This is a genomic window from Neobacillus sp. GCM10027624, from assembly GCF_042675345.1.
Taxonomy (GTDB): Bacteria; Bacillota; Bacilli; order Bacillales; family Cytobacillaceae; genus Neobacillus; species Neobacillus cucumis_D.
The window spans coordinates 57,672-173,014 of the sequence record NZ_JBHTHD010000033.1 but is presented as its reverse complement, the minus strand read 5'-3'; the positions used below and the strand labels follow the sequence as shown (position 1 = coordinate 173,014).

Below are 115,343 nucleotides of genomic sequence, written 5' to 3'. Positions count from 1 at the left end.
GGATATTGACCGTGCAGTAAAGGCAGCCCGAAAGGCATTTGATGAAGGCCCATGGTCGAAAATGAGTGCAGCTGCACGCAGCCGCTTAATGTACAAGTTAGCGGATTTAATGGAGCAAAATCAAGAAGAGCTTGCCCAATTAGAAACACTTGATAATGGAAAGCCGATTCGGGAAACGTCTAATGCGGACATTCCGCTTGCAGTTGAACATATGCGCTATTATGCAGGCTGGTCAACCAAAATTGTTGGGCAAACCATCCCGGTAAACGGACCATTCCTTAACTATACCCGCCATGAAGCGGTTGGAGTCGTCGGACAGATTATTCCATGGAACTTCCCGCTGTTAATGGCGATGTGGAAGCTGGGTGCAGCCCTTGCGACCGGATGTACGGTTGTATTAAAGCCTGCTGAACAGACTCCGCTGTCTGTTTTATACTTGGCTGAATTAGTTCAAGAAGCAGGATTCCCAGAAGGGGTAATCAATATTGTCCCTGGTTTTGGTGAAACAGCGGGCCAGCCGCTTGTTGATCATCCGTTAGTTGATAAAATTGCTTTCACAGGCTCAACTGAAGTTGGTAAATCCATTATGGAAAAAGCTTCAAAAACGCTTAAACGCGTAACACTTGAGCTTGGCGGCAAGTCACCAAATATTATTTTACCTGACGCAGACTTAACAAAAGCTATCCCTGGTGCCTTAAATGGAGTTATGTTCAACCAAGGCCAGGTTTGCTGTGCAGGGTCCCGCGTATTCATTCAAAAGAAACAATTTGATAATGTTGTTGCCGATATGGTCAGCCATGCCAAAAAAATTAAGCAGGGAGCAGGTTTACATGCTGACACGGAAATCGGACCGCTTGTATCTGATGAACAGCAGAAGCGCGTGCTTGGATATATTGAAAAAGGTTTGAAGGAAGGTGCCGAATTGTTAGTTGGCGGTGATAAGCCATATGAACAAGGCTACTTTGTTTCTCCGACGATTTTCGCCGATGTCCGTGATGAAATGACGATTGCTAAAGAAGAAATCTTTGGTCCAGTTATTTCTGCTATGCCATATGAGGACCTGGATGAATTGATTAATCGCGCAAATAATAGCGAGTATGGCTTAGCTGCAGGGGTTTGGACGAAGGATGTAGCAAAGGCACATTATATTGCAGGCCGACTCCGTGCTGGTACTGTATGGGTAAACTGCTACAATGCTTTTGACGCAGCATCACCATTCGGAGGCTATAAGCAATCTGGAATTGGACGTGAAATGGGTTCATATGCATTGAACAACTATACGGAAGTCAAGAGTGTCTGGGTTTCGTTAAAATAATTGACTGACTTATAAGCTAGCTAAAACGTTTAGGCGTTTTTGCTAGCTTTTTTTTATTGGACACCGTTTTTTAGACATTTGAATAAAGTATTGGAAGCAGACTTCTTTTGAGGGAGTGTCTTCATGAGTAATAAGAATGGAAATTTTTCAGAGTTGGAACAAAAGAGGCTAAATATTGAAAAACAAATTGCACTTGGTGTTTGGATTCAGGTGATTGGGGCAACAATCGAATTCTTAGGGATTGCAAAGTTAAGGGAGATTAGCGATAATCCAGATTCGATTCCTGTAAAAGAAGTACTAACTGGTGCCGGCATTCAAGCACTCGGAACATTTTTTGAAGCGATTGGTGTATCCGGACAAATTACAGGAAACGACAATAAACTTATATTAGACGCTCAAAAATTAGCAATAACAGGTGATTGGCTTCAGTCGATCGGTGCAGCTTTAGAAGCAGCCGGTGGAACAGGTGAATTTTTGGAGGAACAAGAAAAAGCAAATTTATTTGTGCCATAATAGAGGATTTAATGGTAAAAATGGGCATGATAACTGTATGTGTTGATTAAATTTTAGGAGGTTATTATGCAATCATTTATCGTTAGTTTCCATCAGGAAGACAATGTAGATAGCATGCAAATACAAAAACTAAGCCAAGCGGATTTTGAAAAAGCCACCGAGGGCGGAACAAGGCATTTATTTGATTTAGATACAAACATTGGCTTTTTTGTCTTTTTTGATGCAGAAGATGTTGACGGTGTTGTCTCATATTTAATGCTTCAATATGAGGAAGACAATGAAGAACCTGTTGGCTGCTACTCATTCCGGCTGGAGGATTTCTATGAATTCATGGCGCTTTACCTGAACGACCTCGAATTTAATGAAGAAACTGAGGAAGAGGAAGAAGAGTACGGCCCAATCCACCATTTAGCACATTTATTGTTCCATATTGTTGAAGAAGGTAAGGATATTGAGGTGTAATTCGGATCCATTTTTTGATTGGGCGCTGGTGAGAGCGCCCGATTTTGATTTTATCCGCGAATTTGAAAGGGTTATCCGCGGATTGAAGGGATTTATCCGCGAATCTGAACCGTTTATCCGCGAATCCAAATTTACCAAAGAATAGTTTTTGGATGATAAGCCCTATCTCTGTTCATACCGGAATATATAAGATTAGCTGAAAGTAATAATCTTCTAGCAGTATCAGGTGATGCTATATGCACAAACTCCCGAAACTTCCGATTTGTTATTTTTATATCAAACAGCAAAAAATAAACTTTAAGTGCTTCAATATGAGCATCTATTGAATAATGCTGACATCTAGGACAGTACCATTTCTGTTTCTTACGAATAAGCGGGAGATATTTACAGTTGGGGCAGTGAACGCGAGTTAATAAATCTGACCTCTTAATTCCGAATTTCTGAAGAAGATATCCTGTTGGAGGAGTGTTCATTTTCAATAGAAGGCGAGAAAGCTTACGGAGGTCTTTTGCTGTTAGAATAGGGGTAGTATAAATACCTTCAAGATCCAGAATTCTCTTTAACATCACATCCCCTTTACATACCTTTGGTTTTATTTTGTAAGCATTTTTCCCCGTAATGACATAAGAAGCATAACTATTACTTATAACAACTAAATAAACAACTGGAACAGGGGGAAAATGATTTGCAGCCAATAGTTTCTTTATGTATTCTTGATGCCTTTCTGCCTGCGCGGTCGGATAGGAATACCCTTTTTCTTCATCACCTTTAATTTGGATAAATTGCTCATTTTCCGTATCAAATATTAATTTCCCAGCCATATTTTTCACATCAATAATTAGGATGAATTCGCCTGTTAAGAGGAGAGTATCAATTTGGCAGTTGTAGTCACCATCTGGAAGGTTTAAATCGTGGAAAATAAGATATTTCTGCTTGGGGAGTTCACGATAGTAAAAATCTAATGATTGTTCGCCTTCGTATCCAGCTTGTCTTCTGCCCAATTCATCTAAGATTTGCTGGTATTTTGCATGATTTGGAGGTAGGCGCCGCAAAATGGCGGCTAAAATGAGAATTTTTAACGGGATTGTTCTTTCTTTTACTATCAAAATGATCACTCCTTTTATTTTTTCTTCTAAAAAATAGCATATAAGTTCTTCAAAAAACTAAATGATTTGTAAAATCTTTTTTAACAATTCATTTATCCGCGGATTGAAGGGATTTATCCGCGAATCCAAATTCCCAAATGAATCCTCAGCATTAAATTTGAAAAACTACCCCTACCACGTTATGATTATCTTGAATTCAAAGTAACTAACCACTCACGAACGGAGGTAAGGAAATGATACAAAGAGAAATACAACGAACCTGGACCGTGCAGCATCATCAGCACAGCCCAATCCATGCGGCAGGAATGGTGCTCGATCCGACAAACATGCATGAATTTGATCCTTTTCTTTTCCTAGCGGAGGATTTTTTCAAAAAAGGTACCTTCGATTTTCATCCCCATCGCGGGATTGAGACCGTAACATATGTCATCGAAGGAAAACTTGAACATAATGACAATAAAGCGGGCAAAGGAGAGCTAGGACCTGGTGATGTTCAATGGATGACGGCAGGAAGAGGCGTTATTCACATTGAAGACCCAGCAGAAGGAGACACCGTTCATTCCTTGCAGCTATGGGTAAACCTTCCTCGTGAACACAAAATGACCGAGCCGCGGTATCAAAACCTTCGAGGTCAAGACATGCCAGTTCGCGAAGAAGAAGGTGTGCTGGTTCGTGTTTTTTCCGGTTCATCAGGTGGAATAAAGTCCTCGACGAAAAACTATGTTCCAGTGACATTTGTTGAAATCAATTTAGAACCAGGTGCAAGTATTTCACAAGAATTACCCGGGGATTACAATGGTTTCATGTATGTACTGGAAGGAAGCGGCCATTTCGGAAAAAATAAGGTAGAAGCCAAAAAAGGTCAGGCACTGCAATTAGGCAAGGGTGTAGAAGGGGACGAGAGTGAAGTGACCATTCAGGCGAAGGAAAAACTGCAAGTATTGCTTTATGCAGGAAAACCTTTAAACGAACCAATCGTTGCCCGAGGGCCATTCGTTATGAATACAGAGGAAGAAATCCGCCAAGCCTACCGCGATTATATGGACGGAAAGTTTGGAGAGTAACTAATATTAATAATGAGAAAAAAGGTTTGGGAGAGTACCAAACCTTTTACAAAATTATTAAAACCGGTCCATCATTTTTTTAGAATTAGTATTTTCCATCATCCCGCCCTTTACATGACACGCTTTGTACATGTCTTTCATCTTTTCTTTTGATAAATTAGGATGCATTTTTTCCATAAAAGGCAACATTTTTTCGAAGCTAAGACCATTACCAGAGTTGCTGTTTCCTGTTGCAAAAACTGCTGTACCGGCGCCAAGAATTAGTGCAGCGCTAAAGATGCTCATTGCAATTTTTTTCATTATTAACAACTCCTTTCTTTTCTTACCTTTATCATAAATCAAGAATTTGCAGAAAAGATGGAGATGGAATGACGAATTCGTGAAGTTTTAAAAAAAGCACTGGTTCTCAAAGAGACCAGTGCTAAGCCATTTATCCTTTTTTCGCCACGACAACCCTTGCTTTTCCCATGAAAAAGATGGTTACAGCTGCAATTGCAATTGGAATTAATGTAAGTAAAAATGTATGTGTAATTGAATCAGACATAGCGTGAACAATTTTATCTAGAATAAAACTAGGAATTTTCGCGCGTTCACTAGCTTCGAAGATTTGACGCGGGTCCATGTTAGACATAGAAGGAGCTCCACTTTGGCCACTTGCTCCCTGCATCCCTTTAAAAGCTTCTTTCAAGTTATCAGTAAATTCATTCGTTTGAATCGAGCCGAAAATCGTTACCCCAAGCGTCATTCCAAATGAGCGGAGGAAGGAGTTGGTGGAATTGGCCGTTCCCCGGTATTGCGGTTCCAAGTTGTGAATCGATGCAGTTGGTAATAGGGAAAAGGAGAACCCAACACCAAACCCGACAAGAATCATATAAAGAGTAAGCATCCAGCGTGCGGTATCCGTTGTCAAATTTCCAAGCAAAATCATCCCAGCTAAATAGGAAATGATGGAGATAAACATCAAATTACGATATGAAGTTTTGGTTAAGAAAATACCACCTACAGAACTTCCTGCAACAGACCCTAACATCATCGGAGTCAAAATTAACCCTGCATTTTTAGCTGACCCGCCATAAACAGCCTGAACAAAAATCGGAATAAACACCGTTAGTATGATAAATGTGCCGCCATATAAAAACGCAAGAATTTGCGAGGTGGCAAATAATCGTCTTTTAAAGAGCCAAAGCGGTAAAATCGGCTCAGCTGCTTTAAATTCAGCAATAAAAAAGGCCACGAAGAAGACAAAGAAGCTAGCAAACAAGCCAATAATTTGAGCAGAATCCCAGTCATATTCTTTGCCGCCAAGCTCAAGGGCAAACATTAAACTAACGACTGAAATAACAAGGGTGATTGCACCGGCCCAGTCAATTTTTTGCTTAGAGTGCTGAAGGGATTCATGATAGAAACGAACAATTAAGAAAAGCGAAACGATTCCAATTGGAACATTGACATAAAAAACCCAATGCCAGCTAATATAGTCGGTAATATAGGCCCCTAATAATGGACCCAATACACTTGAAGCACCAAAAACGGCACCAAGTAATCCAGTCATTTTTCCACGGTTTTCAGGTGGGAAAATATCAAAAACGATGGTAAAAGCAATGGGCATTAGTGCTCCGCCGCCAATTCCCTGGATGGCACGGTAAATACTTAACTGAATAATACTTTGGGCAATTCCGCAAAGGGCAGAACCGGCTAAAAAGATGACTAAACCAAAAATAAAGAAGCGTTTGCGCCCGTACATATCAGATAGTTTGCCGAAAATCGGCATTCCGGCCATAACCGCTACCATATAGGCTGAAGTCACCCAAATAAATTTGTCGAAGCCTCCAAGATCTGAAACAATGGTAGCCATCGCCGTTGCGACAATGGTATTATCCATGGCAGCCATTAAAATAGCTAATAAAATTCCAGCTACAACAAATTTAAGATTATTATCTTTTTTAATCATGAAATGTCTCCTTCTTTTGTATGGTCCTCCTAGATCTTCTTTCATAGGGTAAAAAAGTTTGATAAGATGAAATAAACTGAGGAAACCTATTATCTTGATAATCAAGATAAAGTAATTTTAAAAGGAAGGATGAAACATGTCAATGGATTTATTTGATCATCCTGATACGATAAAGACTCTTATAAAAAATTTGCGGAAACTGAGCACAAGAATGGTTCTATTCCAACAAACTGCAGCCCATTCAATTGGCTTGGTTCATACTGATTTTAAAACAGCGGATATTCTGAATGAAGCAGGCCCGCTTACGGCAGGGGAATTAAGTAAGGTAACCGGTCTGAGTACGGGGTCCGTTACAGCTCTTATTGATCGGCTCGAGCATGCAGGATATGCCAGGAGGGAGAAGGATCCGAACGACCGCCGACGGGTCATTATTGTACCAGTAAAAGAAAATCAGTGCTCCATTAAAGAGCATTTCTTACCTTTAAACAAATCGATGATGGAGCTCTGTTCTCATTATAATGAAGAGCAGCTGGCATTAATCAGTGACTTTTTAGAAAAAACAATTGCCATCCATGAAAAAGAGATCCAACGGACTAGCCGCTCGGAAGCCTAAAAAAAGAGGAGCTCTATGAATGAGCTCCTCATAAAATTCTTATCTTTGAAAAAATTCAACCCATTCACCTTCGGGTCCGTGAAAAAAGAAATAACGGTATCCGTTTGGAAGAATGGTAATTTCCTCATCGATTAACTTCACATCTAATCCTTTAATACGCTCAAATTCCGCTTCGATATCATCCACTAGCACAGCAAAATGATGCACTTTGCCTTCTTGAGGGAGATTGTCATTATAACCTTGAATTAACTCTAGTTCCGTTTCATCGGAACCATTGAAACCGAGAAAGGCCAAGGTCATCGTCTCATCAGAATGAATGAATTTATCCTTAAGCTCCATTCCCACGATTTCTTGATAGAATTTGATGGATGCATCAATGTCTTTTACCATAATCCCCACATGGTCAATTTTCTTTCCCGGCATTTTCGTTTTCTCCCTAAGATTATGACTTTAAGACATCATGGTCAACGTAGCGTTCGCCGTTTAATTCGCTAATTACATTGATGGCAACTTTTGCTCCGTCACCAGCAGTTATGATCGTATGTACACTCACACCAGCAACTGTTCCGGCTGCCCAAATCCCATCTAGATTTGTTTTTCCTTCAGCAGTTACATCTAGAACCGTTTTAATTCTTGGCTCTGTACCTGGCTTTGTTTTTAAGCCAACTGTTTCAGCAAGATTAACTAACGCGCCAGTAGCAATGATGACATGCTTGGTTTCATAACTTTCACCGTCAGTTTCCACTTTATAGCCATTATCTGTTTTAACGATATTGCTTACTGTTGCTTGAACCAGTTCAGCACCAAATTTACTTGCTTGTTTTTTACCAATTTCAATTAAATCTGGACCTGTGATTTCTGCTACACCATAATGATTTTCAATCCAAGCACGTTTTGTCATGCTTTTGTCATTGTCAACAACCAATGTTTTCTTTCCAGCTTTTGCGGTAAATAGAGCAGCACTTGCTCCAGCTGCACCTGCGCCAACGATCACTACATCAAACATACACATACCTCCAATTTTAATTATAATAATTCTTATTTAGATTAACTTAAATACAAAATATTGTAAAACAAACTGCTCTATAATCGAAGTCTTTCCTATAGAAGTATGTCCATTTCCGAGTAAAATAAAAAGAACCATCTCTTCCTTCAGTGGAATAATGGTTCTTGTACTTGTTTTTGTATAAGCAATCTTTTTTCGTTTTGGTTGTTCTTGTTCTCATATCTGCGAACACAAAGGGGCTCCGTTTTAAATCAGGATTCAGCTTGCCTTCACGTTCCATTTTTTCGCGCAGCTTTTTGGCCTTTGATTTTGCCATCGAAATCACTCCTTAGGTTGGTTTCATCTATTATATTACAATAGACCAAGAATGGAGTAGATTTATTTTAAAAATGCACGCTTGTTCACAAGTTGAAATCCATAAATGATAAAAGAAAAGCCAATGAAGGATAAGAAAATATAGGTGGGTTTAAATTTTACTAACTTATATAAGTTTAACCTTTGGAATAAATAATTTACCGGAAAAGAAAACAATGCGTCGATGATTAAATTCACGATAAAAAAACGCTTTAAATTGCCAAAGGTAAAATGGAAGATCCATAAGGTTCCAACGATAAATGGTCCAAAGATAAAAGTTAAATCATTAAAAATTTTAAACCTGATTCCTCCTTTTACCTCCCACCATCGAAAGGGAGCCGCTAAAGCACACATCCCAATTACTAAGCAGGAAGCAAAAAGAGAAACAGGCAAATATTGATTAAATGATTTTTTCGGAAGAAAAACGATTGAAAACCATGGTGCAATCAGCTGAGCAATTCGAATTACATTAGGAATCATCTGGAGCAAACCTCACTTTTTAAAGCTTAGTTTTCCAAAAAATGCAATCTTAATGTATTCGAAAGTTCATTAATTCTCCTGGCTTTTTAAATTAGGTGATGAATCCCGTTTCTTTGCATGATGAAAGAAATAATAGAGTACCGCACCAATTAAAACATAGAAAGCACATAAGAAATATAATGAGCTATAAGACATTTTTGCGGCAACTAATCCGATGAAAAATGACCCAAGGGCAATACCAGTATCGTAGATTGATAGAAAAGTAGCCGTAGCCAATCCACGTTTTTTCGGAGCTGCATCTTGAATCGCAATCGTTTGGAAGGTTGGAAATAATGTTCCCCATCCTAGCCCGATTAAAGCAGCTGAAAGGAGGAAGGTAAACGCTCCATCAGCTTTACTTAGTACCAAAAGCCCAATCGCAAAAAGGATGATGCATGGATAGAAAAGAACGTTTGATCCATATTGATCTAACCATTTTCCAGTAAAAGGTCTTGAAAGCAATAAGAAAGCAGCGTAGACCACAAAGAATAGACTTGCTACATTTGCCAGGTGTATTTCGCTCGCATAAACGGATACAAAGGAAAGAAGCGCCGAATAGACGATGGCTAAGAAGCCGCCAACAATCGAGATCGGTACAGCAGATGCTTCGAATAAATTCCGTACAGAAAAGGAAGATTGTACTGTCGGTTCAACTTGCTGCTCTTTTTTCGGTAGTTTAATACTAAGACCGGTAAGAAGGGCACCAATTGCAACGACTAGTGTTAAAGTAAACAACCAACTAGAGCCCCATTGCTGAATGGCTAGCAATCCTAGAAACGGCCCTAATACCATAGCCATGTTGATTGACATCACAAAGTAACCCATTCCTTCACCCCTACGTGAGGAAGGTATCAGATCAGCCACAATCGTCCCAGCCGCAGTTGTTGCCATACCGAAGCCAATTCCATGCAATAGCCGAATCACCAGAAAGCCGGTGATTGATTTCGGAAAAAAGTAAAAGAGGGAGGCACCTGCAAAAATGATTAAAGCAGTTAACAATACCTTTCTACTCCCTGCACGTTCTAGCCATTGTCCTGCAAGCGGACGCGAAATGATGGCGGAGAGCAAAAATACGGTTGTCATTAATCCTGCCTGTGAGGCACTGCTGTGAAATTCCTTTAACGCAAAAATAGGAAGAGTCACTAGCAAAATATAAAAAGTTAAAAACAGAAAAAAGTTGCTTAGGGATATACTAATAAAATCCTTTGTCCACAATTTCGGTTTCGACATGTGGAAATCACTCCTTTAAAAGTTTATGTAACCAGTCAATTTGAATCGTGCATAGTTCTTTCTGAGATGTTTCAGGAAGATGCTTTAATAACAATTTGTTTTGTTCCGTTACGGCCCGTTCCCAGTTTGGATATTCATTTAAAGCTGTATCCGTTAATTGAATATGTTTTTCACGTTTGTCTTTACCCGGAACCTGTCTTACATACCCTTGCTTGACTAGTCTTTGGATTGTGCGTGTCATTGGAGGGGCTTCAACGAATAAATAATCACATAGTTCTTTCTGGGTTAAGGAGCCTTTTGTTTTTAAAACAAAGATAACGGCCCACTGTGAACCATATAAACCCATTGGCTTCAAGACTTCATTCAATTTATTGGTTAGATGTCTGGATAGCTGGTGAAGAGTATGGAAAAGTTCGTGGTTATACATTTAGAAAGTCACTCCAGATCAAAATCATAAATTAGTTACCTAGGTAACTATATGCCTGTTTAGAGGAAATGTCAAGGATTGCTAACCAATGGGAATATGTACCCATAAATAATAATGAATTGACAGATTATAAGGTTAGGGAAGATAAACGATTGTTTAGTGAATCCACAAGTTTTTATACGTTATTAATATATTTTTTTATTATTATTGACATTTTCATATTGAAGAATTAAACTTTAGTTAAATTCTTTATTGAGAACAAAGTCCTAATTTTGAAAGAACGGATTTTGCGGAAAGGAAAAGATATAGTGAAACGAACCGTATTAATTCCTCAATATATGCGAGAGTTTTCATGTATTGGATCGGCATGTGAAGATACATGTTGCTCTGGTTGGCAGATAACTGTTGATGAAAATACATATAAGAAGTATGAAGGTACAGAAGATCTGAAAGAATCCTTTTTGCCGTATTTAAAAAAGTTTGATACCGGGGCAACAAGGGAACATTATGCAGAGATTATTTTAAGAGATTCTGATGCATCCTGCCCTCATCTTACTGAAAGCAAATTATGCGGTATTCATAAAAGTATGGGGGAAAAGTTCCTTTCCAATCTATGTGTAACATATCCACGTGTTTCAAATATTATAAATGGCATTTACGAGAAATCTGGAACGGTATCTTGTCCAGAGGTTGCCCGATTAGCATTGCTTAATCCGAATGGAATTACCTTTGAAGAAGTGGAAGAATCTGTTGAAGAACGTCACATAATAGTCAATCAAATAGATACAAAGAATCTGAAGTCTTCACACAAAGATATGCCATATTTTTTAGATTTGCGTAAATTTACAATTAAGCTGTTACAAAATCGTAACTATTCTTTGTCCGACCGATTAATCATTCTTGGGATGTTATTTGCTAATTTAAAGGATCATATAAAAACAAATAGGGTAGAAGAAATACCAAATCAACTGATCCACTATAATCATTTAATAAAGAGTGGTTTAATTTATGAAAGGTTAATAGGATTTCCGATTAATATCAGGAAACAGTTAGAAATAGGCAGAAGCTTGATCAATATTCGACTATTTTCTGGGGTTAAAGATAAACGTTACCTGCAATGTCTAATGGAATCCCTTGAAGGAATTAAATATACGAACATAGATTTAAAGGATGACAGTATTGACCTTTATAATACAGCTTACCAAAATTATTACCAACCTTTTATGAACAAATATGAATACATTTTAGAAAATTTTTTAGTGAATTATGTATTTAAAAACGTTTTTCCAATTAAAAGGAATGTTTATGATGATTATATATTGTTAATTACACATTATACTATTGTAAAAATGCATTTAATAGGAATGATGGGATACCATAAGGAAGCTTTTAATACGGATCATGTTTTAAAACTGATTCAATCCTTTTCAAGGGTGGTCGAACATGCTCCAAGTGAATTAACTCGATTTAGAAAGTATTTAAAAGAAAATAACTATTCCTCATTACCTTTTATGGCAATACTAATCAAAAATTAGAACCTAATCGTATAATACTGCTTGTGTGTTCATTATTAAGAACAAATAGCGTTTTTTCATTATCGGAGTGTGAAGAAAAACATGAGCGCGATAACAGGAATTTATCACTTTGATAGAAGTGTAAGTAACACTGAGCTCGGTATGACTTTAATGAAGAATTTTCAGAAGTTCCCTGCGGATCATATTCAAACCTGGCATAAGGAGAATATATTTTTTGGATGCCATGCTCAGTGGATTACGCCTGAATCAATAAATGAAAAATTACCTTTCTATGATGACGAAAGACAAATGGCCATAACATCGGACCCCATAGTAGACAATCGAAGTGAGTTGTTTGAACGGTTACATGTTGACTCATTATCTAGAAAAACAATGACGGATAGTCAATTAATTTTACTAGCATATGAAAAATGGGGAGAGGATGTTCCGAAATATTTAATTGGTGATTTTGCCTTTATGATTTGGGATGAAAGGAAAAGAAAACTTTTCGGTGCAAGAGATTTTTCCGGAGCCCGGACTCTTTATTACCTCAAGAATAATCATTATATTGCGTTCAGTACAACAATCGAACCTTTATTTTCTTTGCCAAATGTAAAAAAAGTCCTCAATGAACAATGGCTGGCAGAATTTCTTGCAATTCCTACAATGGTGGATGCTGTTGATATTTACTCTACCGTCTATAAAGGCATTGAACAATTGCCACCCTCTCATTCCATAACCATTTCAGATGGAAGAGTCGAATTAAAAAGATATAGTACATTACCGGAAGAAGGTAAGAAATTAAAGTTATCATCCAATCAAGAATATGAAGATGCATTCCGTGAAGTATTTCAACAAGCAGTTTCGGCTAGAATACGTACCCACCATAATGTTGGAGCACATCTGAGTGGTGGTTTGGATTCAAGTTCCGTGGTTAGCTTTGCTGCTCCTATGCTGCATAAGGAGAATAAGTGCTTACATACATTTAGCTATGTTCCAGTAGATAGTTTTATAGATTGGACATCAAAAAATCGTATGGCTAATGAGAGACCATATATTCAAGAAACAATAAAATTCATAGGTAATATCAAAGACAATTATTTGAGTTTTGAAGGAAATAGTCCTCTTACTGTAATAGATGATTGTCTTGAAACAATGGAAATGCCCTATAAATTTTATGCTAATTCATACTGGCTAAAAGGGATTTTTGAGAAAGCGCATGAACAACAAGTCGGCGTTCTCTTAAATGGGCAACGAGGAAACACAACCATTTCTTGGGGGAATGCCCTTGAATACCAAATTTCTCTCTTAAAAAAGTTAAAATGGGTCCAGTTTTATCGAGAGGTGCAGTTGTTTAGTAAAAATAGAGGGGTATCAAAATCTCGTATCTTATCTGCTATTAAAAGGAAGCTATTTCCCACTGAATTAACGACACCTGGACAGGATCCGCAATTAATCAATGATGAATTTGCTGAAAGAACAAAAGTCTTTGAAAGAATCCGTGAACAGGGATTAGATTTAAATAATTCATTAAGCTGGCATCAATTTAGAAATAAAAATTTTGAACAGCTGTTCCATTGGAACATTAATGGGACTTATGCCACAAAACTTTCCTTACGTCACAAAGTATGGGATCGGGATCCTACGAATGATCTCCGACTGATTAGATTTTGTTTATCGTTACCAGATGAACAATTTGTTCAAAATGGATGGGACAGGGCTCTGATTAGAAGAACTTCAAGTGGTTATATTCCAGATAAAGTGAGACTTAACTTTAGGATACGAGGCATCCAGGGGGCAGATGGTATACATCGTATGACGGACCAATGGGAAGATTTTATCGATGAACTCCAACAAATGAATAATGACACTATTGTGTCAGAGTTTTTTAACAAAGAATTCATAGCGAATGCTATTTCGAGAATTAGAGATAAACCACGGCCTGAAGATGTATTTGATAACGATTTTATTTTCTTAATGAGAAGTTTAATCGTCTCTCGGTTTTTACAAAAGTTTGCTTGAAAGGGGGTGAGTAAATGAAAAATGAATGGAAAACACCAATACTAGAAGAATTGAACATTAATCGTACAATGCAAGGTAAGAGTGCAAAGGCTCAGGATGGCGTTCAAGGTGGAGATGATAGTGATAATCTTGGATCCTAGCATCAAATTTATAGTTTGATTGAAGTTTTGTTGCCCTTATACAAAATGAGTATAAGGGCAATCTTAAAACTCAAATATTTTTCACGGTGGGGAATTTATGATAAATAATAGAATCGTTGAAAAAAAAGCCTATAAAGCATTCGGATTAACTTTGTTAAGTGAAATTCCTTTGCGGGAATTGCCCCAATTATCCATTCAAGATGATTTGGCGGATATCACGATTGAATTCAAAGATTTATCGGATATGTGGGAATGTTATTCGGTTCAAAATGAACGTTTTGTCATTACGGAAGAGTTTATCATGTTTAAAATTTCTGAAGCGATATTTTATATACAGAACGGAGAAAGAATCTTTGTATCACCAATTATTGAATCTGAATTAGATAGGATTAGATTATTCATCCTTGGTACATGTATGGGAATCATTCTTATTCAAAGGAAAACATATGCATTACATGGCAGTGCAATTGTAATTGATGGTAAAGCATATGCGATTGTAGGAGATTCTGGTGCCGGTAAATCAACGCTTGCAGCTGAGTTTTTAACAAGAGGATATAAATTGTTAAGTGACGATGTCATTCCGATTTCATTCTCTCAACATCCCCAGGTGCCAATGGTGTTGCCTGCTTATCCCCAACAAAAGCTTTGGCTTGAAAGCTTAAGAAAACTGGGAATGGAATCAAGGAAGTATAAGCCTATATGTGGCAGGGAGGAGAAATTTTCTATCCCGTTAACCACTTCGTTTGTTCAAGAGCCTTTACCACTTGCAGGTGTATTTGAATTGACAAAATCAGACGTTGGAACCATAGAAATTCAACCAATTCATAAGCTGGAACGAATACAGACTTTATATTACCATACCTATCGGAATTTTATTATCCAAAGATTAGGTTTAATGGATTGGCATTTTGCAGAATCGGTAAAAATTTTAAAGGAAATATATATTTTTCAATTACGCCGGCCAAAAGTAAGTTTTACGGCTCCTAAGTTAGCTTCTTTAATACTAGATACTATATATAGGGAGGAACATAATCATGATAAAAAATCACACTATTTCATTAAATAATATAGTAGTTCAGGGAAGTGGAAATATTGTAAGTGATATGGATGGGGAAAAAGTGATGTTAAGTATTTTAAATGGAAAGTACTACAATTTAGGTGAAGTGGGAGGAAGGATTTGGGAACAAATCGAGCAGCCAATTGCTGTTAATCAATTGATTGATAACCTTATGTCATACTACCAAGTTGAAAAAACTGATTGTGAAAATCAGGTTATTTCTTTTTTAGAAGTTTTATTGAATCGTAATTTAATTCAGGTAGAAGAAATGGACTCATTGTAAAAATAGAGGGAAGATGATGGCGATTGTTACGAAGGTGAAAAAATTTCTTTTATTAGATATTAAATCAAAGTTATTATTTTTAGAGGCTTTTTTTTATCTGGGGATTGCCCGAATTCTTATAATAATTCCCTTTTCAAAGGTTTCTCCTTTCCTTGGTATCCAGATGGCTGAAACACCGTTTAATCAAATTGAGTCTAACGATTCGATACTAAAGAATATTTATCATGTGATTGAGGTGACGGGTCATCATACTTTTTGGGAAAGTAAATGTCTCGTTAGAGCAATTGCCGCAATGAAAATGCTGGAAAGACGTCAAATAGCCAGTACACTTTATTTAGGAATTGCAAAAGATGAGGATGGGAAAATGATTGCTCATGCATGGCTCCGCAGCGGTTCATTTTATGTTACGGGGGCTGATGTAATGGATGGATTTACGGTGGTAGGGAAATTTTCAAGGATATTTGAAAGAAAAGCTTAAGGAGAACATCATGCCTGAAAAATTGAAGCGAAAAATATCTCGGCTGTCTAAAGAAATGAAGTTATTGCTGGAAATATTAAAAACAGACACGAATCAAAACCCACTACCTAACGTAACCTTAGATTCTGAAATTGACTGGAATGAATTCCTAGCCTTGTCTAAACATCACCGTATTTATCCTATAATTTATTCCAAGTTAAAAAAAACAGGCTCCGAATCGATTCCCAAATCAGTTATAGATAGCCTACATAAGAGTTATCTGAAAAATACATTTAGAATGCTTGATTTAAGTGGAGAAATGGAGAACATTTGCAGGTTATTTTATGATCATAATATAAGGACGCTGCTTTTAAAAGGTCCCGTCCTTGCAGCCGCCCTATATGGAGATTTATCACTTCGTACTTCCAGTGACATAGATTTGCTTATTCCGATCACCGATTTGGATAAGGTTGATCATCTCTTAAAAGAAAATGGTTACGAGAAAAACGATTATATTGAAACGGTTTTAAATGATTGGAAATGGAGGCATCACCATGTCACCTATCTTCACTCTGAGAAAAATCTGAAAGTTGAAATCCATTGGAGACTGAATCCCGGACCTTCAAAGGAACCCGGCTTTGACGAATTGTGGAAAAGAAGGCAAAAAAGTACGCTAACTCGTTTCCCAATATTCTTATTAGGTAATGAGGATTTATTTTTGTTTCTTATTACACATGGAGCAAGACACGGCTGGTCACGACTTCGATGGTTGTTAGACATTAATCAATTAAGTAAACAGCCGTTAGATTGGCATAAGCTTATTACATTATTAAAGGAATATCATTATCTACATATTGCTGGCCAAACACTTCTTTTGGCTTCTGAGTTACTTAATACACCATTAATTCGACCTTTTGAACCGCTATTATACAAAAACAGGTCATTAAATTTAGCTAGAGATACTTTATTTTATCTTGAAGAAAAAATTAATTTACACACGGAACCTATTCCTAGCCACGTAGCTAAATTTCATCAAAAATATCTATTTTCAATCATGTCATTTCAACAAAAAGGTTTATATATAATGAGTCTTCTTTTTCCTTACCCAATTGATACCAAAACTTTTCCATTACCCGAGCCTCTTCATTTTATGTATTTTCCGTTACGTCCAGTATTATGTTTGTGGAGGAAAACAAGAGGTACCCGTCAGCTTAAGGGGAGCTTAAAATGAAACAAGTCATTTATTTTATGAAACGTTTAACCTCCTTTGGTGGTTTTATTCTTTATGCAAATCTTATAGGGATCGTTTTTTTAAGCTTAATTGAAGGTATCGGCATTATATTATTAGTTTCTCTGATTTCTCTTAGTGGAATATTACAAAGTAAAACAGGAGGGATTTCTTCTCTTACTCCATTTATTAAATTACTTCAAGATTTACCTGAAGCATTGAGTTTACCAGCTATACTAATTGTTTATGTTTTGTTAAGTGTCTGCCAAAACGTATTTCAAAGGAAACTAACCATAAGAAATGTAAGAATTCAAACCGAATTTATACGGCAATTAAGAGTAGAGACATATGAAGCCTTATTAAATGCAAATTGGAGTTTTTTTGTGAAAAGAAGAAAGTCAGATCTTATTAACTTTTTAACGATGGAAATTGCACGTGTTCATTCAGGGACGAATATTTGTTTAGAGTTTTTATCCTCTGCTATTTTTACTTCCGTTCAGATTTGTTTTGCATTTTGGTTATCTCCAAGTATTACCGTGCTTGTTGTATTTTGTGGTTCTATACTTTCGCTTTTTTCACGGAAATATATAAAAAAATCCAGAAAATTAGGAAGCCAAACCTCTGAGTTAGCACAAAACTATTTAGCCGGAATTACTGATCAAATGAATGGGATTAAGGATATTAAGAGCAACACATTAGAAAAGGCTCACTTGTTTTGGTTTAAAACTTTAACGAAACATATGGTAGATGAACAGGTTGAACATATAGTCATAAGCACTTCTTCCCAACTCTTTTATAAAATCGCATCGGCCATTTTAATCGCTTGTTTTATATTCCTTTCCGTAAAAATGTTTAACGCCAAGCCACAGCAATTTCTATTTATTATTATTATTTTCTCAAGGTTATGGCCGCGGATTACCGGAATACAATCTAGTATAGAAAAAATTGCCTCCCTTACGCCATCGTTTAAAAAGCTAATGAAATTGCAAATTGAGTGTAAAGAAGCATTGGAAACTATAAATGAGGAAACAATTAAAGATGATTTAAAATCTATCCCAATTCAAAATGGAATTGAATGCAAACAGGCATATTTTCGTTATAATCAAAGCGTAGCTGAGTATGCACTTGCCGATTTGAATTTATTTATCCCTTCAAAAAAAATGACTGCAATTGTAGGAAAATCTGGTGCAGGAAAAAGTACCTTAATAGATTTATTGATGGGGCTTTTACAACCGGAAAAAGGGCAAGTATTTTTAGATGGTATCCCGTTAACGGGTGGTAATGTCAAAGCATGGAGGCGTGCGCTTAGTTATGTTCCTCAAGAACCTTTTCTATTTAATGCTAGCATAAGAGAAAACCTGTTGTTGGTAGAGCCTGAAGCTAACGAAAAACAGCTTTGGGAGGCTCTTGAATTTGCTGCTGCTGCAGAATTTGTTAGGAAGCTTCCTCAAGGTTTAGATACACATATTGGTGATCGGGGAGTTAGGCTTTCAGGAGGAGAACGTCAAAGACTTGTTCTTGCAAGAGCCATATTACGAAAACCGGAAATCTTAATTTTGGATGAAGCAACAAGTGCACTGGATACTGAGAATGAAGCAAAGATTCAAGAAGCATTAGAGAAGCTAAAGGGTATAACAACCATCATTGTGATTGCCCATCGTCTATCAACCATTCGAAATGCAGATCAAGTAATTGTATTAGATCAGGGGCGAATTGTTCAAACCGGTGGATTCAGTCAACTGGAACGTGAAAGAAAAGGGATATTTAGCCATCTTTTAAGAAACCAAATGAAGGCCAGCCTATAACTCAGATTCTAACTTTCATAATTAATGACCATTCAGGGAATTTCAGACAAAAATGAAATTTCCCTTTTTTATTGGAAAATTTCCTCTTTTAAATTAATATAAAATTAAGGAAGGTGAAAAAACAAAAAGGTGAGGAAACTAGATGGGAAGGTACAAAGAAAAAGCACGAGAGCACTATCTTCAGATTATGTTTGGACTTATTGCTGTCATTTTAATGTATTTTTTCGCAAAAGTTCCAGATGAAATTGAATGGAATATAGTTGTTTTCCTATGTATAATGGTCATTTTTGACCGTATCAATATAAAGGTTTTTTCAGGATTTGGATACTCCTTTAGTACTGTTATCATAGGTTTAATCATTTTTGATCGGTATTCTATGGTTTATGGTTTAATCTACCTTTTGGCAGATTTTCTTTTCATATTAATTAGTAGAACAAGAGTTAGGATGAGCCACTATACTGTCACACTATCTATTAATATAATTGTAATCGTATTAATGAATGAATACTATAATGAATATACAGAAAAAGACTATCTCGCGCGTCTTATTACTCTTTTAATGCTGCTATTATTAACATTATTACTCCGATATGTTTATCTTTATTTGGAAACAGGTAAGATCTCGACAAAATTCTTACTAGATACTTTTGGTCCTATGGTATTTGAAATCTTATTTATTTTCCCGATCCTTTCATTTTTCGGTAAATTTGTTGTAAATCTAATATTAATATTATATTTATCTTACTATACATTTATTGGTTTCCTTCATCGGAAATTTATGGGGATTAATCAAAAGCAATTTGAAGCAGTCGTAAAAAAATTAGAAGGAAAATATAAGTTTCAAGTCTGCATTACTGATTTAGGTGAAATAAAAGGTGCCTGCTATCCGAAAAAAATGTTCATTTTTATAGATGAGAAACTGGACTTTCCTGAACAACTGCAAACGCTTATTCATGAAACAATTCATTATAGATTAAGAACATTATTCCACATATCAAAGCAATTGGAAGAAGTAATTGTAACACTGCTTGAAGCGATAATTAGTTGGTACTACATTATTACGTTAAAACAAGAACAGGATCTAGAATAATCGAAAGGGGGAGATCCCATTGACCACACCGTTAGGGCAAGAGTTAAGGAGGTTAAGGCTGGAAAGAAAACTGAAATTAGAAGACGTAGCTAAAGGAACAGGAATAACTGTTCAATATCTAAGTATGATAGAAAATGGGGTAAGAAAATCAATCTCATTTGAAATAATGACGAATATATCGAGATACTTCCGAGTGCCGTTAGATTATTTCACCACCTTTCTAGATGAAGTAGAACCTCAAGAAAGGGAGATGTCAGATAATGAGATCATGCTATGGCAAGCAATTAATGAGAAAATTCGGGATGACTTTTTTTACAAAAACGGCAACACGATAAAGCAACTATTTCCAAAATTGTTTAAGTAGTACTCCTGAAGTTTTGGCAATAAATTAGTAACTTATTTTCCCGTTAATAAAATTTAGTCTATCAAAAAGGATAGGCTTTTTATTTTTATGAATTAAAATTGAAACCAAAGGGATTGAAGTCAAGTAGGGAAACTAAAAAAATCCCGAGGATCATCATTGACCCATCGGGACTTCTAATAAACTCTATTTCAACACATTAAAATATCTTGCTTCCGGATGAGCAAATACCATCGCCGAGACAGAAGCCTCTGGTTCCATCATGCAGCCATCAGTAAGCTGAATGCCGATATCCTCCGGCTGAATTAATCTAAATAATTTCTTTTGATCCTCCAAATCCGGACAGGCAGGGTAGCCAAAGGAAAAACGCTGTCCCGGATATTTTGCAGCAAACCGGTCCTGCATCGTAAAATCAAGTGGATCAGGGAATCCCCAGCGATCGCGCATTTGCCTGTGGATTAACTCCGCAAATCCCTCAGCAGACTCTAAAGCAAGCGCCTGAAGGGCATGGCTTTCTAAAAAGCGGCCTTCTGCTTTAAATTGATCTGCTCTTTCACGAATGCCCCTGCCGGCAGTAACCGTAAAGAAGCCTACATAATCCTTTTCGCCACTCTCCACTGATTTCACAAAATCAGCTAAACATAGATGCGGCTCAGAATCCTGACGAGGAAAATCAAACGTTTCAATTACTTGCTCCGGATTTTCTGGATCATAAATATAAATTTTATTCCCCTCTGATTGAGCAGGGAAGAATTGATAAACAGCTGCAGGAGTAATCCAGCCTTCTGAACTTGCGTCCTGGAGTAATTGATCCACAATCCCTTTGATCTTCAGAGCTTTTTCATCTTTTTCGGCAACTAATTTAGCAATTTTGCCTTTTACCCCAAGATGATGTCCAAGCAGCATTTGCATATTGATATACGGTTCAATATGTGAAAGCGAATAGGAACGTAAAAGATGGCGTTTCGTATCCTTAGGAACAAAAACGGGAACATTGGTTGAAATGGCTGGTTTTACTTTTACAGCAACAGCACTTGTTGTACGAAGATGGCTGAAATCGTGAACAACCTCCGCAGCGGCCAATTTTTCCTGTCTTTCTTCCAATAACTTTTCGCGTTCCTCAGGAGTTTGTACTTGATTAGCAAGTGCTAAGCCAGTCATTGCATCTTTTGCGTAAAGAACAAGACCATCGTATTCTTTGGAAATTTTTGTATCAGTAAATTTCCTAGAAAGGGCGGCACCACCAACCAAAATTGGTAAAGAAATGCCCGCTTCCTTTAAATCCTGTGCGGTTAAGACCATTTGCTGGGCGGACTTAACTAATAAGCCGGATAATCCAACGATGTCTGGTTGCTCTTTTCGAATCGCCTGAATCAGATCTGCTGGGGTAACTTTGATTCCTAAATCGACGACTTGATAGCCATTATTGCCGAGAATAATATCGACAAGGTTTTTCCCAATATCGTGAACATCGCCTTTGACTGTTGCTAAAATCACTTTTCCCTTAGAGGCAGAGGTATCGCCTTTTTCCATATGCGGCTCTAAATGGGTAACGGCAGCCTTCATGACTTCAGCACTTTGCAGCACCTCGGCAACAATCAATTGGTTGTCATTGAAAAGACGGCCAACCTCGCTCATGCCTTCCATTAAAGGACCATTAATAATATCAAGGGGAGCAGGGTATTTAGCAAGCGCTAGATCTAAATCCGGCAGCAAGCCTTCTTTTGTTCCTTCGACAACATAATAAGCGAGTCGTTCTTCCAAGGTCATATCAGGAAGGGTAGATTTAGCTTCTTTCTTTTTACCACGGTACATTTCAGTAAAGGTGGCTAATGATTCATCTGTCGTGTCAAATAACAGCTTTTCAGCTGCTTCGACTTCTTCCTTAGGAATGGAAGCAAACCGCTCAAGCTTTTCCGTATTGACAATGGCATAATCTAATCCGGCTTGTGTGCAATGATAAAGGAATACGGAGTTTAAAACTTCTCTTCCAACTGGAGGAAGTCCAAATGAAACATTACTAATTCCAAGAATGGTTTGAACTCCAGGAAGGTTTTCTTTAATCAACCGAATTCCTTCTACTGTCGCTTTTGCGGACCCAATATATTGTTCATCACCCGTTCCAACCGGGAATACAAGCGGATCAAAAATAATGTCCTCTGATTTTAAACCATATTTATGAACAAGTATGTCATGGGAGCGTTTTGCAATTTCAAGCTTTCGTTCTGCTGTTACCCCCATGCCTTTTTCATCAATGGTTCCTACTACAGCAGCAGCACCGTACTTGTGAATCAATGGCACGACAGCTTCAAAGCGCTCTTCTCCATCTTCAAGATTAATCGAATTGATGATGGCTTTTCCTTGGGAATATTTAAGCGCTCTTTCAATGACTTTTTCATCGGTTGAATCGATTACAAGTGGAACTTTTACTTTTTTAACTACTTCTTTAATAAACTTTTCCATGTCGACGATTTCATCACGGTCAGGGTCGGCAAGACAAATATCGATAACATGTGCGCCGCCTTTTACCTGGGCACGGGCAATTTCCGATGCTTCCTCAAATTTGCCTTCGGTAATTAACCGTTTGAATTTGCGGGAACCGATAACATTTGTCCTTTCCCCAACCATGATCGGGCGTAAGGTAGGATCATCGTAAATAAACGGATCAATTCCCGAGACCATATGGACGGAGGAGGACTTCAGTTCACGCGGTTGATAATTTTTCATTGCATCAGCAATTGCCTGAATATGCTCAGGAGTCGTTCCACAGCAGCCGCCGACAATGTTCAGCCAGCCATGTGCTGCAAAGTCAGAAAGTTTTTTTGCCAAGGTTTCTGGTGTTTCATGATAATGACCTTCCTCATCTGGCAGCCCCGCATTTGGATAACAGCTAATAGCAGTGGTTGCGAGACCCGAAAGAGATCGGATATGGTCCTGCATAAATTCTGGGCCGGTTGCACAGTTTAAGCCAACGGCAACGGGTTTCATATGTTCAACCGAGATATAGAACGATTCAATCGTTTGACCTGCAAGTGTGGTACCCATCGGTTCAATGGTTCCTGAGAGCATTAATGGCAACGTTTTGCCTGTTTTTTCGAAAGCCCTGGAGATTCCGATGAAGCCAGCTTTCACATTCAGCATATCCTGGCTTGTTTCAAGGAGCAAAAGGTCGACTCCACCGTCAATTAGGCCGACTGCCTGCTCTTCGTATGAGGCAGCAAGCTCATCGAAGGTGGTTCCCCCGGTCACACTTAATGTTTTCGTTGTTGGTCCCATTGAACCAGCAACATAGCGCGGCCAATCAGAAGTAGATACCTCATCTACTGCCTTTTTGGCAATTTGCGCGGCAACCTTATTCAATTCAAAGGCTTTATAGCCCAATTCATATTCATCTAAAACGATGCTAGTTGCTCCGAATGTGTTTGTTTCGATAATGTCTGCCCCAGCCTTAAGATATTCGAGATGGATATTTTCAATCACCGCTGGTGCAGTTAAATTCAGGTTTTCATTACAGCCCTCATATTCTTCCCCGCCAAAATCTTCGGCACTTAGGTCAGCGCGTTGAAGCATGGTTCCCATTGCGCCGTCCATGACAAGAATTCGTTTTTGTAATTGTTCACTGAATGGTGCTTTCGACATAGAAGTTCCCCCTAATTTCGTTCGCGCGCTGGTTCGTATAGGCTGCCAGCTCAGCTGTTATCTCATATCGTAAAAATGGCGTGATCAAATAAATCCCATTGAATAAATCTAATGCTGTATCAATTAATGATTTCGTTATCTCAATTCCTTCGCGAACTGCCTGCTGCGGTTGATCATTCAACCTTGCCATTCTGTCACGTATCGAATCGGCAATTTTGATTCCAGGGACTTCATTATGAAGGAACTCAGCATTTTTACTACTTGTAAGCGGCATTAAGCCGATATAGATTGGTGCACTTAGATGTTTCGTATTTTCATAGACCTCGATTAATTTTTCCTCTGAAAAAACAGGCTGAGTGATAAAGTAATCTGCCCCATATTCGATTTTTTTCTCCAAACGTTTTACCGCTTTTTCAAGGGTTCTGACATTTGGGTTAAAGGCTGCAGCAATACTGAAATCAGTTTTCTGCCCAAGATCTTTGCCAGAAAAGGACAGGCCCTCGTTCAACTGTTTAATCATTTGAATCAGTTCAAATGAAGACACATCGTATACGGAAGAAGCTCCCGGAAAATCTCCGACTCGAGCTGGATCGCCTGTTATGGCTAAGACATCATTCATCCCGAGGGTGTGAAGCCCCATTAAATGAGATTGTAAGCCGATAATATTGCGGTCCCTGCATGAAAGATGAATCAGCGGCCGCATTCCTAATTCCGTTTTCACACGGTAACCTAATGCTTCGTTTGCAATTCTTACTGTGGCAAGGGAATTGTCTGCAAGTGTAATCGCGTCAATTCCGGCTTTCTTTAATGCCATTGCGCCTTCAAAGAACTTAGTAATAGAATCTAATTTCCTAGGAGGATCTAATTCTACGATAACTGATGGCCGTTCCTTTACAACCTTTTCAAGAGGAGGATATTCTCTCTCAGGGGTTCGATCATCAATCGTTATTTTCTTTGGTTTTAATTTTACAACTTTTTCGACAATTGGAACAGCATTCTTTAATTCCGAAGCAAAAGCTTTGATATGTTCCGGCGTTGTGCCACAGCATCCGCCAAGGAGGCGTACTCCTTCGTTACGGAAGGCTTGAGCTGACTTCCGAAAATAATCGGCATCTCCTTCATAATGAAACTTTCCGTCCGTATAAGCAGGAAGGCTTGCATTCGGATAAGCAGATAAAAAGGCATGTTCCGGGAGTTCAATCTGCTCCAAAGCGAGAAGCATATGGTGCGGGCCAAGCCGGCAGTTCAGTCCAATTACATCCGCCCCAAGTCCTTCCAATCTTCTTAACGCATCATTGACAGGGGTCCGGTCCTGAAGAATCCCAGGCTCTTGCAGTGAAACTTGAGCAATGATGGGAAGTTTTGTTTCCTTCCTTGCAATGGTTAAAACCGTTTCTAATTCTTCCAAATCATAAAAGGTTTCGAGCAGTAAACCATCTACCCCTTCTAGTAGGAGGCAATAAAGCTGTTCGCGAAAGCTCCGTTTTAATTCTTCTATGGTTATCGAATCCGGCTTAATTCCACGATTGCCGCCAATTGTTCCTAGCACATAAGCACCCTGCCCTGCAGCCAACTTTGCGTTATACACTGCGGCACTGTTAATTTCTTTTACCGAGTCTTCTAGTCCGTACCGCACAAGTTTTAAATAGTTTGCTGCATAGGTGTTCGTTTGAATGACGTCCGCCCCGGCCTCGACATATGCCTTATGAATACGTTGGATTTGCTCGGGGTGGGAGAGATTCAGCTCCTCAAAACAAGAATCCTTTCCAAAGGAATAGAGCAGCGTTCCCATCGCACCGTCAGCGATCAAGATTTGATTTTTCAATTTGTCTAAAAAGCTCATTGTCATTCTCCTTGCTGCAGCACTAATTGTTCATGGCGTATTTGCGCGAAGCCTTGCGAAAAATCTTTGATTAAATCATCCGGGTTTTCGAGTCCTACGGATAGACGGAGCAGGCTGTTCGTGATCCCGCGCTTTTCTCTTTCGTCCTGTGGCATTGCAGCATGTGACATTTTCGCCGGATAGGATAAAATCGATTCAACCGCTCCAAGACTGACGGCAAAAACAGGTAATTTAACGTTAGAAACGAAAGTTCTTAATTCTGCTTCATCATTTAATTCAAATGATAATACCGCTCCAGGACCCTCTGCTTGAGATGCTTGCAGTTGATACTCTGGGTGCTCCTTAAGACCAGGATAATAGACTGCTTTAACGAGCGGGTGCGAATTTAGATATTCCGCTAGTTTAATAGCTGAGTTTTGAGATTGCTGGAGTCTAACATGAAGAGTTTTCAGCCCTCTTAAAACAAGCCATGCATCCTGGACACCAAGGATTGCTCCAAAGGAATTTTGTAAAAATCCAAGTTTTTGAGCAAGCTCTGTATCCTTTACTACAGCAAGACCTGCAACAACGTCACTGTGTCCTGATAAAAACTTAGTAGCACTATGCAGTACAACATCGGCACCAAGTTCCAATGGTTTTTGTAATGCTGGTGTTAAAAATGTATTATCAACAAATGTTAACGCTCCAATTTCCTTTGCTAATTCACTTACTGCTTTAATATCTGTAACCTTTAAAGTCGGATTCGAAGGAGTTTCTACATAAAAAGCTTTTGTATTTGGCTGGATTGCCGCCTTTACCTCATTCAGGTTCGTCATATCAACGAAGGTATGTTCAATTCTGTAACGTGTAAGGACCTGTGTCACCATCCGAAATGTTCCACCGTATACGTCCTCTGTGATGACAATATGGTCTCCGGCAGAAAGGAGAAGGAAAGCTGTGGAAATCGCAGCCATACCGGAGGAAAAAGCAAATCCTTTTACTCCGCCTTCTAATTCAGCAATAACATCTTCGAGTGCTTCACGAGTTGGATTTAAACTGCGGCTGTAGTCATACTTCCCGAATTGGTCGATATCATATTGGTGAAAAGTAGAAGCATGCTGAATAGGTACACTTACCGCACCGGTAGCCGGGTCAATTTTATGACGATTATGCAAAAGCAGGGTTTCAAAACAAATGTCTTTATTTTCCATTGATGATCACTCCTTCATGAATATTGGCAAAGGCCTTTTCTAAATCATTAATTAAATCTTCCGCATCTTCAGTTCCAACCGAGAAACGAAGTAAACAGTTATCGACACCTGCGGCAAAACGAACTTCCTCAGGAATATCTGCATGTGTTTGTGTTGCTGGATAAGTAATGAAGCTTTCCGTACCGCCAAGGCTTTCTGCAAAGGTAATCAAAGATAGTCCTTGTAAGAATGGATTCACCCATGATTCTTCTTTTACTCGGAAAGAAAGCATTCCACCTTTCCCAGGGTAAAGGACATCCTTGACATCTTCATGGTTGGAGAGATATTCCACAAGTTGCTTCGCATTTTTCTCGTGCTGCTTCATTCTGAGCGATAATGTTTTCATTCCCCGCATTAACAGCCAGGAATCAAATGGACTCAACACGGCACCGGCACCATTGTGATGGAAGGCAAGGGCTTCACATAATTCTTGTCCTTTTGCAACAACGAGTCCTGCGAGCACATCGTTATGACCGCCTAGATATTTGGTCGCACTGTGAATCACAATATCTGCCCCAAGCAGGATCGGCTGCTGTAAGAGAGGGGTGTAAAATGTATTATCGACAATCAGCAAAATCCCGTGTTTCTTGGCAATTTCAGAAACAGCGGCGATATCTGATTGTTGCATAAGAGGGTTTGTCGGAGTTTCAAGGAAGATGGCCTTTGTTTTAGGGGTAATCTTACTTTCAATCTCACTCGGACAACAGGTATTTACATATTGAGCAGTTAAGCCCCATTTCTTATAACCTTGTTCCAATATGCGATAGGTCCCGCCATAAAGGTCTTCGCTGACTATCCATTCGTCACCGGATTGGAATAAAGAAAGAATTGTCAAGATGGCAGCCATTCCGGAGCTGCAGGCATAGCCTTGATCGCCGCCTTCTAAATCGGCAATTGTTTTTTCAAGCAGCTGGCGTGTTGGGTTTCCGGTACGGATATAGTCAAATCCGGTCGATTGGCCGATTCCTTCGTGACGGAAGGCGGTAGAGAAATATACCGGTGGATTAACGGTTCCTGTTACGGTTTCGCTGCGGTTTCCAATTTGAGCAAGTTTCGTTTCAATTTTGTACATGATGACCACTCCAATTTTTTAAATAAAATAAAAAAGGTCTTCTTTAAGAAGAAGACCTTTGTCAGACGCTCACATATGTCATTCTTCTTATCTCGCAAATTATTAATGGTAATTTGCAGGACTTAGCACCTTTTCAATGAACGAAGCCATTGAAGGTTGCTGAGGTGTCTTAGGGCCATTCCCTCTACCTCTCTTGATAAGAAATTAAATTATTTGGATTATTTATAAAATTTACTACAAATTGTTGATGGTGTCAATTTGTTTTTTAAAAAGTTTCGTAGGCCTTAACTACTAAATTTTCTAAAAATATTTTTTGAAAGTAGTTGACACTAAACATAAGAGATGGTAATTTTAAGATACAAATTTGTTCTTAATAAAGAACTTGAAGAAATACATAATTTAGCCTAGTAAATAGTCTAATCCGCTATGTGAATGGTTTTTGACAATAATAAACTTGGGGGTGTTAGTTATATAGACCCCAATGGATTCCTATGTTCTAGGTGTTCGATTTAGAGAATATATTATATCGGAGTTTTCGATATTGAGGAATATAAATAAAATTTTTAATTTAAGGTTTGGCAGGAGGAAATGATGAGTGCTATTGCTGGTATTTTTCACTTTAACGATGAACCTATTAATCTTGAACATGGCAGGAGAATGATGAAAGAATTAGAAAAATATCCAGCCGATGATGTTCAAATCTGGCATAGTGACAAAGTCTTTCTTGGCTGCCATGCACAGTGGATTACACCGGAATCGATTGGCGAGAAGCTTCCATATTATGATGAGGAAAGAAAGCTGGCGATTACGGCTGATGCGATTATCGATAACCGGGAAGAATTATTTGAAAAACTGCAGATCAAAAAATCAAAACAAAAAGCCATAACTGATAGTGAACTTATTCTGCTTTCTTATGATAAGTGGGGAGAGGATTCACCGAAGTATTTGGTTGGGGATTTTGCTTTTGTTCTTTGGGATGAGAGGGAACAAAAAATATTTGGGGCTAGGGACCCTTCGGGATATAGGACACTTTACTATTTTAGGAATCATTCACGTTTCACCTTCTGCACAACGATCGAACCTTTAATGTCTTTGCCCTATATTGAGAAAAAGTTAAATGAAAATTATTTTGCCGAATTTTTAGCCATTGCTGGAATGTTTGATACGGTCGATGCTCATATGACTCCTTTTAAAAATATAGAACAAATACCTCCATTTCACACAGTATCAATTGTAGAAGGAGCAATTAATCTAATTAGATATGGAACATTTACCCCAAAGGAAAAATTAAAATTAAAGTCAGATGAAGAATATGTAGAGGCATTTCAAGAGGTCTTTCAAAAAGCAGTTAACTGCAGGTTACGAACGTTTCGTGAAATTGGGTCTCAATTAAGTGGTGGACTGGATTCTGGAGCAATTGTAGGGTTTGCTGCAAAAGAATTGCAAAAGGAAAATAAGACATTACATACCTTTAGTTATATCCCTCCAAAGGATTTTGTCGATTTCACACATAAGCAATTAATGCCGGATGAACGGCCGTTTATAAAGAAAACGGTTGAATATGTAGGAGGAATCTCAGATCATTATTATGATTTTGAGGGGAGAAGCTCTTATACAGAAATCGATGAATACCTTGAAGTGATGGAAATGCCATACAAATTTGCAGAGAACTCCTTCTGGTTAAGGGGGATATTTGAGAAGGCGCATGAAAAAGGTGTTGGAATTCTCTTAAATGGTGATAAAGGTAATTCGACGATATCGTGGGGCTCAGCTCTAGATTTTTATGCGATTCTTTTAAAAAGGTTTAAATGGCTGCGTCTATTTCAAGAGATACAACTTTATAGTATGAAAACTGGGGGTGCCAGATTTCGTTTGCTCCCTGATATTGTTAGAAGTGGCTTTCCTTTTCTTAATAAAATGGTACAAAAAGGGAAAGAAGTAAAATTTCCGATTCTAATTAATTCAGAGTTCGCCGAGAGGATGGCAGTTTTTACGAAATTAAAAGAGTATGGAATTGATGACACAGGCAACTTATCCACTCAAAATATTTTTGAGCAAAGAAGGACCGTTTTCGAGGATATTGCTGCTTGGAACTCTGGTAGTACATTTAATGCTAAACTATCTTTGCGTTATAAGCTCTGGAAACGCGATCCTACAAATGATATTCGAGTGACGCATTATTGTTTTTCTTTACCGGAAGATCAATTTGTTCATAACGGGTTAGATAGGGCACTTATTCGGAGGTCAACAGAAAATATTCTACCAGATCAAATTAGGCTAAATCAGCGTATCAGAGGAATCCAAGGTGCAGATTGGCTCCACCGTATGAATCCTAATTGGAATATGCTTCTTGAAGAAGTTAAAGAAATTCTGAAAGATTCATATGTATTGGAATTTTTAAACGAAAAGGTAATAAGGTCAGCTTTGGTTAAGAGTGAAAATGGGCTAAGGATAGAAAGTATGGCTGACCCCGATTATAGAATTTTAATGCGAACTGTTATAGTGTATCGATTAATAAAAAAATATTTTTGAAAGGAGGTGATCACATGAAAAAAGAATGGCAAAGTCCAGTACTTGAAATGTTAGATGTAAAGATGACTATGCACAGTGCAGACGGAAGTGTATATGATGCTGACTGGTCCCAACAAACACAAATACCTACAGATTCTCAAGGTAATCATTTAGATTCTATGAGCTAAATGAGTAGAAAAATGGACTGCACTATAAGGTAAAAGTATTTATTCTATGTCTATAAAACTTATCTAGTCGGAATTGATACAACCTACATAAAAGGCCCTTATACACAGATGATATAAGGGCTTTTTATATAATTAAGGATTCATTGGAGTGGAATTGATGGAGAAAGTTGCGAATGAAGTAATCTATAGGGCCTTTGGGTTTTCGTTAAGAAGTAAAATCCATTTCCCTGAATTACTAGTTGTTGATAGCTACGGAGACTCTATAGATATAGAAATAGAATTAAGGGATTTATCAAATTTATGGTTAGAATTATCTAATTCGAAAAGCAGATTTGTAATTAATGAATCTCAGGTTATCTTTAAGGTTTCTGATATTGCTATTTTTCTTATCGAAGATGGACGTCGAATCACTGTATCGCCATTAAATGAATATAAAGAAGATGTGATTCGACTCTATTTATTGGGAAGTTGCATGGGGGCAATTTTAATGCAAAGAGGAATTTATCCTTTACATGGGAGTGCAATTGCCATTAATGGAAAAGCCTATGGAATCATTGGAGATTCGGGAGCGGGAAAATCTACTCTAGCATCTGCGTTTCTAAATAAAGGATATCAGTTGTTAACAGATGATATCATTGGTGTTTATTTTACGAAGGATAATATACCAATGGTGATTCCATCTTATCCCCAGCAGAAACTCTGGAAGGAAAGTTTAATGGAGTTTGGAATCGACAATAAGGGATTTAGACCTATTTACCAAAGAGAAACTAAGTTTGCAATTCCAATTGATGGTCAATTCTCAACTGCGCCGCTGCCACTTGCTGGTTTATTCGAATTAACATTAATAGAAAATGAGGAAATAGAGTTTAAACAAATTGAAGGACTTTATTGCTTACAAACACTATTAATCCATACCTACCGAAATTTACTTATCCAAAACCTGGGTCTTACCGATTGGCATTTTACAAATTCAACGAAAATCATTAACAAGGTCAATATGTACAAGTTACATAGACCGAAAAACTCTTTTACAGCAAATGAATTGGTTTCGATAATGCTAAGTCAAATTAACAAGGAGAATTGATTATGAATATGTTAGATACAGATAAACTCTCTATGGAATCAATTATAGTCCAAAGTCCGGGAAATATTATAAGCGATATGGCAGGGGATACTGTGATGATGAGTATTGAAAATGGGAAATACTATAACTTAGGTAAAATTGGCGGAGATATATGGAAGTATTTAGAGAAAGCAATTTCTATCAATGAATTAATCTTAAAATTAACTAATGAATTTGATGTGGAAAGTTGTGAATGCCAGAAAGAGGTCATCCCTTTTCTAGAGCAGTTGTTAAATCAAAAGTTAATTATGATTGAAAAAAGTATATAGAATAAAAAATGTTTAGCTAGTAAGGAAGGAATAATGAAAAGTGAAAAAGGTATGGTTGTTCTTCACTTCAGATTTTCAATTAAAAAATTTACTTATTGAAGCATATCTTCAACTAGCATGGGCAAGAGTTTTAAAAGCCTTCCCTTTCAATAGGGTTTCCCCTCTTCTTGGTTCTCAAATGAGTGAAACATCCTTTGAAATAGACCCAGCAAATAGTAAGAGAGTAAAACAGATATCGCATGCAATCCATATTATGAGTAAATACACTTTATGGGAAAGCTTGTGTATGGTAAAAGCAATTGCTGCTATGAAAATGCTGGAACGGCGCAAAATTGATAGTACCCTCTATTTAGGAACTGGCAAAAATGAGAATGGAGAAATGATTGCTCATGCCTGGTTACGGAGTGGTCCCCTTTTTTTGACAGGTGCAGAAGAAATGAAGAAATTTGTAGTTGTGTATACATTTGCAAAAAAGTCGAGGTTTAATAAGGAGTAATTACAGTGAAAGACTTCATTTTAGACGTACGGGATGTTCCTAAAGAATTAATTCTGATACTTGAAATGTTAAAGAATGATAATGATAACTATATTCAAAAATATTTAAGAAATGAATCCAATAATATTGATTGGAAGATGTTTTTGGATTTAGCAATGCATCATAGGATTTATCCCTTATTATCTTCAAAAGTTCAAAGTTTTAAAGATAATTTGATCCCTCAATTTGTTGTCCAAACGCTTAGCGGGTTTTATAAGAAGAATATTTTCAAGATGCTTCATATGAGTGGGGAGATGGAACAATTAGCGAAATTATTTAATTCTAATGCTATAAAAGCTATCTTTTTAAAGGGACCTATACTTGGCAAGGAAATCTATGGTGATGTTTCACTTAGGACATGTGGAGACATAGATTTGCTTATATCATTGGAAAACTTAGAAACTATGCACAAACTTCTAGCAGCAAATGGTTATGTAAAAGATGATTATATACAAAGTGTATTAGAAGATTGGAAATGGAGACATCATCATCTTACCTATTATCATGAGACAAAAAAAATTAAGGTGGAAATTCATTGGAGGCTTAATCCGGGACCTGGAAAGGAACCAAGCTTCAAAGAATTATGGGGACGTAAAAGAGAAAGTCTTTTATCAAACAATCCAATCTATTTTTTAGGCAGGGAGGATTTATTTTTATTTCTTGTTTCCCATGGTGGAAGACATGGTTGGTCGCGTCTGCGCTGGTTAATTGATATTCAGCGTATGATTGAACAAGGGATAGAATGGAAGGAAATTCAATCTCTGATGAAAAAACACAACAACGTTCATATCATCGGGCAAAGTATTATCCTAACTTCGCAACTTCTAAATACCAAGGTAACGAAAGAAATGCAGAGATTTATTACGAATAACCATTCAAAATTGCTGGCTCAAGGAGCGATATTTTATCTTAAAAAAATGATTAATCTACATAATGATCCATTGCCAAAAGATGTTTCTATATATCATGGGCGCCATTTATATGCGTTAATGTCACGTCAGCAAAAGGCTTTATTTCTATTAAGCCAATTATACCCATACCATATTGATACCCTTACATTACCGTTGCCTAGTAATCTTCATTTTTTATATTTTATATTAAGACCTTTTTTATGTTTATGGAGGAAGGCTAGGAAACAAGAACTGCCCTTGGAGGAATCGTAATGAAAGAAGCTATGTACTTTGTAAAACTAATCCATTCCTTTTCCGGGAAAATACTTTATTTTAACCTTTCTGCCATGATCATTATTAGCCTTTTTGAAGGGTTGGGCATTTATTTACTGATACCGTTAATAAATGTAACCAAAATTATAGACGTAAAAAGTCAAAATATATTTTTTGATAATAAGTTTTTTGCTATTTTACAGGATCTACCTCAAAACGTCTCATTTCTAATCATCCTATTTGTATTCATTTTAGTTATGATAGGACAAAGTTTTTTTCAAAGGAATCAAACCATTTTAAATTCAAGAATTCAACAAGGGTTTGCACGGCATTTAAGAGAAGAAACATATAAATACATTTTATTAGCTAAGTGGAGTTTTTTCCTAGAAAATCGTAAGTCCGATCTCATTAACTCAATGATTACTGAAACGGGTCGTGTTAGTGGAGGAATCAATCTTTTTTTTAATTTCATCTCTTCCATTGTATTTACTCTTATTCAAATAGGAATTGCCTGTTTATTTTCGATTAAGATGACCCTAATGGTTACTGCATTTGGATTATTAATGGTTTTTTTCTCGCGAAGGTTTATTAAACAAACCGCTAATTTAGGTCAGGATAATATTGAATTATCACAAACCTATATAGGAGGAATAACCGATCATTTCAACGGTATCAAAGATATTAAAAGCAACAATTTAGAAGAATATCATATCTCATGGTTCAAAAAGCTAAATGAGCAATTGGAAAGAAATGTTGAAAAAACAGTGGATTTAAAAACAAAATCAAGCTTTATTTATAAGGGAGTATCTGCATTTTTAATTGGAATTTTAATATTTATTTCTATAGTAATGTTCAAAGAGCAATCCGCTTCTTTATTTTTAATTCTTATTATATTTTCAAGATTATGGCCAAGGATCACCGGGATACAGTCAAACTTGGAACAGTTGGGTGCAGTATTGCCTTCATTTAAAAATCTCATAGCTCTGCAAAAGCAATGTATGGATGACCAAGAGATAAATGAAAAAATGATTCATGCTATTAATCCACTTATTATAAAAAAAGGAATCGAATGTAAAAATGTATTCTTTAGATATAATAGAGCAGAGGAAACATTCGCTCTACAAAATATTAATTTACAATTTCCTGCTAATCAAATGACTGCTATTGTTGGACGATCAGGTGCTGGTAAAAGCACACTAATTGATCTATTAATGGGGCTGAATCGACCGGAAATTGGGGAAGTTTTAATTGATGGGAAACCTTTAATGCGTGATAATTTACTTGTTTTGAGAAGTTCAATAAGTTATGTACCTCAGGATCCATTTCTGTTTAATGCTTCATTACGTGAAAATTTATTAATTATTGATCAAAATGCTAATGAGAAACAGATTTGGGATGCATTAGAGTTCGCTTCCGCAGCCGATTTTGTAAGAAAGCTTCCTAATGGACTTGATACGCTAATTGGAGATAGGGGAATTAAGCTTTCCGGTGGAGAACGTCAAAGGCTTGTTCTTGCAAGGGCAATTCTCCGTAAACCATCGATTTTAATATTAGATGAAGCAACAAGTGCATTGGACACCGAAAATGAATCGAAAATCCAAGCGGCGATTGAGAAGCTGAAAGGAAAAATGACAATTATTGTTATCGCACACCGTCTATCGACCATACGCAATGCCGATCAGGTAGTTGTATTAGATCAAGGTGAAATTATTCAACAAGGACAATTTAATCAACTAGCAAGTGAAAAAAGAGGAATGTTTAGTAGCTTACTAAGAAAACAAATGGAAGTTAGCGTTTGATTCAATAAATATCACCTTTTTTAATGAAATGTTAATATATATCTTATTGACATGTTCTTTATAAAGAACTAATATAATAAATGAGAAGATAATAAAAGTAAAATGATGCTTTTACGGCGTAAGAGATATTTTTTTTGTTACTTTGTTCTTTATCTAGAACAACAATAATTTAAAAAAGGTGGTTTAATGAATAATTATAATCAATTTGACAATGGTGGTCGAAGAAAAGCAAAGGAAATTAATTTAAAAGAATTATTTCTAGTTATTAAAAGTAGATTTTGGATTATTGCTATAATTACCACTCTTGCTGGAATAGTAGGTTTCATACAAAGCAACTCCAAGCCAGTACCACTATATAGTTCTTCAACAAATATTATTATAGGAGCTGACGAAGAATCGAGAAAGACCCTTCAGGTTATTGTTAGAGACTCGGCCATTTTAGATAAGGTAATTAAAGAAATGGATCTTAAAACAACTGCAGAAGCGTTGGCTCAACAAATAACTGTTTCAAGTATTGAGAGTTCTCAGGTTGTAAATATTAGTGTAGTCGATAAGGACTCCTCACTTGCCGCGAAAATTGCAGACACCACAGCTAATGTATTTAGGGAAGAAGTGCCCAACATTTTCGATAAAGATTATGTGCGAATACTATCAAAAGCAAAGGTTAAACCAATACCGATTAATCAGGGGAATGATTTGAATAAATTAATTATTGCTATTGCAGGTGGATTGATTGTTGGAATTGGCTTAGCTTTTTTTATTGAATCTTTAGATGATCGAATTCGATCAGAACAGGAAATCGAAACAGTACTTGGTCTTCCTGTATTAGGGAGAGTGCCGAAATCAAACAAAAGGAATATGAAAAGAAAAGTTACTCATACAAAGCTAGAAATAGATTTACGGGGTGAGAAGATTGATTATAAGTAAACGGAAAGCATCAGCAAAACATAGGACAATTGTTACTCACGCTAATCCTGAATCTATTATCTCCGAACAATTTCGAATGATCCAAACCAATATTAAATTTATGTTGGTCGAGCAAAAGAGTCGGACTCTTTTAATTACATCACCCCGAGATGGAGAAGGAAAGTCGACAACAGCGGTTAATTTAGCCGTATCAATGGCTCAACAGAAGAAAAAGGTTCTGTTGATTGATGCAAATTTAAGAAAACCTTCCTTACATACATTTTTTAAACTTTCTAACTCAAATGGTTTAACAGATGTTTTAACTGGCAGATTATCGTTTGGTGAGGTTGTTCATCACACAGAAATTTGGCGGCTTGACCTTTTATCAAGTGGATTAGTTCCATTTAACCCGGTTGAATTATTGGGGTCTCAAATGATGCATGATTTGTTAAAGAAGACATCGCAATTCTATGACGCTGTTATTATTGACTCTAATTCCATTCTCGAAGTTACAGACACCAAGCTTTTATCAACTCAATGCGATGGAGTGGTCTTAGTGGTTCAAAATGGAAAGACTAAGTTGGAAAAAGCAGCTGAGGCCAAAAAAGTATTGGAATTTGCCAAAGCGAAACTGGTAGGGGTTATATTAAATCAGTGACCATGACTTTAAAGATTTTATACTTTTTTTTCATCTGTATGTTCGTTATTTGGAACGATAAAACGCTTTTTAGTGTAAATTGGAGATGTCTCCTTTCCAATATAAATGGAGGCACTCGGTCATGCTGTGGGTTTTTGGACCTTAGACGCAAGTCGTCGAGAGTGTGACGTGAGGACGGGTTAGATGCCCACTTTCTAAAAAATGTTAATTATGTGTCCTTCTAATGAAGATCGTATAATTAACATTTTTTAAGAGGAGTTGTAAAAATGAACAGTTTTGACAAATATCCAAAGTCAATTAAAAAAGCAATTCGGTACATTAAACAGGATGCTCCGAAAGATCAGCTTGAAGAAATTAAGAAATTAATTGAGTATGCAATATCGTTAAGAAGCCAAAACGTAAATTAAATAGATTAAGAGTATGTACAAAAGGGGGGAAAGTATGACTTATCACCAGAGATTGTCGTTATTTATTATTATTGATTCATGTATTGTTTTAACAGCAATTTTTTTTAGTCGTTTTTTAGTAAATGGAACCTTTAATGTTGTCACCTTTCCTATGGTTTTAAGCTCAATCGTCATTTTACTGAGTCATTATTTCCTTTCATTTAAATTTCATCTTTATAAAAAAGCTTTGGAATATGCAAGTGTTGGTGAATTATTAATCATCCTAAAGGTTGTAAGTATTTCAATTATAGTTGCAGCCCTTTCTCAACAACTAATCCTTGGAGAAACATTATACAGACTGTTATTTGTCACATGGCTTCTTAATTTATCCCTAATAGGTGGTTCCCGTTTTTGTTGGAGAATGTACCGAGATTCATATCTTGCTCCGATTGAAAACAAAAAAAGAACTCTTATTGTTGGCGCAGGATCTGCAGGAGCGATGGTGGTAAGACAGCTTCACCATAATCAGGATGCAGACCTTCTACCTGTAGGATTTATCGATGATGATGAAAAGAAGCATCATTTAGATATTTTAGGAATACCGGTTTTAGGTGGAATTACTGATATAGAGGAGATTGTAAGAGAGTTAAAGATTGACAATATTGTAATTGCGATACCATCGCTAAGTAAGAAGGAATTAAACAGTATTTTTCAGGAATGTGCGAAAACAAGTGCTAAAACACAAATTTTGCCGATGCTTGAAGATTTAATGACTGGGAAGGTATCTGTTAAACAATTCCGCGATGTTCAAGTGGAGGACTTGTTAGGGAGGGAGCCTGTTGAGTTAGATATTGAGAGTATTTCGGAGAATATCAAAGATAGGGTAGTCTTGGTTACGGGTGCAGGAGGATCGATTGGATCTGAAATTTGTCGGCAAATAGCTAATTTTCATCCAGCAAAACTTGTTCTCCTCGGTCATGGTGAAAACAGTATCTATTCTATTGAAATGGAATTACAGCAGACATTTAAATATACCGATATTGATTTTATACCGGTAATAGCAGATATACAGGATGCAAAGAAAATGATGTCTGTTATGAGTACATATCAACCAGATAGTGTCTATCATGCTGCAGCACATAAACATGTTCCATTAATGGAGGCCAACCCAGAGGAGGCTATAAAAAATAATTTAATTGGAACCATGAATACGGCGAATGCTGCAAGCTGGAATGGTGCAAAAACATTTGTGATGGTATCCACTGATAAAGCAGTTAATCCTACCAGCGTAATGGGGGCAACGAAAAGGTTGACAGAAATGATAATCCAAAACATGGATAAGGAAAGTGCTACAAAGTTTGTCACCGTTCGTTTTGGAAATGTACTTGGCAGCAGGGGCAGTGTGATCCCTTTGTTTAAAAGACAAATTGAACAAGGTGGACCAGTTACGGTAACACATCCGGATATGGTGCGTTATTTTATGACAATTCCTGAAGCGTCAAGACTAGTTCTTCAAGCAGGTGCCCTTGCAAATGGCGGCGAAATTTTTGTTTTAGATATGGGGGATCCAGTAAAAATTGTTGATTTAGCAAAAAATTTAATTAAGCTTTCTGGTAATTCTATCGAAGAGATTGGAATTGAGTTTACAGGTATAAGGCCGGGAGAAAAATTATTCGAAGAATTATTAAAGGATGATGAAGTCCATGATGTACAAATCTATCCGAAGATATATATTGGTAAAACTTCTAAATTGCTTATACAAGAAATCGAGGATATTATCTCAATTTATTCAAGCTTAAGCCATGAGGAAATACGGGAAAGGCTTATTAGGCTTGCAAATTATAAAGTAGAACCAAAGCAAAAAGTATCTGTCTCAGTATAAAGGAGTGCAAGAAAATGAAAGTCAGAAAAGCGATTATTCCAGCAGCAGGTCTTGGTACAAGATTTCTTCCAGCTACAAAAGCGATGCCAAAGGAAATGCTCCCGATTGTAGATAAACCTACCATTCAATATATTGTGGAAGAGGCAGTAGAGTCGGGAATTGAAGATATTATTATCGTAACAGGAAAAGGAAAGAGAGCAATCGAAGATCATTTTGACAATTCTTTTGAATTAGAACACAATCTTTTTGAAAAAGGTAAATTTGAGCTATTAAATGAAGTCCAAAAGTCTTCAAAACTTGTCGATATCCATTATATTCGCCAGAAAGAACCGAAAGGATTAGGCCATGCGATTTGGTGCGCTAGGAAATTTATTGGTAATGAGCCCTTTGCAGTTCTCCTTGGGGACGACATTGTAAGGGCAGAAAAACCATGCTTAAAGCAATTAATTGATCAATATGAAAGATATAATGCTTCGATTTTAGGGGTGCAAACAGTTCCTGATTGTGATGTTCCGAGATATGGAATCGTTGCTGGTAAAAACATTGGCGAGCGTTTTTATGGTGTAAATAGTTTAGTTGAAAAACCAAAAAAGGATGAGGCCCCATCAAATCTTGCCATATTAGGAAGATATGTTTTAAGTCCAAAAATATTTGAAGTTTTAGGTCAACAAACACCCGGAGCAGGTGGCGAAATTCAACTTACTGATGCAATTGCTGCTTTAAATCACCGTGAAGCCGTTTATGCCTACGATTTTGAAGGAATAAGATATGATGTTGGTGAAAAAATGGGCTTTATTCAAACAAGTATCGAATTTGCCTTGCAGCGGGATGATTTAAGGACTCATTTATTAGAATATTTATCAGCAGTTCTAGATAAGGAATTGGTAAATAAATAATTTGGGGTGGAGGATATTTATGCATAAAAAAGTGCTTTTTTGTGCAACAGTGGATTACCACTTTAAAGCCTTTCACTTACCATACTTAAAGTGGTTTAAGGAGCAAGGATGGGAGGTTCATGTTGCAGCATCGGGAAGTTTGAAGCTTCCATATACTGATAAAAAGTTTAATATTCCAATCCAAAGGTCTCCTTTCAATCAATTGAATTTAGCAGCTTACAAAGAACTTAAAGGAATTGTTGATAAGAATCAGTATAAAATTATCCACTGTCACACACCGATGGGGGGAGTACTGGCAAGATTAGCTGCACGTCATTCAAGAAAGTTGGGAACAAAAGTAATTTATACGGCACATGGTTTTCACTTTTGTAAAGGTGCACCAATGCTCAATTGGATACTTTATTATCCAATTGAGGGATTTTTATCCAGGTATACAGATTGTCTAATTACTATTAATCAAGAAGATTATAATCTTGCCAATAATCATAAATTCAAGGCTAAATCTATTAAACATGTACATGGTGTGGGCGTGAATACAGAGAAATTTAGGCCAGTAGAGAGTTCACTAAAAGCGGAATTAAGAAAAAAACATGGATATGCGATTCATGATTTTTTAATGTTTTATGCTGCTGAATTTAATAAGAATAAGAATCAAAAATTATTAATTGAATCGTTGGCTTTAATTAAAGATCAAGTTCCTAATGCAAAGCTTTTGCTTGCTGGTGAGGGAATTCTATTACAAGAATGTCAGGAACTTGCTCAAAAGCTGGGAATCAAGGATAAAGTGGAGTTCCTTGGATATAGGACTGATATTGAGCAACTATTGAAACTTTCTGATATTGCCGTTGCATCAAGTCTCCGTGAGGGTCTTCCAGTTAATATTATGGAAGCAATGGCTTGCGGATTGCCGGTGATTGCGAATGATAATCGTGGCCACAGGGAGTTAATTGAAAATAACTATAATGGATGGATCATCGATAATAATCCGGTAGAGTTTTCTCTCAAGCTCAGAACCCTTGCAGTTAATCATCAATTAAGGATTGAATTCGGGATTCAAGGGCGTAATATGATTCATTCAAAGTACAGTGTTTATAAGGTATTAGAAGAAAAAAGTAATATTTACCGACTTGAAATGGGAGAAATGGAGGATGTAAAGTGGGCAGTCCATTAAGGGTCTTGCATGTAGTTGTCAATATGAACAGAGGCGGTGCAGAGACTTTACTCATGAATCTGTACCGAAATATTGATAGAGATAAAGTTCAGTTTGACTTCTTAACATGTAAAGAAGGTGTATTTGATGCTGAAATAGAACAATTGGGTGGAAAAATACATCGAATCCCATACATTTCTGAGGTGGGGCATTTTGGGTATATAAAAGAACTGAAAAATTTTTTAACTGAAAATAATCATTATAAAATTATTCATGCACATATGGATAAAATGAGTGGATTGGTTCTCCGTGAAGCAAATAAGGCTGGGATTCCAATCCGCATTTCACATAGTCATAATACAAGTAGTGAAGGTGGAATTGCTTCAAAAATTTATAAATGGTATGCAGGCAAAGCGATCCGCTCTAATGCGACGAATTTATTTGCATGCTCGAAAACTGCTGCGAAATGGTTATTTAAAAATAATACTAACCCTATTCATATTATTAAAAATGGCATTGAATGTGAAAAATTTTCCTTTTCGCAGGAAACAAGGGAAGAAGTCAGAACGGAACTAAATTTCAAAAACAATCAATTAGTTTTAGGGCACGTCGGCAGATTTAATCATCAAAAAAATCATGGATTTCTAATTCATTTATTTGAAAAATATCACAAAATAAATCCAAACTCAGTTTTAATATTAATTGGTGATGGACCGCTGCGCTTGGATATTCAAAAGAAGGTTGAAAAGTTAAAACTTGAAGATCATGTAAAATTTATGGGGGTCCGCAACGATATCCACCGACTACTGCATGCATTTGATCTGTTTATTTTTCCTTCTCTACATGAAGGGCTTCCTGTTTCATTGATTGAGGCTCAAGCTGCTGGATTAAAGTGCCTTATATCCGAAAATATATCACGTGAGGTAGATATGGGGATTCATTTAGTTGAGTTCCTGCCCATAAATGATACAAACATATGGTTAGAGAAAATTAATAATACAAAGGTAAATCGAAGTATTTCTATTAACTCATTAGTAAACCATGGTTATGAAATAAAGGGTACCGCAGTAAATATTGAAAAATTTTATTTGAAAATATCGGGGTGAGCATAGTTGAAATTAATAACGGTTTTTACTCCGACTTTTAATAGGGCATATTGCCTGCATAAATGTTATCAAAGCCTTGTTCGTCAAACGAGTAATGATTTTATTTGGTTAATAATTGATGATGGGTCAACAGATAACACAAGGGAAATTGTTAGAAGCTGGATTAAAGAAAATAAGATTGAAATCAGATATCATTGGCAAGAAAATCAAGGAATGCACGGTGCTCATAACACAGCTTATGAAATGATTGATACAGAGTTAAACGTATGTATTGACTCTGATGATTATATGCCAGAAAAGGCAATTGAAGAGATAAAAAGTTTTTGGGAAAAGAACGGAAATGATAAAGTTAGCGGAATTATTGGGCTGGATGCTTCTCCTGATGAAAGAATCATTGGAACAAAATTACCAAGTAACATAAAGACTTCAACTTTGTTTGATCTTTATTATAAGCATGGAGTTTGCGGTGATAAAAAGCTTGTTTATCGAACGGAGTTAACAAGGAAATATCCCTATCCAATCTTTAAAAATGAGAAATATGTAGGACTCGCGTATAAATATTATATGTTGGATAAACAGTTTGAAATGTTATTAATGAATGAGGTCCTTTGTTGTGTTGAATATCTGCCTGATGGTTCGTCACTTAATATGTATAACCAGTATCGAAAAAATCCCAGGGGTTTTGCTTTCTACCGCAAAGAATTAATGAAATTACCGTTTATAAGTGTAACATTTAAATTTAGGCAGGCCATTCATTTTGTATCAAGTAGTTTAATGATAAAAAATAGGAATTTCTTAAATGAGACTCCTGCCAAGGGACTAACATTTATGGCTATTCCCTTTGGTGTTTTATTATATATTTATATAAAAACGAAAACAAGGACTGTCTTATATCATTAACCAAAAATGACATTCTGAAAGGAATTTAATTATGACAATTCTATGGATTAATTTAGCCATAGTTTTTATTTTGTCCTTTTTTTCAAGATATTTTGCTATTTCTGCAAATCAAACATATTCAGTTGCTCCAATCAAACCCAATAAAGTATTAGTTCTTGGAGTCATGGTAACATTGGCTCTTATTTCAGGGCTTAGATCGAATATTGGGGATACTTTTTTTTACAAACATTCCTATGAAACGAATAACTTTACTTGGGAGTTTATTAAATCTCAAAAAGATATAGGTTTTGGAATTCTTCAAATGATTTTAAAAAACTACTCAAATAATTCGCAGATTTTAATTTTTACAACTGCTGTGATCACCAACGTTTTAATTGTAGGAGTTTTATACAAATATTCTAGATTGTTTGAGCTTAGTACCTATGTCTACATCACAGGTGGTTTATTTTTGGTTTCCATGAATGGAATGAGGCAATGTCTTGCAGCGGCAATTATTTTTATTGGTACAAAATATCTTATTAATGGTAATTGGTTCAAATATATTTTAATCGTCCTCTTTGCATCTGCATTTCATGAAAGTGCATTAGTATTGATCCCAATCTACTTTATGGTAAGGTATAAAGCTTGGTCAAAAGCAACATTTATTCTATTAGTTTTAGCTGTTTTAATCGTTATTGGGTTTGATAAATTTTCAGCAGTTTTATTTTCGGCCATTAAAGATACGGAATTTGGGCATTACAAAGACTTTAATGAAGGTGGAGCCAGTATTATGAGAGTGGCAGTTTATGGAGCACCTCTTGTAATTGCCTACTTTGGGAGAGAAAAGCTTAGGAGAATCTTTCCTGAAAGTGACTATATCGTGAATATGGCGGTTATTGGATTTGTATTTATGATTGTGTCAACCCAAAACTGGATATTTGCAAGATTCTCGATTTACTTTAATTTGTACCAGCTTATCCTTATTTCTTGGATTATTAAATTAATTCATGAAAAGGATCAAAAATTTTTCTATTATTCTCTATTAGTTTGTTATCTTCTTTATTATTACTACGAAAGTGTAATATCTTTAAATATTAATTATTTAAGTGATTATATACAACTTGGGGGTTGAACAGGTTGAAACAAGCACCCAAAAGGATTTTACATATTGTCAGTGCAATGGACCGTGGCGGGGCAGAAACGTTAATCATGAATATTTATCGTAATTTGGACCGGACAAAATTCCAATTTGACTTTGTTGTTCATTCAAATAAGGTGAATGATTTTGAAGAGGAAATTATAAAATTAGGCGGAAAAACTTTTAAAATATCAAGTTTAGGCCAGCTTGGTCCTTATAACTATATTAAGGAACTAATGAAGATTATGAAATCTAATCATTATATTGCCATTCATTCTCATACAGATTATCAAAGTGGGTTCCCAGCATTGGCGGCGAAATTATCTGGGGTAAAAAAACGAATTTGCCATTCTCACAGTAACAACTGGCCAAATGGTGGCCATTTTAGAGATAAGGTGTCTTTAAAGGTTTTGCAAAAAATCATTCAGCTTTCAGCAACAAACTATTGCAGCTGTAGCAAAGAAGCAGCACAGTTTTTATTTGGTAAAAAGCTGGTCGATAGTGGAAAAGTTGGAATTTTTAAAAATGGAATAAATATTAGCGAATTTACTAAAATAGAAGCAGATTCAAGAAATAGTGTTATTCAAGAATTGAATCTCCCAAAAGATGCAAAAATTTTAGGGCATGTTGGTAGGTTTTCTGATTCAAAGAACCAAATTTTTTTACTAAACCTATTAAAGAAATTACTGAAAGAGGACGAAAGATATTATGCATTGCTTATTGGTGATGGTCCACTAAAGGAACAATTGGAAGCTGAAGCTGGGAGACTGGGAGTTATTGAGCATGTAAAATTTATGGGGGTCCGAACGGATATTCCAAGGCTTATGAAAGCTTTTGACGTTTTTCTTTTTCCCTCGAAATTTGAAGGATTCGGGATTGTTGTTTTGGAGGCACAATCTTCCGGTGCTCCATGTGTTTTATCCTCGGCTGTACCTAAAATGACTGATATGGGATTAGGCTTAACGACTTTTATTGACCTTAAAGAAGGTCTTGATATTTGGTGCCAAAAGGTAAAGGATGCGATCAATAAAGAAAGACCTAACAGTAGTTTTATCTTGGAAACGATATCTGAGAAGGGCTATAACATCCGAAGTAATGTTAATGAATGGATTGATTTATACGGAGCTAGTTAATTTGTCGATATAATTTAGGCGAGGGATTACATAATGAAGAAAAAAATTTTAATTTCATCTTTTGATTTAGCCATTGGCGGTGTGGAAAGAAGTCTGATCGGCCTATTAAGTCAAATTGATTACAGCAAATATGATGTGGATTTAATGTTATTTAAGCATGAGGGTGAATTCCTTTCCTTTCTGCCGCCTGGTCCCAATCTACTTCCGGAAATGTCAGCCTATACAACCTTTAGAATGCCCATTGCTCAGATAGCAAAACAAGGCCATTTTCAAATTGCCATTTCTAGAACAATGGCAAAATTTATTGGTTCCTTTTATGGGAAAATAAAAAATTTCGATGAACCTGGCTATCTTGTTATTCAATATGGTTGGGAGTTATCGAACCAATTTCTTCCAAACTTAAATAAAGAATATGATGTGGCCATAGGATTCCTATGGCCACATCATTTTATCGGGGAAAAGGTGAAAGCCAAAAAACGGATTGGCTGGATTCATACGGATTATTCTAATATAAGTTTAAATAAAAAATTGGAATCCAGGATGTGGAACAAACTTGATCAAATCGTTGCCGTTTCACATGAATGTTCAAATACATTTATAAACATTTTTCCTGAGCAAAGACAAAAAACAACAGTAATCGAAAACATTCTTTCACCAGTACTTGTCAGGAAGCAGGCAAATGAACAAATACCGGAAGAAATTAAAAAGACGATGGGAAAAACCATCTTGTTATCAGTGGGCAGGCTTTCACATGCGAAAGGCTTAGATCGTGCCATCAAAGCATGTAAGGAACTAGTGAGAGAAGGATATGATGTCGAATGGTATGTGGTAGGTTATGGTCCTCTAGAGAATGAACTTAAAGAACTTATTAAACAATTAGACTTGTCAGCTCGTTTTCACTTATTAGGTAAAAAAACGAATCCATATCCTTATATTAAAGCCTGTGATATTTATGTTCAGCCTTCAAGGTATGAAGGGAAAGCGGTAACGATTAGGGAGGCACAAATATTAGGGAAGCCTGTTGTGATTACGAATTTTCCAACTGCTAAAAGCCAAGCAACAGACGGCAGCGATGCTTTAATCACTGGGCAAGATGTAGCTGGAATTGTAAATGGAATTAAAAGATTGATAGATGATGACCAACTGAAAAATAAACTTATCTCAAACACACTTTCAGTGGATTATGGAAATGAAAACGAGGTTGAAAAATTGTATACGTTAATTGAATCATAAATGGGGAGGTGTGCAAAGTTAGAGCTTGAATGGGAAGCGGAAAAAGGAATTGAAGAAATGTGTGCAGATTCCTGGCGGTGGCAGAAAAACAATCCAAATGGATATGAAAATAAAATAACAGAAGTAAAAAATCTCCACAAATCCAAAAGTGGGGATTTTTTTATTAAAAGTTAATAATCATTAAGAGAGGTTAGAAACATGGCATTATCCGAAACACTTACACAACAGAAATTTGCGGAAATCCTTACAATAATTTATCGAAAAGGTCAGGATTCAAAGAACATAAATGTTACTGATTTAATCGAAGAAATAAAACAACAAGTATTATCGGAGAGAAAATAATAATTCGGGAGAAAGAATGATGAAGCGATTGTTTGATTTTACAGTTTCATTGATTTTATTTGTAACCTTTTTCCCCTTTTTTCTTATTTTTGCTTTATTGGTAAGAATCAGGCTAGGATCACCGATCATCTTTAAACAGCAACGTCCTGGACTATATGGAAAAGCCTTTTACCTTTATAAACTGCGAACCATGACAGAGGAAAAAGATGCAAAAGGGCGATTATTGCCTGACGATAAAAGATTAACTTCGTTTGGCAAATTCTTAAGAAAATATAGCCTTGACGAATATCCACAGTTAATCAACGTAATGAAGGGGGATTTAAGTTTAGTAGGTCCTAGGCCGCTTTTAATGGAGTATCTCTCGCTTTATACAAATGAGCAAGCAAGACGCCATAATGTCAGACCTGGAATAACCGGATGGGCACAGGTAAATGGTCGCAATGCCATCTCGTGGGAAGAAAAGTTCAAATTGGATGTCTGGTATGTAAGCAATCAATCCTTTTTCTTGGATATGAAAATATTATTTCTAACGATGTTCAAAGTATTGAAGTCTGAAGGGATAAACCAACCTGGAAATGTGACGATGGAAAGTTTCACTGGCTCAAAGTCAACAGTGAAAGGAGGACACGGATGAAAATCGCAGTGATTGGTCGCGGGGGACATAGTAAAGTAATTTCCGAGATGATACTTTCAAATAAAGATTATCAGATTGTTGCCTATTTGGATGATAAATACGCAAATGTCAGGTTAACGGAAAATATCTTTTGTGGCCCGATTGCATCGATAAATAAACTATTAAAATATGATCAGAAAATAAAATTCATCATCGCGATAGGAAATAATAAAACAAGAAAATTAATTGCTGATAAATTAAATCTTCCTAATGAGTATTATGAAACGATTATTCACAACACTTCTATTATAAGTGATTGTACCAAGATAGGTAAGGGTACCGTTGTTATGCCTGGTTCAGTCATAAACGCAGATACTGAAATCGGTAATCACGCCATCATAAACACAGGATCTGTAATAGAACATGACTGTGTAATAGGTGACTTTTCACATGTGTGTCCAGGGGTTACTTTAACTGGTGCTGTCCACCTTGAAGAGGGTACCTTTATTGGAGCGGGTGCAACCATCATACCCAATATGAGAGTTGGAGAGTGGGTAACTATTGGTGCAGGGGCAACGATTATTCAAGATATTCCACCTTATTGTACAGCGGTGGGGAATCCTGCAAAAGTAGTAAACAATAATTTAAGTATGAAGGTGAATTAATTGTTAAATACAACCTATAAAAAGAGGATCTATCTTGCTGCTCCGCACATGAGCGGAAATGAGCAAAAGTATATTCAAGAAGCTTTTGAAACAAACTGGATTGCGCCATTAGGACCAAATGTGGATGCTTTTGAAAAAGAAATAGCCAACTATGTAGGAGCCAATGAAGCTGTTGCTGTTAGTTCAGGAACTGCGGCGATTCATTTGGCTCTTTCTTTATTGGATGTAAAAAAGGGGGATAAAGTTTTCTGCTCAAGCCTTACTTTTATTGCAAGTGCAAATCCAATCATCTATCAGGGAGCAGAACCGGTATTCATTGATTCTGAACCGGAGACATGGAATATGTCCCCTCAAGCTCTTGAAAAAGCCTTCCAGGATGCTTTACGGGAAGAAAAACTACCAAAAGCGGTTATTGTAGTGAATTTATATGGTCAAAGTGCAAAAATGGATGAAATTGTCTCCATTTGTAATCATTATGAAGTTCCTATTATTGAAGATGCTGCCGAATCCTTAGGATCAAGTTATAAAGGGAAACCAAGTGGAACGTTTGGAAAGTTTGGGATTTATTCATTTAATGGTAATAAAATCATTACAACATCCGGTGGTGGGATGCTTATTTCTAATGATCATGAAGCGATACAAAAAGCACGCTTTTTAGCAACCCAAGCAAGGGATCCAGCACCACATTACCAACACAGTACACTTGGCTACAATTACCGCATGAGCAATATTTTAGCGGGGATTGGCAGGGGACAATTGGAAGTACTAGAGGAAAGAGTAATGGCAAAAAGACAGATTTTTAAAAGATATGTCCAAGAGCTTGCACATTTACCTGGGGTATCCTTCATGCCTGAATTAGAAGAAACTCGGTCCAATCGCTGGTTAACTGCATTAACCATAGATGAAAAGGAAGCAGAAGTGTCGGTAAAAGAGTTATTAAATACTTTAACGGAAGAAAATATTGAAGCCCGACCAGTTTGGAAGCCGCTTCATCTGCAGCCTATTTTTTATGGAATTACCTATTATCCACATAGTGAAAAGGAAAATGTTTCAGAGGATTTATTTAGATACGGCATTTGTTTACCTTCTGGAACAAATATGATGGAAGAGGAACAAACAAGAACGATCCATTATATTAAGCAGGCAATAAAACAAAGATTATGAAAGAAGAGGTGTGCTTTTTACCTTCACCAATATTTTTGGAAAAAACGGGGTATGTGTGAATGCTAGGAAAAATTATTTATGATTTACGTAAAAAAAGGGGATATTCGCTTTCCGAACTGGCGGAGAGGGCGAATATATCTAAGTCTTATTTAAGTAATATTGAAAGGAATTTAAATCGAAATCCCTCCATACAAGTTTTACGAAAAATAGCACAAGTGTTGAATGTAGATTTGAAAACATTATTACAAGAAAACGTCGATGAAAAAGAGCCTCTCCAGGATAAAGAATTAATAGAATTAGTAAATGAACTAAAGGAATCTGGGATAGAAAAAAAAGAATATAAAACACTAATTGAGTTTATTAAGTGGCAGAATCAGAATTTGGAAACAAAAAAATAGGTGTAAAAAGATATCTTTCTTATATCTTTCTGAATCTGGCCGACTTTCAACATTAAATTATACCAAAAAATTGAAGGCGGGCGGATAAGTGTGAATCCAAAGGTAAGTATTATAGTTCCAATTTATAAAGTAGAAAAATATCTTTCAAGATGCATTGAGAGTATTTTAGAACAAACTTATACAAACTTGGAGATTATTTTAGTTGATGATGGCTCCCCAGACCAATGTGGTGAAATTGCAGAACAATTTGCCGAGAAGGATAATCGGATAGTGGTGTTTCACAAAGAAAATGGGGGCCTGTCCGATGCAAGGAATTTTGGCATGCAATTTACAACGGGAGAATATACGATGTTTGTGGATAGCGATGATTGGTTAGAGGAAAGTATGGTTGAAAATATGGTTTTCACAAGTAAAAAGTACAATGCAGATGTAGTCCAGTCAGCTTTTTATTACGCATATAATCAACACCTGCTATTTGATAATCGTATTTATTCGCAAAATGATCCACCTGTCGTTTTGGATAACCAATCTTTGATGAGGCAGCTTGTAATTAATGAAACGGTAAAAAATTTCGCTTGGGGTAAACTTTATAAGACGAAAATGATAGAGGATCTTCCTTTTAAAAAGGGTGTTCTATTTGAAGATGTTTTTTGGGCTCATAAAGTCATGCAAAGAGTCAACACTTTCGTTATACTAAATAGCCCTTTGTATAACTATTTTCAGCGTGATGATAGTATTGTTGCAAACTATTCGATAAGGAACCTAGACATCATCAAAGGTTTAAAGGAAAGGCATAGTTTTATTGCGGAACATTATCATGATCTGACAAAAGAGTCTTATATATTACTCCTTAAAACATCATTAATTCATTATAATCTTCTTTTGCGGAATAGAAAAAAAGATGGAAGTATTTTGGGTAGAATGGAAATTCAACAATATATTAAACGGAATTTTCCTGCATTAGTAAAAGCAGTTGAGAATGAAAAATCTTTAAAAAAGCAACTTGTTTTATTTAGTATCCATCCTTATCTCAACGTTACGTACCTATTTTTCTACAAGATATTACATAAATTAAGACTGCAATCAAAGCCAAGTGGATTAGAGAAAATAGATCTAAAAAAAGTAAAGATATAAAGTTTAGCAGATCCTAGTCAATGGGAAATGCTTTTTTATTTTGTAACGGGGGCGTTTTAGTTGTTAAAAAGATATCTCGCGTTAGCTGTTATCTATTTATTTAATTTTTTTCCGATAAAGAAAAATAAAATCTTCTTTTATAGTTATTATGGAAGTCAATACGGTGGAAATCCAAAATATATAACGGAATACATTTTAAAACATTATCCAAAGGAAACATTTGATATTGTTTGGGCCTTAAATAACATTAAGGAAAATGAACATTTAAAAGGAATTCGTAAAGTAAAAACAATGTCCCTGAAATGTTTTTATGAATTATGTACATCAAAAGTTATTATCACGAATTATAGATCAACAGAATTATTTGTGAAAAGAAAAGATCAGTACTACATACAGACTTGGCATAGTTCATTAAGGTTAAAACAAATCGAAAAAGATGCAGAAATACATTTGCCAAATAAATATATTCAAATGGCTAAAAAAGACTCATTAAAATGTGATCTTTTAATATCAGGTTGTGAATTTAGTACCCAAATTATTAAAAGAGCATTTTGGTATCAGGGGGAAATTTTGGAATGTGGCACCCCAAGGAATGATGTTCTTTTCAAAAATGACTTATTAATGAAAAAAGGAATTTTAACGGAATTAAATATTCCAATCGGCAAAAAAGTTATTTTGTATGCTCCAACTTTTAGAAAAAATAATAATCTTGACATTTATAATCTTGAGTATTTGAAAATAATTGAAAATCTTGAAAGTAAATTTGGCGGTGAGTGGAAATTTCTTGTAAAACTACATCCTCATCAAATGCATTTATCAAAAAATTTATTGTATGAGGATAAGGTAGTGGATGTAACTTTTTACGATGACATACAAGAACTTTTAAGCATTGCGGATGTCCTTATCACAGATTATTCATCATTAATGTTTGATTTTTCAATAACCCAAAGGCCTTGTTTTTTATATACTCCTGATCTAAAAGAATATATAAAAAACGAAAGAGACTTATATTTTGATATAAAGGAACTTCCTTTTATTAATTCTAAAAGTATGCAGGAGTTGCTAACTCAAATAAAACAGTTTAACCAAAAGGATTACCGAGAGAAATTAATTAATTTCTCAGATCATGTTGGGTCATTTGAAAAGGGCAATGCAAGCAAAAAACTTGTTAAGAAAATTGAAAAAGTTTGTTTTCAAAGAAAACGGAGGAATTATTATGAATCAAAAGCATTATAAGGTTGGATATACAACTGGAGTGTTCGATTTATTTCATGTCGGACATCTAAATATTTTAAGAAAAGCAAAGGAACAATGCGATTATCTTATTGTTGGAGTAAGTACGGATGAATTAGTTATGGAGTACAAAAATAAGCAACCAGTCATTCCTCATCGTGAAAGAATGGAAATTGTTGAGGGAATAAAATATGTAGATGATGTGGTTCAGCAGAACAATCGAGATAAGTTTTTAGCTTGGGAAACATTACAATTCAATGTCATGTTTGTTGGGGATGACTGGAAAGGTAATGCTTTATTTAATGAAGTAGAAAAGAAGTTTAGCATGGTAGGGGTTGACATCATATATTTTCCATATACTCAAGGTGTTTCATCAACAATTGTAAAACAAAAGATCTTATTATGACAGTACGGGAAGATAAAAATTATGAAACCATTGATTAGTATTATTGTTCCTGTCTTTAATGTAGAGCCGTTTTTAGGGGATTGTTTAGATAGCTTACTTGCTCAAACTTTAGGGGATTTTGAGGTTATTCTTGTGAATGATGGGTCAACGGATAATAGTATCAACATTTGCAACTCATATGCTGAATCAGATAACAGAATTAAAGTAATTGACAAGGAATATGGTGGAGTTAGTTCTGCTAGAAATGCCGGGTTAAAATTGGCTAAAGGAGATTATATTGGTTTTGTCGACGGTGACGACTACATTCTAAAAAATATGTACTTAGAACTTTATGAGTTATGCGAAAAAACTGAAAGTGATATTTCAATCAGTAAATTGGGTCGGGAAATAAATGGTGAAATAATTAATAAGAGCCACGATCCTTTTGTAAAGGAAATGGATAATATTGAAGCAATGAGAGAACTTTTTAAGGGAATTCTGTATAGGTTTTCCTTATGTAATAAATTATTTAAAAGAAAATGTTTTGAAAATATTCAATTCCCTGATGGGAGAATTCATGAAGATTTATCCACTACATATAAGCTTTTCGCTAACTCAGATAAAGCTGTTTATACAAACAATATAGGTTATATATATGTAAAACGAGAGAATAGTATTTTAACCTCAAAATTTAATGAAAAAAGATTGGATGCATTTATTGGATGGGATGAAATATTAGCTTTTATGATAAAGCGGTATCCAGAATTATCACAAGAATTTTTAACATGCTATGTTTTTGGGTGTGTTGATAATATTTTTTATATTTTGAATCAAGTAAACAATAAAAGAGATCAAAAACACTATATCAGGTATCTTCAACAGCATGTTAAAAAGTATTTTAGACAAATTATTAATAATGATTTTATCTCTTTAAAATATAAGTCCCTTCTAACATTGCTAAATTATAATTTTTCAATTTTAGTTTTCTTGAATAATTTAAAAAACTTATAAGAGCTTAATTACAGGGAAAATATTGAAAGAGCGTGGTGATTATTCAATTATGAAAAAGAAACTGCTATTTGTGATAGACTCATTAGATTGTGCAGGTGCAGAAAAAAGCCTGGTTACATTATTATCGCTTATAGATTACTCAAAGTTTTCAGTTGACTTAAAGCTGTTTGGATATGGTGGGGTACTTGAAGAGCTTGTTCCTGAAGAGGTTACCATATTAAAGCCCTTAAAATATACGGGATTTACATCGCTAAGCATAAAAGATGCTTTAAAGTACTCACTAAAAAGTTTGAAATTTAAAATGTTAATTTCTCGAATAAAATACTCACTTGAAATTCGTAAAAGAAAATATAGTAACCCTCAAAAGGCCAGAGTTTTCTGGGAGAGCGTATCTAACGTAATTGAACATAATCCTAAAGAATATGATATTGCAATTAGCTATGCACAAGGAGTTCCAACTTTTTATGTAGCTGATAAAATTAAGGCAAAGAAGAAATTTGCTTGGGTAAATGTAAGTTATCGATTGGGTGAAAGGGATTGCAAATTTCAACAACAATTTTATGATCAGTATAATAAAATTGTGGCTGTTTCAGATTCTACCAAAGAAATATTTTTGGAGACCTTTCCTAACTACAACCAAAAAGTTGATGTTATTTATGATATTAATAACTCAAATTTTATTTCAAGTATGGCCGACATTGAGGAGGGATTTGCAGATAACTTTGATGGAATTAGAATTCTTACGATAGGAAGACTATCTAACCAAAAAGGATATGATATAGCCCTTGAAGCATGTAAAAAACTAAAAGAAAAAGGCATTAAATTTAGATGGTATGCATTGGGGAAAGGATCATTAAAAGAAAAAATAGAAAAGTACATAATGGAAAATGATCTAACCAAACATTTTATATTGTTAGGGGTAAAGGCAAATCCCTATCCATACATAAAAAATGCTGACCTTTATGTACAGACATCAAAGTTCGAAGGGTTCGGTCTTGCTATAGCAGAGGCAAGAATGCTTAATATACCAGTGGTTACCACAAGATTTGACGCAGTTTATAATCAAATGGTTGATGAAAAAAATGGTTTAGTTGTGGATATGAATGCTGATGCAGTTTTTGAAGGCATACTAAAGATAATCAATGACAATGAATTAAGAGAAAATATCATAAGATTTTTACAAACTGAAAAGAAGGGGAATATCGAGGAAATTGAAAAATTCTATAAATTAATAGGATAAAAGAAGGCGTGTTTGAATTTGAAGAAAAAAATTATTTTTATGGTAATCAATATGAATGTTGGGGGAACGGAAAAGGCTTTGCTTAATATGATTAATGAAATACCAAAAGAGAGTTATGACATTACTATTTTAATGTTGGAAAAGTACGGGGGCTTTTTGAACAGTATTCCAGATCATGTTCATGTTGAATATTTAAACAACTATAAAAGTATGAAGGAAAAATTAAATTCCCCTCCTCAACAGACTTCTTTAAATCTTTTTAAATCAGGACAAATTATAAAAGCATTTAACATATTATTCTTGCATATCCTATCGAGGATCTTAGGTGATAGAAGTGTTTTTTTTCGCTATCTCTTAAAGGACTATAAACAAATTAAAACTGAGTTTGATATAGCAGTAGCTTATGCAGGCCCAATGGACTTAATAAGTTATTTTGTTATAAACAAGATAAAAGCAAAAAGGAAAATCCAATGGATTCATTTTGATATTACGAAAATTGGGTTTAATAAAATTTTTGCTTCTAATATTTATAAAAAATTTGATAAGGTATTTGTGGTTTCGAATCAGGGAAAAGAAAAATTAACAACAATGCTGCCAAATCTAAAAGAAAAAGTTGATACTTTTTTTAATATTATCTCACCTAAGTCAATAGAATTAATGGCTAATCAAGGAATTGGATTTGAAGATGATTTCAGCGGTTTTAGAATTTTGACTGTCGGCAGGCTCACAAAAGAAAAAGGGCAGGATTTAACAATACCTGTATTAGCTAAACTAAAAAAGGATGGATACAATGTAAGATGGTATTGCTTAGGTGATGGAAATGCCAGAATAGAATATCAAGAGCTTATCAATAAACATCAAATTAATGCAGACTACGTTCTATTAGGCTCTAAAACCAATCCCTACCCATTTATTAAGGAATGTGATCTATATGTCCAACCTTCACGGCATGAGGGATATTGTATAACTTTAGCGGAAGCAAAATATTTTCGTAAACCAATCATCAGTACTAATTTTACAGGAGCAAGTGAACAAATTAATGATCACCAAACTGGTTTAATTGTGAATTTTGATGAAGAACAGTTGTATTTTTCGATTAAAAAATTATTGGATGATCAAAGTTTAAAACACCAATTGCAAACCAATTTACAAAGTCAAGATTATGGTTCAAAAACAGAGATTAATAAATTGCTTAAAATGGCTTTTGATAATTAATGTCCCAGGTATGACAAAAACTTGGGACAATTTTAATACATATAAAGAAAGGGAGATGAAATATGAAAAAAGTACTTTTCATGCTTAGCAGCATGAATATAGGCGGAGTGGAAAAATCATTGCTCTCCCTGTTATCGGAAATACAAAAAAATGAATATGATATCACCATTTTATTATTAGAAAAGAAAGGCGGATTTCTGAAATACCTTCCTGATTGGGTGGAAATTGAAGAAGCTTCTTGGTATAAAAAAGTAAAGCCAATAATTATGCAGCCTCCGCAGAAAACGATAAAAAATTACCTGAAAGACAAAAGATATGGAAAAGTCTTAACCTTTGGATTTTCCTATTTTCTCTCTAAATATTTTAATAATAGGTATCATTATTATAAAAACGTTGCAAAGGATATTCCGTTTAGCAATAGTACATACGACATTGCTATTTCTTACCATGGCCCTACAGATATTATTGACTTTTATATTGCGAATAAAGTGAAAGCTCAAAAGAAAATATCATGGGTTCACTTTGATATTTCTAAGCATCAAATTAATAAGAACTTATATGAGAAATTATATAAGAGGTTTAATAAAATACACATAGTTTCTAAAGAAGCAAAAAAGCATTTAGTGGAGCAAATACCGACAGTTAAAAATAAAGCAGAAGTTTTCATGAATATTATTCCTACCAATTTAATAATGGAATTATCTAAAGAAAAAATTGAATTCGATCAGAAATATAATGGTATCAAAATTGTGACAGTTGGAAGGCTCTCAAAGGAAAAGGGGCAGGACCTTGCAATAAAAGCGTTATTTAAGCTTAGGAAAGATGGTTATGATGTTAGATGGTACTGTATTGGAGAGGGAAATAATAGAAAGGGGCTTGAATTCCATATAAAGAAATATAATCTAGAAAATAGCTTTTTTTTATTGGGATCCACACCAAATCCTTATCCATATATATCGAATGCAGATATTTATGTCCAAACCTCCAGACATGAAGGGTACTGCCTTACCCTTGCTGAAGCTAAGTGTTTACGAAAGCCAATAATTACTACAAACTTTGTTGGAGCCAATGAACAATTAATTAATGGGCATAACGGGCTGATTGTGGAATGTAATGCAGAGGAATTGTATAAAAAGTTAAAATACTTGATTGATAATCCATTACAAAAAAATAAGCTAGTTGAGAATCTTAATAATCTAGATGCGGAAGAAGTGAAAAAAGTATCTATATAAGAATGAAAGGAATTTTATGTGATGAATCCCAAGATCAGCATAATTGTACCAGTTTATAAGGTTGAGCCATATTTACGTAAATGCGTGGAATCGATATTGTCACAAACATTAACTGAGTTTGAATTAATCCTTATTGATGATGGTTCACCAGATAGATGTGGGGAAATTTGTGATGAGTATGCTTTAAAAGATAACCGGGTAAAGGTAATCCATAAAGAAAATGGTGGCCAGGCAACTGCTAGAAATGCTGGTTTAGATATTGCCACAGGTGATTACGTTGGATTTGTTGATAGTGATGATTGGATTGAACCTGATATGTATGAACTTCTTTACAATCTGTGCATCCAAAATAATTGTGAAATTGCAAATTGTACCAGCACCATCTACTTTAAAAATAAAACCGTAAAAAACGGTACACATCCTTTGACAATCCATAATAGAGTGCAAGCCATGAGAACCATGCTGGAGGGGAAATTATATGATGAAGTGGTCTGGACAAAGTTGATAAAACGAAGTCTTCTTGATGAAATAAGATTTCCAGTAGGAGTCATTTACGAAGATACTGCATTTACCTATAAGCTGATTCATAAATGTAATAAAGTTTGCTGCATTGGTGCTCCAAAATATCATTATATAAAAAGAGACGAAAGCACAATGGATCGAGCAATTAAAGACCTAAAGATTGATGGGGTATTAATCTATGATGAAATGTACCAATTTATTAAAAAAAATTATCCGCAATTAAGCAATTTAGTAGCATTAAAATTAGCTAACAGCGCCATGACCATTTTAAACTTAATTTCATCTCATCCGGAGTTTTCGCAGTATAAAGAGCATTATATTAAGGTGGCTAAAATTTTAAATAACTATTTTACAACGACATTAAGACTTAAAGAGTATCCTAAAACTGTAAAAATTTTATTGGCAGCTACAAAAATTCAACCTTATCTTTATAAGGTATTAATCAATTATAGGAGAAAAGCTGTATGAAATCATTGCTTTTAAAACTATATTACAAAGTACTTAAGATTTATGAACCAGTTTTAGGGTTTTATAATTTTCTGATAAATGAGCTAAGTAAGCCGCCAATTGTTCATTCTACTGATGAAACTTTAGATTTTATTGTTAGTGAAAGGATTTCTGTAAGCCGATTTGGTGATGGGGAATTTGGATTAATGAACGGTCAAAACCTTTTATTTCAACCCTACAATCCTGAATTAAGTTTTCGATTAAGACAAATTATTAAGAGTAAGGATGAAAAACATATAGTATGTATCCCTAATATTTTCAGTAATGTGGATTGGTGTAATGCTGAATCCAAAAACTATTGGATTAAGTATTTGAGAGGAAACCGAAACAAAATTTATAAAATGTTAGACATGCAAAAAGAATACTACGACACTCAGGTTACACGGTTATATATAGATCATATTGATAAAAGTAAGGCCGGTGATCGTTTTAGAAAATTTAGTGATTTATGGGCAAATAGAGAAGTAATTATAGTTGAAGGTGCAAAAAGTAGACTAGGTATTGGAAATAATTTATTTAATAATACTCGATCCTTAAAAAGAATAATTTGTCCTTCAATCAATGCTTTTGCTAAGTATAATGAAATTTTGGCAGAAGTTAAAAAACAAGATAAGTCAAAATTAGTATTAATTGCTTTAGGGCCAACTGCAACTGTTTTAGCGTTTGACTTAGCAAGTTGCGGAATCCAGGCAATTGATATTGGACATATTGATATAGAATATGAATGGTTTTTACAACAAGCAAAAGAGAAATCACCAGTTAAAAATAAATATATTGGTGAGGTACAAAATGGTACTAATGTGGACGAAATTAAAGATTTAAAATACGATAGTCAGATTATCTCCAAAATAATTTGATGAATTTATAAAAAGGAAAAAGGATATGCGAATAAACCATTCAATTAAAAATATATTTATCAGTATATTTTCCCAAGTTGTTATTATACTTCTTGGTTTTGTCTCTAGAAAGATTTTTATCGATAGCCTTGGCGCGGATTATTTAGGTATTAATGGTTTATTGACCAATGTTCTATCCATCATGGCCCTAGTAGAAGGTGGTATAGGTATTAGCATCGTTTATAACTTATATAAACCTTTAGCAGAAAATGATCAAAGAAAAGTTATTGCACTTGTACAGTTATACAAAAAGGCATATGCTATTTTAGCTTTAATTATATTAGTAATAAGTTTTGCTCTATATCCTTTTTTAGGTCATTTAATGAAAAATGGCAGCGCGATCTCAAATCTTTCAATTATATATTTTTTATTTGTTGCAAAAAATATGATCTCCTATTTAAATGCTCATAAGTGGTCACTGATTAATGCCGATCAAAGAGGTTATGTGTTAGCTGGAATGAATTTACTGTTCCAAATTACGACTGCAATAGCACGAATCCTTATCTTATTATTAACAAAAAATTATATATTATATCTGGCAATTGAACTTTTGGTTTATGCACTTCAAAACATTGTCAGTGGAAGAATTGTTAATAAGAGATACTTATATATAAAAACCAAAGTAAAATACACGGTAGATTCTGCAACAAGGGAAAACCTAGTTAAGAACGTAAAGGCTATGTTTTTACATAATATTGGCGGTTATTTAGTATATGGAACAGATAATATTCTAATTTCTTCATTTATTAGTGTAGCTACTGTTGGTCTTTATTCAAACTATACTATGATTACACAACAATTATCTGCATTAGTAAGCCCAATCTTGGGTGGAATCGGGGCAAGTGTAGGAAATCTAATTGCTACTGAAAGTATTGAAAAAAATTACTCTATTTTTAAAGTATCTTATTTAGTAAACTTTTGGATTTATTCCTTTTGTGTCATCTTTTTATATAACTTATTAGAGCCCTTCATTAGCTGGTGGCTTGGAAAACAGTATCTATTAAATCACTTAACTTTTATATTTATTTTAATAAACTTTTATTTAGATGGAATGAGGGCAGCTATTTCAACATTTAAAAATAAAGCCGGATTATTTGTTCAAGATAAATATGCTCCTCTTATTGAGGGAGGAATTAATTTATTATCATCCTTAATCCTGCTTAAGTATTACGGATTAGCGGGCATATTTATGGGAACTACAATCAGTACTATTGCAACCGTACTATGGACGCAGCCATTTTTTGTTTATAAGCATGTTTTCAAGAGAAAAGTGTTCTCCTATTTTATTAAATATGGATATTATGCTGTTTTAACAATACTTGTATGCCTTCTAACCACAGTGGTTTGTAATTCCTTGGTATCAGGACATAGTTTTTTCTCTTTAATTTTAAGGGGAATTATTTGCTTAATAATCCCTAATTGCATTTATTGTGCTATTTTCTATAAAAGTACAGAATTCAAATATTTAAAATCTGTTATAAGTAATATATTTTCTAGTTTTATAGAGAAAAAACTTTCAAAGAAAGTTAAAGCAGTATAACCAAGAATTATTTTGAAAACTAATAATTTAATTTGAAGGGACGGCTTTGCCGTCTCTATTTTTTTTATCCTTTTGATAGGGAAAAAGTAACAGGTTGAGGGTGGGTCATAATGTCTAGATTTATAGGGATGTTCTTTAGAAAGTTTTATTCTTTAAAAAATAATTATTATGCTTGGAGATACTGGAGTAACTTGTATAGAAACATGAAGAATCATATCCCAAGGGAAAAAACAAAAAAAATAAATAACATGCCACAATGCTTGGATAGACATGGAATTGCCTTTTCCTTTGATGATAGTTATAGAATTTATGACTGGTATAAATATGGGAAAGAACTTTTTGAAGATAACAATATTAAAGTCACCTTTAATATCAATGCATTTCATCATTTTGAGAGAAAACGAGAGCATACTCAAAATGAAATCGATATGTTGTTAGAACTTCAATCAAAGGGACATGAAATTGCCCATCATAGTTTTTCTCATAAAAAGGCAACAGAGTATTCAAACGAATTTGGAATGAATTGCTGGATAGAAAATGAAATTGAATCCCTTAATCAATGGATGAAAAATCAAAGGCATTCCAAAACATTAGAAGGTTTTAAAAGAGCAGTAACTTTTGCATTTCCACACTTTTTATTTAATGAACAAAATATCAAAGAATTAGTTCCGAAGTATTTTAAAATTGTTAGAGGCCATCTACATAATGATAACTTAATCTCTTCTAACCATAGTGGTTTTGCCCCATCCATTTGTTTAGATGGATATTATTCCGTTAACCTCTTCTATCTAAAAAAAATAATGAAGTTGGCTAAAAAAACTGGGAGAAATTTAATTTTAACTTGCCATTCAATATTACCAAAGGAAATTAATTGGGAAGATTTTGGTTGGGGGGAAGAATCAAAAAAATCAGGGACTTGGAGAACATCTCCGGAAACCCTACAAGCAATAATTGATCATGCAAGAAGAATGGGATTTGCATTTTATACCACATCTGAAATTGCTGGTGTAGCAACATTTATTGATCCAAATTTTGAAAAATACGTCAAGGGATTAATTTCAGATTCAACTGCGAATTGGATTTTAATTTCCGATTTATACGCTATAAAAGAATTAGATTTGAGCAATAAAGTAATTTCCAATTTAGCTGGAATACAGTACTTTGTTAACTTGGAAAAATTAACATTAGATGGTAGTAACTTAACAAATTTTAGTCTATTAGATCAGCTTTCAAAACTTAAAGAAGTAAAATACAATTCTAATTTAAATGTAAATATTATTTAAGAAGGGGCTTAACTTGGTCTGGGGGGGAAACAAATGGAGAAATACAAATTCATATTTAAAAACGAGATAACAATTGCCTATTTTTTTCTAATTTTATTTTTGTCTGCTTATAGCTTTTTAAAACCTTATTATACTTATGATTTAATTCCCTATACTGCTGCTACCATTTCGATAGAACAAAGTAATAAAGAAAAAATCCATGATGAGACTTTCAAAACTGTAGAAAGTGTCTTACCTAAAGCTGTCTATAATGGTTTTATTTCAGGAGAATTTGGGCAAGAAATGTTGAAAGATAGTGAGTCATTTTATCAGCAATTAAATTACTATAAAGTTAAACCGTTATATATATTCCTGATTTATGGTTTTCATAAAGTAGGTATTGGTATTGTAACTGCCATTAATATTATTTCTGTTCTTTCTTTTTTAGGTATTTCAATCCTTCTCTTTTTATTTATAAGAAAACTAAATAGGGGTTTTCTGGGGATTATTATACTTTCGCTTTTAATGATTTGTCAGCCTTTTATTTTAATAGCCGGGAGAAATACGCCGGACACCTTATCAGCTTTTATAATATTGCTTTCTTTGTTTTTAGTGCTAAATAAACAGTTGAAATTATTACCAGGGATACTATTAGTTTTATCTATCGCAATTAGGCCGGATAATTTAATAATTTCAGGTGCTTTATTCCTTTATTTTGGTTTATTAGCTCCTAAAGAATATCGTCTCAAAATTTATCAAACGTTGAGTTTTTTAATTTTATCGGCAATTCTATATTTTTCAATAAGTATTTTAGAACATTCGTATGGTTGGAAAACACAATTTACTATAAGTTTCCTTCATTTTATAGATCGGCCTGCGGAAGTTACTGTGCAACTAAGTATGAGTGATTATTTTAGGGTATTAATTTCGAATGGGATTGCTGTATTAAATACGCATATTATTTACTTCATAGTCTTGGGCTTGGTTGGTTTGGTGGTTTCAAATATTAAAAATTTGAATTCTGTTTACGGTCATCTGATTGTATTCACTATGGGGGTTATGATTTTTTACTTCTTACTATTCCCTAGCCAGGAAGTCGATCGTTACTTTACTACAGAATACCTATTACTATTAATTCTTTCTTTACGAATTCTTTGCGACAGTGGCTTTTTGAAAGTACAAAAACGGGGCCAATTAAAAAAGCAAGTTTCATAGGGTTAAGGGGATGCAAGGAAATTAGCTAAATTTAAATTGTGATGAAAAAAGGAGTAGATAGATCAAATGCTACTCCTTTTTTCTTTTTGGATAAAGGATTTAAGGGGGTTATTAATTTGTATATAGTAAACGGAAATTCGCCAATTTTAACGATTGTTGTACCCTGTTATAACGAAGAGGCTGTTTTATACGAAACGGCAAAAAGACTTACAGAAGTTTTAGAAAATTTAATTATTAAAAACGCCATTTCTTTGAAAAGTTCTATCCTTTTTGTCGATGATGGGAGTAAAGATCGGACATGGGGAATTATTGAGGGATTAAATCAAAATAACCAATATGTCAAGGGATTAAAGCTTGCCCGAAATGTTGGTCATCAGAATGCATTATTAGCAGGGTTACACACGGCGAAGGAAAATGCTGATTGTGTAATTTCGATTGATGCAGATCTTCAGGATGATGTTAATGCAATTGAGGAGTTTATTCAAAAGTATACAGAAGGTTATGAAGTTGTATATGGAGTTAGAAGACAAAGGAAAACAGATACCATTTTTAAAAGAAATACCGCACAGGCCTTTTACAAAATATTGGGGTTTATGGGGGGGAATATAATTTATAATCATGCTGATTATAGGCTACTAAGTAAGCGTGTTTTAACGCACCTTGTGGATTTTAAAGAAACCAATCTTTTCTTGCGTGGAATAATTCCATTGATTGGATTTAAATCAACACAGGTCTATTATGATAGGAATGAAAGATTTGCTGGAGAATCAAAATACCCATTAAAAAAGATGCTAGCGTTTGCATTTGATGGCATAACATCATTTAGCATTGCGCCAATTCGAATAATAACTATATTAGGTATTTCCCTATTTATATTAAGTATTTTTACAAGTTTATATACAGTTATAGAAAAAATACTAGGCCATACAATTTCCGGATGGACTTCACTTATGCTTTCAATTTGGTTTATTGGAGGATTTCAACTCATGGGGATTGGATTGATTGGTGAATATATTGGGAAAATCTTCAATGAGGTGAAGAAAAGACCCAAATATATTATAGATGTTAATCATTTCGAAACAGTAGCTAATGAACGAAATGGAGAAAACATATCTAATAATTTTAATGAAGTCCTTAGTAGATAAAACTTGATATTAAAGTCAGTTTTTCGTTAGGGGCTAAATAAGGAAAATGAACTCTTTAATACCAATATACGAGGAGATTTAAATGGAATTAATAAATAAAAAGACAATAAATGAAAAAAGATATAGCCTTGTTAATGTTCCTTTATTAATTGATAAAGTATATGTATTATTCTTTTTATTAATCGTCGTAATATATTCAGTTAACTTATTTTACAACTTAGGACAAAGTATAAATGACTTTGATGAAGGTAGACATGGTGTTAGTGCTTATGAAATGGTGAAGAGTGGAAATTATATAGTGAACACTTATGATTATAAAACTGATTATTGGAACTTGAAGCCACCTTTAAGTTTTTGGTCCATTGCAATAGGATACAAATTATTAGGGTTCACTCCATTAGGATTAAGAATAGGCTCAGCAATTTTCGCATTAATTACAATTATAATCATTGGTCTGTATATTAGGTATAAATATGATTCTCTATCTTCAATAATTACTATGATGGTATTATCAACTAGTATTCAGTATTTACTAATTCATGGGGCAAGAACAGGTGATGCAGATTCTCTATTTATCATGTTTTTTACTATTGCAATAATAAGCATGCTCTTATCAAATATAAGTTTAATGTGGTTATATTTAACTGGCTTATCTTTCTCATTTGCCTTTTTAGCAAAAAGTTGGCATGCAGGTTGTATACCCATAATTTTATTAGTTTATTTAGTCATAACTGGGAAATTAACAAAGTTGAAATTAAAAAATTGGTTTCTTTTATTCATTGCTGCACTAGTTCCCATCCTTATTTGGGGATTTATTAGATTTCAATATGATAGATGGACCTTTTTTCAAAAAATGATTACATACGACCTATTAAAACGAGGTTCTTCTGCTATTGAAGGACATAAAGAAGGAAAACTATTTTATCTTGAATGCTTATTAAGACCTGAGTATAGATATTGGTTAGGTTTTCTATTATTATTGTTAACCTTCTCTATAAAAAACCAAATAAAAAATTTGTTATCTGAGCGGAGAAACTCCTTATTTGGTATATCATTATGGATAGTTATTCCTATATTACTCTTTTCAAGTGCTTCTACTAAGCTTGATTGGTATATACTTCCCATATTTCCTGCCCTTTCAATACTAATTGGAATATTAGGGGGGCAAATAATAAAAAATTTTAGTCTAATTTATAAATTAATTATAATAGCAACCACTTTACTATGCTTTTCTTATTATGAACTTGCTATAATAAAATCTATTTCAATCCCTACACAAGACAATGTTCAGAGTACTTTACACTTTTTGGGAAAAGATAAAGTTAAGAGCAATTCTAAAATTATTTACAGTTTCCCTGAATGGACTCAAGACAATACACTGGCTGCTAAATTATATGGTAATTTACACCCTTTAAGTGGAGGGATTCAGGCTTTTATAAAAAATGAAAATTCTTTATTACTTATACCAGAAAATAAATTAGACAATATCCCCCAACAAATTGGTTATAAGGTCATTAAGAATTATAAGAATATAGCCATTATTGAACATAAAGAATCTGTTTTTTAATACTATTTGTGTTAACCCATTTGAAGGAAATTATAGTTAGTTAACCAAAGATTTTATCTGTTTTATAGAGGAAATAGGGTGTCAAACAGCCTCATTTGCTCCGGCAATAAAAGTGACTTTTAACAATGTGTTAGCTTTACTAATAGGGATGGGATTGAAAGAATTATGAAGAGGGAAATATTGTTATTTTTAATTATAGGTGTTATTAATACATTGGTAGGTCTATCAAGTGTATATTTTATATTTAATATAATTGGATTAAGCTATTGGCCATCAACTTTTTTAGGAAATGGAATTGGAATTGGAATGTTAGTAAGTTACACATTAAATAAAAAGTTTACTTTTCAAAGTAAAGAAAAAGAAGTTAAAAGTTTTTTAAAATTTATTACAGTAGTTATTTCATGCTATTATGGGTCTTATGGGCTTAGTAATTATGTTTCAAAACTTATTTTGTCATCCTTTATTAATGAACCAAAAATGATTGGAAACCTATCAATTCTTATAGGAGCAGGCCTTTATACGATAACAAACTTCTTTGGACAAAAATATATTGTATTTTACAAGTCAAATTCTAAAAAGTCGGGAGAATTTGAGATTCATTAGGATTATGAGAGGAGGTAAATGGTTTGGAATTCACAAAACAAGATATGAAAATGACAAAAGGTGTAGCAATTATGTTTATGCTGCTCCTTCATCTTTTTTGTAGGAAGGATGTTAATGGCTTATATGATACGTTTCCAATAATTAATGGTGTCCCATTAGCTTACTATATTGGTTTATTCGGGGATGCCTGTGTACCTATTTATTGCTTCGCCAGCGGTTATGGTTTATATTTGAGCATTAAAAATTCCCAAGGAAAAACATTGAGAAAGAACGGAATGCGTATTTTTAGATTATTGATTAATTATTGGATAATATTGTTCCTTTTTGTAGGAATAGGAATCCTGGCTGGGAAATCCGAAACACTACCAGGTAATCCCATTAACTTTATTCTAAATTTCTTCGTATTATCTAATTCTTATAATGGAGCATGGTGGTTTTTGCAGACGTATATCATTCTTGTCTTGGTAGCTCCAGGCCTTTTTAAAATAGTTAGAAAATATAATTCTTATGCTTTGATCATCATTTCTGGTTTTGTATATTTAGTAGCTTATATCCAAAGAATTAAACAAGTAATTGACCTAGGGGATAGTGCCGCACTGAATATGATTGTAAATGCCATTGTATTATTTGGCACTTCGCAGTTGCCATTTATTGTTGGGGCAATTTTTGCAAAAGATAAAATCTATACGAAAATATCAAAAAAGCTAAGTCGTGTTCCAATGAAAAATATCCTTTGTTTATTGGGAATTCTACTTTTAGCTGTCTTACATGGCTTTTATGAGTCGATGATTATTGCTCCAATTACAGGAATTGCCTTTATTTGTCTTTTTAACCTTGTTGATAAAAGTAAAAGGCTTCAAAAAGTTCTTGATTACTTCGGGACTCATTCAACAAATATTTGGTTAACTCATATGTTTTTTTATATGACGATTTTCCCTAATCTAGTTTTTGCTGCAAAGTATCCATTACTCATTTTTTGCTGGTTGGTCTTGCTATGTCTTACCTCTTCTCATGTTGTTAATTTTATTTATAAACCAATCATGCAAAGAATTGATAAAAATAACTTGAATTTGGGTAATAGAAAAAGGGCGATTGGATAAAACTGTGCACCCTTTTGGATAAACATAAGGCTGAAGAAAAAGGGAAATCCTCCTTGGTATGGAAAACTTTTCAACCTAAAGGATAAACTAAAAACGAATTTAAATAAAGAGGTGATCATTTTGAAACTTGCATTCATTTCTGATATTCACGGAAATGCAGTAGCATTAGAAGCGGTATTAGATGATATTAAAAAGAAAGAAGTTGATAAGGTTATTGTTCTCGGAGATATCTGTTTTAGGGGGCCAGAGCCAAAACGTGCTCTTGAGATGGTACAAAAATTACATACTCAGGTCATAAAAGGAAACGCAGACGAATGGGTGGTTCGAGGTATTAGGGAAAGTGAAGTACCTCCAGCTTCATATGAGATAATGTGTAAAGAAAGGGATTGGACATACCAACAATTGGATGTAGCCGATTTTGATTACCTTAATATGCTACCGACTGAGCTAAAGTTGGATATAGGAAAATTAAGATTCCATGCTTTCCACGCGACACCAGAAAGTTTATTTGAAGTTGTTAAACCAAATGAAAGTGATCAAATATTAGAGACAAAAATGATGGTTAATGATGCGGATATATACATTTATGCTCATATCCATATGCCTTATATTCGTTATATTAATGGAAAATGTATTATAAACATTGGAAGCGTGGGTTTACCATTCGACGGATTAGTAAAATCGTCATATGCATTGGTGGAAATAAATGAAGAAAGCTTTCAAACAACAATTATTAGGGTGAAATATGATGTTAATAGAGCTATTAGTCAATTGCATGAAAAAGGGTATCCTAATACGCTACAAATAGAAGAGGTTTTGAGGAATGCAAAAAGTTAATTTGAATTTAAAAAGATTATATTAGCATACTAGGATATTTTTAATACAAAAATCCATATCTATAAGTGTAAAAGAAAACACCTGCAAAAGCAGGTGCCTAAAAAGAGGTATTTAATTTAGTTCAAAGTTCCAAATTTTTTAAACACAGCCGTTCCTCCAACTAGCTTCCAAACTTGAATGTTTCTTTTTGTCCAAATTGCAGTACCATCAGTTATGGTAGAGGAAGTCCCCCATGCTGGTTCGATACTGCCGCTAGTTCCGGCCGATGTACACTCATAATAACTGCCTTCATCTTTTGTTGGTAAGACTTTGTCTCCAATACTATGTTTTGCGTTGGCTGTCCAGATAGGTATTCCTGCAATATCTTTAACTGTTGAATATAGTGGTGCAGTTGGAAATACTGGAATTGTTGCGGAGGATTTTCCGTTCGAAACAGTAGAATAATAAACATAACCGTTTATAGAGATTTTTTCGCCCCAGTTATAACCCTTCGAAGCTTGCCAAGCGGGGAAGGTATCAGAAAAACCTTCTACTGTGCAAACCCAGCCCATAAATCCGTCGGTTGCCATTTTACTATTTAAAATTTGTTTTCCTAATTTGAAATAACCGGTTGTCGGAATAGAGGCTGACCAATTATATGGATCAATAACTCCATTAATTGTATTATTTTGGAATAAAGGCATCTGGGTATTATCAACCGATAAAGTAATATTATCTTCTAAGGTATTGTTAACAAATATAATTTTAAATTGATCAGGAGTTGGACTAGGGCAGTTAATTGCCTTCATGGCCAAATTAGATTTAAATCTATTTCCATCCACGAGTAGAGTCCCTCCTGTTACATTCCACCAATATCCATCAATCATACCAGAAGAAGTAGAAATAGCATTTGAATAATCGAACAAGTTATTGAGTAATTCCACCCTTCCTTCTGTTTGTGCTGAAAAATAGAAAGCTGTATTAGATCTTCCATTGAATGTACAATTAATAAACCTTGCCAACTCATTATTTGAAAAGCTAAATAGACTATATCCATCCCAAGTAAAAGTACAGCCTATAAATTCTACATATTTATTGGCAGCTAGATTTCCTGTATTATTAAATCTGCAATTCGTATAGGTGCCTCTTGGTATTTTTATTCCTCCATTGTTATTCATTATCTTCTTGGTGTTTAGGAAAAGGATATTATTATAGGACCATCCTTCAGCTGCGTTTACATCACCGTTAAATATCACGCTCGAAGAACCTAAAGAACCTTCAAATGTACACCCCGTCATGGTTTGTGGATATGTTCCTGCTGAAAACCCTGCACCTGTTATAGCATTATTATAATCAGTGTCAACTGTAAATTTACAGTTGGAAACTGAAACACAGTACGCTTTAGGTCTATTTACATTTAATGAACTATTTAAAAAAGTATTATTATCTACTAGTGCTGGTTCAGTTGTTCCATTATTAAGAATTACATTGGTTCTATGAAAATGGTTGTTACTTATTACACATTCTCCATTAGCATTAACACTTGTATCTTTAAAGTAATTCCCTTCAATAAATAATTTTCTTACACCAGCATAACCAGTAATTCCAATACCTCTCTCGATTTTATTATTCCTTACATGGAAGTTTTTTCCTTTAACGAAGATCAATTGCAACGGGCTGTCATGAAGAAAATTATCTTCAATCCAAAGATTTTGATTTAACGCATAGTTATCTTCAACATCTAATGCAGCAGAAGGGCCAGTACCACTAATATGATGAATATCATTATTTTTAACCCAAACAAACTTAGCTCCCTGCAATGTAACACCGAGTCTACGGGTATGGTGAATATGGCACTTTTCTATGAAAGTAAACTTGGGTATTTCCATACATCTTAATGTTAACCCGTTGCCCGATGTTGAAGGAACATTTGATTGATGTAGAACAATTTTAGCGCTAGTAGCCCCTTCAGGTAGTGGTATTTCATCATAAAAATCAACATTTGTTAAAGAGGAGTTAAATGTACCGTTAGTATTATAAAATATAACATCAAACGGTATTGTGCCATCAATCTCTGAGCCAACGGTTTGATAACTAATATCACCATATATACCAAAATTTTTCCATTTTACAATTTGAGGGTTAGTTAAATCTATGAAAATATTAGAACGGATTTTTGTTGAATCCGCTATTAAGTTACCATTAGCAGTATTGATTGAACCTGATTCAAATGTGATTGAATAAGTTTTAGTTGGTGTTGAAGTAGTATAAATTGCTCCGCCTGTTGCAAATAAAGATACCCCATCCCCTGTTAAGTCTAGAAATTCAATATTATCAATCGTAATAAAGCGGGTGTTCGTTCCTTCACCTTTTGCTGTATTTACTATATTGGGGACTAAGACACCCATCCCCCATTCATGTGTGAATGCTTGTCCAGGTGTTGTGTAGTTATGATTATATCGGTCACCTTGAATAATACCGTTTGTGACGCGGGAAAACATTTGATTTTGTTTGTAACTAATAACAGAATAATTAGCTAACCCATTGTTTCGAATTCTTAGGGTAGCACCATTTAAATTTAGGGTCATGAAACTTTGTGGCTGAATCGGAATTGTTTCATCAATTAGATAGGTTCCTTTTTGAAATACAAACTCTGTATATCCCTGTTGTGCAGCCCATACTATTGCATTATTGATTCCGTTGGAGTTACTGGTTGCTAATGTTTTATTTCCGTAATCTGAAACAGTATTTGAAACACCCCATTGGGTTAAATCCAAAACATAACTGCCACTGGCTAGAGTAGACATAAATCCATTCCTCCATTTATTCTAAATTTTAAGAAAGCCATTTTCGTTATGATAGTTTGGAACAAGTTATAGGAGAAAGAAGTAGAAATTCAGTTATCTTTTTGGTTAAGAATATTATCTGGTCTGAATAGAAGGATAATTGTATTTAGTCAATAGAGGATTGTAACCTGCGAAAGGCATGTCCATTTTAAAATAGAGGAATCTTTAACCTATGTTTCTATGAACATCATAATTTGTGGCTTTATAGATATATATTTATTCATAGTTTTTAAAATTGCTTAGACAAAATACTTCATCAAGTAGCCTTTTTATTTAAATAACAGAATAACCAATGGGGAATTTTTTTATAAAAGAATTTTCAAGAGTCATAAAATACAGGCGCAATAGGTCCCCAAAAATACGATTAAATTTTTATATGAATTGGATTATCCAAGTACAAAACAATTAGTAGGTGTTTAAAAAATTCCAGTATTTATGATACATCTTAAAATGCTTTTAAATTTGGTCACATATTTAGGAATTAATTTTAAAAAATTTGTCGAATTAATGTGCTTTAAAAAGAACGTTACCTATTTTATAATTTAAGGTAGGAATTGGGATTAAAAAGGCTTGATAAATAAAATTGAATTTATATTTTTTTGGTCAATTTGTTCTTTATAATGAACAAATAAGTTGAGGCGGTTGAATATGATTAAAGATATCCCTGGTATTAAGTCACCGCAACAAACGTTTTGAAACTGTCTAAGGTTGGACCAAGGCAAGGGTAAACATGAGCATCCAAGGAAAGGAAATGGCGGAATACGATTTCCTCCAATGAATTCTCCCCCTTCTTTGTGGAGCAGGAACCTATAGTAAAGAAAGTGGAAAACATAAGGGAACAGAAAACAGTCATGTTGGTTTTGACCAATGCAATCCCAATGTTAATACTTAAGATGGAAATAAACGGGAAGAAAAATGAAAATTTGGCTTCCCCAATACATAATTAATTGTTTTTATTAGGAGGCCAATATGAATGAAATCATAACAAAAATTGGCGACCATTTTATTCGAATTTCTAGTGAATCAGATAGGTTAGCTAAGTTTTTTCAAAAAAATTTCAATTCCCGTGTAAATATTGAAAATCAGCAAATCGATTTAGTGATTATCGTTAAAGATGGATATGGAGTTTCTTTTATTAATTATGAAGTTGAAGTAACCAAGCAGGATGACAAGATTCTTTTTCGTCGGGAGGATTACCTTATTAAAGTAGATTCAGATTATAAAAAAGCAGAGATATTCGTACATGATGAATTCGCTCTTAAACACGCACTAACAAATTTATACAGTTCTTTTATTGTTTATCATAATTGGGGGTTATTAATTCATTCATCCTGTGTAATAGAAGCGGGGAAAGCACATATTTTTGCAGGTCAATCAGGTGCTGGTAAATCTACAGCTGCAAAATTATCATATCCAAGGGAAATTCTTTCTGATGAGGCTACATTGGTAAAAATCACTTCAAATGATATAACTATTTATAATTCGCCTTTTAGAAGCGAGTTGGAAGCAGAACCAATTGAAAGAATCTCAAAACTAGAAAGTATTCAATTGCTGAAACAGTCACTTCACAATAATAGAATCATAATACCTTCTTCGGATGCGCTCATACGGTTGATGGATAAAGTATTTTTTTGGCCTACATGTCAAAAAGAGATTAAAACAATCTTAAGACTGTTGACTTCCTTAGTATTAAATGTACATGTATATGAACTTCACTTTCAAAAAAACAATACATTTTGGAAGTTGATATCTTAGAGCTGCGAACCCTCCAATATGTTTTAATGAAATCCTGTTAAGGAGGTGAAAAAATGTTTAAGGAAAAAAATTATGAACGACCAGTTGTTTTATGCCATCAACCTATCCGTTTTGAGACTTCTCAAAGTTGGAATGAGGGACAGGGCCCTGTTTCGGGGGATTACGGAAACAGTAATGGAAATAGCTATCCAAATGATGCTTATGATCCAAAGAAACCTAGGCCACCATCAAAGCCAGATGATAAACCACCACCTAAATATTAATGTAAATAAATCAATGGCGATTAAGTGTATCGCCATTGATCTATTAAAAAAGTATAACCATTTTTGATAAAAAATATGTTTTTTAAATAAAACTTTAAAAAACTAATATTAAGGAGTTTAAATCATGATGACTCACTATATTCAAAAGGAAAATATTGAAGAAACAGAACTGGATGGTGAGTGGATCCTTCTCAACACAAATCAATTAACTGTTACTAAATTAAACGAAATAGGCGGTTTGTGTTGGTCCTTATTGAATAACGTTCAAACAACTGAATCCCTTGCACAAGCCGTATTAGATAAGTTTCGACCAGTTGAAGATAAAGAACAAATAAAAAAAGATATAGAAGAATTCTTATCCCAGCTTAATGAGTGTGGGTTGATTGAATATGTTAATCGATAACCTAACCTTTACAATCCTAAAAAAAACTATTGATAAAAATGGTTGGCTAGAGCTACCCGCTTACGGGAATAGTATGTATCCTTTTATTCGCCAGGGGAATCATTGTCGTTTTGTACCATGTCAGCCATTATCACTAAAAAAAGGCGAAGTAATTTTATTTCATTCACAGGATGGGAAGTTGATTGCTCATCGCTTTATTAGGACAAAAATGATTAACCAACAACAGCATTTTTTATTTAAAGGAGATACAAACTTAGGTTTTGATCAACCCATTGGGGAAGAGAGAATTCTTGGAAGACTAGTAAGTGTCAAAAAACAACATCTTAAGCTATCACCAGATCACATCTCAGCAAAACTTTGGGGAAAGTTTATCCTTGCCTTTCCTGGGATGTCAGGTATTCTTCGAAAATATTTAAATCGGAAATTGAACCTGCAATATTAATAAAGAGTATGGAGTGTCCATATATGAAGGAACAAATTGACACACTTATAAAACAATATTTTACCATGAAAGACATTCGCAGAGCGTTAACCTTTGTCATGCCTTATATTCTGAAGCGATGGAAAGCATATATCATGGTACTACTGTTATTAGGGGTAGATATTTACTTAACGATTGCCTTTGCAAAGTTCTATGGGGACCTGACAGACGTTGCGATTCATGGTGGATATCAACAGATTTTATCGTTAGTTCCATATGGTACACTTCTGATTCTTGCAAGTATCGCCTCAAGTGTATCCTATTCATATTGTAATTTATTTGCAACGAACGCAGTGAAAATGGATTTAAAAAACCATTTTTTTCATCATGTATTAAGATTGCCTGTTGGGGATGCTTCGAATTTCCGGTCCGGTGAATTAATGTCCCACTTTTCTAATGATATCCATGGGGTCGATGGTGTAATTGGAAGTAGCCTTATTAGTCTGATTCGGCTACCAATTATTTATATTGTGGTCTTTATTTATTTGATGCAAATCAATTTGACCCTTTGTTTAGTGAGTCTCATTATTGCACCAATCGCCGCAATATCTGGTGTGGTGTTTGGATTATTACTTCGGAAAAATGGTAGATCAATTCACCGGTTAATCGGAAATATTAATCATCATTTAAGTGAAACCTTTCACGGTTTTACGGTTATTCGTTCCTTTACATTGGAGAGGCTTTATTATTCAAAGTTCACTAAACAAAATCGTGAATTATTGAAATTAGAATTAGAAAATACGAAACTTCAAAGCTTATACAATACGGGTGAGCATATTATCGGCTCCATCACTTTTATTCTAAATCTATCAATTGGCGCCTTATTTGTCTCCAAAGGAGAGTTAACTGTTGGTGCTTTTTTAACTTTTTTAAATCTGGTCAATCATTTATTTTATCCGATTACAGGGGTGGCTAACGTCTGGGCAGGTCTCCAACGTTCGGTTGCAGCCCTTGAGCGAGTACTGGCTGTCCTTGATAAAACCGCTGCCTTTAAAGAACTGCCAGCCTTTTCTCAGCCAATCAATATTGTGGAATCAATAGAATTTAGGGAAGTTACATTTGGCTATGTCGAAAATACCAATGTATTTGAACATTTTAATATGACGATTCCCTCGGGAAAAGTTGTGGCGCTTGTGGGACCGAGTGGAGCGGGGAAGAGTACGCTGTTTAATTTATTACAAGGATTCTATACACCTCAAGAAGGGGAGATTCAAATAGCGGGTAAATCCATTCAGGAGTTAACCGCTTCAGAATTAAGAAGTTCAATTGCCCATGTCCCACAGGAAACTTTTCTTTTTGCCGGCACCGTTCGTGAAAATCTTTTAATTGCCCGTCCAAAAATTACTGAAAAAGAAATGGTGGAAGCGGCCATTCATGCTGAAATTCATGACTTTATCCTTTCATTGCCAAAGGGATATGATACGGAAATTGGTGAAAATGGAATTAAATTATCAGGTGGCCAGAAACAGCGGATTGCCATTGCCCGGGCTATTTTAAAAGATGCACCTATTCTATTATTGGATGAAGCGACATCTGCTTTGGACGGAGAAACCGAATACTATGTAAAAGAAGCTCTTGACCAATTAATGGAAGGAAGAACCACCATTGTAATTGCTCACCGACTGACTACCATCCAAAATGCGGACCTTATTTTAGTAATAGACCATGGTCGGATTGTCCAACAAGGTACACATGAAGAATTAATCAGACAGAGAGGGCTATATCGTAATTTAAATGAAACTTCATTTAATAAATCAACTTCATTGTCCCTTTTGTCAAAATCGTAAAAAGGAGGTGGTTCTGTGATTGAGTTAATAAGAGCCGTTTATGAGCGAAAACCATTACCTGAAGATGATTTCTTCTATCATCGTGTTTTGAAGGATATTAAAGAAGATGGGATTGCTTCTCAAGTATATTATTTACTTAAAGAGGAAAGAAAAATAGAGCAAACTCCGGAATTTTTTCAATCAATTTTACATAAAAACTATGAAAAAGCGTTATTCCAAAATCTATTTATAAAAAGCCAACAAAATGAACTCCTTCAGCGGTTTGAACAGCAGGGGATGGATGTCATTCCCTTAAAAGGGATTCATTTTGCTGAAAAGGTTTTCGGGCATTTAGGGGCAAGAGCAACATCTGATATTGATTTGTTAATAAGGATGGAGGATCTTGAAAAAGCAATAGAAGTTGTCAATTTGCTGGGGTTTACGGTAGAAGGAGCGCCGATACCCGGCCATTTTCATTGCAGTTTTAGTAAAGTATTGCCACACTCTACCATGCCCTTAGTAATAGAATTGCATTGGAGCCTTGTGAAACAGAATACTTCAAGGTTTCAAATTAATGATATATGGAAGCATGCCAAAACAGTTGAGGGCTATAAGCATATTAAGGAATTAACTCCTAACCATACCTTTTACATGATTTGTCTACATGGCTGGAGACATAATTTAGATACGATGAAGTATTTCTTAGATTTAATACAAGTTCTTTGCAAATATAACGATGAATTGGATTTAGTGGAAATACTGAAGCTTGCAAAAGCGCATCAAACATATAAAAGAATGATTAGAACCTTATCTATACTGTATTTGGAGTTTCCGTTTTTGGAAGAGATTAAACCGTTTGATTATAAAAGGGATTTTCCATTATGGAAGTATCGCAATGCCAAGGGCCTAAAAAAATATCTTGATTTTTTTGATTACCAGCTTTTTAGTTACGATACTACTATTCATAGTTTAATTGAACTTTTTCATTTGATTTTTCCTTCCAAATATGATCTCGAAGTACAAATATATGATCATTTCATAGGTAATAAAACGTATTGGTCTTTATACAAAAACAGACTCAAAAGTATAATCAAAATCTTCGTTTCCAACTAGGAAAGAATATATCATAATTTTTAAATAGTTAAAGGGGATAACGGTTATGAATACTAAATTAGGTATTCAAATTTTTGGTAATGTGAAGAATATGCTTAAAGAACATCGTTCTTCTAGAAGACCAATCATAAAATTTGGAGTTTCAAGCCTCTATTTTCTTAGGAATTCAGCTAACACTATAAGGCGTTTTTGGTTTGATAAAGAGTTTCGCTCAATTGTGTTTATGCAGCTGACGAACTCTAAAAATGTTCATCAAACTACACCCTACACCTATATGGATCGGTACCCAGTTATTTTTTCAGCTTGTCAAAATTATTTGGATGGAAAGCAAAATCTACGGATTCTTTCGTATGGATGCTCAACAGGGGAAGAGGTTTTAACCCTTCGAAAATATTTCCCTGAGGCGCATATTGTTGGTGCAGAAATTAATAAGCGAAGCCTTAAAATATGTAGAAACCTTTCAATTGATGATAAAATTACATTTGTTCATTCTGAACCTAATGAAATCCAAAAACATGGACCATACGATGCGATTTTCTGCATGGCTGTTTTACAACGAAAGCCCCATTACATTGAAGAAAAAGGAATTAGAAGTTTAAAAAAAATCTACCCTTTTGAAAAGTTCGAAGAACAGATTCTTGAACTAGATCAATTGATTAAACCTGAAGGTTTGCTAATCATTCATTTCACTCAGTATTCGTTTAAGGATACTGCGATAGCTTCAAAATATACCGCATTAGGTCACTATACTCAAGGGAGTTCATGTCTTCTATTTGATAAAAATAGTAATTTAATAAAAAATCCATTCTTTCCAAAAAGCATTTATAAAAAACAGAAAAGATAAATTTCGGGCGGAATATAATATTATAAACGATACACAAGAAACCCCTTTACAAATTTTACATAACTGTAAAGGGGTTTTTTTATCATATTTTAAATATCTTTAAAACGAAACCATTGCTGGAAAATTGCCCGATGGATTCAGAATTAAAATATACTTGCACACTGAATTAATCTTCCGTCTTTATTAAAAAATAACTTTAAGTTAAATGAAATATAGTAATCTCGGGTCTGCAAAAAAAACGAACCGCAAGTTTAGTCGTACCAATCCCTCGATTTACATACAAAGGCATTTTATTTTCTCCAACCTTATATAAGCCATCTGAATATTTTCGGGCAAGAACCTGTTTTATGATTGGACCATAAAAAGGCAAGCGGATTTGGCCCCCATGGGAATGGCCGGAAAACTGGGCGCTTATGGGGTACTTAATACTTTCATCAGCTATGTCGGGTTCATGAGCAAGCAGGAGCACACAATCCTGAGCAGTTAATCCTTCCACTGCTTTTTCGATGTTTGGATTACCATACATAAGATCATCAATTCCCGCAATATATAAGCGCTGCCCATCCACCTCAATAAAGTTGTGACTATTATCCAATACATTAAATTGAGAATTTTGTAGAACGTTAATCACTTGGTTTTTCGTATAAAAATCATGGTTCCCAATGACGGCCCATTTTCCTCCGCGAAGTCCTTTTAACGATTGGAGTAAAGGAATTGCCACTTCAGGTTGATAATTACCAATTTGGACCAGGTCCCCCGTAAAGAAAACAATATCTGGTTTTAAACGATTAATCATTTTAATAACAGGTTGAAAATCTTCTATATCATAGTGAAAACCTAAATGAACATCACTAAATTGAACAATTCGCCAGCCTTCAAATGCTTTAGGAAGATTTTTAATTTTCAACTTTACTTCTTTAACTTGATACCAAAAACGTTCTACCTTAAATGAGTAGGTTCCCATCATGATTCCTGCAGCTAGTATGCCTATATATATTTTTCCAGATTTTTTTAAAAAGGTGCGGCGATTCATCGTATTCTGATTTGATTGTAATTTAGTCATTGGTACTCCTTTATTGAAAACAGAACGGAAACTTAATGTTCCTTATAAAGAACATTATAAGTGAAATACAATTCTAACTCAACTACTACAGTGAAAAAACACCTATGGCATTACGGGAAAGGCAGGGTGGGCCAGTGTTATAAATTGTAGTATATATAGGAGAATTATCCCAATAAGATTGAAAAAATGATTATGATGACAAGAACGATTAATAAAAGAATACTTTTAAATTCTCCTTGCTATCTATTGTAGCTAATAATATATTACCTACCTCAGCATTATACACGGATTTTATTCTGTCTATTAACCACTTTTCATCTTTGTTCATTTGCTGCAAAACAAGAAACTGAATCTTTCCTTCCGTAATAATCGTTTTCGGCAAATCAAACGGTTCTGTTTTCATTTGGCAGTCCGAGGGTGTAAGTGGTTCGTATTGAGGATTTAGAAAAATAGACATTTGTCCATCCGCTTCCCATAGAGCCAATGCTACCTTTTTAACATCCTCCACTTTTTCTTTTCTTAATTCGGCCAATAAGTAATCAACTGTAATTCTCGCCTTTGATAGTCCCTGATATAGGATTGTTCCATCCTTTATCAGAGGGAAGGGGACTGGGTCCATAAACCTCCGAAAACGGGGCCATTTTAAGGTTAAAGAAATACAAATCATATATAAGACAACGATAATTATAGTGGAGATTATTGAACCCTTCATCCCTATAGTATGATCTGATAATGGATGAGCAATGATATTTCCCAACATTAATGCGATGATAAAATCTAATAATCTTAACTGGGAAATGGCACGGCTGCCCATAAATTTTGCGGAAAAGAGCATAAAAAAGAAAGTAATCGTTGCTCTTAAACTCCATTCCATGACCGTTAACGATTCCTGTCCATGTAAAAAATTCAACTAAGACACCTCTAATAAATAGAACTTTTTTATTTATTATGGCCTCACGATGAAAAAATCATCTATTATATTTTGTTCCTAAATCGGACTGAACTTTTGGTTTGTAAAATTTTAACGCATTAAAATTTTGTCGAAATTTTTGGAAACAAATTTGTTCGGTATAGTGAACTTTTATGGTAATATTTTCATAGAGATTACAGTACAATTAGAAAAAGGCAAACCTCTCGAAAGGGTGGGACGCAAAGCTACAGGTCTAAGGTAATATACTATGACGGCTGAGTTGCCTAAAATACTTATATTTTAGGAGGAAAGATAGAACAATGGAAGCTCCGATGATTGACGAAAAAGAACTAGATAAAGAGTGGTTAGACCTGATTCTTCAAGCACGAAATTTAGGAATATCTGTCGAAGAAATAAAAGAATTTCTAAAAACTTCCTGAGGTCTTTTTTTAAAATTAAAAAAGACCTACTCAAAATTTCAAGTAGGTCTAATATTGTTTTTTAACCTTAAAAGAGAAGTCGTTTTCGATTCATTTAATAATGCAAAAATTTCACACAAACAGGATAAGGAACTTCGATATCTTTCTCTATCAATGTCAGTTTTCCGGTTTCAACGTCTCGTCTATAAAGCACGAGATTGCCTGATTCCTGGTTAGATCCAACTATATATCGGCCGGTTGGGTCAATCGAAAAATCTCTTGGCCAATCTCCTTCAGAGGAAACTCGTTCGACAAAACTTAACTCACCTGTGACCTCGTCCACACTAAACACAGCAATACTATTATGCCCGCGATTCCCGGCATAAACAAAACGTCCGTCAGCCGAAATATGGATAGCACTGCCTTGATTGTTTTCCTTAAAATCGTCAGGAAGTGTAGAAATAAATTGGTTAGCTGTAAAATGACCATCTTCAGGGTGATAAGTTAGGAAAATGACCTCTGAACTAAACTCTGTCATCACATAAGCAAATTTTCCGTTTGGATGGAAAGTAATATGTCTTGGACCGCTTCCTGCAGGGGTAGATAAACGACTAACCTCCGTTAATTTTCCATCAGGACCTACTAAATATGTAAGAAGTAAGTCAGTTCCTAATTCAACCACTACGATATATTTTTCATCAGGTGTGACTCCTGCAAAATGTGTATGAGCTTTTTCTTGTCTAGGATCTGGACCAGAACCTTCATGTTGTATAACGGAAGCAGGTGACTGAATGTAACCTGTTTCAGAGTCAAGTAAATAAGATTCAACGGTTCCTTTATGATAGTTTGCACTAAATAAATATTGATTTTTGCTGTCCATGCTAACATGGCAAGGAGACGAACCGGGAGATGATTGGGTATTCATTTGAGTAAGTTCCCCAGATTCACTGTCAATCGAATACGATGCCACACCGCCTTCTTCACCTTTTTTTATAACAGCATATAAATATCGATTATCCTGACTAATGTTAAGGTAAGTAGGGTTGCCCAATTCAGCAACTGCTTTAATATTGATTATTTTTGCATTTTCTGTATCTAATTTAAATGTGTAAATTCCTTTGCTGTCGCCTTTTGTATAGGTACCGATGTATCCGGTGTATTCGCTGTTTGAATTCATTTTCTCCGCTCCTTGAGTATGATTTTCCGTTTTATTTTACCATAGTTAGGAAGGTTTATTTATTTTCGCACTCGAAAGGCAAATTAAAAAAGCATGGAAACTCATGCTTCTTCATCGGTCTTAACCCATTCCCCTGACCACTTCTCAATTTCTCTTATGATCGGCTCCATCGCCATTCCTTTTTCTGTTAAAGAATACTCAATTCGCACCGGTGTTTCAGGAAAAACTTCTCTTTTCACAATCCCTTCATGCTCTAGGTCCTTTAATCGTTCTGATAAAAGCCGTCCACTGATGGGAAGGGAGGATTCGATTGTACAAAACCTCTGTGGGCCTAATAATAGTTGATAAATAATAAAGCCAGTCCAACGCTGGCTCAGTAATTTCATAGCCTGCTCAAATTTAGGGCACAATGTTGATGGATTCATACTTATTCACCTCTATGCTCTTTATTATACATATGGTGATTGTAAACAATCAATTTAATTACTTGACGTAAATTCATTACGTTATTATAGTTAGTTACATAAAGTAAGTAAAGGAGTGAAAGTAATGCTTCCATCTTTATTTTTAGCGCATGGTTCACCGATGTTAGCGATTGAAGATAACAATTATACAAGATTTTTAGAAAAACTTGGGCAGCAATATCATCCAAAAGCGATTGTCATTTTTACTGCTCACTGGGAAGCTGAAACATTAACCATTTCTTCTTTAGATGAATCGTATGAAACCATCTATGATTTCTATGGATTTCCACCGGAACTTTATGAAATTAAATATCCCGCAAAAGGTTCCACTAAACTCGCACAATCTTTAAAAGAACGATTAGCACAAGCAGGAATTCCTTCTAATCTGGATACGAAGAGAGGGTTAGATCATGGTTCATGGACAATGTTATCAAAAATGTATCCAAATGCGGATATTCCTGTCATTCAAGTCTCTGTTCATCCCTTTCTACCAATGGATGCGCAATACAAAATCGGCGAGGCATTAAAAGGGCTTGGGCAAGAAGAGATTCTTGTTATTGGAAGTGGTGTAACAGTCCACAATTTGCGAATCGTTCATTGGGGACAAAAAGAACCGGAACCGTGGGCAGTCGCCTTTGACGACTGGCTTTTGGAAAAAATTAAAAAGCAAGATTTGGCCAGCCTATTCCAATATGAAAAACTAGCACCGAATGCCAAGGCTGCTGTACCAAGGCCGGAACACTTTGTTCCATTTTTCATTGCGATGGGCAGCGGAAACGGTATGGAACAGGCACAACCAATCTACCACGATTATGAATTTGGAACGCTAAGTTATCTTTGTATGAAATTTTAAAAGTGCCATTTTTCAATGGCATTTTTTGCTGTAATATTAACATTTTGTGAAGGTGTGTCCTTTTGTTTCACATTAGTGGACAGGTTTAGTACAATTAAACCTATCTTAGAGAATAAATGAGGAGTTTAAATTTTATGGCAAATAACAAAAAAAATACGAAACAACAGGGGAGTTCATCTAAGTTCACCTTTTGGATGATCGGCTTAATAGCGGTTTGTATTCTTGGCTTTATTTTTCTAGGAAATCATAATAAAAAGGTAGAAAAGCCAGCGTCTAAGTCGGATGTCGCGATTGATTATTCTGGCCAGCCATTCCTTGGGAAAAGTTCAGCGCCTGTATCCATTATTGAATTTGGCGATTATAAATGCCCAAATTGTAAAAACTTTGCTGACGGTGTGATCCCAGTTATTCAAAAAGAGTTAGTGGATACTGGTAAGGCTAAACTGTATTTCTTCAATGATTCCTTCATTAATGTAGACTCCACACGTGCGGCTAAATTTGCTGAAGCAGTCTATCACGAACTTGGGAATGATACTTTTTGGAAATTCCATGACCTTCTTTATAAAAAGCAACCGGAAGATCCTAAATATGAAAAAATGGATGTTTATGACAAGAAATTTTTGGCGAATACACTAAAAGAAGTAGCGAAAGAAGATGAGGTCAAAAAGGTCGTTGCTTATTTTGATGCCAAAAAGGCAGATGCTGCGTGGCAAAAGGATATGGATTATGTTACAAAACTTGGTGTAACAGGTACTCCAACGATTTTTGTGGACGGAAAGATGTTCCAAGGGAAAACACTTGATGATTTGAAGGATATGGTTGATAAAGCAGCAAAGGGGAAATAGGTAAATGAATAAATCCATACTATTTGCTTGGGTTGCTGCGATTATCGCCACACTTGGAAGCTTGTACTTTAGTGAAGTCCGTCATTTTATCCCATGCACACTGTGCTGGTATCAAAGAATTTTCATGTACCCATTAGTGATTATTCTTGGAATCGCCGGCTATCGAAATGATTTGGCCATCTATCGGTATGTTTTACCGTTATCTATCATCGGGATGATTATTTCTGGATATCATACGGTGCTGCAAAAAATCCCGTACCTGCAGCAGTTTGAAATGTGCACTTCTGGTGTTCCTTGTTCAAAGGATTATCTCAACTGGCTTGGTTTCATAACCATTCCAATGCTGGCGTTTGTTGCGTTTACCATTATTACGATAAGCCTCGCATTTCTTGCTCGAGAAAGCAAAAAAGAGACAATTTAGTCTCTTTTTTTTGTCATAAAAATATATGGGGAAATTTCCAAAAGTAAATAAGTGGTTTTAGGACTTTAATTTTCCGATCGATAAATTGACACGATAGTTACCATGTTTTAAGAGGCGTTCAAGAAGTAGCTCCATTTCCTTATTCGAGGCGAAGTGAGCAGTCAACAAATAGCAGCCCTCTCCGCTAATTCGGTGTACCTCGGTAATTGCCTCTTCCGTATTGAAAAACGAATGAAATGCTGTGTGATTCTCTGACTTTACAAAAACAGTAATAAATGCAGTTACAGGCTGTCCGAGTTTCTCCTTATTTGTTGAAATCGTATATTGTTCAATGATGCCCATATCCTCTAATCTCCGAATACGGTTTCCTACAGACTGCCCAGTCATATGTATTTCTTGACCTATATCCTTCCATTGCATTCTTGAGTTTTCTTTTAGTAACGACAGTATCTTAAGATCTATATGATCAATCATAATTAAAATCCTTTCATCGTGAAAGCTAAAGGCCATAAACTGTTTCGCCAACTTATTCTGCTTATTAGGACTAGTCTCTATACTTAAATATATCCTTTTTCACAAACTTGTTCAGCAACTATATTTAGTTATAGCATAGGGGATTAGAGAAAATAAACCTTTATAGAAGTCAAGGTGAACGAAACGGTAAGCAAGAAGAAATTCTTGCTTCTATTAGATTAAATAGATGAAAAAGGGATATGAAGCTGCACGTGCAACAGACTTAATGCAGGAGTGATTAATTTGAAGAAACATGATTTTATTATTGTTTTAGACTTTGGAAGCCAATATAACCAGCTTATTGCACGCCGTATCCGCGATTTCGGCGTATACAGCGAATTGCATCCGCATACGATTACAGCGGAAGAAATTAAGAAGATGAATCCCAAAGGAATTATTTTTTCTGGCGGTCCAAACAGCATATATGAAGATAAAGCATTCAATTGCGATCCGGCAATTTTCGATTTAGGATTGCCTGTATTTGGTATTTGTTATGGAATGCAGCTTATGGCCCACCATTTTGGCGGTAAGGTAGAACGGGCTGAGCTCCGCGAGTATGGAAAAGCGGTATTGAAAGTAGAAAACGAGTCCCAGCTTTACAACGGCCTTCCTGATAAACAAGTGGTATGGATGAGCCATGGCGATTTAGTAACCGACTTGCCGGTAAGCTTTGTTACAGATGCAACGAGCGATTCGTGCCCGATTGCGGCAATGAGCAATGAAGACCGTAAATTTTATGGGGTACAATTCCACCCGGAAGTGCTTCACTCTGAATACGGAAACGACTTATTGAAAAATTTCGTGTTCGATGTGTGTAGATGTACAGAAGGTTGGAACATGGAAAACTTTATTGAAGGGGAATTGGAAAAAATCCGCGAGACAGTGGGAGATAAAAAAGTGATTTGTGCGCTTAGCGGCGGTGTGGATTCTTCCGTTACAGCGGTATTGATTCATAAAGCAATTGGCGATCAGCTGACTTGTATTTTTGTTGACCACGGCCTTCTTCGTAAAGGCGAAGCGGAGAGCGTCATGAAAACATTCAGCGAAGGTTTCCAAATGAATGTTATTAAAGTGGATGCGAAAGAGCGGTTCTTAAATAAACTTGAAGGTGTATGTGATCCGGAACAAAAACGGAAAATTATTGGAAATGAGTTCATCTATGTATTTGGTGATGAAGCGGAAAAATTAGAAGGAAACGACTTTTTGGCGCAAGGAACTTTGTATACTGATATTATTGAGAGCGGAACGTTGACTGCGCAAACAATCAAATCTCACCATAATGTAGGCGGGCTGCCTAAGGAAATGAAATTTAAATTGATTGAACCTCTTAATATGTTATTTAAAGATGAAGTGCGTGAATTGGGTTCCAAGCTTGGCATTCCGGATGAAGTTGTATGGCGTCAGCCGTTTCCAGGTCCCGGTCTAGGAATACGTGTGCTGGGTGAAGTGACGGAAGAAAAGCTTGGAATTGTAAGAGAATCTGATGCGATTTTGCGTGAAGAAATCCAGAATGCTCGACTTGATCGTGATATCTGGCAGTATTTCACGGTACTTCCTGATATACGGAGTGTGGGTGTAATGGGGGATGAACGCACATATGATTATACAGTGGGAATCCGCGGAGTAACCTCCATTGACGGCATGACTGCGGATTGGGCACGTATTCCTTGGGAGATATTAGAGAAAATCTCTGTGCGCATTGTAAATGAAGTGAAGCATGTGAACCGCATCGTGTACGATGTGACAAGTAAACCGCCTGCGACGATTGAGTGGGAGTAACACTCAAACATAACTTGAAAATGGAATATACACAACGGAAACGAACGTTATTTATATACGTTCGTTTTTGTTATTGTAAAAAAGTCTTGGGAGAGGAAACCTCTAGAAATTATACGATGACTTTTTTAATATATGAAAAACTTAAGTGAAATTGATTTTTTTTATATTTTTCATATATAAATTTAGGTGATACCATAATAGTTGAAAGAAAAAAAGAGTAATCAGACTTCAAGTTTTGCGCAATAATATTTTTCTATTGTATCTTCCCTCAGGGGTAAAAACAAATTAAGGTGAATTAATATGAAGAAACAACTTTTTTACGGTGGTTTAAGTACTTTTCAATGGTTCATTTTTTTACTAGCAACTTCTGTAGCATTCCCTATTATAATTGGGAACGTATTTCATTTGTCGATTGGGGAAATTTCTGAATTAATGCAGCGAACGTTTTTCGTGATGGGGATTAGTTCTTTTATTCAAGGATGGTTGGGACATCGATACCCAATTGCTGATGGCCCAGCAGGTTCATGGGTTAGTGTGTTTGTGATTTTAGCAGGAGTTGCTATACATCAGGGCCAAAACACATCAGAAACCTTACAATTCTTAGAAGGCGGGTTGATCGTTTCAGGCCTTTTACTTTTTATTCTAGGTGTAACTGGTTTAGTTAATCGGCTGTTATTCTTGTTCACTCCTTTAGTTACAGGTTCCTTTATTTTTCTATTAGCCTTTCAACTTAGCGGTGTTTTTTTAGAAGGTATGATGGCATTGCATGGAGAGCCATCCCGACCTGATTATGGAACAACAGCCATTTCATTCGGTGTATTTTTCCTGATAATTCTGCTTTCTATTAAAGGGAAAGGGTGGATTAAGAGTTACGCTTTGTTGATTGGAATTTTATTAGGATGGTTCCTATACTTCTTATTCGACAAAACCTCAGGTACTTTTATCCATTCAGATTCTTTGGTTAGACTTCCAGAAATTTTTGCTTGGGGTATCCCACGCCTAAATTCCGGAATGGTTGTTACTTCCATTCTGTTTACGTTTATTTTAGTTTCAAATACGATTGCGGCCGTTATGGCTGTCAAACAAGTAGTCCCAGAATCTCAGAAAAGCGAAGTAAAAACGATTAGTCGTGGCAGCTGGGCAGGTGGTATTTCTCATTTTTTATCCGCTCTTTTTTCCACAATTGGAATTGTTCCATTGCCAGTATCCGCTGGTTTTATCCGATTAACTGGGCAAAAAAGATTAGGGCCTTTCCTTATTGCAAGTATAGCTTTATCAGGTATAGCATTTATTCCAATGATAGTAGATTTTTTAGCCTTGCTTCCAGCCCCCATTGCAAGTGCTGCATCTCTTGCATCGTTTGTAGAAATGATCGGGATCGCTTTTCAGTCTATTCTGAGAGAAGAACTAGACCAACGCAGGTTGACCATATTAGGAATTACATTGTTAATCAGTACTGGATTAATGTTTCTTCCTTCAAGTATATTTCAAGGTCTTCCTTCCATTCTGCAATATATCTTTAGTAATAGTCTGCTTGTCGGTACAATAATAGTAATCTTGCTAGAACAACTTTGGAAAAAACAAAAATGGAAAAACCATTTTGCTCAGTGAACGCTCAAGGTTAACTATTTTTACTTTGTTTAAATAACAATTTTTTGTATCATACTCTATTTAAAAAAAACGGAATTTGGTTCAGCCAAATTCCGTTTATATTTTTATTCATTGTTAGTTTTATTCAGGCGGGTTAAGTTCTGATTTTGTTTCTTGTGAACTTACTAATAAATCTACAAAGTTTTGAGCTGCCTTTGATAAGTAATGATTTTTCAGCCATATTAACCCGACAGAGGCGGATAACTTAGAACTTGGAATAAGGTAAGATTGTGTTGGGTATCCTTTGTGCCGTTTAAGTATGGTTTCTGGAACAATGGATGCGCCAAAACCAGAGGAGACTAGATCCATCAATAGAGTAATGTCAGAACACTCTCCAACAAAATTAGGTTGTATTTTGTACCGTGAAAATGCTTCTAAAATTAAATAATGCACACCTAATCCTTCCGTACTCGGTAAGATGATCGGGTAGTTTTGAAGCGCACCAAATGAGACCCCATGACCTAACGGTTTCTGTTTTTTTGATGTTATAAAGTAAAATGGTTCTGTTTGAAGGTGAAGAACTGAAAAATCATCCAAATTTAGTGGCATTCGAATGATTGCCAGCTCAACTACCCGGTCTCTTACTAATTTACAAAGATGAGAGGATTCATTTTGTTGAATTTTATAAGTAACCTTAGGGTATAGTTTTCGAAATTGATGGAGTATTTCAGGTAACTCGACAACAGAAAATGTATTGATTCCTATTGATAATCTACCGTTTATCCCTTTTCCTACTTCCTTCACTTCCATTTTGGCTTCTTCCATTAACTGAGTCATTTGTAAAGCATATTTATATAAGGATTTCCCGGCTTCTGTTAATTCGAAAAATTTTCCACTTCTCTCTACTAATTTTGAGCCTAGTTCCTCTTCCATTGATTTCAAATGTTGACTTAAAGGGGGTTGAGATATATGAAGTCTTTCAGCAGCAGCAGAAATTTTCCTTTCTTCTACAATGGCTATAAAATATCGCAGCTGTCTTATGTCCATTGTTAAAACACTCCTTGTATTATATGCAAAAGTTAAGTAAAACTTATTTTCTTTATATTATTAATATGGTTGTTCCCATGTTAGCATATTTGTATCAGGTAGGAAAAGGAATTTCTGGTGATTCTAGAGATTTAAAAAAAGGGATGTGACTCCCTCCTCACAAAGTTTAGCAGAAGAAAGGAATATGAAACTGATGAATCAACAAATGATAATAGCAGCAGAGAAAGGTGACACTGATAACGTTCTAAATCTACTTAAAAATGGTTCAAACATCAATACAATGGATAGACACGGAAGAACGGCCGTAATGGCAGCGACTTATTCCAATAATATAGAAACGGTAAAGGTACTGATTCAAAAGGGGGCCGACATAAATATTCGAGACAATCACTTAAATAATGTCCTCTTGTATTCCGGAGCGGAAGGCTTGCTTGAAATCGTAAAACTAGCAATTGATGCCGGTGCTGATACGAAACTTACAAACCAATATGGAGGTACGGCACTTATACCAGCTTCAGAGCGTGGACATGTTGAGGTTGTGAAGGAACTTCTTAATCATTCGGATATTGATGTCAACCACATCAATAAGTTGCATTGGACAGCATTATTGGAAGCAGTCATTCTAGGTAACGGAGGAGAAAAGCATCAAAAAATCGTACAACTATTAGTCGATAACGGTGCCGATCTAAATATTGGTGATTCTGAAGGGGTCACTCCTCTGGAACATGCTCAAAAACGAGGATTCCGTGAAATTGAAAATATACTAAAAAAAGCGGGTGCCTAACACTCTCCTAAAATTTAACGCAGATGCCGTTATGAAAGAAATTAAATACAAATCAAAATATAAGGAGGCTAAAGAAAGTGACTGATAGAGCATATTGGTTAACGAATGTCAGATTAGAAACTGGATACCACTATGAAAATGGTAGAGTTACAGGAACAGAAACGGAGCTTTTTCATCTGAGAATTGAAGATGGGAAAATAAATGAAATAGTCTTTGCTGATAAAACGTTAGATACTAATTTACCTAAACGGGATGCGAATCATTATTTAGTGCTTCCATCATTTAGAGATATGCACATCCATCTTGATAAAACTTATTACGGAGGTCCTTGGAAAGCGCCAACGATTCCAACTAAGGGTCTTTTAACAAGGTTAGAAGAAGAGGAAGAACTACTCCCACGCTTATTGCCTGTTGCAGAAGAAAGAGCGAAAAAATTATTAGATTTATTGCTGCGATCAGGTTCAACTCACATACGCACACATTGCAATGTTGATCCTGTAATCGGATTGAAAAACCTAGAAGCAACTTTACAAGCGGTGGAGGCTTATAAAGGAAAAGCTTCTGTTGAAATAGTCGCTTTCCCGCAACACGGATTATTACGCAGCAATTCTGTTTCGCTCGTTAGAGAAGCATTACGAAGCGGAGCCTCATTAGTAGGTGGGGTTGACCCTGCTTCAATAGATGAAAATATCGAGAAATCATTACAAACGGTAATGGAACTTGCCGTAGAAGCAAATGCAAACATTGACCTTCATATACATGACCCGGGACATCTTGGTATTTTTACATTTAAGCGATTGGCATCTCTAACGGAGGAAGCTGGATGGCAAGGGAGAGTTACCATAAGCCATGCATATGCTTTTAGTGATATCCCGCTTAAAGAAGCGAGTGAAGTTGCAGAATTACTTGCTCATCAGAAGATTTCAATTACATCATCCGTTCCTCTTGGAAGGACGATTCCGATTCCTCTCTTGAAAGAAAAAGGAATAGAAATTTCACTAGGAGATGACAGCATTACGGATCACTGGTCTCCGTTCGGTAAAGGAGACAGCTTGGAAAAAGCAGGGACATTAGCGGAACGTTTCGACTTAAGTGATGAACAATCTTTAGGACAAACACTAGGGTTTATTACAGGAGGGGTAACCCCTTTAAATGAAAAAGGTGAACGCATATGGCCAAATGTAGGAGATTATGCGGACCTCGTTTTCGTTGATGCAAGTTGTTCTGCTGAAGCTGTGGCTAGAAGGGCAAACAGAATAGCTGTTTTATTTAAAGGAAATCTAGTCGCTGGGGCACTTTAAAAAGGATTAAACCTTTAGATTTGACGCAAAAGTCCTTTAAATCGGTGAATTAGTAAATTTTTATTCACTATAATCATTATAAATAGAAAGGACAGATAAAAGATGAAATCTATTTTTTGGCTAACAAATGCACGATTAGAGAGTGGTTACCAAGTTAAAAATGGCGTTATTAAGGGTACAAATACGAAATGTTGCCATTTATTGATAGAGAATGGAAAAATTGCGAGGATCGTATCTTCTGATGAAACCATTACAGACGATTTACCAAAAAAAGATGTGAAGCAATTGTTGATTCTTCCATCTTTTATAGAAAAACATTGTCATTTAGATAAAACATTGCTGGGTGACCGGTGGCGTCCTGTAACACCTGTAAACAGTATTTTTGACCGACTCGAAATCGAGAAAGAAGTTGTTCCCAACTTAGAAACTACAACGCAGGAACGCGCAGAAAAGTTGCTGGATATTTATTTGAAATCTGGAGTTACACATGTACGCACACATGTGGATGTATACCCTGAGGTTGGTTTGAAGAATTTAGAAGAAGTTCATAAAGCATTGCAAACGTTTGAGGGGAAGTTATCCTATGAAATTGTTGCCTTTCCGCAACATGGTTTATTGCGTACGAAGGCAAAAGATTTAGTAAGAGAGGCCCTTCGTCAAGGAGCGAGTTATGTAGGTGGCGTTGATCCTGCTACCGTAGATGGGGATATTGAGGCATCTTTACAAGAGATGGTTGAACTTGCTGTTGAAGGAAATGCGGGAATTGACTTGCATTTACATGACGCGGATCAATTAGGTATCTTTACCATAAAGAGATTGGCGCAGTTAACGAAAGAAGCAGGTCTTCAAGGTAATGTTGCGATTAGCCATGCATTTGCCCTTGGGGACATCTCTCCATCTGAAGCAGAAGAAATGGCAGAACTATTGGCTGATACAGGAATCACCATTATTACGAGTGTGCCTCTTGATATAAAGTTTCCGCCTGTTGGCTTATTACACAGAAAAGGAGTATCTGTTGCCGTCGGATGTGATAATATTTTTGATGTTTGGTCACCATTTGGAAATGGGGACGTTTTAGAACGAGCTGGTTGTTTGGCGGAAATTTCAAAATGGTCAGATGAACGCTCTTTAGCACAAACACTCCAGTTTATTACAGGTGGTAAAACCCCGCTTAATTCTGAAGGAAATCAAGTTTGGCCTCAAGTTGGGGACGAAGCGAGTATTGTGTTTGTTGAAGCATCTTGTTCAGCTGAAGCTATTGCAAGAAGATCGAAACGAGTAGCTACGATGTTCAAAGGAGAAATTGTTTCAGGTTCACTTGAATCAAAATAAGTATTATCAATACACTTTTATCAAGAAGAAACTACTATTATTTTTTTAGAGCAAAAGAGGAGTAGAATCCGTGCCAAAAAAATCTGCATTTCCATTTTTACTGACATTTATGTTTCTCGCGATGCTTGGCATTGGTCTTGTTATTCCGATTCTCCCTGAACTTTTAAAAGAATTTGGTGCTGGTGGAAAAGCAGCGGGTTATTTAGTGTCTGCCTTCGGTTTGTCACAGTTTTTATTTTCACCCATTGCTGGAGATTTCTCAGACAAATATGGGCGTAAGCCGATGATTGTCGTTGGATTATGTTTGTTCGCTATTTCTAACTTGTTGGCTGCGACTGCAAGTCTTTTTTGGCTTCTAATTGTTGCCCGATTCATTGGTGGAATGGGGGCAGCAGCCTTGGTTCCTTCCATTATGTCTTATGTAGTTGATATCACGACAGTAGAACAGAGGACTAGAGCTATGTCGTTTTTAGGCGCTTCCATGTCATCAGGTTTTATAATTGGCCCTGGTTTGGGAGGAATTCTTGCTGAATTTGGAACAAGGGCACCATTTTTCGCATCTTCAAGTATGGGTCTTTTGGCGATTATCTGTTGTGTTTTATTTTTGTCGGAATCTCGATCTGCTGAGGTTCGTCTTATAAGACAAGAATTGAGACCTAAGAGAGAAAATATTTTTCGTCAACTTGCACAGTCGGTTCACTCTCGTTATTTTATCTTATTGTTAATGATTTTTTCTCTTACGTTTGGACTTACACATTTTGAAGCGATATACCCGCTGTTCGTTACTCAGAGCTATGGATTTACAACTAGAGATATTTCCATTTTGATCATGGTTTGTTCCTTGCTTGCGACATTCAACCAAGTAATGTTAACTAACCGCCTTACACATAGGTTTGGAGAACAGCTAATTATTACTGGCATGCTCGCTCTATCGGCTTTTTCACTAGTATTCTTGCTATTTTCGGGGAATTTTTTTTATGTAATGGCAATAACAATGTTGTTTTTCACATTTAATAATATATTACGACCGACGATTAACACATTACTATCAAAGGAAGCGGGAGATGAGCAAGGATTTGTAGCGGGATTGAATAATGCCTATATGAGTCTGGGTGAAATATTTGGACCAGCGCTTGCAGGTGTTTTATTTGATATTCAAATCAACCTGCCTTATCTATTCGGAGCATTTGTGTTACTGGTTAGCAGTTTCGTATCAGTTAAGTGGGTAGGAAGTAAAAAGGGAGTAATTTTTAAAGAAAATAAAAGAGTAAATGATCAAGCATTATAGTATTTATACATCCGATGTAACAAAGGAAAAGAAATATATCCTATCATTATAGTTTTTAAAGATCAGCCGCATTTTCAATTGAAAATGCGGTTTTATTTATAGTCGGAAGTTTTTATAAAAAGATATGTATCACCTGTATCACTAAAGATTATGCATTTGTAAATTTTTTATTCAAATATGCATATCTATTTTTGTGAATTTTCTAATAAAAGATTGTTATAATAGTATTTTCTCTTTGGCATAGTTTTTGCATATATAAATGTTGTAAAAATAAAGGAGGGTAAGAAAGAGTTTATTTTTTTGCATTAACTGGTCTAACCGGTCTGATTACTGCGTGTCATTAAGGAGAGATTTGCTATGGCAATTGTAAGTGAAACGGTACAAAAATTTTTGTGTGATTTAATTCAAAATAAAAACCTGAAGCTAGGAGATCCGCTTCCTTCTGAACGAGAGTTAGCCAAATGGTTAGAAGTGAGCAGAACTTCAGTAAGGGAAGCATTGCAAACGCTTTCTGAGAAGGGGATTATTACAAAGCAAATAGGGAAGGGGGCTTTTGTAAAAAAGAATCCGTTTGTGGAAGATAGGGAGATTTCTAAGTCGTTAATGATGTCCATGGATGTTAACAACTCACTTGAGCTGTTGGAATTTCGTAAAGCTATTGAAGTGGAAATTGCTTATTTAGCAGCGAAAAGAATTCAGTCTTGCGACATACAAATTCTGGAAAAATCACTGATCGACCTGGAAGTATGTATCAAAATGGAATCCTCTATTGTTGTACCGGACCTTGTATTTCATGGAACATTGGCCCGCTCGATTAATAATGAAGTAATGATTCAAACGTACAATTCTATTTCTGATTTTTTTAAGAGAGTTCGAATCGAAATGGCTGTATATGATGATGTCCAAAATGCACTTTACTATCATCAACAAATATTAAATGCCATTAAAAATGGGGAGGCAGAAAGATCTTCTAAGCTGATGCGAGAACATATTGAAGATGTTCAACAACACTATCAAAATATGTTAAAACAGCTTCAAAATAGTTAGTGTACAGTTATATAAAATACGATTAAATGGGGGCCAGTGAAATGAAACAAGAAGATAATATAGGTAATGCTAAAATACAATCTGACCATGAATTTAAAAGGGTGCTTGGACTTCCTTCGCTTGTTTTTTTTGGATTAGCTTTTTTGGTCCCGACAACGATATTTGATATGTATGGAGTTGTTTCCAATTTAACACATGGAATGTTTTCTTTAACTCAAGCGATCACTGCTTTGGCAATGCTATTTACTGCTTACAGCTACGGCCGTATGGCATCTGCCTTTCCAATATCCGGTTCCGCCTATACCTATGTCCAAAAAGCCATGAATCCTTATGTAGGATTTTTGACAGGCTGGACTGTTATGATGGATTATCTTCTTGTGCCAATGCTATCCTATATTTTCGCCTCAAATTACATGGCCGCACTTTTTCCTGCTATACCTAAATGGGTATGGATTATCGGGTTTACCATTTTAGTGACAACCGTAAGTTATATCGGTATTAACGTAACGGCATGGGTTAACAATACAATTGTTCTTATTCAGCTTTCCATTGTGCTTATTGTCGTGTTTTTCTTAATTAAATATATTTCTGGCGGCGGCGGAGCCGGAACGTTTTTTGACTTGAATGCGTTTGTAAACTTAAGCGAAATCGCCAAACCAGATGTAGGCTGGAATGTAATTTTTGTAGGATCTTCCGTTCTAGTATTATCCTATTTCGGTTTTGATGCCGTAACGACCGTTGCTGAAGAAGCGATTAATCCCAAAGTGAATATTGCAAGAGCTGCCTTAATTATTTGTGGTGGTGTCGGGATATTGTTCGTTGCTGTCTCTTATTTAATGATGCTCGCTTGGCCAACTGCCTGGAGTGAATTTACTGATGTAAATGTTGGATCGCTTGAACTATTTAAAAAAATAGGGTTAGGCATTCTGGCTGTTATCTATCCGTTTTTTACGGTGATAGGAGCAATCGCCGGTCCATTGGCAGGACAGACTTCCTGCTCACGGATGCTGTATAAAATGGGACAAGAAAAGGTACTGCCAAAGAAATTTTTTGGATATATCAATCCCAAAACGGCGACTCCAACAAATAATATTTTATTAATTGGTGTTGTCAGTTTAAGTGCCTTGTTTTTTGATTTGACAACAGCGATTTCTCTTGTAAACTTCGGTGCTTTATTTGGATGTTTTCTTGTCAACTTATCTGTTATTTTTCATTATTTTGTGAAACAGAAAAGACGAAAAGGAGTAAACGTTCTCCTTTATCTAATCGCGCCGGCCATTGGTGCTTTTGCAATCTTGTTTTTCTTATATAAATTGGATGTATATGCAAAAACGGCAGGTCTAATTTGGTTAGCAATTGGTTTCATTTATCTTGCATTAAATACCAAGTTCTTTAAAAAACTCCCTCCAGAATTGAAACATGACTCAAATGAATATATTGAACAAGGGTGAAGAGATTGTGATTACATCTTATTGGCTAACTAATGTTCTCCTTGAAAGTGGATTTAGATACAAGGATAACGCAGTTGTAGAAACGATTACAGAAGTTTGTCATATTCGAATTGAGGACGGCATAATAAAGGAAATTGCTTCAGCCAACGACTTACCAGCTGACGATTTACCAAAGAAAGATGCAAAACGGTTTCTAATGCTCCCTTCTTTTAAAGATATGCACATCCATTTGGATAAAACATATTTTGGCGGTCCATGGAAAGCGTGTGCCCCATTTGTTGATGTTTTTGGACGTTTGGAAGAAGAAAAGGAACTGATTCCTCGCTTAGTTCCTGTCACAAAGGAGAGAGCGGAAAAGATCTTAGATCTCCTTTTGCAAAACGGGACAACCCATATCCGTGCACAAAGCAATGTTGACTCAATTAGTGGGCTTAAGAATCTAGAGGCAGTTCTGGAAGCTTTAGAATCCTATAATGGAAAACTCTCATATGAGCTTGTTGCGTTTCCGCAACATGGCCTATTACGCAGTGCATCAGTTGATTTAGTTCGGGAAGCTTTACTTAGGGGGGCAACTCATGTTGGAGGTGTTGATCCTGCAACGGTAGATGAAAATATTGAGGCATCCCTTGAAACGATGTTTGAGCTGGCGGTGGAAGCTGATGCTGGTGTAGATTTGCATTTACACGATCCAGGCCATCTGGGGATCTTTACGATGAAGCGATTGGCAAACCTTACCGAAAAAGCAGGCTGGCAGGGAAGAGTATCGATTGGCCATGCTTATGCTCTTGGTGATGTTTCTTCAGAGGTGGCAGAGGAAACAGCTGAAATATTGGCGAAAGCCGGTATTGCCATTGCTTCTTCCATGCCTATTGATGTTTCTGCACCTCCGATTCCTTTACTTCATCAAAAAGGAGTAAGCGTCTCACTTATCAATGATAATATTACCGATCATTGGGACCCGTTTGGGACAGGGGATGTACTTTATAAGGCTAGTTTAATGGCAGAACGATTCTCTTGGATTGACGAGCTATCATTGGCAAAGGCACTTTCGTTTATTACCGGTGGAAAAACACCTCTTAATTCAAATGGAACACGAGTATGGCCATTAGTAGGTGATCAAGCTGATGCTGTATTCGTTGAGGCGAGATGTTCTGCTGAAGCAATCGCAAGGAGAGCTAAACGCCATGCTGTAATATATAAAGGGAATTTTATTTTCGGATCCTTATAGTTGGACTCGAGATGGATCTAAAATATTCCAATTATCTTATGCCTATCGTCAAAACGTTCTGCATTTAATTATATGAAAAACTTAAGTAAAACTTAGTTTTTTTATATTTTTCTTATCATTATTCCTATGTTAGCATTTTACTATATGTATTAATTTGTAATATTGTATGGTTTAAGGATGGAAACACCTTGGAATCAAAAGTAGGGATCCCCTTTTTGGGTATCGAACCCTTCCGACTTTTTAACGAATAGTGGTAGGATTCAATGAAAGGCATTGTCTTTAGCAACTTCCTTTACGGGGCAGCTAAAGACAATGCCTTTTTCTTTAGCCGGATCTAAATAAAAAAAGATTTTTTAATTGAATAATAGTTTAATAGTAATTTCGATGAACATGGAGGAACGGTAAGATGGAGTTTTTTACAAGAGTAAATTCATTAGTCAACATGAAAGTAATCGGTGTTGGGGGCGGAGGGAATAACGCTGTTAACCGTATGATCGAGCATGGAGTTCAGGGTGTAGAATTTATTGCTGTTAATACAGATGCACAAGTTCTTAAATTATTAAAAGCAGAGACCAAGATACAAATCGGTGCAACCTTGACAAAAGGATTAGGATCAGGGGCAAATCCAGAAGTAGGTAAAAAAGCAGTTAAAGAAAGCAGGGGGCAGATCCAAGAAGTATTAAAAGGCACAGACATGGTATTTGTTACAGCCGGAATGGGTGGCGGTACAGGAACGGGTGCAGCCCCTGCTATAGCTCAAATTGCCCGTGATCTTGGCATACTGACCATTGGAATTGTAACTCTTCCATTTTCATTTGAGGGCCGTAAACGTGCAAAACAAGCGGCGACCGGCATCGCATTATTGAAGAAAGCAGTGGACACATTAATTGTTATTCCAAATGATCGCTTATTGGAGACTATACATAAGAATACACCCATAGTTAAAGCATTTAGAGAAGCGGATAATATTCTTCGGCAAAGTATCCAAGGTATTTCTGATTTAATAGCTGTACCTGGTCTAATTAACATTGATTTTGCTGATGTACAAACGATTATGTCCAATAAAGGAACTGCCTTTATTGGAATTGGAAGCGCAACAGGTAAAGACCGCGCTGTTGAAGCTGCAAAGAAAGCTATTTCCAGCCCGTTACTCGGTACTTCTATTGATGGAATTCAAGGTGTGCTAATGAAAGTTACAGGGGGCACAAATTTAAGTCTATATGAAGTACAAGAGGCTGCCAATATTGTTACTACTTCTGCAAGTTGCGAATTAAATATGATTTTCGGTTCTGTAATTAACGAAAACTTAAAAGATGAGATTATAGTAACCATCATTGCTACTGGCTTTAATAATCAGAAGGTTCCATTATAAAGAACATAGTAAAGATAATTTAAATATACGTAAATATTTCTTAACTAAATTTTCTTAATATTTTTTATAATTTTAAAAAACAAGCGTTTTTACTTATTTTTAAGTGCTATCAATGCTAGTAAAAGATGCTTTTAAGAGAATTTAAGGAGGATGTATTTTGAAATTCATCAATATTTTGGCGATCATTCCGTTCATTGGCCTGCTTGGAGGAGTTCCTTTTGTGAATAAAGTTAACCCTTATATTTTAGGATTACCTTTTTTTCTTTTTTGGATTTTATTATGGGTGGTTATCACATCGGGAATTATGGCGATTATATTTAAACTAGATCCTAAAAATAGGAGGGAAATGGAATAATGAATGCAGCACTTCTTATTATCATTGCTTCGATAATTTTCGCTCTAGCCATTGGTCTTCGAGCACGTAAAGGTAAAGATATGGACCTCGAACAATGGACAGTCGGAGGGCGTGGTTTTGGCACGGTTTTTATCTTTTTGTTAATGGCAGGTGAAACGTATTCCACGTTTACCTTTTTAGGAGGGAGCGGTTGGGCATATGGCAAAGGCGGCCCTACTTTTTATATTTTAATATATGGAACATTGGCATTGATTATGTCATATTGGTATATTCCTGCTATTTGGCGATATGCGAAAGAAAAGAAGCTAATGTCACAATCGGACTTCTTCGTAAGTAAGTATAATAGTCCATACTTAGGTGTCCTTGTGGCAATTGTAGGTGTAGCTGCTGTCATCCCCTATCTGGTCCTTCAATTGAAAGGTTTGGGAAGTATTGTTTCAGAGGCATCTTACGGAGCGATTTCGCCTACGCTGGCGATTTGGATTGCTGTTATTGTTATTACCATTTATGTGATGATCTCAGGAATCCATGGTTCTGCTTGGACAGCGGTTGTCAAAGATATTCTAATCTTAGGAGTTACCGTATTTTTAGGTATCTATTTACCGCTTCATTATTACGGCGGGTATCAGCCCATGTTTGAGGCAATCGATATAGCTAAGCCTGGTTTTTTAACTTTGCCTAGTCAGGGATTAAGCATATCATGGTTTATCTCTACGGTTTTACTGACTTCACTTGGTTTTTATATGTATCCGCATGCATTCGGTGCTATTTATGCAGGAAAAAGTGAAAAAACGTTCCGCAAAAATACAATCATTATGCCATTATATCAATTAATCTTACTCTTTGTGTTCTTTGCCGGTTTTGCCGCTATTCTTCAAATTCCCGGTTTGAAGGGGGATGAGGTTGATCTATCTTTATTACGCCTTGCTAAACATACTTTTGATCCGTGGGTAATGGGAGTGATTGGAGCTGCTGGGGTCCTTACTGCTTTGGTGCCTGGTTCAATGCTCTTAATGTCTGCATCTACACTATTGGCCAAAAATGTATATGGTGTATTTGTGCCTTCTGCGACGGATAAGCAGATTGTTAGTTTGGCTAAATATTTAGTACCTGTCGTTGCTCTTGTTTCATTATTTTTTACTTTTAAAAGTGGAACGATTGTCGCTTTATTATTAATGGGGTCTAGCATGGTTACACAGTTGTTTCCAGCTATGATTTTTAGCTTAATGAGGAATAATTTCGTAACGAAGCAAGGGGCATTCGCAGGAATCATCATGGGGGAAGCTACAGTAGCCTACATTTCCCTTTCAAAAACTACTATTGGAACTCTGGTTCCTTTACTTCCTCAGTGGGTGAAGGATATAAATGTTGGGATCATCGCACTTACTATAAATGTAATCGTTATGATGGTTGTAAGCGCAGTTACAAAGAATTATAGTGTTTCTAAAAAGAGGACTGAACAAGTTGCATCATGACAAGCTTTATAGTAAAAAACTAATTTAATTGATCTCTTAAAGAAATTACTTCGCCTTTGGAAGATCAAGGACGAAGGATTTTCTGAATATTGGGCAGTTTGGATTTTGTAAAGTATGTAAAGGAGAATATAAATGAAAAATCAATCCTTAAGCCAAAACCTTATTCATGCTAGTGAACGGGGAGAATATGATATTGTCGAACAGCTTTTAAAAGATGGTGCAAGTGTGGATTATAAAGATGCGGATGGCCGAACTGCTTTAATGGCAGCAACACAAAAAAATCAGGTTGCAATTGCAAAGCTATTAATTAAGGCTGGAAGTGATGTAAACACAAGAGATATTACCCAACTATCTCCGTTTATTTGCTCGGCTGCAAATGGTTTTCATGAAATCTTGCAATTGATGATTGATGTGGGTGCCGATCTAAAAAGCGTGAATCGATTTGGCGGAACCGCTTTATTGCCTTCGAGTGAAAAAGGATATTTGAAAACCGTACAAATTTGTTTGGATGCCGGAGTTCCGGTAAACCATGTCAACAATTTAGGCTGGTCGGCCCTTCTTGAGGCAGTTATTTTGGGGAATGGAGGCAGATTATATTCTGACATTATTCATTCCCTTGTAGATGCGGGGGCCGATGTTCATTTGGCCGATCGAAAAGGCAAGTCGTCCCTCAAACATGCTAAAGAGCTTAATCAGCAAAAAGTCGTAAACATTCTTACCATGGAATACGAAGAAAGTAATGATTCTATCAAAAAAGCAAAATCTTTAGCATTAATTGATAAATATGAAGATGCAATTTTGGAAATTAATAAAGGACTTGAATTCGATAGCACGAATCTTGACTTAATTTATTACAAAGGATATTTCCTGCAAGAATTAAAGAATTACCAAGCCGCTCTAACTGAATTCAATAAAGCACTAACGCTTGATCCAAAGGATCTAGACTTTTATTTTTACACCGCAAATTGTTTCAGACTAATGAAAGAACCGGAGCAAGCTCTTAATGAATATGATAAAGCATGTAATTTAGATCCGGACGGAACATTCTACCGCTATCATAAATCAAATTATTTAAGAGAGCTTGGAAGGCATATGGAAGCTGTAATTGAAATGGATAAGTTACTTGCTCTTCAGCCGCATAGATACGATTTTTCCTTTCATAAGGCCAATAGTCTAAGATCACTAGGAAAACATGAAGAAGCAATTGAAGCAATAGAGAATGCAATCGCAAATGATCCAGCCAATCCATTATATCATTTGCATAAAAGGCAATCTCTTGAATTGCTGGAACAAAAGTGAACAGGGGTAGGAAATAATAAATTAGAACACTCTCTCGTATTAAAAACCGCACAGCGAATAAACTGTGCGGTTTTTAAATTAGCTTAAGATATCAAACTAAAAAGTTAAGAATTTGGTAATGTTTTTTATATGGGGAGTTAAGTTCTGTTAGGTACAATCAATGTACGTCGACGAAATCATAAATCAGGAACACAAAAGAAATAATATTTTAGTGAGAAATGCAAAAAATGAATTAGGAGATGAAATTAATGATCAAGAAAGCAAAAATATTAACCCCTTTACTCGGATTGTCAATAGCATTAGCTGCGTGTAACACAAGTGCGCAAGCCAACGTAAGTAAACAAAAGAACGACACAAAAACAGAACAAACGAACATTCAATCCGAAAATAAACTGACTAAAGGCCAGAAAATGGCTAATATTCTTAGCAGTACAAATTGGCAAGGTACAAGAGTATACGACAAAAATCATCAAGATTTAACAAAAGAGAATGCAAACTTCATTGGTCTTGCGAAATATGATGCGAAATCAGGAAGATATGAATTTTTTGATGCTAGTACGGGTAAAAGTCGTGGCGATAAAGGAATTTTCTTTATCACCAATGATGGGAAGAAGAGAATATTAATTTCAGAATCGATGAAATACCAAGCGGTTGTTGACATGACAAAATTAAATAAAGATGTTTTTACTTATAAAAGAATGGGTAAAGATGCTAATGGAAACGATGTAGAGGTATTTGTTGAACATGTTCCATATAAAGAAAAAGAGCTTTCTTTTACTGACCCAGACAAGCAGTTGGATACCACTACAGGAGATATTGTTAAAAACGTTGATGGAGATAAAATTTTAGGTGGCACTCTGTGGCAGGGAACAAAGGTATTAGATGAAAACGGCAATGATGTAACGAAATATAATTCAAATTTTATAAGTCTGGCAAAATTTGATGATAAGACGAATAAATATGAGTTTTTCAATGCTGAAACAGGCAAAAGCCGCGGTGATTACGGCTACTTCGATGTTGTGCACGAAAATAAGATAAGAGCACATGTTTCAATTGGAGCTAATAAATATGGTGCCGCTCTTGAACTTACAGAACTTAATAAAAATAAATTTACTTATAAAAGAATTGGTAAGGACAAAGACGGCAAAGACATAACTATATTCGTTGAACATGAACCTTATAAAGGTGATTTTAAACCAAAATTTAGTTTTTAAAAGCAGCTAATATACAAATGGTTAGGAAATAATTGAATTAAAAACAAGGTTGTCTACAAACAGGTGACAACCTTGTTCCCTTTGCGGTAAATTTAAAAAAACTGTACCTCGGCAGGAGGCACTTTCATGTCCATTCGGTGGCGATTATTCATTTCACATACAACGATGCTAATCGTGACGCTAGTACTTTTCTTAATAAGCGCTTTGTTGATTCCAGTGGCAATTACAGGGGATATTAGAAGTATTAAAGATTTGTATACACGTCAATATGCGCTTAAGCCCTTAACAAAACCAGAGGAAAATGTATTTCTGGATGTAAAATATTTAGCGAAAAAACAACCAAATCAATTATTAAATGAGACCACACTTAAACAATTTGATCAAAAGTTAAATTCAGTTTCCTCTGGATTAATCATCCGTAAAGGAGAAAAAATTGTCCACTCTTCAAAAATTATAAATTCTATAAAGGATGAAAAAAAGCTTCCTTCTTTTGAACCGGAAAATATTAAAGTGAGAGACACGATCAGTATCGATCATCGATTTTTTTTATATGTAAAATTCGATTTTTATTTTCCGGATCAGGAAAAGGGCAGTGTTATTATTATGAGGGAAGTGAGCCCATTTGTTGAACTGTCGAGAAGCTTATTTCCATTAATATTCGGACTATTGTTTCTTTTACTAATTCTTGTAAATGGTCTATTAAGTTATTTTGTCTCCAAGAGTATTATAAAGCCGTTATTTTCTTTGAAAAACGCAACAGAACAAATGGGTGAAGGGAATCTAAATGTTAAGATTGAGTATGATAGACAGGATGAGATTGGTCAGCTTAATCATGCATTTGACAAAATGAGGACAAAACTAAAAGAATCCATTAAACTTCAGCTTCAGTATGAGGAAAACCGAAAGGAGTTAATTTCTAACATTTCACATGATTTAAAAACACCGATTACAGCGATCAAAGGGTATATTGAAGGAATCCAAGATGGTGTTGCAGAATCACAGGGGAAGACGGAGAGATATCTTTCAACCATCAAACGAAAAGCGACAGATATGGATCAATTAATTGACGATTTATTTCTATTTTCCAAACTGGATTTAAAAAAGATGCCCTTTTCATTTGAGGACATTGACATCATCCGTTATATCATCAATTTTGTTGAGGAAATAAGTTTTGATTTAGAGGAAAAGGAAATTAAGATTTTTGTTGAAAATAGGATAGAAAACGAAGTAAGGGTCATTGCCGACCGTGATAAGTTAAGAAGAGTATTGTCAAATATAATTAACAACTCCATAAAACATATGAAAAAGGCAGAAAAACAAATAGAGATTTATATTCAAGGTAAGGCGGATTTTGTAGAAATTGAAGTCCATGATAATGGTTCAGGAATTGAACAAGAGTCACTCCCTTATATTTTTGAACGTTTTTATCGTGTGGATACATCAAGAAATAAATCAACCGGCGGCAGCGGTCTTGGGCTTGCGATTGCAAAACAGATTATCACAGAGCATGATGGAGATATTTGGGTTAATAGTCATTTAGGTCGAGGTACAAGTATCTTTTTTACCCTGAAGAAGTCAAATTGAGTGGTGAATAAGTTGAAAAAAATATTAATTGTAGAAGATGATCTTGATATTGGTGAATTACAACAAGATTACCTTGAGATAAATGGTTATGATGTTGAATTACAAACCTCTGGTAAGGAAGGGTTAAAACGTGCATTAAATAAAGAGTACGATTTATTAATCATTGATATTATGCTCCCGGAAGTGGATGGCTTCGAAATTTGTAAACAAGTAAGAGCTGTAAAGAATATCCCCATTTTAATTGTCTCTGCCAAGAAGGAAGATATTGATAAAATAAGAGGCTTGGGACTTGGAGCGGATGATTATATTATTAAGCCATTCAGTCCAAGTGAGCTAGTTGCCAGAGTGAAGGCCCATTTGGCACGCTATGAGCGTTTAATTGGGAATATGGAAACTACAAAAAAGGAAATAAGAATCCGAGGGCTTGTCATCGACGAAATGGCTCGGAAGGTTTATGTGAATGATAAGAAGATATCTTTAACTGCGAAAGAATTTGATTTATTACTTTTCTTAGCCCAACACCCAAATCGGGTTTTTAGCAAAGAGGATCTATTCGAAAGCATTTGGGGACTGGATTCTTCAGGGGATATAACCACCATTACGGTGCATATAAGAAAAATCCGCGGTAAAATTGAAAAAGACCCATCCAACCCTCAATTTATCGAAACAGTTTGGGGCGCGGGTTATATGATGTCGGTTTAAACAAAGCTTGCTTTAATTTTTTTAAAATGTTAGATAGGATTTGATTATGACAATATTAAAACTTTTTATTTGTATGATGATATTTATTTTAGCAAGTTGTCAAGGTCCTAAAATATCTGAAAAAACATACGAAAAACGGATTGAAAAGCCGGATAGTATGAAAGAACAATTTTTTAAAGCCGTGGAAAAAGGAAATATAGCCGAGATTAATAACTTGTTAAACCAAGGGGTAAATATAAATAGTCAGGACCGTGTGGGAAGGACAGCGCTCATGATTGCTACCTATGCTAATGATATTGAAACAGTCAAAGCTTTAATTGAAAAGGGTGCAGATGTAAATATTCAGGATCATTTGAAAAATAATCCGTTCCTTTATGCTGGTGCAGAAGGGTATATTGGAATTTTAAAGCTAACGATAGAGGTGGGGGCCAATCCAAAGCTTCTTAACCGGTACGGCGGCACTGCCCTAATTCCAGCTTCTGAGCATGGATATGTAGATGTAATAAAAGAACTGCTAGAAAAAACAGAAATAGATGTTAACCATATTAATAATTTAGGCTGGACAGCTTTAATGGAAGCGATTGTTCTAAATGACGGCGGAAAAAAACAGCAGGAAGCTATAAAGCTATTAATAGAACATGGGGCTGATGTGAACATTCCGGATTCTAAAGGTGTCACACCGTTTCAACATGCAAACGAAAGAAACTTTGAAGAAATCGAAAAAATTCTCCTCCAAGCAGGTGCCAAAAGGTAGAATAAGTTGCCCTTTAAAATCACTTTCTTATATCCCTAAAGTATTATTGGGAAGAAGAAAGTGATTTATTTTCTCTTTCACGGAATTCTGTAGGAGATATTCCTACTATTCTGCGAAATAAGGTACTGAAATAGTGCTGGCTGCTGAATCCGGATTTCTCGGCAATTTCCGATATCGTCCAATTAATGTTCGTAATTAAAAATTGTTTGGCTGTTTGAATCCGAAATTGGATTAGATACTCGGAAAATGAGACCCCGACTTCTTCATGAAATTTCCGGCTCAAGTAGGTCGGATTAACATGCACCTGATTCGCAACAGTTAACAATGAGATCTTTTCATTGAATTTTTCATGAATCATCTTTAGTGAACTGTCTATAAGACTGGAATAACCCTTTTCTTGTTGTTTGTCTTTATATTTTGCTAATACACTTAATAATTCACTTTCGATAATAGGCTTGGTTAAGTAATCAACTACTCCGATTCGAATGGATTGTTGGGCAAAGTTGAAATTCTGACAGGCTGTCACCATAATAATGTCTACTTCCTGATTGATTTTCCGCAATTCTTCTCCGAATTCTAGTCCCGATTTTCCTGGAAGGTTTATATCTAAAAAAGCCAGTTGGATAGAAAAATTTCGATTAATCTCATGCGCCTGGTTTGCATCCGCTGCCTTGTAAATCTTCCATTTGGGACATTCTGATTGAAGCATATATTCCATTTGTTCCAATTCTAATGGCTCATCATCAACGATTAAAACATTCACTATCATCAGTCCCTTCATTATTTCACTAAATTTTAATCAAAATCAATATTTGAAGTAAATACAACAAGAGAATCTAGTAAAAATAGTTTAAAAAATAGTATGAATTATGAAAAAATAAGAAAGCCCTTTTTTTTATAATTTAAATAGGTGTTGTACTCGTTCAAGGGTATTTCTTGAACAAGGCTGAGAGGAAAAGGAGGCGGACCTATTTGATTGACTTACTGCTTATCCATGGAACCGTAATCACCATGGACAAAGACAGACGAATTCTTCAAGATGGTGCTGTTGCAATAAATAAGGGGAGAATTTTAGCTGTAGATACAACAGAAAGGCTAATGGGAAAATTTGAAGCTCAAAAAGTGTTGGATTGCAGCCACCAGTGTATTTTACCAGGATTAATTGATGTTCATGGTCATGGCGGACATTCGATGTTTAAAACGATTGCAATGGAGAATATTGACTTTTGGATGCCAATCATGACAAATACGTATAAACATTTTGTAACAGATAATTTTTGGTATTACGAAGGTAAGCTTTCTGCTCTAGAACGATTAAAAGCTGGAATCACGACAGGTGTATCTGTTTTAGGTTCGATGCCGCGGTCGGATGATCCGATTTTTGCCATCAATCATGCAAAGGCTTATGCCGAAATCGGTGTCAGAGAGGTAGTTTGTACTGGTCCTTGCAATCCCCCTTGGCCGCATTTATTCAGCCGCTGGATTGATGGGAAAAGAGTAACAAAAGAAGTAACTTACGAGGAAGTAATAAAAGGTGCTGAAGCAGTTATCGAAGCATTGAATCATGCGAATCAGGATAAAACAAGGGCCTTTATTACACCATTTGTAATCGTTACTTCCGTAGATCCTTCCAGTCCAACTTCGCCGGCCCGACTTTATGGATTAACGGATCATGACCGCTATCAAGCGAAAAAAATTAGAGAGATTGCGAGAAAATATAATACAAGAATACACTCTGATGCCTTTGGCGGAATGTTTCATTTAGCCATTAAAGATAAGGAAAACGCGCTTTTAGGTCCTGATGTTCACCTTCAGCATTGTCGTGGAATTTCTTTTGATGAGGCAAAAATTTTAGCTGAAACAGGCACAAATGTGAGTGCCTCACCCGGATTTACACAGGTGCATGCACGTACACCAATCATCGAATTACTTGAACTGGGAGCGACAGTAGCCATTTCTACGGATGGGACTTCTCCATCCACGAGCTTCGATCTTTTTCAAGCAATGAGGAAAACTCAGTTTATTCATCAAGCAGCATTAAGGGACGAATATTATTTACCGCCTGGAAAACTATTAGAAATGGTCACGATCGATGCAGCGAAGTGCATAGGCTGGGATGATGAATTGGGGTCTCTGGAGGTTGGGAAAAAAGCAGATGTCATTACCGTCAATCTAAATCAGCCCCACCTGACTCCTGAATTTATGCATGTACATCGACTTGTCTATCAAGCTGTAGCAAATGATGTAGCACATACAATCGTAGATGGAAACTTAATCATGGAAGGGCGAACCGTTCTAACCGTTGATGAAGGTACGATTTTAAATGAGGCAAATGAAGAGGCGCGTTCCACAATCAAGCGTGCGGGACTTGAAAAATACATGCAGCCAACAAAATATTTTTGGGGACATGCAAGAGCCTATGTAGATGAAAAAAGATATAACGAGGAAGATTATGATTTTACTATAAAGAAAGGAGCATTTGAATGAAAACCAAACTAGAAGGAAAATATGTAATCGGATATGATGGATATGATCATGTCCTCCTTAAAAATGCGGAGGTTGTTTATGAAGATGATACCATCATCTATGTTGGGAAAAACTTTCCTGGAGAAGTAGATGAAATCATCGATGTAGGTAATGCAGTGATAAGTCCGGGATTTATTGATTTAAACGCACTTGGGGATATTGACCACGATATCTTACATTTAGAGGCAGGGGCGAACAAACAGAAAAACCTGCTATGGTCGGAACGTTATATCGAAAAGGGTCATCATGAAGTGATGACACAGGAAGAAGAAGCATTTAAATCCTTATATGCCTATTCACAGCTAATTCTTCATGGAATTACGACCGCCATGCCGATTACATCTGTATTTTATAAGAGATGGGCCGAAACGTATGAAGAAATTGCTGTAGCTGCCGAGCATGCAGGAAACTTGGGACTTAGATTATATATCGGACCAAGTTATCAATCCGGGATTCGAGTGGTTCAGCCAGATGGAACAATAAAGCTTTACTGGGATGAACAAGCAGGGAGAGAGGGTTTACAAAAAGCGGTAAAGTTTGTTGAGGAATTTGATGGTGCTTTCGATGGCTTGGTAAGAGGGATGCTTGCACCGGAACGAATTGAATGCCAAACAGCAGAGAGTTTAAAACAAACCAAATATTATAGTGAAAAACTAGGCATTCCCATAAAACTTCATGCTGCTCAAGGAAGTTTTGAATATCATACAATTGTAGAAGAACATGGAGTCACGCCTATTCAATATTTGTATAATCTTGGTTTCTTAGGTTCACAAACGGGAATTCCACATGGACATTTTATTTCCGGATATAGTGAAGCAATGGCTGGCCAGGGGGACGATTTACGTTTATTAAAAGAGACGAATACAACGGTGATTCATTGTCCTTTAATCATCGGCAGGCACGGTTCAGCACTAGAAACTTTCGCAAAATATAAAAGGGATGGAATCAATATGGCACTTGGAACTGATACGTTTCCACCTGATATGTTTCAAAATATTAGAATCGGCAGTATGCTGTCCCGAATACAGGAAAGGGACGTCGAGGACTCCTCCTATGCAGATTTCTTTCGTTCTGCCACTCTGGGTGCTGCTAAGTTTCTTGGTAGGGAAGATCTTGGCCGCATTTCTGTTGGAGCGAAAGCGGATATCATTGCCATTGACTTAGATGGATTTCATATGGGAGTTTTAGATGATCCGATTCGAACCATGTTTGTAAGCGGGACAGGTAGGGATGTTAAATTATCGATTATCAATGGCCGGGTCGTAATGAAGGACCAAAAGATTCCGGGCATTGATTTAAATGAAATCAAACACAAGGGACAAAGCTATTTTGACAAAATGAAAAAAGGATATTTAGAAAGAGATTATCAACAGCTGTCTGAAACTGAATTGTTCCCAGCTTCCCTTAAAATTGTAGAATCCATCTGATTAAAAAAGTAGTAAAGATATTGCAAATTTAAGTAAAGATATTTGAAATAAAATCGTCAGAATATTTTTTATAATTAGACAAACGCCAACAAAATAAAAAATAAGGGGCTATGTCTAATGAATGTAAAAAAAGTGTTAGGAAAGTTTTTTTCCGTTTTGTTGATGGCCATTATGATTACTGGCTGTTCAACAAATAAGAATGTAAGCACAAAAGGAAATGAAACGAGTAAAGCTTCAACTGAAGGTAAAACATTAGTGATTGCGCGCTTATCAGACGCAGAAAATTTAGACCATCAGTTTATGTCAACGATCAATGCGGCAAGTGTAACTCATGAAAAAATTTACGAGGGACTGGTTGGAAGAGATAAAAATTCAGAAATCCAGCCATTACTTGCTGAAAAGTGGAAACAGCTGGATGATACCAAATGGGAGTTTTATCTTAGAAAAGGCGTTAAATTCCATGATGGCTCACCATTTAATGCACAGGCCGTTAAAGCGACATTTGATCGATTATTAGACCCAAAAGTTGCATCACCAAGAGCAGTTGTATTTAAAATGGTTAAAGAAGTAAAGGTCGTAGATGATTATACCGTTCAATTTATCCTAAAAGAGCCCTTTTCACCATTGCTTTCTATTTTGGCCAACCATGAAGGAGACATAATCAGCCCAAAAGCAATTGAGAAATATGGGAAAAAAATTATTCAGGAACCAGATGGAACCGGTCCTTTTGCCTTCAAATCTTGGACACCTGGGCAGGAAATTGTTTTAGTAAAAAACAAGAATTACTGGGGAACACAACCAAAGATAGATAAAGTCGTATTTAAGGTAGTTCCTGAAGAAACTACAAGAGTCTCCATGCTAGAAACAGGCGAAGCGCAGATTGCTGAACCGCTTTCAGTTGAGATGATTGACACGGTAGAAGGTTCACAAGCATCCGAAGTATACCGCAGTGAAGGGTATGGAACCGAATATATTGGTTTTAATGTTAAAAAGAAACCTTTCACAGATGTTCGGGTTCGAAAAGCAATTGCACATGCCATTGAAATGGATTCCATTATCAAGGGGGTCTATAACAATGTAGGAAAAAAAGCCAATTCCCTCATGGGACCAAAGGTGTTGGGCTACAGTCCCGATTTAAAAGCATATGATTACAACTTGAATGAAGCGAAGAAATTACTTGCTGAAGCGGGATATCCAAATGGATTTGAGACTACTTTACTAACAATGGACGACAAACAAAGAATAAATCTTGCTGAAGTTGTTCAATCTCAATTAAAAGGAATTGGGATTAAAGTGAAGGTTCAGGTTATGGAGTATGGTACCTTTGTTCAACAAGTAAATAAAGGAAATTCAGAAATGTTTATTCTAAGCTGGAGAAATGCAACCGGGGATGCAGACTATAATCAATACAATTTAATGCATTCCGCTTCACAGGGACCGGCTGGAAATACATTCTTTTATAGTAATAAACAAGTTGATAACTTAATTGACGCAGCACGCAGAGAAAAGGACGAGCAAAAACGAATCGAACTATACAAAGAGGCTCAAGAATTGGAAATGAAGGATGCTCCATATATTCCGGTAAGGGTAATTGAAAATGTTGCCGCAGTTGCTAAGAATGTGTCAGGCTTTTCGATTAGTCCATCTGGTTATTTGGAAATAAATGATGTAACGATTAAATAAGCAGTGGACAAAAGGGATATTCCAAATAGGTATTCCCTTTTGTCTTGTCTTAACGAACAAAGGAGAATGAATATGAACAGCAGTTATTGGTTAATGAATGTGAAATTAGAAGTTGGCTTTAAAAAAGAAAATGGAAGAGTAGTTGGTACTGAAACTGAAACTTACAATTTATTAATCAATGATGGAAAAATCTCTGAAATTGTTAAGACCGGGGAACCAATTTCCAATCATTTACCAACGAAGGATGCAAAGGGATTGTTGCTGCTCCCATCGTTTATTGAAAAGCATGTTCATCTAGATAAAACCTATATGGGTGAAAACTGGAGAGCATGCATCCCCGCAAAAGGTGTGATTGAACGCTGTGAAATCGAAAAGGAGATTTTGGCATCGATTCCATCCAGTACAAGGGAACGCGCAGAAGCCTTACTAGAGGTATTACTGGCTTCAGGCTCCACACATGTAAGAACTCACATAGATATTTATCCAGAAGTGGGGATTCAAAACTTAGAAGGAGTTCAATTAGCATTAGAATCGTATTCTAATAAACTAAGTTCCGAAATTGTTGCCTTTGCTCAACATGGCTTGCTTCGTCCCGGTACAATTCAGCTTATTAGAGATGCAGTACGAAATGGCGCAGGGATTGTTGGTTCAGTAGATCCAGCTACAGTAGATAACAATATTGAAGAATCATTAGTTCAGCTAATGGACATCGCTGTGGAGGGAAATGCAGATATCGATCTCCACTTACATGATCCCGGTCACTTAGGAATTTTTACGATGAAACGGCTTGCCTTTTTAACAAAGGAAGCTGGCTGGGAAGGAAGAGTAGCAATCAGTCATGCTTTTGGACTTGGGGATGTATCGACAGGGGAAGCGTATGAAGTTGCGCAAATTTTGAAAGATGCCGGTATTTCAATTGTAACAAGTGTTCCAATCGGCAGGGCGATTCCTCCAGTTAAATTGTTAACAGAGTGGGGAGTGGAAGTAGCAGTAGGAAACGACAATATTTATGATTCATGGTGGCCAACAGGAAACGGGGATGTTCTTGAAAGAGCTGGACGCCTATTGGAGTATTTCAGATGGACAGATGAGGTATCACTCTCTCAGGCGTTGAAATATATAACCGGCGGTATAACTCCACTAAACAAAGAAGGTAACCAAGTTTGGCCAAAGGCAGGAGATGCGGCCAATATGGTTCTAATCGATGCTAGCTGTTCGGCCGAAGCAATAGCAAGACGATCAAAAAGATCCGCAGTATTTTTTAATGGAAATCTTGTCTCCGGTTTATTAAATTAACAAACTCACTCCATTCAATTATAATTTAGTTTTATGAAAAAGGATCTCTGGGAGCCCCAGATTTCCTTTTTCATTGATTAAAATTAAGGACTGGTAAATGATGATTCGAAATTATCTTCTTTTGTTACTCTGCGTTACTTGCTGGGGCAGTAATTTTATATTCGGAGCAATATTGGTAAAAGCATTCTCGCCCATGCTTCTTTCCGCTTTAAGGTTATTTTTTATTACGATATTTATCATGTTATACGCACTAAAATTTAAAAAATGGAGAAGGATTGCTCGAAAAGACTGGCTGTTTTTTATTTTATTGGGGTTAGTCGGTGTATTTATAAACCATTGGACCTTTTATGCTGCGCTTGAAACAGCCGATCCGACAACATCCGCTATAATACTAGCCTTAGCCCCTATTACAACGGCTTTATTAGCTTCCGTTTTTCTTGGGGAAAAACTTACATTAAATTTATCAATCGGGATGATTATCGCTTTTATGGGAGTTTTCTTTGTGATTACAAATGGAGAGCATCTTCATTTTTCAATTGGTATTGTATGGATTTTTATTACGATGCTATCTTTTTCCATTTCAATGATTATGGTAAAAAAGCTAACGGAACGTTATCATTACATAACCATCACTGTGTATTCTACAATAATCGGTTTTAGCAGTTTAGCTCCAGTTGCCCTCACAATGGAATCTCCCCTTAAGATCAGCAGAGATTTTGGTCCTTGGATGTTATTAATTATTACTGCAATCCTCATGCATGGAGTGTGTACGTTAATTTGGAACAGCCAAATTGAAAAGGTAGGGGCTTCAAAGGCTTCATTGTTTATGAATTTAGAACCTTTTATTGCAATGATTGTCGGCCTGATTGTTTTAAAAAATAACATTACACGCTCGCAAATTTTAGGTTCTATCTTAATCATTATTGGGGTACTAATCGCAACACAGTTAAAGGATAAACTGGTTATGAAAGAAAACAGCTTGGTAAATTTCCAAGAAAACGTAGATGTTACTAAGAATCTGAAAAGACATAAAAGAGAGTACTGAAAATATCGGTACTCTCTTTTATAACTACGAAGGCTGTTTCGTTTTATGGAAAAGAAATGTTGAGATAAAATGGATGAAACATATACACAATGGGACAAAAAAACTAATCCATATCGATTGAAAACTACCTGCGGAGGGCATGAATAGAAAGCCTGCAACGGTCCCAACCAATGCTGCGAACGGAATGATGGCAGGCAGTGTTTTTTTACTTAGAATAATATAAAGCATCGGTATGATGATGGATGCATAAATATTACCAAAGAAAAATAACAATTCAATTGGTTTTGGCGGCAAGATGCTTACAACTATTAACAAAATAAGACAAATTGAACCGGAAAAAACATAGGTCCATTTCCATTTTTCATTTTCGGTTTGCTCACGGAAATACCCGATCATGTTTCGAACCATCAATATTGTAACTGAATGCAATCCTGAACTTAGGGCGGACAAAATGACACAAAAACAAAATAGTATAAACAAAACAATTAATAGGTTTGATTGGATTTTATTAACTAACTCCAATAGGATTGTATAAATATTATTGAAACCTCTTCCGAAAATGGCGATA

General features: G+C 35.6%; 110 protein-coding genes, 1 pseudogene and 2 riboswitches (2 of these 113 cut by a window edge). Of the genes and pseudogenes, 89 read left to right on the top strand and 22 right to left on the bottom strand.

All coding sequences use genetic code 11. The features are described from left to right. From ACFQZ9_RS30405 to ACFQZ9_RS30395, 3 genes are all read left to right on the top strand, one after another. A protein-coding gene (locus ACFQZ9_RS30405; protein ID WP_498947085.1) for an aldehyde dehydrogenase family protein crosses the window boundary here: on the top strand, positions 1 to 1,315 show its 3' portion. It extends 170 nt beyond the left edge of the window; the window shows 1,315 of its 1,485 coding nt (coding positions 171-1,485); its start codon lies beyond the left edge, outside the window; the stop codon is at positions 1,313 to 1,315. Between the two features lie 123 nt (positions 1,316 to 1,438). Beyond that, positions 1,439 to 1,828: a hypothetical protein gene (locus ACFQZ9_RS30400; protein WP_498947083.1), complete on the top strand. Its 390-nt coding sequence runs from the start codon at positions 1,439 to 1,441 to the stop codon at positions 1,826 to 1,828. Between the two features lie 66 nt (positions 1,829 to 1,894). Further along, complete coding sequence (locus ACFQZ9_RS30395) at positions 1,895 to 2,290, top strand: cytosolic protein (protein ID WP_498947081.1); 396 nt, start codon at positions 1,895 to 1,897, stop codon at positions 2,288 to 2,290. Between the two features lie 131 nt (positions 2,291 to 2,421). Here the strand turns inward: ACFQZ9_RS30395 and ACFQZ9_RS30390 are convergent, their stop codons facing one another. Beyond that, a complete protein-coding gene (locus ACFQZ9_RS30390) occupies positions 2,422 to 3,396 on the bottom strand; it encodes an NERD domain-containing protein (protein ID WP_498947079.1) in 975 nt (324 codons plus the stop codon). 233 nt (positions 3,397 to 3,629) lie between these two features. On the opposite strand from ACFQZ9_RS30390, the gene ACFQZ9_RS30385 reads away from it, so the two are divergent. After that, positions 3,630 to 4,460, top strand: coding sequence for a pirin family protein (locus ACFQZ9_RS30385; protein WP_498947077.1), 831 nt, complete (start codon positions 3,630 to 3,632; stop codon positions 4,458 to 4,460). Positions 4,461 to 4,517: 57 nt separating this feature from the next. Here the strand turns inward: ACFQZ9_RS30385 and ACFQZ9_RS30380 are convergent, their stop codons facing one another. Both ACFQZ9_RS30380 and ACFQZ9_RS30375 read right to left on the bottom strand, forming a co-directional pair. Continuing rightward, positions 4,518 to 4,760 (bottom strand): hypothetical protein, encoded by a 243-nt coding sequence (locus tag ACFQZ9_RS30380; RefSeq protein ID WP_498947075.1) that lies wholly within the window; start codon positions 4,758 to 4,760, stop codon positions 4,518 to 4,520. Between the two features lie 130 nt (positions 4,761 to 4,890). Continuing rightward, complete coding sequence (locus ACFQZ9_RS30375; protein WP_498947073.1) at positions 4,891 to 6,411, bottom strand: MDR family MFS transporter; 1,521 nt, start codon at positions 6,409 to 6,411, stop codon at positions 4,891 to 4,893. 142 nt (positions 6,412 to 6,553) lie between these two features. On the opposite strand from ACFQZ9_RS30375, the gene ACFQZ9_RS30370 reads away from it, so the two are divergent. Beyond that, positions 6,554 to 7,024: a MarR family winged helix-turn-helix transcriptional regulator gene (locus tag ACFQZ9_RS30370; RefSeq protein ID WP_198310678.1), complete on the top strand. Its 471-nt coding sequence runs from the start codon at positions 6,554 to 6,556 to the stop codon at positions 7,022 to 7,024. A gap of 39 nt (positions 7,025 to 7,063) precedes the next feature. On the opposite strand, the gene ACFQZ9_RS30365 is transcribed toward ACFQZ9_RS30370, so the two are convergent. The 6 genes from ACFQZ9_RS30365 to ACFQZ9_RS30340 all read right to left on the bottom strand — a co-directional run bounded on the left by ACFQZ9_RS30365 (position 7,064) and on the right by ACFQZ9_RS30340 (position 10,560). After that, the gene (locus ACFQZ9_RS30365) at positions 7,064 to 7,447 is read right to left on the bottom strand and encodes a VOC family protein (protein WP_198310303.1); all 384 of its coding nucleotides are present in this window, start codon (positions 7,445 to 7,447) and stop codon (positions 7,064 to 7,066) included. A 19-nt stretch (positions 7,448 to 7,466) separates the two neighbouring features. Then, positions 7,467 to 8,030, bottom strand: coding sequence for an FAD-dependent oxidoreductase (locus ACFQZ9_RS30360; RefSeq protein ID WP_198310302.1), 564 nt, complete (start codon positions 8,028 to 8,030; stop codon positions 7,467 to 7,469). A 46-nt stretch (positions 8,031 to 8,076) separates the two neighbouring features. Beyond that, on the bottom strand, positions 8,077 to 8,346 hold the full coding sequence (gene brfA, locus ACFQZ9_RS30355; RefSeq protein WP_232490057.1) for a ribosome rescue factor BrfA: 270 nt from the start codon (positions 8,344 to 8,346) through the stop codon (positions 8,077 to 8,079). 62 nt (positions 8,347 to 8,408) lie between these two features. Further along, the gene (locus ACFQZ9_RS30350) at positions 8,409 to 8,864 is read right to left on the bottom strand and encodes a hypothetical protein (protein WP_232490056.1); all 456 of its coding nucleotides are present in this window, start codon (positions 8,862 to 8,864) and stop codon (positions 8,409 to 8,411) included. A 69-nt stretch (positions 8,865 to 8,933) separates the two neighbouring features. Continuing rightward, complete coding sequence (locus tag ACFQZ9_RS30345) at positions 8,934 to 10,133, bottom strand: MFS transporter (protein WP_498947071.1); 1,200 nt, start codon at positions 10,131 to 10,133, stop codon at positions 8,934 to 8,936. Positions 10,134 to 10,140: 7 nt separating this feature from the next. Then, on the bottom strand, positions 10,141 to 10,560 hold the full coding sequence (locus ACFQZ9_RS30340) for a MarR family winged helix-turn-helix transcriptional regulator (RefSeq protein ID WP_498947069.1): 420 nt from the start codon (positions 10,558 to 10,560) through the stop codon (positions 10,141 to 10,143). 308 nt (positions 10,561 to 10,868) lie between these two features. Here ACFQZ9_RS30340 and fliB point away from each other — a divergent pair, with 308 nt between their 5' ends. From fliB to ACFQZ9_RS30290, 10 genes are all read left to right on the top strand, one after another. Further along, complete coding sequence (fliB, locus tag ACFQZ9_RS30335; RefSeq protein ID WP_498947067.1) at positions 10,869 to 12,095, top strand: flagellin lysine-N-methylase; 1,227 nt, start codon at positions 10,869 to 10,871, stop codon at positions 12,093 to 12,095. A gap of 81 nt (positions 12,096 to 12,176) precedes the next feature. Then, a complete protein-coding gene (locus tag ACFQZ9_RS30330) occupies positions 12,177 to 14,096 on the top strand; it encodes an asparagine synthase-related protein (RefSeq protein ID WP_498947065.1) in 1,920 nt (639 codons plus the stop codon). A gap of 14 nt (positions 14,097 to 14,110) precedes the next feature. Further along, positions 14,111 to 14,236: a paeninodin family lasso peptide gene (locus ACFQZ9_RS30325; RefSeq protein WP_498947063.1), complete on the top strand. Its 126-nt coding sequence runs from the start codon at positions 14,111 to 14,113 to the stop codon at positions 14,234 to 14,236. A 97-nt stretch (positions 14,237 to 14,333) separates the two neighbouring features. Then, positions 14,334 to 15,302, top strand: coding sequence for an aldolase (locus tag ACFQZ9_RS30320; RefSeq protein WP_498947062.1), 969 nt, complete (start codon positions 14,334 to 14,336; stop codon positions 15,300 to 15,302). Continuing rightward, positions 15,271 to 15,576 carry a lasso peptide biosynthesis PqqD family chaperone gene (locus ACFQZ9_RS30315; protein ID WP_498947060.1) on the top strand — a complete coding sequence of 102 codons (306 nt, stop codon included), beginning with the start codon at positions 15,271 to 15,273 and terminating at the stop codon, positions 15,574 to 15,576. The genes ACFQZ9_RS30320 and ACFQZ9_RS30315 overlap by 32 nt, the downstream gene beginning before the upstream one ends. Before the next feature lie 16 nt (positions 15,577 to 15,592). After that, complete coding sequence (locus ACFQZ9_RS30310) at positions 15,593 to 16,054, top strand: lasso peptide biosynthesis B2 protein (RefSeq protein WP_498947058.1); 462 nt, start codon at positions 15,593 to 15,595, stop codon at positions 16,052 to 16,054. A gap of 10 nt (positions 16,055 to 16,064) precedes the next feature. Next, complete coding sequence (locus ACFQZ9_RS30305; RefSeq protein WP_498947056.1) at positions 16,065 to 17,264, top strand: nucleotidyltransferase domain-containing protein; 1,200 nt, start codon at positions 16,065 to 16,067, stop codon at positions 17,262 to 17,264. Then, positions 17,261 to 19,066 carry an ABC transporter ATP-binding protein gene (locus tag ACFQZ9_RS30300; RefSeq protein WP_498947054.1) on the top strand — a complete coding sequence of 602 codons (1,806 nt, stop codon included), beginning with the start codon at positions 17,261 to 17,263 and terminating at the stop codon, positions 19,064 to 19,066. Before ACFQZ9_RS30305 ends, ACFQZ9_RS30300 begins: the two co-directional genes overlap by 4 nt. 142 nt (positions 19,067 to 19,208) lie before the next feature. Then, positions 19,209 to 20,156 carry a hypothetical protein gene (locus ACFQZ9_RS30295; protein ID WP_498947053.1) on the top strand — a complete coding sequence of 316 codons (948 nt, stop codon included), beginning with the start codon at positions 19,209 to 19,211 and terminating at the stop codon, positions 20,154 to 20,156. Between the two features lie 19 nt (positions 20,157 to 20,175). Continuing rightward, the gene (locus ACFQZ9_RS30290; RefSeq protein ID WP_498947051.1) at positions 20,176 to 20,520 is read left to right on the top strand and encodes a helix-turn-helix domain-containing protein; all 345 of its coding nucleotides are present in this window, start codon (positions 20,176 to 20,178) and stop codon (positions 20,518 to 20,520) included. Between the two features lie 183 nt (positions 20,521 to 20,703). Here ACFQZ9_RS30290 and metH read toward each other — a convergent pair whose 3' ends face one another. From metH to ACFQZ9_RS30270, 4 genes are read right to left on the bottom strand one after another with little or no spacing between them, the layout of a single operon-like run. Further along, a complete protein-coding gene (gene metH, locus ACFQZ9_RS30285) occupies positions 20,704 to 24,156 on the bottom strand; it encodes a methionine synthase (protein WP_498947049.1) in 3,453 nt (1,150 codons plus the stop codon). Continuing rightward, on the bottom strand, positions 24,134 to 25,999 hold the full coding sequence (locus ACFQZ9_RS30280; RefSeq protein ID WP_498947047.1) for a bifunctional homocysteine S-methyltransferase/methylenetetrahydrofolate reductase: 1,866 nt from the start codon (positions 25,997 to 25,999) through the stop codon (positions 24,134 to 24,136). Before ACFQZ9_RS30280 ends, metH begins: the two co-directional genes overlap by 23 nt. Before the next feature lie 2 nt (positions 26,000 to 26,001). Then, the gene (metC, locus tag ACFQZ9_RS30275) at positions 26,002 to 27,189 is read right to left on the bottom strand and encodes a cystathionine beta-lyase (protein ID WP_498947045.1); all 1,188 of its coding nucleotides are present in this window, start codon (positions 27,187 to 27,189) and stop codon (positions 26,002 to 26,004) included. Continuing rightward, positions 27,179 to 28,300: a methionine biosynthesis PLP-dependent protein gene (locus ACFQZ9_RS30270; protein WP_498947043.1), complete on the bottom strand. Its 1,122-nt coding sequence runs from the start codon at positions 28,298 to 28,300 to the stop codon at positions 27,179 to 27,181. The genes metC and ACFQZ9_RS30270 overlap by 11 nt, the downstream gene beginning before the upstream one ends. Before the next feature lie 84 nt (positions 28,301 to 28,384). Continuing rightward, positions 28,385 to 28,503: riboswitch (SAM riboswitch) on the bottom strand. Between the two features lie 388 nt (positions 28,504 to 28,891). Between ACFQZ9_RS30270 and ACFQZ9_RS30265 the strand changes: the two genes are divergently transcribed. From ACFQZ9_RS30265 to ACFQZ9_RS30065, 41 genes and pseudogenes are all read left to right on the top strand, one after another. Continuing rightward, positions 28,892 to 30,832 carry an asparagine synthase-related protein gene (locus tag ACFQZ9_RS30265; protein WP_498947041.1) on the top strand — a complete coding sequence of 647 codons (1,941 nt, stop codon included), beginning with the start codon at positions 28,892 to 28,894 and terminating at the stop codon, positions 30,830 to 30,832. Positions 30,833 to 30,846: 14 nt separating this feature from the next. After that, positions 30,847 to 30,999: a paeninodin family lasso peptide gene (locus ACFQZ9_RS30260; RefSeq protein ID WP_498947040.1), complete on the top strand. Its 153-nt coding sequence runs from the start codon at positions 30,847 to 30,849 to the stop codon at positions 30,997 to 30,999. A 157-nt stretch (positions 31,000 to 31,156) separates the two neighbouring features. Further along, positions 31,157 to 32,083, top strand: a complete 927-nt coding sequence (locus ACFQZ9_RS30255; RefSeq protein ID WP_498947039.1) for an aldolase — start codon at positions 31,157 to 31,159, stop codon at positions 32,081 to 32,083. Positions 32,084 to 32,085: 2 nt separating this feature from the next. Continuing rightward, positions 32,086 to 32,391, top strand: coding sequence for a lasso peptide biosynthesis PqqD family chaperone (locus ACFQZ9_RS30250; RefSeq protein ID WP_498947038.1), 306 nt, complete (start codon positions 32,086 to 32,088; stop codon positions 32,389 to 32,391). Positions 32,392 to 32,431: 40 nt separating this feature from the next. After that, positions 32,432 to 32,887, top strand: a complete 456-nt coding sequence (locus tag ACFQZ9_RS30245; protein ID WP_498947036.1) for a lasso peptide biosynthesis B2 protein — start codon at positions 32,432 to 32,434, stop codon at positions 32,885 to 32,887. Between the two features lie 65 nt (positions 32,888 to 32,952). Then, positions 32,953 to 34,089, top strand: a complete 1,137-nt coding sequence (locus ACFQZ9_RS30240) for a nucleotidyltransferase domain-containing protein (protein ID WP_498947152.1) — start codon at positions 32,953 to 32,955, stop codon at positions 34,087 to 34,089. Continuing rightward, positions 34,089 to 35,888 (top strand): ABC transporter ATP-binding protein, encoded by a 1,800-nt coding sequence (locus ACFQZ9_RS30235; protein WP_498947035.1) that lies wholly within the window; start codon positions 34,089 to 34,091, stop codon positions 35,886 to 35,888. The genes ACFQZ9_RS30240 and ACFQZ9_RS30235 overlap by 1 nt, the downstream gene beginning before the upstream one ends. A gap of 186 nt (positions 35,889 to 36,074) precedes the next feature. Continuing rightward, a complete protein-coding gene (locus ACFQZ9_RS30230; protein WP_498947034.1) occupies positions 36,075 to 36,815 on the top strand; it encodes a YveK family protein in 741 nt (246 codons plus the stop codon). Then, positions 36,793 to 37,452, top strand: coding sequence for a CpsD/CapB family tyrosine-protein kinase (locus ACFQZ9_RS30225; RefSeq protein ID WP_498947033.1), 660 nt, complete (start codon positions 36,793 to 36,795; stop codon positions 37,450 to 37,452). Before ACFQZ9_RS30230 ends, ACFQZ9_RS30225 begins: the two co-directional genes overlap by 23 nt. A 266-nt stretch (positions 37,453 to 37,718) precedes the next feature. Next, on the top strand, positions 37,719 to 37,859 hold the full coding sequence (locus ACFQZ9_RS30220; protein WP_498947032.1) for a hypothetical protein: 141 nt from the start codon (positions 37,719 to 37,721) through the stop codon (positions 37,857 to 37,859). A gap of 34 nt (positions 37,860 to 37,893) precedes the next feature. Further along, a complete protein-coding gene (locus ACFQZ9_RS30215; RefSeq protein WP_498947031.1) occupies positions 37,894 to 39,720 on the top strand; it encodes a polysaccharide biosynthesis protein in 1,827 nt (608 codons plus the stop codon). A gap of 14 nt (positions 39,721 to 39,734) precedes the next feature. Beyond that, positions 39,735 to 40,616 carry a UTP--glucose-1-phosphate uridylyltransferase GalU gene (gene galU / locus ACFQZ9_RS30210; protein ID WP_498947029.1) on the top strand — a complete coding sequence of 294 codons (882 nt, stop codon included), beginning with the start codon at positions 39,735 to 39,737 and terminating at the stop codon, positions 40,614 to 40,616. Between the two features lie 19 nt (positions 40,617 to 40,635). Next, positions 40,636 to 41,787 (top strand): glycosyltransferase family 4 protein, encoded by a 1,152-nt coding sequence (locus tag ACFQZ9_RS30205; RefSeq protein WP_498947028.1) that lies wholly within the window; start codon positions 40,636 to 40,638, stop codon positions 41,785 to 41,787. Further along, the gene (locus ACFQZ9_RS30200; protein WP_498947026.1) at positions 41,772 to 42,872 is read left to right on the top strand and encodes a glycosyltransferase family 1 protein; all 1,101 of its coding nucleotides are present in this window, start codon (positions 41,772 to 41,774) and stop codon (positions 42,870 to 42,872) included. Before ACFQZ9_RS30205 ends, ACFQZ9_RS30200 begins: the two co-directional genes overlap by 16 nt. A 6-nt stretch (positions 42,873 to 42,878) precedes the next feature. Then, the gene (locus ACFQZ9_RS30195) at positions 42,879 to 43,772 is read left to right on the top strand and encodes a glycosyltransferase family 2 protein (RefSeq protein ID WP_498947025.1); all 894 of its coding nucleotides are present in this window, start codon (positions 42,879 to 42,881) and stop codon (positions 43,770 to 43,772) included. 31 nt (positions 43,773 to 43,803) lie between these two features. Beyond that, positions 43,804 to 44,883 (top strand): EpsG family protein, encoded by a 1,080-nt coding sequence (locus ACFQZ9_RS30190; protein WP_498947024.1) that lies wholly within the window; start codon positions 43,804 to 43,806, stop codon positions 44,881 to 44,883. A gap of 47 nt (positions 44,884 to 44,930) precedes the next feature. Beyond that, positions 44,931 to 46,022, top strand: coding sequence for a glycosyltransferase family 1 protein (locus tag ACFQZ9_RS30185; RefSeq protein ID WP_498947151.1), 1,092 nt, complete (start codon positions 44,931 to 44,933; stop codon positions 46,020 to 46,022). A 30-nt stretch (positions 46,023 to 46,052) separates the two neighbouring features. Then, on the top strand, positions 46,053 to 47,255 hold the full coding sequence (locus ACFQZ9_RS30180) for a glycosyltransferase (protein ID WP_498947150.1): 1,203 nt from the start codon (positions 46,053 to 46,055) through the stop codon (positions 47,253 to 47,255). Between the two features lie 12 nt (positions 47,256 to 47,267). Further along, positions 47,268 to 47,429 (top strand): annotated as a pseudogene (locus ACFQZ9_RS30175) (UDP-glucose 4-epimerase); the annotation flags it as partial. A gap of 24 nt (positions 47,430 to 47,453) precedes the next feature. After that, the gene (locus tag ACFQZ9_RS30170; protein WP_498947023.1) at positions 47,454 to 47,597 is read left to right on the top strand and encodes a YwzD family small protein; all 144 of its coding nucleotides are present in this window, start codon (positions 47,454 to 47,456) and stop codon (positions 47,595 to 47,597) included. A gap of 19 nt (positions 47,598 to 47,616) precedes the next feature. Continuing rightward, complete coding sequence (locus ACFQZ9_RS30165) at positions 47,617 to 48,231, top strand: sugar transferase (protein ID WP_498947021.1); 615 nt, start codon at positions 47,617 to 47,619, stop codon at positions 48,229 to 48,231. After that, positions 48,228 to 48,875 carry an acetyltransferase gene (locus tag ACFQZ9_RS30160; protein WP_498947020.1) on the top strand — a complete coding sequence of 216 codons (648 nt, stop codon included), beginning with the start codon at positions 48,228 to 48,230 and terminating at the stop codon, positions 48,873 to 48,875. Before ACFQZ9_RS30165 ends, ACFQZ9_RS30160 begins: the two co-directional genes overlap by 4 nt. Further along, entirely contained in the window at positions 48,876 to 50,039 is a 1,164-nt protein-coding gene (locus tag ACFQZ9_RS30155; RefSeq protein WP_498947019.1) for an aminotransferase class I/II-fold pyridoxal phosphate-dependent enzyme, read from the top strand. It abuts the gene before it with no gap. Positions 50,040 to 50,098: 59 nt separating this feature from the next. Further along, on the top strand, positions 50,099 to 50,437 hold the full coding sequence (locus ACFQZ9_RS30150; RefSeq protein ID WP_498947018.1) for a helix-turn-helix domain-containing protein: 339 nt from the start codon (positions 50,099 to 50,101) through the stop codon (positions 50,435 to 50,437). 90 nt (positions 50,438 to 50,527) lie between these two features. Beyond that, positions 50,528 to 51,571: a glycosyltransferase family 2 protein gene (locus ACFQZ9_RS30145; protein WP_498947017.1), complete on the top strand. Its 1,044-nt coding sequence runs from the start codon at positions 50,528 to 50,530 to the stop codon at positions 51,569 to 51,571. 60 nt (positions 51,572 to 51,631) lie between these two features. After that, the gene (locus ACFQZ9_RS30140) at positions 51,632 to 52,807 is read left to right on the top strand and encodes a CDP-glycerol glycerophosphotransferase family protein (RefSeq protein WP_498947016.1); all 1,176 of its coding nucleotides are present in this window, start codon (positions 51,632 to 51,634) and stop codon (positions 52,805 to 52,807) included. Then, positions 52,788 to 53,210 (top strand): FAD synthase family protein, encoded by a 423-nt coding sequence (locus ACFQZ9_RS30135; protein WP_498947015.1) that lies wholly within the window; start codon positions 52,788 to 52,790, stop codon positions 53,208 to 53,210. Before ACFQZ9_RS30140 ends, ACFQZ9_RS30135 begins: the two co-directional genes overlap by 20 nt. A gap of 21 nt (positions 53,211 to 53,231) precedes the next feature. Beyond that, positions 53,232 to 54,200, top strand: a complete 969-nt coding sequence (locus ACFQZ9_RS30130) for a glycosyltransferase family 2 protein (RefSeq protein WP_498947014.1) — start codon at positions 53,232 to 53,234, stop codon at positions 54,198 to 54,200. A gap of 49 nt (positions 54,201 to 54,249) precedes the next feature. Continuing rightward, entirely contained in the window at positions 54,250 to 55,440 is a 1,191-nt protein-coding gene (locus ACFQZ9_RS30125) for a glycosyltransferase (protein ID WP_498947013.1), read from the top strand. 18 nt (positions 55,441 to 55,458) lie between these two features. Next, on the top strand, positions 55,459 to 56,655 hold the full coding sequence (locus ACFQZ9_RS30120; protein ID WP_498947012.1) for a glycosyltransferase: 1,197 nt from the start codon (positions 55,459 to 55,461) through the stop codon (positions 56,653 to 56,655). 62 nt (positions 56,656 to 56,717) lie between these two features. Then, entirely contained in the window at positions 56,718 to 57,887 is a 1,170-nt protein-coding gene (locus ACFQZ9_RS30115) for a glycosyltransferase (RefSeq protein ID WP_498947011.1), read from the top strand. A gap of 21 nt (positions 57,888 to 57,908) precedes the next feature. Further along, positions 57,909 to 58,877: a glycosyltransferase family 2 protein gene (locus ACFQZ9_RS30110; protein WP_498947010.1), complete on the top strand. Its 969-nt coding sequence runs from the start codon at positions 57,909 to 57,911 to the stop codon at positions 58,875 to 58,877. Continuing rightward, positions 58,874 to 59,773 carry an SP_1767 family glycosyltransferase gene (locus ACFQZ9_RS30105; RefSeq protein WP_498947009.1) on the top strand — a complete coding sequence of 300 codons (900 nt, stop codon included), beginning with the start codon at positions 58,874 to 58,876 and terminating at the stop codon, positions 59,771 to 59,773. Before ACFQZ9_RS30110 ends, ACFQZ9_RS30105 begins: the two co-directional genes overlap by 4 nt. Before the next feature lie 25 nt (positions 59,774 to 59,798). After that, positions 59,799 to 61,352 carry a lipopolysaccharide biosynthesis protein gene (locus ACFQZ9_RS30100; protein WP_498947008.1) on the top strand — a complete coding sequence of 518 codons (1,554 nt, stop codon included), beginning with the start codon at positions 59,799 to 59,801 and terminating at the stop codon, positions 61,350 to 61,352. A gap of 110 nt (positions 61,353 to 61,462) precedes the next feature. Then, positions 61,463 to 62,635: a polysaccharide deacetylase family protein gene (locus ACFQZ9_RS30095; protein WP_498947007.1), complete on the top strand. Its 1,173-nt coding sequence runs from the start codon at positions 61,463 to 61,465 to the stop codon at positions 62,633 to 62,635. Between the two features lie 33 nt (positions 62,636 to 62,668). Beyond that, positions 62,669 to 63,829: a glycosyltransferase family protein gene (locus tag ACFQZ9_RS30090; RefSeq protein ID WP_498947006.1), complete on the top strand. Its 1,161-nt coding sequence runs from the start codon at positions 62,669 to 62,671 to the stop codon at positions 63,827 to 63,829. Positions 63,830 to 63,870: 41 nt separating this feature from the next. Next, positions 63,871 to 64,974 (top strand): glycosyltransferase family 2 protein, encoded by a 1,104-nt coding sequence (locus ACFQZ9_RS30085; RefSeq protein ID WP_498947005.1) that lies wholly within the window; start codon positions 63,871 to 63,873, stop codon positions 64,972 to 64,974. 82 nt (positions 64,975 to 65,056) lie between these two features. Further along, complete coding sequence (locus tag ACFQZ9_RS30080; RefSeq protein WP_498947004.1) at positions 65,057 to 66,541, top strand: ArnT family glycosyltransferase; 1,485 nt, start codon at positions 65,057 to 65,059, stop codon at positions 66,539 to 66,541. A 165-nt stretch (positions 66,542 to 66,706) separates the two neighbouring features. After that, a complete protein-coding gene (locus ACFQZ9_RS30075; protein ID WP_498947003.1) occupies positions 66,707 to 67,144 on the top strand; it encodes a GtrA family protein in 438 nt (145 codons plus the stop codon). Positions 67,145 to 67,167: 23 nt separating this feature from the next. Next, the gene (locus ACFQZ9_RS30070) at positions 67,168 to 68,244 is read left to right on the top strand and encodes an acyltransferase family protein (RefSeq protein ID WP_498947002.1); all 1,077 of its coding nucleotides are present in this window, start codon (positions 67,168 to 67,170) and stop codon (positions 68,242 to 68,244) included. Positions 68,245 to 68,364: 120 nt separating this feature from the next. Further along, the gene (locus ACFQZ9_RS30065; protein WP_498947001.1) at positions 68,365 to 69,081 is read left to right on the top strand and encodes a metallophosphoesterase family protein; all 717 of its coding nucleotides are present in this window, start codon (positions 68,365 to 68,367) and stop codon (positions 69,079 to 69,081) included. 116 nt (positions 69,082 to 69,197) lie between these two features. On the opposite strand, the gene ACFQZ9_RS30060 is transcribed toward ACFQZ9_RS30065, so the two are convergent. Continuing rightward, entirely contained in the window at positions 69,198 to 71,867 is a 2,670-nt protein-coding gene (locus ACFQZ9_RS30060; protein ID WP_498947000.1) for a right-handed parallel beta-helix repeat-containing protein, read from the bottom strand. A 1,008-nt stretch (positions 71,868 to 72,875) separates the two neighbouring features. Here ACFQZ9_RS30060 and ACFQZ9_RS30055 point away from each other — a divergent pair. The 7 genes from ACFQZ9_RS30055 (at position 72,876) to ACFQZ9_RS30025 (ending at position 78,531) form a co-directional block, all read left to right on the top strand. After that, positions 72,876 to 73,661 carry a hypothetical protein gene (locus ACFQZ9_RS30055; protein WP_498946999.1) on the top strand — a complete coding sequence of 262 codons (786 nt, stop codon included), beginning with the start codon at positions 72,876 to 72,878 and terminating at the stop codon, positions 73,659 to 73,661. 53 nt (positions 73,662 to 73,714) lie between these two features. Further along, complete coding sequence (locus ACFQZ9_RS30050; RefSeq protein ID WP_498946998.1) at positions 73,715 to 73,924, top strand: hypothetical protein; 210 nt, start codon at positions 73,715 to 73,717, stop codon at positions 73,922 to 73,924. Between the two features lie 124 nt (positions 73,925 to 74,048). Further along, positions 74,049 to 74,327, top strand: coding sequence for a PqqD family protein (locus ACFQZ9_RS30045; protein WP_498946997.1), 279 nt, complete (start codon positions 74,049 to 74,051; stop codon positions 74,325 to 74,327). Next, on the top strand, positions 74,314 to 74,769 hold the full coding sequence (locus ACFQZ9_RS30040) for a S24/S26 family peptidase (protein ID WP_498946996.1): 456 nt from the start codon (positions 74,314 to 74,316) through the stop codon (positions 74,767 to 74,769). The genes ACFQZ9_RS30045 and ACFQZ9_RS30040 overlap by 14 nt, the downstream gene beginning before the upstream one ends. 23 nt (positions 74,770 to 74,792) lie before the next feature. Beyond that, positions 74,793 to 76,595 carry an ABC transporter ATP-binding protein gene (locus ACFQZ9_RS30035; RefSeq protein ID WP_498946995.1) on the top strand — a complete coding sequence of 601 codons (1,803 nt, stop codon included), beginning with the start codon at positions 74,793 to 74,795 and terminating at the stop codon, positions 76,593 to 76,595. Positions 76,596 to 76,610: 15 nt separating this feature from the next. Further along, positions 76,611 to 77,687, top strand: a complete 1,077-nt coding sequence (locus ACFQZ9_RS30030; RefSeq protein WP_498946994.1) for a nucleotidyltransferase family protein — start codon at positions 76,611 to 76,613, stop codon at positions 77,685 to 77,687. Positions 77,688 to 77,733: 46 nt separating this feature from the next. Continuing rightward, positions 77,734 to 78,531 carry a class I SAM-dependent methyltransferase gene (locus ACFQZ9_RS30025; RefSeq protein ID WP_498946993.1) on the top strand — a complete coding sequence of 266 codons (798 nt, stop codon included), beginning with the start codon at positions 77,734 to 77,736 and terminating at the stop codon, positions 78,529 to 78,531. Positions 78,532 to 78,727: 196 nt separating this feature from the next. Here the strand turns inward: ACFQZ9_RS30025 and ACFQZ9_RS30020 are convergent, their stop codons facing one another. Together ACFQZ9_RS30020 and ACFQZ9_RS30015 are read right to left on the bottom strand one after the other, a co-directional pair. After that, positions 78,728 to 79,594 carry a metallophosphoesterase gene (locus ACFQZ9_RS30020; protein ID WP_498946992.1) on the bottom strand — a complete coding sequence of 289 codons (867 nt, stop codon included), beginning with the start codon at positions 79,592 to 79,594 and terminating at the stop codon, positions 78,728 to 78,730. A 208-nt stretch (positions 79,595 to 79,802) separates the two neighbouring features. Next, complete coding sequence (locus ACFQZ9_RS30015; RefSeq protein ID WP_498946991.1) at positions 79,803 to 80,504, bottom strand: DUF421 domain-containing protein; 702 nt, start codon at positions 80,502 to 80,504, stop codon at positions 79,803 to 79,805. A gap of 204 nt (positions 80,505 to 80,708) precedes the next feature. Beyond that, a riboswitch (cyclic di-GMP riboswitch) is annotated at positions 80,709 to 80,792 on the top strand. A gap of 32 nt (positions 80,793 to 80,824) precedes the next feature. Between ACFQZ9_RS30015 and ACFQZ9_RS30010 the strand changes: the two genes are divergently transcribed. After that, on the top strand, positions 80,825 to 80,944 hold the full coding sequence (locus ACFQZ9_RS30010) for an anti-repressor SinI family protein (protein WP_429745611.1): 120 nt from the start codon (positions 80,825 to 80,827) through the stop codon (positions 80,942 to 80,944). A gap of 94 nt (positions 80,945 to 81,038) precedes the next feature. Here ACFQZ9_RS30010 and ACFQZ9_RS30005 read toward each other — a convergent pair whose 3' ends face one another. Beyond that, positions 81,039 to 82,100: a lactonase family protein gene (locus ACFQZ9_RS30005; protein ID WP_498946990.1), complete on the bottom strand. Its 1,062-nt coding sequence runs from the start codon at positions 82,098 to 82,100 to the stop codon at positions 81,039 to 81,041. Between the two features lie 101 nt (positions 82,101 to 82,201). Beyond that, positions 82,202 to 82,525, bottom strand: coding sequence for a winged helix-turn-helix transcriptional regulator (locus ACFQZ9_RS30000; protein WP_198310271.1), 324 nt, complete (start codon positions 82,523 to 82,525; stop codon positions 82,202 to 82,204). Between the two features lie 124 nt (positions 82,526 to 82,649). On the opposite strand from ACFQZ9_RS30000, the gene ACFQZ9_RS29995 reads away from it, so the two are divergent. The 3 genes from ACFQZ9_RS29995 to ACFQZ9_RS29985 all read left to right on the top strand — a co-directional run bounded on the left by ACFQZ9_RS29995 (position 82,650) and on the right by ACFQZ9_RS29985 (position 84,683). After that, positions 82,650 to 83,417 carry a DODA-type extradiol aromatic ring-opening family dioxygenase gene (locus ACFQZ9_RS29995; protein ID WP_498946989.1) on the top strand — a complete coding sequence of 256 codons (768 nt, stop codon included), beginning with the start codon at positions 82,650 to 82,652 and terminating at the stop codon, positions 83,415 to 83,417. Positions 83,418 to 83,551: 134 nt separating this feature from the next. Further along, positions 83,552 to 84,262, top strand: coding sequence for a DsbA family protein (locus tag ACFQZ9_RS29990; protein WP_498946988.1), 711 nt, complete (start codon positions 83,552 to 83,554; stop codon positions 84,260 to 84,262). 4 nt (positions 84,263 to 84,266) lie between these two features. Further along, positions 84,267 to 84,683, top strand: coding sequence for a disulfide oxidoreductase (locus tag ACFQZ9_RS29985; protein WP_498946986.1), 417 nt, complete (start codon positions 84,267 to 84,269; stop codon positions 84,681 to 84,683). Positions 84,684 to 84,740: 57 nt separating this feature from the next. On the opposite strand, the gene ACFQZ9_RS29980 is transcribed toward ACFQZ9_RS29985, so the two are convergent. Then, complete coding sequence (locus ACFQZ9_RS29980; RefSeq protein WP_498946984.1) at positions 84,741 to 85,157, bottom strand: Lrp/AsnC family transcriptional regulator; 417 nt, start codon at positions 85,155 to 85,157, stop codon at positions 84,741 to 84,743. Positions 85,158 to 85,430: 273 nt separating this feature from the next. On the opposite strand from ACFQZ9_RS29980, the gene guaA reads away from it, so the two are divergent. Beyond that, positions 85,431 to 86,975, top strand: a complete 1,545-nt coding sequence (gene guaA / locus ACFQZ9_RS29975) for a glutamine-hydrolyzing GMP synthase (RefSeq protein WP_498946982.1) — start codon at positions 85,431 to 85,433, stop codon at positions 86,973 to 86,975. A 300-nt stretch (positions 86,976 to 87,275) separates the two neighbouring features. Continuing rightward, the gene (locus ACFQZ9_RS29970; protein WP_498946980.1) at positions 87,276 to 88,586 is read left to right on the top strand and encodes a purine/pyrimidine permease; all 1,311 of its coding nucleotides are present in this window, start codon (positions 87,276 to 87,278) and stop codon (positions 88,584 to 88,586) included. Positions 88,587 to 88,706: 120 nt separating this feature from the next. Here ACFQZ9_RS29970 and ACFQZ9_RS29965 read toward each other — a convergent pair whose 3' ends face one another. Then, on the bottom strand, positions 88,707 to 89,612 hold the full coding sequence (locus ACFQZ9_RS29965) for a LysR family transcriptional regulator (protein WP_498946978.1): 906 nt from the start codon (positions 89,610 to 89,612) through the stop codon (positions 88,707 to 88,709). A 193-nt stretch (positions 89,613 to 89,805) separates the two neighbouring features. On the opposite strand from ACFQZ9_RS29965, the gene ACFQZ9_RS29960 reads away from it, so the two are divergent. From ACFQZ9_RS29960 to ACFQZ9_RS29890, 15 genes are all read left to right on the top strand, one after another. Further along, positions 89,806 to 90,396 (top strand): ankyrin repeat domain-containing protein, encoded by a 591-nt coding sequence (locus tag ACFQZ9_RS29960; protein ID WP_498946977.1) that lies wholly within the window; start codon positions 89,806 to 89,808, stop codon positions 90,394 to 90,396. A gap of 77 nt (positions 90,397 to 90,473) precedes the next feature. After that, positions 90,474 to 91,697 (top strand): amidohydrolase family protein, encoded by a 1,224-nt coding sequence (locus tag ACFQZ9_RS29955; RefSeq protein WP_498946976.1) that lies wholly within the window; start codon positions 90,474 to 90,476, stop codon positions 91,695 to 91,697. Between the two features lie 102 nt (positions 91,698 to 91,799). Continuing rightward, entirely contained in the window at positions 91,800 to 93,029 is a 1,230-nt protein-coding gene (locus ACFQZ9_RS29950; protein WP_498946975.1) for an amidohydrolase, read from the top strand. Between the two features lie 109 nt (positions 93,030 to 93,138). Then, positions 93,139 to 94,317, top strand: a complete 1,179-nt coding sequence (locus tag ACFQZ9_RS29945; protein ID WP_498947149.1) for an MFS transporter — start codon at positions 93,139 to 93,141, stop codon at positions 94,315 to 94,317. A gap of 357 nt (positions 94,318 to 94,674) precedes the next feature. Then, a complete protein-coding gene (locus ACFQZ9_RS29940) occupies positions 94,675 to 95,364 on the top strand; it encodes a FadR/GntR family transcriptional regulator (protein ID WP_498946974.1) in 690 nt (229 codons plus the stop codon). A gap of 41 nt (positions 95,365 to 95,405) precedes the next feature. Continuing rightward, positions 95,406 to 96,815: an APC family permease gene (locus tag ACFQZ9_RS29935; protein WP_498946973.1), complete on the top strand. Its 1,410-nt coding sequence runs from the start codon at positions 95,406 to 95,408 to the stop codon at positions 96,813 to 96,815. Positions 96,816 to 96,822: 7 nt separating this feature from the next. Next, positions 96,823 to 98,043, top strand: a complete 1,221-nt coding sequence (locus ACFQZ9_RS29930) for an amidohydrolase (protein ID WP_498946972.1) — start codon at positions 96,823 to 96,825, stop codon at positions 98,041 to 98,043. A gap of 406 nt (positions 98,044 to 98,449) precedes the next feature. Then, entirely contained in the window at positions 98,450 to 99,415 is a 966-nt protein-coding gene (gene ftsZ / locus ACFQZ9_RS29925) for a cell division protein FtsZ (protein ID WP_498946971.1), read from the top strand. Between the two features lie 157 nt (positions 99,416 to 99,572). Next, a complete protein-coding gene (locus ACFQZ9_RS29920; protein ID WP_498946970.1) occupies positions 99,573 to 99,770 on the top strand; it encodes a DUF3311 domain-containing protein in 198 nt (65 codons plus the stop codon). Next, the gene (locus ACFQZ9_RS29915) at positions 99,770 to 101,245 is read left to right on the top strand and encodes a sodium:solute symporter family protein (RefSeq protein ID WP_498946969.1); all 1,476 of its coding nucleotides are present in this window, start codon (positions 99,770 to 99,772) and stop codon (positions 101,243 to 101,245) included. Before ACFQZ9_RS29920 ends, ACFQZ9_RS29915 begins: the two co-directional genes overlap by 1 nt. A 132-nt stretch (positions 101,246 to 101,377) precedes the next feature. Next, complete coding sequence (locus ACFQZ9_RS29910) at positions 101,378 to 102,544, top strand: ankyrin repeat domain-containing protein (RefSeq protein ID WP_498946968.1); 1,167 nt, start codon at positions 101,378 to 101,380, stop codon at positions 102,542 to 102,544. Positions 102,545 to 102,792: 248 nt separating this feature from the next. Continuing rightward, positions 102,793 to 103,758 carry a DUF4822 domain-containing protein gene (locus tag ACFQZ9_RS29905; RefSeq protein ID WP_498946967.1) on the top strand — a complete coding sequence of 322 codons (966 nt, stop codon included), beginning with the start codon at positions 102,793 to 102,795 and terminating at the stop codon, positions 103,756 to 103,758. Positions 103,759 to 103,884: 126 nt separating this feature from the next. Then, entirely contained in the window at positions 103,885 to 105,342 is a 1,458-nt protein-coding gene (locus ACFQZ9_RS29900; protein WP_498946966.1) for a sensor histidine kinase, read from the top strand. Between the two features lie 3 nt (positions 105,343 to 105,345). Further along, positions 105,346 to 106,044: a response regulator transcription factor gene (locus ACFQZ9_RS29895; RefSeq protein WP_498947148.1), complete on the top strand. Its 699-nt coding sequence runs from the start codon at positions 105,346 to 105,348 to the stop codon at positions 106,042 to 106,044. Positions 106,045 to 106,090: 46 nt separating this feature from the next. Further along, on the top strand, positions 106,091 to 106,798 hold the full coding sequence (locus ACFQZ9_RS29890) for an ankyrin repeat domain-containing protein (RefSeq protein ID WP_498946965.1): 708 nt from the start codon (positions 106,091 to 106,093) through the stop codon (positions 106,796 to 106,798). A gap of 43 nt (positions 106,799 to 106,841) precedes the next feature. Here the strand turns inward: ACFQZ9_RS29890 and ACFQZ9_RS29885 are convergent, their stop codons facing one another. Next, positions 106,842 to 107,567, bottom strand: a complete 726-nt coding sequence (locus ACFQZ9_RS29885; RefSeq protein ID WP_498946964.1) for an AraC family transcriptional regulator — start codon at positions 107,565 to 107,567, stop codon at positions 106,842 to 106,844. A gap of 242 nt (positions 107,568 to 107,809) precedes the next feature. Here ACFQZ9_RS29885 and ACFQZ9_RS29880 point away from each other — a divergent pair, with 242 nt between their 5' ends. From ACFQZ9_RS29880 to ACFQZ9_RS29860, 5 genes are all read left to right on the top strand, one after another. Further along, positions 107,810 to 109,285 (top strand): amidohydrolase family protein, encoded by a 1,476-nt coding sequence (locus ACFQZ9_RS29880; protein ID WP_498947147.1) that lies wholly within the window; start codon positions 107,810 to 107,812, stop codon positions 109,283 to 109,285. Further along, a complete protein-coding gene (locus ACFQZ9_RS29875; protein WP_498946963.1) occupies positions 109,282 to 110,751 on the top strand; it encodes an amidohydrolase family protein in 1,470 nt (489 codons plus the stop codon). Before ACFQZ9_RS29880 ends, ACFQZ9_RS29875 begins: the two co-directional genes overlap by 4 nt. Positions 110,752 to 110,868: 117 nt before the next feature. Beyond that, the gene (locus tag ACFQZ9_RS29870) at positions 110,869 to 112,434 is read left to right on the top strand and encodes an ABC transporter substrate-binding protein (protein ID WP_498946962.1); all 1,566 of its coding nucleotides are present in this window, start codon (positions 110,869 to 110,871) and stop codon (positions 112,432 to 112,434) included. Positions 112,435 to 112,506: 72 nt separating this feature from the next. Beyond that, entirely contained in the window at positions 112,507 to 113,730 is a 1,224-nt protein-coding gene (locus ACFQZ9_RS29865) for an amidohydrolase (RefSeq protein ID WP_498946961.1), read from the top strand. A gap of 100 nt (positions 113,731 to 113,830) precedes the next feature. Further along, positions 113,831 to 114,775: a DMT family transporter gene (locus ACFQZ9_RS29860; protein WP_498946960.1), complete on the top strand. Its 945-nt coding sequence runs from the start codon at positions 113,831 to 113,833 to the stop codon at positions 114,773 to 114,775. 24 nt (positions 114,776 to 114,799) lie between these two features. Here the strand turns inward: ACFQZ9_RS29860 and ACFQZ9_RS29855 are convergent, their stop codons facing one another. Next, positions 114,800 to 115,343: the 3' portion of an SLC5/6 family protein gene (locus tag ACFQZ9_RS29855; protein ID WP_498946959.1), read on the bottom strand. Its footprint extends 770 nt past the window's final position; only the last 544 of its 1,314 coding nucleotides appear in the window; the start codon falls outside the window, past its right edge — the gene reads right to left on this strand; it ends in the stop codon at positions 114,800 to 114,802.

What these genes read in the sequence shown, in the direction of transcription:
- ACFQZ9_RS30400 (WP_498947083.1), top strand. Translation starts at nt 1,439, where the DNA reads ATGAGTAATAAGAATGGAAATTTTTCAGAGTTGGAACAAAAGAGGCTA.
- ACFQZ9_RS30395 (WP_498947081.1), top strand. Translation starts at nt 1,895, where the DNA reads ATGCAATCATTTATCGTTAGTTTCCATCAGGAAGACAATGTAGATAGC.
- ACFQZ9_RS30385 (WP_498947077.1), top strand. Translation starts at nt 3,630, where the DNA reads ATGATACAAAGAGAAATACAACGAACCTGGACCGTGCAGCATCATCAG.
- ACFQZ9_RS30380 (WP_498947075.1), bottom strand. Translation starts at nt 4,760, where the DNA reads ATGAAAAAAATTGCAATGAGCATCTTTAGCGCTGCACTAATTCTTGGC.
- ACFQZ9_RS30375 (WP_498947073.1), bottom strand. Translation starts at nt 6,411, where the DNA reads ATGATTAAAAAAGATAATAATCTTAAATTTGTTGTAGCTGGAATTTTA.
- ACFQZ9_RS30370 (WP_198310678.1), top strand. Translation starts at nt 6,554, where the DNA reads ATGGATTTATTTGATCATCCTGATACGATAAAGACTCTTATAAAAAAT.
- ACFQZ9_RS30365 (WP_198310303.1), bottom strand. Translation starts at nt 7,447, where the DNA reads ATGCCGGGAAAGAAAATTGACCATGTGGGGATTATGGTAAAAGACATT.
- ACFQZ9_RS30360 (WP_198310302.1), bottom strand. Translation starts at nt 8,030, where the DNA reads ATGTTTGATGTAGTGATCGTTGGCGCAGGTGCAGCTGGAGCAAGTGCT.
- brfA (WP_232490057.1), bottom strand. Translation starts at nt 8,346, where the DNA reads ATGGCAAAATCAAAGGCCAAAAAGCTGCGCGAAAAAATGGAACGTGAA.
- ACFQZ9_RS30350 (WP_232490056.1), bottom strand. Translation starts at nt 8,864, where the DNA reads ATGATTCCTAATGTAATTCGAATTGCTCAGCTGATTGCACCATGGTTT.
- ACFQZ9_RS30345 (WP_498947071.1), bottom strand. Translation starts at nt 10,133, where the DNA reads ATGTCGAAACCGAAATTGTGGACAAAGGATTTTATTAGTATATCCCTA.
- ACFQZ9_RS30340 (WP_498947069.1), bottom strand. Translation starts at nt 10,560, where the DNA reads ATGTATAACCACGAACTTTTCCATACTCTTCACCAGCTATCCAGACAT.
- ACFQZ9_RS30330 (WP_498947065.1), top strand. Translation starts at nt 12,177, where the DNA reads ATGAGCGCGATAACAGGAATTTATCACTTTGATAGAAGTGTAAGTAAC.
- ACFQZ9_RS30325 (WP_498947063.1), top strand. Translation starts at nt 14,111, where the DNA reads ATGAAAAATGAATGGAAAACACCAATACTAGAAGAATTGAACATTAAT.
- ACFQZ9_RS30320 (WP_498947062.1), top strand. Translation starts at nt 14,334, where the DNA reads ATGATAAATAATAGAATCGTTGAAAAAAAAGCCTATAAAGCATTCGGA.
- ACFQZ9_RS30315 (WP_498947060.1), top strand. Translation starts at nt 15,271, where the DNA reads ATGATAAAAAATCACACTATTTCATTAAATAATATAGTAGTTCAGGGA.
- ACFQZ9_RS30310 (WP_498947058.1), top strand. Translation starts at nt 15,593, where the DNA reads ATGGCGATTGTTACGAAGGTGAAAAAATTTCTTTTATTAGATATTAAA.
- ACFQZ9_RS30305 (WP_498947056.1), top strand. Translation starts at nt 16,065, where the DNA reads ATGCCTGAAAAATTGAAGCGAAAAATATCTCGGCTGTCTAAAGAAATG.
- ACFQZ9_RS30300 (WP_498947054.1), top strand. Translation starts at nt 17,261, where the DNA reads ATGAAACAAGTCATTTATTTTATGAAACGTTTAACCTCCTTTGGTGGT.
- ACFQZ9_RS30295 (WP_498947053.1), top strand. Translation starts at nt 19,209, where the DNA reads ATGGGAAGGTACAAAGAAAAAGCACGAGAGCACTATCTTCAGATTATG.
- metH (WP_498947049.1), bottom strand. Translation starts at nt 24,156, where the DNA reads ATGTCGAAAGCACCATTCAGTGAACAATTACAAAAACGAATTCTTGTC.
- ACFQZ9_RS30280 (WP_498947047.1), bottom strand. Translation starts at nt 25,999, where the DNA reads ATGAGCTTTTTAGACAAATTGAAAAATCAAATCTTGATCGCTGACGGT.
- metC (WP_498947045.1), bottom strand. Translation starts at nt 27,189, where the DNA reads ATGGAAAATAAAGACATTTGTTTTGAAACCCTGCTTTTGCATAATCGT.
- ACFQZ9_RS30270 (WP_498947043.1), bottom strand. Translation starts at nt 28,300, where the DNA reads ATGTACAAAATTGAAACGAAACTTGCTCAAATTGGAAACCGCAGCGAA.
- ACFQZ9_RS30265 (WP_498947041.1), top strand. Translation starts at nt 28,892, where the DNA reads ATGAGTGCTATTGCTGGTATTTTTCACTTTAACGATGAACCTATTAAT.
- ACFQZ9_RS30260 (WP_498947040.1), top strand. Translation starts at nt 30,847, where the DNA reads ATGAAAAAAGAATGGCAAAGTCCAGTACTTGAAATGTTAGATGTAAAG.
- ACFQZ9_RS30255 (WP_498947039.1), top strand. Translation starts at nt 31,157, where the DNA reads ATGGAGAAAGTTGCGAATGAAGTAATCTATAGGGCCTTTGGGTTTTCG.
- ACFQZ9_RS30250 (WP_498947038.1), top strand. Translation starts at nt 32,086, where the DNA reads ATGAATATGTTAGATACAGATAAACTCTCTATGGAATCAATTATAGTC.
- ACFQZ9_RS30240 (WP_498947152.1), top strand. Translation starts at nt 32,953, where the DNA reads ATGTTAAAGAATGATAATGATAACTATATTCAAAAATATTTAAGAAAT.
- ACFQZ9_RS30235 (WP_498947035.1), top strand. Translation starts at nt 34,089, where the DNA reads ATGAAAGAAGCTATGTACTTTGTAAAACTAATCCATTCCTTTTCCGGG.
- ACFQZ9_RS30230 (WP_498947034.1), top strand. Translation starts at nt 36,075, where the DNA reads ATGAATAATTATAATCAATTTGACAATGGTGGTCGAAGAAAAGCAAAG.
- ACFQZ9_RS30220 (WP_498947032.1), top strand. Translation starts at nt 37,719, where the DNA reads ATGAACAGTTTTGACAAATATCCAAAGTCAATTAAAAAAGCAATTCGG.
- ACFQZ9_RS30215 (WP_498947031.1), top strand. Translation starts at nt 37,894, where the DNA reads ATGACTTATCACCAGAGATTGTCGTTATTTATTATTATTGATTCATGT.
- galU (WP_498947029.1), top strand. Translation starts at nt 39,735, where the DNA reads ATGAAAGTCAGAAAAGCGATTATTCCAGCAGCAGGTCTTGGTACAAGA.
- ACFQZ9_RS30205 (WP_498947028.1), top strand. Translation starts at nt 40,636, where the DNA reads ATGCATAAAAAAGTGCTTTTTTGTGCAACAGTGGATTACCACTTTAAA.
- ACFQZ9_RS30190 (WP_498947024.1), top strand. Translation starts at nt 43,804, where the DNA reads ATGACAATTCTATGGATTAATTTAGCCATAGTTTTTATTTTGTCCTTT.
- ACFQZ9_RS30185 (WP_498947151.1), top strand. Translation starts at nt 44,931, where the DNA reads ATGGACCGTGGCGGGGCAGAAACGTTAATCATGAATATTTATCGTAAT.
- ACFQZ9_RS30170 (WP_498947023.1), top strand. Translation starts at nt 47,454, where the DNA reads ATGGCATTATCCGAAACACTTACACAACAGAAATTTGCGGAAATCCTT.
- ACFQZ9_RS30165 (WP_498947021.1), top strand. Translation starts at nt 47,617, where the DNA reads ATGAAGCGATTGTTTGATTTTACAGTTTCATTGATTTTATTTGTAACC.
- ACFQZ9_RS30160 (WP_498947020.1), top strand. Translation starts at nt 48,228, where the DNA reads ATGAAAATCGCAGTGATTGGTCGCGGGGGACATAGTAAAGTAATTTCC.
- ACFQZ9_RS30150 (WP_498947018.1), top strand. Translation starts at nt 50,099, where the DNA reads ATGCTAGGAAAAATTATTTATGATTTACGTAAAAAAAGGGGATATTCG.
- ACFQZ9_RS30135 (WP_498947015.1), top strand. Translation starts at nt 52,788, where the DNA reads ATGAATCAAAAGCATTATAAGGTTGGATATACAACTGGAGTGTTCGAT.
- ACFQZ9_RS30130 (WP_498947014.1), top strand. Translation starts at nt 53,232, where the DNA reads ATGAAACCATTGATTAGTATTATTGTTCCTGTCTTTAATGTAGAGCCG.
- ACFQZ9_RS30125 (WP_498947013.1), top strand. Translation starts at nt 54,250, where the DNA reads ATGAAAAAGAAACTGCTATTTGTGATAGACTCATTAGATTGTGCAGGT.
- ACFQZ9_RS30115 (WP_498947011.1), top strand. Translation starts at nt 56,718, where the DNA reads ATGAAAAAAGTACTTTTCATGCTTAGCAGCATGAATATAGGCGGAGTG.
- ACFQZ9_RS30110 (WP_498947010.1), top strand. Translation starts at nt 57,909, where the DNA reads ATGAATCCCAAGATCAGCATAATTGTACCAGTTTATAAGGTTGAGCCA.
- ACFQZ9_RS30105 (WP_498947009.1), top strand. Translation starts at nt 58,874, where the DNA reads ATGAAATCATTGCTTTTAAAACTATATTACAAAGTACTTAAGATTTAT.
- ACFQZ9_RS30100 (WP_498947008.1), top strand. Translation starts at nt 59,799, where the DNA reads ATGCGAATAAACCATTCAATTAAAAATATATTTATCAGTATATTTTCC.
- ACFQZ9_RS30095 (WP_498947007.1), top strand. Translation starts at nt 61,463, where the DNA reads ATGTCTAGATTTATAGGGATGTTCTTTAGAAAGTTTTATTCTTTAAAA.
- ACFQZ9_RS30090 (WP_498947006.1), top strand. Translation starts at nt 62,669, where the DNA reads ATGGAGAAATACAAATTCATATTTAAAAACGAGATAACAATTGCCTAT.
- ACFQZ9_RS30085 (WP_498947005.1), top strand. Translation starts at nt 63,871, where the DNA reads ATGAAAAAAGGAGTAGATAGATCAAATGCTACTCCTTTTTTCTTTTTG.
- ACFQZ9_RS30080 (WP_498947004.1), top strand. Translation starts at nt 65,057, where the DNA reads ATGGAATTAATAAATAAAAAGACAATAAATGAAAAAAGATATAGCCTT.
- ACFQZ9_RS30075 (WP_498947003.1), top strand. Translation starts at nt 66,707, where the DNA reads ATGAAGAGGGAAATATTGTTATTTTTAATTATAGGTGTTATTAATACA.
- ACFQZ9_RS30060 (WP_498947000.1), bottom strand. Translation starts at nt 71,867, where the DNA reads ATGTCTACTCTAGCCAGTGGCAGTTATGTTTTGGATTTAACCCAATGG.
- ACFQZ9_RS30055 (WP_498946999.1), top strand. Translation starts at nt 72,876, where the DNA reads ATGAATGAAATCATAACAAAAATTGGCGACCATTTTATTCGAATTTCT.
- ACFQZ9_RS30050 (WP_498946998.1), top strand. Translation starts at nt 73,715, where the DNA reads ATGTTTAAGGAAAAAAATTATGAACGACCAGTTGTTTTATGCCATCAA.
- ACFQZ9_RS30045 (WP_498946997.1), top strand. Translation starts at nt 74,049, where the DNA reads ATGATGACTCACTATATTCAAAAGGAAAATATTGAAGAAACAGAACTG.
- ACFQZ9_RS30040 (WP_498946996.1), top strand. Translation starts at nt 74,314, where the DNA reads ATGTTAATCGATAACCTAACCTTTACAATCCTAAAAAAAACTATTGAT.
- ACFQZ9_RS30035 (WP_498946995.1), top strand. Translation starts at nt 74,793, where the DNA reads ATGAAGGAACAAATTGACACACTTATAAAACAATATTTTACCATGAAA.
- ACFQZ9_RS30025 (WP_498946993.1), top strand. Translation starts at nt 77,734, where the DNA reads ATGAATACTAAATTAGGTATTCAAATTTTTGGTAATGTGAAGAATATG.
- ACFQZ9_RS30020 (WP_498946992.1), bottom strand. Translation starts at nt 79,594, where the DNA reads ATGACTAAATTACAATCAAATCAGAATACGATGAATCGCCGCACCTTT.
- ACFQZ9_RS30010 (WP_429745611.1), top strand. Translation starts at nt 80,825, where the DNA reads ATGGAAGCTCCGATGATTGACGAAAAAGAACTAGATAAAGAGTGGTTA.
- ACFQZ9_RS30005 (WP_498946990.1), bottom strand. Translation starts at nt 82,100, where the DNA reads ATGAATTCAAACAGCGAATACACCGGATACATCGGTACCTATACAAAA.
- ACFQZ9_RS30000 (WP_198310271.1), bottom strand. Translation starts at nt 82,525, where the DNA reads ATGAATCCATCAACATTGTGCCCTAAATTTGAGCAGGCTATGAAATTA.
- ACFQZ9_RS29995 (WP_498946989.1), top strand. Translation starts at nt 82,650, where the DNA reads ATGCTTCCATCTTTATTTTTAGCGCATGGTTCACCGATGTTAGCGATT.
- ACFQZ9_RS29990 (WP_498946988.1), top strand. Translation starts at nt 83,552, where the DNA reads ATGGCAAATAACAAAAAAAATACGAAACAACAGGGGAGTTCATCTAAG.
- ACFQZ9_RS29985 (WP_498946986.1), top strand. Translation starts at nt 84,267, where the DNA reads ATGAATAAATCCATACTATTTGCTTGGGTTGCTGCGATTATCGCCACA.
- ACFQZ9_RS29980 (WP_498946984.1), bottom strand. Translation starts at nt 85,157, where the DNA reads ATGATTGATCATATAGATCTTAAGATACTGTCGTTACTAAAAGAAAAC.
- ACFQZ9_RS29970 (WP_498946980.1), top strand. Translation starts at nt 87,276, where the DNA reads ATGAAGAAACAACTTTTTTACGGTGGTTTAAGTACTTTTCAATGGTTC.
- ACFQZ9_RS29965 (WP_498946978.1), bottom strand. Translation starts at nt 89,612, where the DNA reads ATGGACATAAGACAGCTGCGATATTTTATAGCCATTGTAGAAGAAAGG.
- ACFQZ9_RS29960 (WP_498946977.1), top strand. Translation starts at nt 89,806, where the DNA reads ATGAATCAACAAATGATAATAGCAGCAGAGAAAGGTGACACTGATAAC.
- ACFQZ9_RS29950 (WP_498946975.1), top strand. Translation starts at nt 91,800, where the DNA reads ATGAAATCTATTTTTTGGCTAACAAATGCACGATTAGAGAGTGGTTAC.
- ACFQZ9_RS29945 (WP_498947149.1), top strand. Translation starts at nt 93,139, where the DNA reads ATGTTTCTCGCGATGCTTGGCATTGGTCTTGTTATTCCGATTCTCCCT.
- ACFQZ9_RS29940 (WP_498946974.1), top strand. Translation starts at nt 94,675, where the DNA reads ATGGCAATTGTAAGTGAAACGGTACAAAAATTTTTGTGTGATTTAATT.
- ACFQZ9_RS29935 (WP_498946973.1), top strand. Translation starts at nt 95,406, where the DNA reads ATGAAACAAGAAGATAATATAGGTAATGCTAAAATACAATCTGACCAT.
- ftsZ (WP_498946971.1), top strand. Translation starts at nt 98,450, where the DNA reads ATGGAGTTTTTTACAAGAGTAAATTCATTAGTCAACATGAAAGTAATC.
- ACFQZ9_RS29915 (WP_498946969.1), top strand. Translation starts at nt 99,770, where the DNA reads ATGAATGCAGCACTTCTTATTATCATTGCTTCGATAATTTTCGCTCTA.
- ACFQZ9_RS29910 (WP_498946968.1), top strand. Translation starts at nt 101,378, where the DNA reads ATGAAAAATCAATCCTTAAGCCAAAACCTTATTCATGCTAGTGAACGG.
- ACFQZ9_RS29905 (WP_498946967.1), top strand. Translation starts at nt 102,793, where the DNA reads ATGATCAAGAAAGCAAAAATATTAACCCCTTTACTCGGATTGTCAATA.
- ACFQZ9_RS29900 (WP_498946966.1), top strand. Translation starts at nt 103,885, where the DNA reads ATGTCCATTCGGTGGCGATTATTCATTTCACATACAACGATGCTAATC.
- ACFQZ9_RS29890 (WP_498946965.1), top strand. Translation starts at nt 106,091, where the DNA reads ATGACAATATTAAAACTTTTTATTTGTATGATGATATTTATTTTAGCA.
- ACFQZ9_RS29885 (WP_498946964.1), bottom strand. Translation starts at nt 107,567, where the DNA reads ATGATAGTGAATGTTTTAATCGTTGATGATGAGCCATTAGAATTGGAA.
- ACFQZ9_RS29880 (WP_498947147.1), top strand. Translation starts at nt 107,810, where the DNA reads ATGGACAAAGACAGACGAATTCTTCAAGATGGTGCTGTTGCAATAAAT.
- ACFQZ9_RS29875 (WP_498946963.1), top strand. Translation starts at nt 109,282, where the DNA reads ATGAAAACCAAACTAGAAGGAAAATATGTAATCGGATATGATGGATAT.
- ACFQZ9_RS29870 (WP_498946962.1), top strand. Translation starts at nt 110,869, where the DNA reads ATGAATGTAAAAAAAGTGTTAGGAAAGTTTTTTTCCGTTTTGTTGATG.
- ACFQZ9_RS29865 (WP_498946961.1), top strand. Translation starts at nt 112,507, where the DNA reads ATGAACAGCAGTTATTGGTTAATGAATGTGAAATTAGAAGTTGGCTTT.
- ACFQZ9_RS29860 (WP_498946960.1), top strand. Translation starts at nt 113,831, where the DNA reads ATGATTCGAAATTATCTTCTTTTGTTACTCTGCGTTACTTGCTGGGGC.